At 38.2% G+C, this 109137-nt stretch carries 98 protein-coding genes and 2 pseudogenes; 58 read left to right on the plus strand and 42 right to left on the minus strand.

From position 1 onward, the window contains the following. The 14 genes and pseudogenes from F6K18_RS15625 to F6K18_RS15690 form a co-directional block, all read left to right on the plus strand. Positions 1–485: pseudogene (locus tag F6K18_RS15625) on the plus strand (hypothetical protein); the annotation flags it as partial. Positions 486–1139: 654 nt separating this feature from the next. Then, positions 1140–2699, plus strand: a complete 1560-nt coding sequence (locus tag F6K18_RS15630; protein ID WP_287522059.1) for an ABC transporter substrate-binding protein — start codon at positions 1140–1142, stop codon at positions 2697–2699. A 458-nt stretch (positions 2700–3157) separates the two neighbouring features. Further along, entirely contained in the window at positions 3158–3433 is a 276-nt protein-coding gene (locus F6K18_RS15635; RefSeq protein ID WP_287522061.1) for a hypothetical protein, read from the plus strand. A gap of 949 nt (positions 3434–4382) precedes the next feature. Further along, complete coding sequence (locus F6K18_RS15640; RefSeq protein WP_287278235.1) at positions 4383–4580, plus strand: hypothetical protein; 198 nt, start codon at positions 4383–4385, stop codon at positions 4578–4580. An 894-nt stretch (positions 4581–5474) separates the two neighbouring features. Beyond that, positions 5475–5672, plus strand: coding sequence for a hypothetical protein (locus F6K18_RS15645; RefSeq protein ID WP_287522063.1), 198 nt, complete (start codon positions 5475–5477; stop codon positions 5670–5672). 90 nt (positions 5673–5762) lie between these two features. Then, positions 5763–5909, plus strand: coding sequence for a hypothetical protein (locus F6K18_RS15650; protein ID WP_287522064.1), 147 nt, complete (start codon positions 5763–5765; stop codon positions 5907–5909). A gap of 1402 nt (positions 5910–7311) precedes the next feature. Continuing rightward, on the plus strand, positions 7312–7887 hold the full coding sequence (locus F6K18_RS15655; RefSeq protein ID WP_287522065.1) for a hypothetical protein: 576 nt from the start codon (positions 7312–7314) through the stop codon (positions 7885–7887). Between the two features lie 111 nt (positions 7888–7998). Then, complete coding sequence (locus F6K18_RS15660) at positions 7999–8154, plus strand: hypothetical protein (protein WP_287522067.1); 156 nt, start codon at positions 7999–8001, stop codon at positions 8152–8154. Beyond that, a complete protein-coding gene (locus F6K18_RS15665) occupies positions 8136–9605 on the plus strand; it encodes a DUF1517 domain-containing protein (RefSeq protein WP_287522069.1) in 1470 nt (489 codons plus the stop codon). Before F6K18_RS15660 ends, F6K18_RS15665 begins: the two co-directional genes overlap by 19 nt. A gap of 149 nt (positions 9606–9754) precedes the next feature. After that, positions 9755–10798, plus strand: a complete 1044-nt coding sequence (locus F6K18_RS15670; RefSeq protein ID WP_124147785.1) for an alpha/beta hydrolase — start codon at positions 9755–9757, stop codon at positions 10796–10798. A gap of 263 nt (positions 10799–11061) precedes the next feature. Then, entirely contained in the window at positions 11062–12099 is a 1038-nt protein-coding gene (gene fni / locus F6K18_RS15675) for a type 2 isopentenyl-diphosphate Delta-isomerase (protein ID WP_287274423.1), read from the plus strand. Positions 12100–12502: 403 nt separating this feature from the next. Continuing rightward, a complete protein-coding gene (locus F6K18_RS15680) occupies positions 12503–12634 on the plus strand; it encodes a hypothetical protein (protein ID WP_287522071.1) in 132 nt (43 codons plus the stop codon). Between the two features lie 184 nt (positions 12635–12818). Beyond that, positions 12819–14645 carry a signal peptide peptidase SppA gene (gene sppA / locus F6K18_RS15685; RefSeq protein WP_287522185.1) on the plus strand — a complete coding sequence of 609 codons (1827 nt, stop codon included), beginning with the start codon at positions 12819–12821 and terminating at the stop codon, positions 14643–14645. A 162-nt stretch (positions 14646–14807) separates the two neighbouring features. Then, positions 14808–15281 (plus strand): GNAT family N-acetyltransferase, encoded by a 474-nt coding sequence (locus F6K18_RS15690; protein ID WP_287522072.1) that lies wholly within the window; start codon positions 14808–14810, stop codon positions 15279–15281. On the opposite strand, the gene F6K18_RS15695 is transcribed toward F6K18_RS15690, so the two are convergent. Then, complete coding sequence (locus tag F6K18_RS15695) at positions 15267–15467, minus strand: hypothetical protein (RefSeq protein WP_287522074.1); 201 nt, start codon at positions 15465–15467, stop codon at positions 15267–15269. The genes F6K18_RS15690 and F6K18_RS15695 overlap by 15 nt on opposite strands. Between F6K18_RS15695 and F6K18_RS15700 the strand changes: the two genes are divergently transcribed. Continuing rightward, positions 15461–15703, plus strand: coding sequence for a TIGR02450 family Trp-rich protein (locus tag F6K18_RS15700; protein WP_202222197.1), 243 nt, complete (start codon positions 15461–15463; stop codon positions 15701–15703). The two genes, F6K18_RS15695 and F6K18_RS15700, sit on opposite strands and share 7 nt — an antisense overlap. Before the next feature lie 108 nt (positions 15704–15811). Here the strand turns inward: F6K18_RS15700 and F6K18_RS15705 are convergent, their stop codons facing one another. Then, positions 15812–15952, minus strand: coding sequence for a hypothetical protein (locus F6K18_RS15705; protein ID WP_287522076.1), 141 nt, complete (start codon positions 15950–15952; stop codon positions 15812–15814). Between the two features lie 96 nt (positions 15953–16048). Here F6K18_RS15705 and F6K18_RS15710 point away from each other — a divergent pair, with 96 nt between their 5' ends. The 3 genes from F6K18_RS15710 (at position 16049) to F6K18_RS15720 (ending at position 17931) form a co-directional block, all read left to right on the plus strand. After that, positions 16049–16663, plus strand: coding sequence for a hypothetical protein (locus F6K18_RS15710; protein WP_287522078.1), 615 nt, complete (start codon positions 16049–16051; stop codon positions 16661–16663). 218 nt (positions 16664–16881) lie between these two features. Then, positions 16882–17433: a PIN domain-containing protein gene (locus F6K18_RS15715; protein WP_287522080.1), complete on the plus strand. Its 552-nt coding sequence runs from the start codon at positions 16882–16884 to the stop codon at positions 17431–17433. An 81-nt stretch (positions 17434–17514) separates the two neighbouring features. Next, the gene (locus F6K18_RS15720) at positions 17515–17931 is read left to right on the plus strand and encodes a hypothetical protein (protein ID WP_287522081.1); all 417 of its coding nucleotides are present in this window, start codon (positions 17515–17517) and stop codon (positions 17929–17931) included. Between the two features lie 386 nt (positions 17932–18317). On the opposite strand, the gene F6K18_RS15725 is transcribed toward F6K18_RS15720, so the two are convergent. Continuing rightward, positions 18318–18929, minus strand: a complete 612-nt coding sequence (locus F6K18_RS15725; RefSeq protein WP_287522083.1) for an NAD(P)H-dependent oxidoreductase — start codon at positions 18927–18929, stop codon at positions 18318–18320. 302 nt (positions 18930–19231) lie between these two features. Between F6K18_RS15725 and F6K18_RS15730 the strand changes: the two genes are divergently transcribed. Further along, a complete protein-coding gene (locus F6K18_RS15730; RefSeq protein WP_287522085.1) occupies positions 19232–19594 on the plus strand; it encodes a helix-turn-helix domain-containing protein in 363 nt (120 codons plus the stop codon). Positions 19595–19852: 258 nt separating this feature from the next. Here the strand turns inward: F6K18_RS15730 and F6K18_RS15735 are convergent, their stop codons facing one another. The 5 genes from F6K18_RS15735 to F6K18_RS15755 form a co-directional block, all read right to left on the minus strand. Beyond that, complete coding sequence (locus F6K18_RS15735) at positions 19853–20113, minus strand: hypothetical protein (RefSeq protein WP_287522087.1); 261 nt, start codon at positions 20111–20113, stop codon at positions 19853–19855. Between the two features lie 69 nt (positions 20114–20182). Further along, positions 20183–21592: a serine/threonine-protein kinase gene (locus F6K18_RS15740; protein ID WP_287522088.1), complete on the minus strand. Its 1410-nt coding sequence runs from the start codon at positions 21590–21592 to the stop codon at positions 20183–20185. A gap of 473 nt (positions 21593–22065) precedes the next feature. Further along, on the minus strand, positions 22066–22731 hold the full coding sequence (locus tag F6K18_RS15745) for an FHA domain-containing protein (protein WP_287522089.1): 666 nt from the start codon (positions 22729–22731) through the stop codon (positions 22066–22068). Between the two features lie 458 nt (positions 22732–23189). Beyond that, positions 23190–23573, minus strand: coding sequence for a hypothetical protein (locus tag F6K18_RS15750; protein WP_287522091.1), 384 nt, complete (start codon positions 23571–23573; stop codon positions 23190–23192). A gap of 11 nt (positions 23574–23584) precedes the next feature. Further along, the gene (locus F6K18_RS15755; protein ID WP_287522092.1) at positions 23585–24481 is read right to left on the minus strand and encodes a hypothetical protein; all 897 of its coding nucleotides are present in this window, start codon (positions 24479–24481) and stop codon (positions 23585–23587) included. 1521 nt (positions 24482–26002) lie between these two features. Here F6K18_RS15755 and F6K18_RS15760 point away from each other — a divergent pair. Continuing rightward, positions 26003–27898 carry a mechanosensitive ion channel domain-containing protein gene (locus tag F6K18_RS15760; RefSeq protein WP_287522093.1) on the plus strand — a complete coding sequence of 632 codons (1896 nt, stop codon included), beginning with the start codon at positions 26003–26005 and terminating at the stop codon, positions 27896–27898. A gap of 678 nt (positions 27899–28576) precedes the next feature. After that, positions 28577–29344: a type I methionyl aminopeptidase gene (gene map / locus F6K18_RS15765; RefSeq protein WP_287522094.1), complete on the plus strand. Its 768-nt coding sequence runs from the start codon at positions 28577–28579 to the stop codon at positions 29342–29344. A 778-nt stretch (positions 29345–30122) separates the two neighbouring features. Here map and F6K18_RS15770 read toward each other — a convergent pair. Both F6K18_RS15770 and F6K18_RS15775 read right to left on the minus strand, forming a co-directional pair. Further along, on the minus strand, positions 30123–31049 hold the full coding sequence (locus tag F6K18_RS15770; RefSeq protein ID WP_287522096.1) for a thermonuclease family protein: 927 nt from the start codon (positions 31047–31049) through the stop codon (positions 30123–30125). A gap of 509 nt (positions 31050–31558) precedes the next feature. Beyond that, positions 31559–31747, minus strand: a complete 189-nt coding sequence (locus F6K18_RS15775) for a hypothetical protein (RefSeq protein ID WP_287522097.1) — start codon at positions 31745–31747, stop codon at positions 31559–31561. A 223-nt stretch (positions 31748–31970) separates the two neighbouring features. Here F6K18_RS15775 and ccsB point away from each other — a divergent pair, with 223 nt between their 5' ends. The 5 genes from ccsB to F6K18_RS15800 all read left to right on the plus strand — a co-directional run bounded on the left by ccsB (position 31971) and on the right by F6K18_RS15800 (position 38284). After that, positions 31971–33026, plus strand: coding sequence for a c-type cytochrome biogenesis protein CcsB (ccsB, locus tag F6K18_RS15780; protein WP_287522099.1), 1056 nt, complete (start codon positions 31971–31973; stop codon positions 33024–33026). A 448-nt stretch (positions 33027–33474) separates the two neighbouring features. Continuing rightward, on the plus strand, positions 33475–33804 hold the full coding sequence (locus tag F6K18_RS15785) for a KGK domain-containing protein (protein ID WP_124144769.1): 330 nt from the start codon (positions 33475–33477) through the stop codon (positions 33802–33804). A gap of 542 nt (positions 33805–34346) precedes the next feature. Then, on the plus strand, positions 34347–34475 hold the full coding sequence (locus F6K18_RS15790; protein WP_287274398.1) for a hypothetical protein: 129 nt from the start codon (positions 34347–34349) through the stop codon (positions 34473–34475). A gap of 299 nt (positions 34476–34774) precedes the next feature. Then, positions 34775–37054 carry a DNA phosphorothioation-associated putative methyltransferase gene (locus F6K18_RS15795; RefSeq protein ID WP_287522187.1) on the plus strand — a complete coding sequence of 760 codons (2280 nt, stop codon included), beginning with the start codon at positions 34775–34777 and terminating at the stop codon, positions 37052–37054. A 654-nt stretch (positions 37055–37708) separates the two neighbouring features. After that, on the plus strand, positions 37709–38284 hold the full coding sequence (locus F6K18_RS15800) for a rhomboid family intramembrane serine protease (RefSeq protein WP_124144768.1): 576 nt from the start codon (positions 37709–37711) through the stop codon (positions 38282–38284). 273 nt (positions 38285–38557) lie between these two features. Here F6K18_RS15800 and F6K18_RS15805 read toward each other — a convergent pair whose 3' ends face one another. Beyond that, on the minus strand, positions 38558–38689 hold the full coding sequence (locus F6K18_RS15805) for a hypothetical protein (RefSeq protein ID WP_287522101.1): 132 nt from the start codon (positions 38687–38689) through the stop codon (positions 38558–38560). A 69-nt stretch (positions 38690–38758) separates the two neighbouring features. Between F6K18_RS15805 and F6K18_RS15810 the strand changes: the two genes are divergently transcribed. Both F6K18_RS15810 and F6K18_RS15815 read left to right on the plus strand, forming a co-directional pair. After that, on the plus strand, positions 38759–39085 hold the full coding sequence (locus F6K18_RS15810) for a hypothetical protein (protein WP_287522102.1): 327 nt from the start codon (positions 38759–38761) through the stop codon (positions 39083–39085). Positions 39086–39089: 4 nt separating this feature from the next. Continuing rightward, positions 39090–39587, plus strand: a complete 498-nt coding sequence (locus F6K18_RS15815; protein WP_287522103.1) for a pyridoxamine 5'-phosphate oxidase family protein — start codon at positions 39090–39092, stop codon at positions 39585–39587. A gap of 159 nt (positions 39588–39746) precedes the next feature. On the opposite strand, the gene F6K18_RS15820 is transcribed toward F6K18_RS15815, so the two are convergent. Then, positions 39747–39971 carry a hypothetical protein gene (locus F6K18_RS15820; protein ID WP_287522104.1) on the minus strand — a complete coding sequence of 75 codons (225 nt, stop codon included), beginning with the start codon at positions 39969–39971 and terminating at the stop codon, positions 39747–39749. Continuing rightward, positions 39968–41773 carry a S8 family peptidase gene (locus F6K18_RS15825; RefSeq protein ID WP_287522105.1) on the minus strand — a complete coding sequence of 602 codons (1806 nt, stop codon included), beginning with the start codon at positions 41771–41773 and terminating at the stop codon, positions 39968–39970. Before F6K18_RS15825 ends, F6K18_RS15820 begins: the two co-directional genes overlap by 4 nt. A 113-nt stretch (positions 41774–41886) precedes the next feature. Between F6K18_RS15825 and F6K18_RS15830 the strand changes: the two genes are divergently transcribed. Next, entirely contained in the window at positions 41887–42600 is a 714-nt protein-coding gene (locus tag F6K18_RS15830; protein ID WP_287522106.1) for a Sir2 family NAD-dependent protein deacetylase, read from the plus strand. A gap of 96 nt (positions 42601–42696) precedes the next feature. On the opposite strand, the gene F6K18_RS15835 is transcribed toward F6K18_RS15830, so the two are convergent. The 6 genes from F6K18_RS15835 to F6K18_RS15860 all read right to left on the minus strand — a co-directional run bounded on the left by F6K18_RS15835 (position 42697) and on the right by F6K18_RS15860 (position 49466). Further along, the gene (locus F6K18_RS15835) at positions 42697–43857 is read right to left on the minus strand and encodes a Xaa-Pro peptidase family protein (protein WP_287522108.1); all 1161 of its coding nucleotides are present in this window, start codon (positions 43855–43857) and stop codon (positions 42697–42699) included. 143 nt (positions 43858–44000) lie between these two features. Further along, the gene (locus tag F6K18_RS15840; RefSeq protein ID WP_287522110.1) at positions 44001–44750 is read right to left on the minus strand and encodes a class I SAM-dependent methyltransferase; all 750 of its coding nucleotides are present in this window, start codon (positions 44748–44750) and stop codon (positions 44001–44003) included. A gap of 411 nt (positions 44751–45161) precedes the next feature. Continuing rightward, complete coding sequence (locus F6K18_RS15845) at positions 45162–46319, minus strand: ectoine synthase (protein WP_287522112.1); 1158 nt, start codon at positions 46317–46319, stop codon at positions 45162–45164. Next, positions 46316–47578 (minus strand): diaminobutyrate--2-oxoglutarate transaminase, encoded by a 1263-nt coding sequence (gene ectB / locus F6K18_RS15850; RefSeq protein ID WP_287522113.1) that lies wholly within the window; start codon positions 47576–47578, stop codon positions 46316–46318. The genes F6K18_RS15845 and ectB (F6K18_RS15850) overlap by 4 nt, the downstream gene beginning before the upstream one ends. Positions 47579–47750: 172 nt before the next feature. Continuing rightward, positions 47751–48608, minus strand: coding sequence for a formylglycine-generating enzyme family protein (locus tag F6K18_RS15855; protein WP_287522115.1), 858 nt, complete (start codon positions 48606–48608; stop codon positions 47751–47753). A gap of 465 nt (positions 48609–49073) precedes the next feature. After that, positions 49074–49466, minus strand: coding sequence for a hypothetical protein (locus F6K18_RS15860; RefSeq protein WP_287522116.1), 393 nt, complete (start codon positions 49464–49466; stop codon positions 49074–49076). 378 nt (positions 49467–49844) lie between these two features. Between F6K18_RS15860 and F6K18_RS15865 the strand changes: the two genes are divergently transcribed. After that, positions 49845–50855, plus strand: coding sequence for an AraC family transcriptional regulator (locus F6K18_RS15865; RefSeq protein ID WP_287522117.1), 1011 nt, complete (start codon positions 49845–49847; stop codon positions 50853–50855). Positions 50856–50967: 112 nt separating this feature from the next. Here the strand turns inward: F6K18_RS15865 and F6K18_RS15870 are convergent, their stop codons facing one another. From F6K18_RS15870 to F6K18_RS15880, 3 genes are all read right to left on the minus strand, one after another. Next, positions 50968–51960 carry a formylglycine-generating enzyme family protein gene (locus tag F6K18_RS15870; protein ID WP_287522118.1) on the minus strand — a complete coding sequence of 331 codons (993 nt, stop codon included), beginning with the start codon at positions 51958–51960 and terminating at the stop codon, positions 50968–50970. Between the two features lie 652 nt (positions 51961–52612). Then, complete coding sequence (locus F6K18_RS15875; RefSeq protein WP_287522120.1) at positions 52613–54589, minus strand: arylsulfatase; 1977 nt, start codon at positions 54587–54589, stop codon at positions 52613–52615. Positions 54590–55379: 790 nt separating this feature from the next. Beyond that, positions 55380–57143 (minus strand): arylsulfatase, encoded by a 1764-nt coding sequence (locus F6K18_RS15880; RefSeq protein WP_287522121.1) that lies wholly within the window; start codon positions 57141–57143, stop codon positions 55380–55382. A 200-nt stretch (positions 57144–57343) separates the two neighbouring features. Between F6K18_RS15880 and F6K18_RS15885 the strand changes: the two genes are divergently transcribed. The 5 genes from F6K18_RS15885 to F6K18_RS15905 all read left to right on the plus strand — a co-directional run bounded on the left by F6K18_RS15885 (position 57344) and on the right by F6K18_RS15905 (position 64114). Then, positions 57344–58348, plus strand: a complete 1005-nt coding sequence (locus tag F6K18_RS15885; RefSeq protein ID WP_287522122.1) for a helix-turn-helix transcriptional regulator — start codon at positions 57344–57346, stop codon at positions 58346–58348. A 288-nt stretch (positions 58349–58636) separates the two neighbouring features. Further along, positions 58637–59038 carry a hypothetical protein gene (locus F6K18_RS15890; protein ID WP_287522124.1) on the plus strand — a complete coding sequence of 134 codons (402 nt, stop codon included), beginning with the start codon at positions 58637–58639 and terminating at the stop codon, positions 59036–59038. A 378-nt stretch (positions 59039–59416) separates the two neighbouring features. Continuing rightward, complete coding sequence (locus tag F6K18_RS15895) at positions 59417–59587, plus strand: hypothetical protein (protein WP_287522125.1); 171 nt, start codon at positions 59417–59419, stop codon at positions 59585–59587. Positions 59588–60248: 661 nt separating this feature from the next. Further along, complete coding sequence (locus tag F6K18_RS15900) at positions 60249–60470, plus strand: hypothetical protein (RefSeq protein WP_287522127.1); 222 nt, start codon at positions 60249–60251, stop codon at positions 60468–60470. 806 nt (positions 60471–61276) lie between these two features. Then, entirely contained in the window at positions 61277–64114 is a 2838-nt protein-coding gene (locus tag F6K18_RS15905; protein ID WP_287522128.1) for a tetratricopeptide repeat protein, read from the plus strand. A 606-nt stretch (positions 64115–64720) separates the two neighbouring features. On the opposite strand, the gene F6K18_RS15910 is transcribed toward F6K18_RS15905, so the two are convergent. The 4 genes from F6K18_RS15910 to F6K18_RS15925 form a co-directional block, all read right to left on the minus strand. Then, positions 64721–64876, minus strand: coding sequence for a hypothetical protein (locus F6K18_RS15910; protein ID WP_287522129.1), 156 nt, complete (start codon positions 64874–64876; stop codon positions 64721–64723). A gap of 260 nt (positions 64877–65136) precedes the next feature. Continuing rightward, positions 65137–65256 (minus strand): Rid family hydrolase, encoded by a 120-nt coding sequence (locus F6K18_RS15915; RefSeq protein WP_287522130.1) that lies wholly within the window; start codon positions 65254–65256, stop codon positions 65137–65139. Positions 65257–65378: 122 nt separating this feature from the next. Continuing rightward, positions 65379–65699, minus strand: coding sequence for a Rid family hydrolase (locus tag F6K18_RS15920; RefSeq protein WP_287522132.1), 321 nt, complete (start codon positions 65697–65699; stop codon positions 65379–65381). Next, on the minus strand, positions 65692–65850 hold the full coding sequence (locus F6K18_RS15925; RefSeq protein ID WP_287522188.1) for a pentapeptide repeat-containing protein: 159 nt from the start codon (positions 65848–65850) through the stop codon (positions 65692–65694). Before F6K18_RS15925 ends, F6K18_RS15920 begins: the two co-directional genes overlap by 8 nt. A 75-nt stretch (positions 65851–65925) precedes the next feature. Here F6K18_RS15925 and F6K18_RS15930 point away from each other — a divergent pair, with 75 nt between their 5' ends. The 4 genes from F6K18_RS15930 to serC all read left to right on the plus strand — a co-directional run bounded on the left by F6K18_RS15930 (position 65926) and on the right by serC (position 69082). After that, positions 65926–66447, plus strand: coding sequence for a pentapeptide repeat-containing protein (locus tag F6K18_RS15930; RefSeq protein ID WP_287522134.1), 522 nt, complete (start codon positions 65926–65928; stop codon positions 66445–66447). A 6-nt stretch (positions 66448–66453) separates the two neighbouring features. Then, positions 66454–66669: a hypothetical protein gene (locus F6K18_RS15935; RefSeq protein WP_287522135.1), complete on the plus strand. Its 216-nt coding sequence runs from the start codon at positions 66454–66456 to the stop codon at positions 66667–66669. 662 nt (positions 66670–67331) lie between these two features. Then, complete coding sequence (locus F6K18_RS15940; RefSeq protein WP_287522136.1) at positions 67332–68327, plus strand: threo-3-hydroxy-L-aspartate ammonia-lyase; 996 nt, start codon at positions 67332–67334, stop codon at positions 68325–68327. Positions 68328–68401: 74 nt separating this feature from the next. Next, positions 68402–69082, plus strand: a complete 681-nt coding sequence (gene serC / locus F6K18_RS15945) for a 3-phosphoserine/phosphohydroxythreonine transaminase (protein ID WP_287522189.1) — start codon at positions 68402–68404, stop codon at positions 69080–69082. 154 nt (positions 69083–69236) lie between these two features. Here the strand turns inward: serC and F6K18_RS15950 are convergent, their stop codons facing one another. Beyond that, positions 69237–69437, minus strand: a complete 201-nt coding sequence (locus F6K18_RS15950) for a hypothetical protein (RefSeq protein WP_287522137.1) — start codon at positions 69435–69437, stop codon at positions 69237–69239. 466 nt (positions 69438–69903) lie between these two features. Then, a complete protein-coding gene (gene proX / locus F6K18_RS15955) occupies positions 69904–70920 on the minus strand; it encodes a glycine betaine/L-proline ABC transporter substrate-binding protein ProX (protein WP_287522138.1) in 1017 nt (338 codons plus the stop codon). A 392-nt stretch (positions 70921–71312) separates the two neighbouring features. On the opposite strand from proX, the gene F6K18_RS15960 reads away from it, so the two are divergent. Together F6K18_RS15960 and F6K18_RS15965 are read left to right on the plus strand one after the other, a co-directional pair. Continuing rightward, a complete protein-coding gene (locus tag F6K18_RS15960; protein WP_287522139.1) occupies positions 71313–71519 on the plus strand; it encodes a hypothetical protein in 207 nt (68 codons plus the stop codon). 200 nt (positions 71520–71719) lie between these two features. After that, positions 71720–72196 carry a hypothetical protein gene (locus F6K18_RS15965; protein WP_287522141.1) on the plus strand — a complete coding sequence of 159 codons (477 nt, stop codon included), beginning with the start codon at positions 71720–71722 and terminating at the stop codon, positions 72194–72196. A gap of 630 nt (positions 72197–72826) precedes the next feature. Here the strand turns inward: F6K18_RS15965 and F6K18_RS15970 are convergent. Continuing rightward, on the minus strand, positions 72827–74026 hold the full coding sequence (locus tag F6K18_RS15970) for a ferrochelatase (RefSeq protein WP_287522143.1): 1200 nt from the start codon (positions 74024–74026) through the stop codon (positions 72827–72829). A gap of 841 nt (positions 74027–74867) precedes the next feature. Between F6K18_RS15970 and F6K18_RS15975 the strand changes: the two genes are divergently transcribed. From F6K18_RS15975 to F6K18_RS15985, 3 genes are all read left to right on the plus strand, one after another. Beyond that, entirely contained in the window at positions 74868–75473 is a 606-nt protein-coding gene (locus F6K18_RS15975) for a hypothetical protein (protein ID WP_287522145.1), read from the plus strand. A gap of 493 nt (positions 75474–75966) precedes the next feature. Next, a complete protein-coding gene (locus tag F6K18_RS15980) occupies positions 75967–76683 on the plus strand; it encodes a phosphoribosylanthranilate isomerase (RefSeq protein WP_287522147.1) in 717 nt (238 codons plus the stop codon). 178 nt (positions 76684–76861) lie between these two features. After that, positions 76862–77752, plus strand: coding sequence for an alpha/beta hydrolase (locus tag F6K18_RS15985; RefSeq protein WP_287522148.1), 891 nt, complete (start codon positions 76862–76864; stop codon positions 77750–77752). Positions 77753–77922: 170 nt separating this feature from the next. On the opposite strand, the gene F6K18_RS15990 is transcribed toward F6K18_RS15985, so the two are convergent. Further along, complete coding sequence (locus tag F6K18_RS15990) at positions 77923–78108, minus strand: hypothetical protein (RefSeq protein WP_287522149.1); 186 nt, start codon at positions 78106–78108, stop codon at positions 77923–77925. 231 nt (positions 78109–78339) lie between these two features. On the opposite strand from F6K18_RS15990, the gene F6K18_RS15995 reads away from it, so the two are divergent. The 3 genes from F6K18_RS15995 (at position 78340) to F6K18_RS16005 (ending at position 80733) form a co-directional block, all read left to right on the plus strand. Beyond that, a complete protein-coding gene (locus F6K18_RS15995; RefSeq protein ID WP_124147795.1) occupies positions 78340–78657 on the plus strand; it encodes a YkvA family protein in 318 nt (105 codons plus the stop codon). A gap of 248 nt (positions 78658–78905) precedes the next feature. Then, the gene (lpxD, locus tag F6K18_RS16000; RefSeq protein WP_287522150.1) at positions 78906–79958 is read left to right on the plus strand and encodes a UDP-3-O-(3-hydroxymyristoyl)glucosamine N-acyltransferase; all 1053 of its coding nucleotides are present in this window, start codon (positions 78906–78908) and stop codon (positions 79956–79958) included. Between the two features lie 367 nt (positions 79959–80325). Beyond that, positions 80326–80733, plus strand: a complete 408-nt coding sequence (locus F6K18_RS16005; protein ID WP_287522151.1) for a DUF2358 domain-containing protein — start codon at positions 80326–80328, stop codon at positions 80731–80733. Positions 80734–81118: 385 nt separating this feature from the next. On the opposite strand, the gene F6K18_RS16010 is transcribed toward F6K18_RS16005, so the two are convergent. Both F6K18_RS16010 and trpS read right to left on the minus strand, forming a co-directional pair. Next, on the minus strand, positions 81119–82003 hold the full coding sequence (locus tag F6K18_RS16010; protein ID WP_287522153.1) for a methylenetetrahydrofolate reductase: 885 nt from the start codon (positions 82001–82003) through the stop codon (positions 81119–81121). Between the two features lie 424 nt (positions 82004–82427). Next, complete coding sequence (gene trpS, locus F6K18_RS16015) at positions 82428–83435, minus strand: tryptophan--tRNA ligase (protein ID WP_287522155.1); 1008 nt, start codon at positions 83433–83435, stop codon at positions 82428–82430. Positions 83436–84030: 595 nt separating this feature from the next. Between trpS and F6K18_RS16020 the strand changes: the two genes are divergently transcribed. Together F6K18_RS16020 and F6K18_RS16025 are read left to right on the plus strand one after the other, a co-directional pair. Continuing rightward, entirely contained in the window at positions 84031–84414 is a 384-nt protein-coding gene (locus F6K18_RS16020; protein ID WP_287522156.1) for a hypothetical protein, read from the plus strand. 456 nt (positions 84415–84870) lie between these two features. Then, positions 84871–85923 (plus strand): folate-binding protein, encoded by a 1053-nt coding sequence (locus F6K18_RS16025; RefSeq protein WP_287522158.1) that lies wholly within the window; start codon positions 84871–84873, stop codon positions 85921–85923. 33 nt (positions 85924–85956) lie between these two features. Here F6K18_RS16025 and F6K18_RS16030 read toward each other — a convergent pair whose 3' ends face one another. Beyond that, positions 85957–86313, minus strand: a complete 357-nt coding sequence (locus tag F6K18_RS16030; protein WP_287522159.1) for an SH3 domain-containing protein — start codon at positions 86311–86313, stop codon at positions 85957–85959. 492 nt (positions 86314–86805) lie between these two features. On the opposite strand from F6K18_RS16030, the gene F6K18_RS16035 reads away from it, so the two are divergent. Next, entirely contained in the window at positions 86806–88212 is a 1407-nt protein-coding gene (locus F6K18_RS16035; protein WP_287522160.1) for a carotenoid oxygenase family protein, read from the plus strand. A gap of 409 nt (positions 88213–88621) precedes the next feature. Here F6K18_RS16035 and F6K18_RS16040 read toward each other — a convergent pair whose 3' ends face one another. Further along, positions 88622–89101: a TerB family tellurite resistance protein gene (locus tag F6K18_RS16040; RefSeq protein WP_287522162.1), complete on the minus strand. Its 480-nt coding sequence runs from the start codon at positions 89099–89101 to the stop codon at positions 88622–88624. A gap of 46 nt (positions 89102–89147) precedes the next feature. Here F6K18_RS16040 and F6K18_RS16045 point away from each other — a divergent pair, with 46 nt between their 5' ends. The 4 genes from F6K18_RS16045 (at position 89148) to F6K18_RS16060 (ending at position 92858) form a co-directional block, all read left to right on the plus strand. Then, positions 89148–89924: a hypothetical protein gene (locus tag F6K18_RS16045; RefSeq protein ID WP_287522164.1), complete on the plus strand. Its 777-nt coding sequence runs from the start codon at positions 89148–89150 to the stop codon at positions 89922–89924. A gap of 257 nt (positions 89925–90181) precedes the next feature. Next, positions 90182–90505, plus strand: a complete 324-nt coding sequence (locus F6K18_RS16050) for a hypothetical protein (protein ID WP_287522166.1) — start codon at positions 90182–90184, stop codon at positions 90503–90505. A gap of 3 nt (positions 90506–90508) precedes the next feature. Then, positions 90509–91183 carry a Bpu10I family restriction endonuclease gene (locus tag F6K18_RS16055; RefSeq protein WP_287522190.1) on the plus strand — a complete coding sequence of 225 codons (675 nt, stop codon included), beginning with the start codon at positions 90509–90511 and terminating at the stop codon, positions 91181–91183. 52 nt (positions 91184–91235) lie between these two features. Then, entirely contained in the window at positions 91236–92858 is a 1623-nt protein-coding gene (locus tag F6K18_RS16060) for a DEAD/DEAH box helicase (protein ID WP_287522167.1), read from the plus strand. A 782-nt stretch (positions 92859–93640) separates the two neighbouring features. Here F6K18_RS16060 and F6K18_RS16065 read toward each other — a convergent pair. The 6 genes from F6K18_RS16065 to F6K18_RS16090 form a co-directional block, all read right to left on the minus strand. Next, positions 93641–94663: a formylglycine-generating enzyme family protein gene (locus F6K18_RS16065; RefSeq protein WP_287522169.1), complete on the minus strand. Its 1023-nt coding sequence runs from the start codon at positions 94661–94663 to the stop codon at positions 93641–93643. Between the two features lie 318 nt (positions 94664–94981). Then, entirely contained in the window at positions 94982–97282 is a 2301-nt protein-coding gene (locus F6K18_RS16070; RefSeq protein WP_287522170.1) for an arylsulfatase, read from the minus strand. Positions 97283–97798: 516 nt separating this feature from the next. After that, positions 97799–100321, minus strand: a complete 2523-nt coding sequence (locus F6K18_RS16075; protein WP_287522171.1) for an arylsulfatase — start codon at positions 100319–100321, stop codon at positions 97799–97801. Between the two features lie 223 nt (positions 100322–100544). Then, on the minus strand, positions 100545–100943 hold the full coding sequence (locus tag F6K18_RS16080; RefSeq protein ID WP_287522172.1) for an ectoine synthase: 399 nt from the start codon (positions 100941–100943) through the stop codon (positions 100545–100547). Between the two features lie 3 nt (positions 100944–100946). Next, positions 100947–102233 (minus strand): diaminobutyrate--2-oxoglutarate transaminase, encoded by a 1287-nt coding sequence (ectB, locus tag F6K18_RS16085; protein ID WP_287522173.1) that lies wholly within the window; start codon positions 102231–102233, stop codon positions 100947–100949. A 339-nt stretch (positions 102234–102572) separates the two neighbouring features. After that, the gene (locus F6K18_RS16090) at positions 102573–103064 is read right to left on the minus strand and encodes a GNAT family N-acetyltransferase (RefSeq protein WP_287522174.1); all 492 of its coding nucleotides are present in this window, start codon (positions 103062–103064) and stop codon (positions 102573–102575) included. A 27-nt stretch (positions 103065–103091) separates the two neighbouring features. Here F6K18_RS16090 and F6K18_RS16095 point away from each other — a divergent pair, with 27 nt between their 5' ends. Then, positions 103092–103277 (plus strand): hypothetical protein, encoded by a 186-nt coding sequence (locus F6K18_RS16095; protein WP_287522175.1) that lies wholly within the window; start codon positions 103092–103094, stop codon positions 103275–103277. A gap of 54 nt (positions 103278–103331) precedes the next feature. Next, positions 103332–103466 (plus strand): hypothetical protein, encoded by a 135-nt coding sequence (locus F6K18_RS16100; RefSeq protein WP_287522176.1) that lies wholly within the window; start codon positions 103332–103334, stop codon positions 103464–103466. On the opposite strand, the pseudogene F6K18_RS16105 reads toward F6K18_RS16100, so the two are convergent. Next, positions 103459–104826: pseudogene (locus F6K18_RS16105) on the minus strand (arylsulfatase); the annotation flags it as partial. The gene F6K18_RS16100 and the pseudogene F6K18_RS16105 sit on opposite strands and share 8 nt — an antisense overlap. A gap of 77 nt (positions 104827–104903) precedes the next feature. On the opposite strand from F6K18_RS16105, the gene F6K18_RS16110 reads away from it, so the two are divergent. Further along, positions 104904–106049: an RNA-guided endonuclease TnpB family protein gene (locus F6K18_RS16110; RefSeq protein ID WP_287522178.1), complete on the plus strand. Its 1146-nt coding sequence runs from the start codon at positions 104904–104906 to the stop codon at positions 106047–106049. 19 nt (positions 106050–106068) lie between these two features. On the opposite strand, the gene F6K18_RS16115 is transcribed toward F6K18_RS16110, so the two are convergent. Next, positions 106069–106392: a sulfatase-like hydrolase/transferase gene (locus F6K18_RS16115; protein ID WP_287522179.1), complete on the minus strand. Its 324-nt coding sequence runs from the start codon at positions 106390–106392 to the stop codon at positions 106069–106071. Between the two features lie 1510 nt (positions 106393–107902). Between F6K18_RS16115 and F6K18_RS16120 the strand changes: the two genes are divergently transcribed. Further along, positions 107903–108916 carry an AraC family transcriptional regulator gene (locus tag F6K18_RS16120; RefSeq protein WP_287522180.1) on the plus strand — a complete coding sequence of 338 codons (1014 nt, stop codon included), beginning with the start codon at positions 107903–107905 and terminating at the stop codon, positions 108914–108916. Positions 108917–109137: the final 221 nt, after the last annotated feature.

A 109137-nucleotide genomic window follows, 5' to 3' on the forward strand; every position in this document is an offset into this window, starting at 1 on the left:
ATAATGCTAAAGGATTAAAATTAATAGGAGGAGATTCTATCTATAATTATCGTGTTGTAAATGATGCTGGAGAAGAAGCATATCAGAATAATTTGATAGTTGCTATTCCTTGGCATCGTGACCCTAATGACGAGTTTACTCAAAAATCAAAAAAGTTTTGGAATGCTGAAATTAATTGGCGTACTGCTACATCTTATGATGCTACTAAAACTATTATTAAAGCTCTGGATAAAAGTAATGGTAATTATTCCCGTAAAAAATTACAAAGAATTTTATCTAGTGATGATTTTGATGTAGAAGGAGTAACAGGAAAAATTAGATTTGGGGAGTTAGGCGATCGCCAGTTTCTCGAGAAGGATAAACCACTATTAGTTCAGGTAAAATCTAATGCTAAATCTGGAAAATATGAATTTATTATCCTGGAGGAGGGAAGTAGGGGAGTAGGGGAGTGTGGGGAGACCTGGAGTGAAAAAAACTGTGATTAGAAAATAAACCGAAATACATCCTTTTTCTTTTAATTAGAGCTGAGGTAATTAGAACTGACATAATTAGGTAATTTTTCCCAAGTTCAATCAATACTATTACCGAAATATTGTGGTTTAAAGCCTCCCCTTTTAAGGCGATAATAAATAAAAATTTTCCTGTTCGTCAATCCTCTCCTTGAAAAGAATAGGTAATTCTAAATTATAAATTTTTGAAGGTTGCAAAACTGCCAAATTATCCTGCATCTACAAGGCTGATATTTCAACTAAAACTGATAGCTGAAAGTTGTTAAACTAGAGCTATTTCAAGTAGTTATTAATATCATGTATCTTTAAACAACCACAATAAAAATTTTAGGGAATAGGGAAAAGGGAACAGGGATAATTTATCAGAGAAAACATTTTTATTATGGCTAATTAATGAGACTTGATATAAGTCAGAATTATTTGCCACCTCACTTAATGAAGTCAGAAGTCAGAATTCAGAAGTTATTTTTGTAACGGGGATGCGTGAGCAACTATCCAAAAATATTTCGCCTTAAAAGGCGGGGTTTTAGACCCATGTTATTTTGATAAAATTCGTATAACACCTAAAACCTAACACCTAAATTAATTGTTAAACTATTACCAATAAACCTATTACTTATTATCTATAAAATGACTCAAAAAAATATTTGGCAGAAATTTATTCACCGAGCCAAGCTACCCTTAGAATTGGCAGGATTATTCATTGCAGTTATTCTCCTATTCCAGGATGTAAGAAACTTAGTAATTCCCTTTCTAACTCAAGATGTTCCAAACATTAATAATAGTATTGGAGAAAAAACCATGTTTCCTTTTGGGGAAATATCCGCAGAAAAAGAATTAGGAATGAGAGAGATAAAAGAGAAAAGATTTAACAGTGCTATTTCCTATTTCCGCAAATCTCTTAATCTCAAAAAAAATGACCCAGAGACAGTAATTTTTTTGAATAATTCCATCGCTCAAGCAAAAAAAGTCAATCAAAACAGAAAAATATTAGAAATAGCAGTTAGTATTCCTGCTCATGGAGAAGCTAATGTTGCAGCAGAAATTTTACGGGGAGTTGCTCAAGCTCAAAGTGAATTTAATTGTGGTTTGGCTGAAATTTCTCTAGCTATCAAAGATACTCAACATCAATTAAATTGCCAAGGTAGTCTCAATGATAAATTTTTACAAGTCACAATTGTTGACGATAAAAATGAGCCAGAAACTTCTAAAAAATTTGCTAAATATTTAGTCAACCAAAAAGATATTATCGCTATTATTGGTCACTACTCTAGTCCAATGACTCTCAGTGCGGGAAAAGTTTATAACAAAAATAAATTAGTAGCAATTTCTCCTACTAGCACCTCAACTATCTTATCGAATTTTAGTAAGTTTGTATTTAAAATTTATCCTAGCGATAAACTAGCTGCCCAAGCTTTATTTGAGTATTTAGAGGAACTTGGAAAATCTCAAAAAGTAGCAGTAGCTTATGTAAAAAATAATGAATATAGTGAATCTCTGAAGCAAGAATTTGAGACAGTCCTACCAACGCAAAAATTTGTGCATCAATGTTACTTGAATGCTGGAAATTTTAGCGCTCAAGATTGTATTGAACAGGCAAAAAATCAAGGTGCTGAAGCAATGTTATTAGTCCCTACTACTGACATTAGTCTGACTAATGCTATTGGAGTAATTGATAATGCTAAAGGATTAAAATTAATAGGAGGAGATTCTATCTATAATTATCGTGTTGTAAATGATGCTGGAGAAGAAGCATATCAGAATAATTTGATAGTTGCTATTCCTTGGCATCGTGACCCTAATGACGAGTTTACTCAAAAATCAAAAAAGTTTTGGAATGCTGAAATTAATTGGCGTACTGCTACATCTTATGATGCTACTAAAACTATTATTAAAGCTCTGGATAAAAGTAATGGTAATTATTCCCGTAAAAAATTACAAAGAATTTTATCTAGTGATGATTTTGATGTAGAAGGAGTAACAGGAAAAATTAGATTTGGGGAGTTAGGCGATCGCCAGTTTCTCAATATAGAACCCATTTGGTATCTTCATAAATATCAAGTTTTTTTAGCTAGGAGACAGGAGACAGGAGACAGGAGACAGGAGGGAAGATGTGGGGAGAGATCATACAAAAAATTCAACACTCCTTCATATGATTTTTCCTCAAAATTGATGCGCGAAAAAACTTGACTACCATAATTATATAGATCTCAAATGGGTTCTATAGATAAATCAGTATTAGTTCAGGTAAAACCTAATGCTAAATCTGGCAAATATGAATTTATTATCCTGGAGGAGGGGATTAGGGGAGTAGGGGAATAGGGGAGTAGGGGAGACCTGGAGTGGAAAAAACGCAGCTAAGAATAATTTGACAGTTGCTATTTTTTTGGCATAGTTTATTTTTCACCAATAATTTCAGATATTTCAAACATTAATAGAAGTCTCGTCGAACAGAGCGACAAACTTTCAGTATCCTCATCCTTTTCTTACTTCTTATACCAACTTGAAAAAATAATGTTACAAAACTCTAGTTATAGGGAACAGGGAATAAACAAAAGAGATTCGTAGCAAATATTTATCAAACTTGTCTTACTTCTTCACTTCTTCCTTTTTCCTTCTTCATTATAAACATTAAATATGGTCCAACTATGAGTATTGTTAAGATTAAACTTCTCGAAACTGAAGCCTCTGGATTTCATGTAACTCTCACTGCTAACGATGGTAAATTTGATTCTATTGATGGTTTTTTACCAGCTTTACCACCAGAATTAGAATCATCATTGAGTAATTGGCAGTTAGCGTATCACCAATTAGAAAAAGTTCGTAAAATTTCTACTAGAATTAGTCCAAAAAAAACTATTTCTTTCTCCAGTTCAGAACAAAGAAAACTGGTAATAACTCAGATTAATAAAATAAATGGCTAGATTATGACGATAGTCGATGGCGACCAATCCGAGAAGAATTAATTTCTCTATTTAGCTCATTGCAAAACTCTGAGTCAGAAATTCGTGTATTTCTAGATGCGAAAAATCCTAAACTACGACGACTACCTTGGCAAGAATGAGGTTTATTGGCATCTCGGTTTCCTCAAGCAGAAATTGTTATGAGAGTCAGAGGAAAAGGTGGATTAAAACCTTCTCCTAGTTATGGCAAACTCAGATCCATCCCTGCTTATTCGCTACGATCTAGGTTTGACAGCGGAAAACCTGATGCCTTCAGTTATAAGTATTACCTTTGTTGGAATAGGAATCTTATTTCTATGGGTACTTTTTTATCTAGAAACACTAATACTTAACAAAAGTTAAGGACAATTAACCTACAAAGTATTTTCTTTATTGGGTACTAAAACCAAACACTATTTCTTTGCCCAAATCAAAGAATTAATTCTAGAAAGTCGCACAGATAGCGATGGAGATAAATCCTATAGATTAGAGTTAGTATACCAGCAGAAAATCGAAATCATCAGTTGGAAATCACTTTAATAAGAGATTCTGAAATTGAAAAAGTTAAAAAATTAGCTAATGTTGTGGCTGATTTTCTCGAGATACCCTATCAAGAACTGTCAAATAAGTGATCATTTTTTTTGAATGCTTTGGGTGAGTTTAGTAGAATGGAAATGTCTATACATCTAAAATGTTGAGTTTTGTAAACGATACTAGTAATATCTGTAAAATTGCCATGTTTTGTTGATGAATAATATAGTAAGGTGCTTTAATTTCTTACGATTTATTCCTAGCTAGATCGAATTTTGCATAAATTTCCAGAAATTAGCTGATTACTAAGTATAAAGATAAATAGACACTTAATATATGACGTCAATTATGAGGGTGCCTATAGAAAATTACATCAATCTCAAATAGGTGAAATATGATCATGAAAATAGGCGAAATTCTCATCCGCAGACAATTAATTTCTGAAGATCAATTAAATCAAGTAATAGATATTCAGAGTTCATGTCATCAAAAAATTGGTGAGCTTTTATTATTTCAAGGTTGGATTCGAGAAGATGACTTAGAATCAGCTTTAAGAGAACAATATTGGCGAGAAAATGGTTATTGGATCATTGATTAAGTATAGAAGAAGGAAGAAAGCATTTAGTTCTCTAAAAATCCAGCGTTTTCTGAATTTTAAACTTTTGATATGTCCGTCCCCTTTCCTTCAACTGTGATATACATAGGACTTACGCACCTGCAACGTATTTCCGTCCGAAGCGACCGACAACGACGAAGCAATCTCAAATCCTAATTTTTCCTACCTTATGCGTAATATCAAGTCCGGTTAAATACTTGTCATTGCGACTGTAGAGGAGTAATCGCCAAGATTACGGAGATTGCTTTCCGTTCCGGAATGCTCCGCAAACATTCCAAAGAATGAGGCATTATTATCTGTGGAGGATTTGCAAAGATAACTATTAGAAGTTAAGAGTAAGCAAAGGTCAAATTCTGATATTACTCAACAGCACTTAGAACAATTAGCTGCGAGTTTAGAACGAAATATTCAGTTAGCAAAAGCTGGAAAAGATACTCGACAAGCAAAAATTATTAGTCTGCATACAATGGTTCAAGATTCGGCAGGATTATTGTAAGAACTAGAGAATAAATTGCGGAATGCTAATTTGAATGATTTGGCAGAAATTCAAGAATTACGCAGTTTAAGTGATTAATTAAATAGCTATCAAAATAATATGAAAATATTTCTTTGATAAGAAGGAATAAGGAATAAGGAATAAGGAATAAGGAATAAGGAATAAGGAAAAGTATTACATTGCCTAAGTTTTAGAGCTTCTATATCTGCCCTGACCTTTGCTTCTACTGCTGTACTTAGTTACTAATCTTTCACAGTTGAAAAAATGCTACCACATGAATACTCTAAGTAGATTTATTTAATTGTATTTCTGAAAAGAATTAAGTTTGCATAAATCATTAAATTCTTTCTGATATATTTATAAGTACCAGAAAGAAAATTATGGACAATAAACTTGATTCTCTTTTGTTGGTAGTACTTTTCATAACAACTATGACTTTTTTACGAGAGGATAAAAGACTAATAAATCAGTTAAATGATAGTTTTTCTGAAGCTGAAATAGCTATTATTCAACAACAAAAAAATTATCAAGAGAACGAACAACCACCTGTTCCAGATAAAAATGCTGGCAGTCGTTAAAATTAATCTCATATAGCAGAAGTAAGAAGGAGGCATCTGAGCTTCACTAAACTTGATTCTCTTTTGTAAGTAGCACTTTTCACAACAACTATGACTTTTTTACGAGAGGAAAAAATACTAATAAATCAGTTAAATGATAGTTTATATCAAGCTGAAACAGCTATTATTCAACAACAAAAAAATTATCAGGAGGACGAACAAACACCCGTTCCAGATAAAGATGGTGGCAGTCGTTAAAATTAATCTTATATAGCAGAAGGAGGAAAGAAAAAGGTGTTAGTTATCTAAGAAAAAATGCGTTTATTTACAGCATATTCAGTGGTCTATAACCCTGATGGAATCTATTTAAAAATATAGGGGGAGTATGGGCAGGGTCGAGAGTGGAGAGTAGAAGTTTATCTAGATATTTTGATAGTTAAAAACGAAAAATTAAGCTTTTCAAACACATTTTACTTAAACAAATAAGCCTGTTAAAAATAGTGGGATAGGTTCATTATATAAATTACTTCAATATTCAATCTCCCCTACTCTGCTGGCTTTAGCGATCGGTACTAATAACTGAATTGACATTAGGAGAATATTTAACCATGACAATTACAAATCATAAATCCATCAAAAATCGTCGCATTTTATCTGCAATACTTACTTGCACGGCTTGAGCTTGAGCTTATGCACCAATTCCAGGATTAAAGCAAAAAATCATAGTAGTTAGCCACAGAATTTGCCGAACCACTCCAACAAATAGAAACTCAATTTGAGCCAAAATATCCCCAGATAAACTTAGAATTAAAATTCCAAGGTTCCCAGGATATTCTCAACAATTACATAGACTAAAAAAACGACTTTAATCCTACAGTTTTAATACCTACAAATGCAGCACTATTAGATGAATTAAACCAACGCTGGCAAAGCCAAAATAATACCTAAGTATTCTATCAACAACCAACAGCGATCGCCAAAACTTTCCTAGTAGGAATTGCTTGGCCTGAACGTGGAAAAATCTTATTTCCCAATGGCAAATTTTCCTGGCAACAATTGCATATCTTAAATATCACTGAGAAATACATTATATTAACACGGCTAAAAGATGTTAATTTCAGGCGGATTTGATATAACTTTACGATCGCTAATCAAGTGAACCTGATATTGGTGGTTTATTCTCATCTGCATAGCTTAAATATCACTGAGAAATACATTATATTAACACGGCTAAAAGATGTTAATTTCAGATCGTTTTGAACTGAATATTATAAATTTAGCAGCAAAAACAAGTTGTTATTTGACATAGAGTAATGATGAATCAAATTACAAGGGAATGTTTTTCCCACTATTCTCTCTCTTGGTGCGCGTTCCCTTGTATCTGTCGCCAACGCGGGGTCGCACCGCTATTTCCTGCTATGTATTTAAACAACTTAGTCCATTTTGTAAATTTCAGTATATTTAACTAGCTATCAGCTTTTTGAGCTTGGATTAAAATCCCCTTCTAAACTTTAGAAAAATAATCTTGCTGAGTGCTGAGTGCTGAGTGCTAACCGCTTTTTTAATGTAGAATATTTTTTTTCAATAGCCTAAAATAGAATTACAGACAAAAAAATAAATCTCATATAAATATACATTGCGTTAAGGATACTTAGGGAAAATGTTTTTTCTAGGAATTGGATTCTTAATTCTAGGTCTAATATTAGCAATAGTAAGCGGAATATGGGGCTTAGTTCAAGCTTTTAGTGAAGGCACATTATGGGGTGTTGCTTATTTATTTATTCCTTTTGCTTTTGTCATTTTTTATCTAACAAATTGGAGTCAGAGAAAAATCAGAAAAAATTTTATCTTGATGATAATTGGTTTGATTTTGTCTATTGTAGGGAGTGGAGCATTAGGAAATCATATAACCAATAATTTTGTGGTTAATTCTGCCAATATTCCCGAAAATCCAACTATTACTACTAACTCCGAAAATACTTCAACAAAGATAGAAACAACCGAAGTTATTTCAGACCCATTTATAGACGGAATAAATCTAGCAACAAAAGCAGCCGAACTTGCCCAAATAGCTAATACTCAAACACAGTGGAATGAAGTAGCGATAACTTGGCATCAAGCTTTAGTTTTAATGAAAGAAGTTCCTGAATCTCACACTAAATATGAGGTAGCCCAAAACAGAATTGATTTATATCGAAATAATCGAGAAATTGCTAAGAAAAAGGCTAGCTATTAACGAAGTCAGAAGTCAAAACTCAGAACTTAGAAGTTATTTTTGGAGCGTTGTTCAAAATCCCCATTATAAAAATATTTCACCTTCAAAGGAAGAATTTTAGACTCAATTACTTTGCTGAAGAAGGAAGAAAAAATGGATGGGGATAGTCTTCGACAAGTCGCTCCGCGTCTACAAACCCTAACCAATTATCAACACCGTGTAGATGGTGGGGTATTAAACCAAAAATATAAATTAGGAAAAATCAGGAAATGCGTAAATCTAAATTAATCTTAGCAACAATTGTCTCATTATTTTTGGTTAATGAAGTTAGTATTAATCCCGATAGTAATGACATCAGTACATTAATTAATACAGATATCTCCATTGCTTACGCAAGAAGAGGAGGTAGTAGAAGTAGAAGTAGCTCTGGAAGTTCGAGTAGAAGTAGAAGTAGTTCTCCCAGTCTTAGTAAACCAGTCCGTTCTCAGTCTCAACCTCGTAACTCAAAACCCAAACCTACCATAAATAATATAGTCTCACCGACCAATAACACTCGCCCCACAACAAAACCAGTTCCCACTTCCGGTAGTAACTCTCAGCGCAGTGGTTCGTTTTCTCAACCTAGCAACAATACCAAACCAAACAATAATACCCGCCCCACTACCAATAACATCAACACTGGTGGACGGACTCGCAGTGGTTCCTTTGCTCCAACTACAAAAAAACGTTACTCTGTGGAACCTGCTACCGGACGACGTTATTATACCCGTCCAGGAACTCAAGAACGTTATTATCAGGAAACAGGTACAGGGCGATTTTATTATGTAGAACCAGCAACCCAACGACGTTACTACATGAATGTTGATAATGGGGAACGTTATTTTATTGATAGTAGCACTAGACGATATTATTACGAGCAACCTGGTACAAATCGATTTTATTATGTGCATCCAACTACGAGGGTGCGCTACTACTACCAACCTACTGTCCGCGAACGAGTTGTTTACAGCTACTGCGATGGGCCCGGAACAGTTTTAACAATGTATCTCACTATACTTTTAATTGGAATTTTGCTGGTATGTATTTTTTATGTTTTAATTATGGCGATCGCTTCTGCTTTTGACGGTCGTCGAGAAGTATTGGTAGCTGAGGAAGATGAATATATAGAAGTTATTGAGGAGTCACCAGGATATGTGGAAGTTATTGAGGAGTCACCAGGATATGTGGAAGTTATTGAGGAAACAGTGCCAGTAGCAACTATACCAGAAGATTTGGTTAATGATATTGTAACTGTGAGTAAGTTACAGGTAGCAATGGTTGCACCAGCAAATAATATTCAATCTGACTTAGAAAGAATGAGCGAGGAGATCGATATTGATACCCCAGAAGGTAGGGTACAGTTATTATTACAGTCAGCGATCGCCCTGCTGCAAACGGAGGAATATTGGACTGATGTTGTTGCTAGTTCGGAAACTGTGGAGAGTAGACAGGAAGCTGAAAGAATTTTTGAGCAGTTTTCTTTTGCTGAGAGGTGTAAGTTTGAGGTTAATACTGTTGATGATAATGTGGAAGTCGATAGTCATATTCTTGTGACTTTGTTGTTGGGAACGGAGGATGATTATCCTTTATTTGCTGAAGTTAATAATAGAGAAAGTTTCAAGCAAACTTTGAAAGAGTTAGGCAAAGTTACCCCTGATTATTTATTAGTATTTGAGTTACTTTGGACTCCAACAGCTTAACGAAGTCAGAAGTTAGAAGTTGTTTTTTAAACGGGGATTTGATATTATTCTGGTTTTTTGACAAACTCTAGACAGATTGCTATGTTAGAGAAAATACTCTTTAATTTAAGGTGTATTTTTATATTCTTTCTCGTGAGAAAATACAACAGATGGCTATTGTTTTTGGGAGGTTGACTCATCGCCTCAGATTTTTGTTACTGTTGCTGACATTATTAATTACAAGTTGTCAGCAAAAACCGATGGAAGTTAAGGTTTTACAAAATCTTGTTTATGGAAATTATAATTATCAAAATCAGGAAAAAGCACTACTTTTAGATTTATATTTACCAGAAACAAAACCAGAGAAACCTTTACCTCTGTTAATCTACATTCATGGTGGTGGTTGGTTGCAAGGAACTAAAGAATATTGCCCTGGAAAAATTGTGGTACAGAGAAATTATGCCATGGCTTGTATTAGCTATAGATTTAGTAATGAAGCACTATTTCCTGCCCAAATTCAGGATGTTAAAACAGCAGTTCGTTGGCTGCGAAAAAATGCAGATAAGTACGATCTAGACCCTAAAAATGTTGGTGCTTGGGGACCTTCTTCTGGGGGACATTTAAGTGCTTTATTAGGAACATCAGCAGGAGTAAAAGAATTGGAAGGAACAAATAATCCAGAAATATCTAGTGCCGTACAAGCAGTTTGTGCATGGTATCCACTTACAGACTTTACGAAAGTACCTCCCGCTTTTGAAGAATCTATTACTCCTGCTGTTGAGGAAAAGTATAAAGATAAAGAATGGTATATTTATACTTTAGTAACTCATAAGTTATTAGGAGGACCTGTCTCGCAAAAATTAGAATTAGCAGCATTTACTAACCCCATTAATTATATTGATGCTCAAGATCCACCTTTTCTAATTATGCACGGAGAAAAAGATAATGTTGTACCAATGAGTCAAAGTGTTTTATTAGCAGATGCTCTATCAGAAAAAGGCGTAGAAGTTCAGTTAGAAAAAAAACCTGATTGGGGACATTATCATGGTAGAGGTGAAGCTTTTGACCCCGCTTTAATAGATATGGCAATGGATTTTTTTGATAAACATTTGGGCGTTGGTAAATTAGGGTATGATATTAATCTTAATTACTTAGGAGTCAGGAGTCAGGAGTCAGGAGTCAGGAGAGAAGAAAGAAGAAGAAATAAGGAATAGAAGGAGAAAGTTTTTTGTTTCCTGGCGCACAACGCACGTTAACGCGGAGTGCGGAACGGTGTTCTATCCCGCTCTTATCCGGACATGATATCATACATCTTTTCACTAATGCCAACATTTGAAATAACACATAATATCATCTTCGGATAATCAGTTATAAAAAACTTCTGGCCTTGAACCAATATTCCCTACTGCCTACTGCCTACTGCCTACTGCCTTCCTTCCTCCAAAGTGTAAGTATTCAACCGAACATGATATAACTGATGAACTCAAATTCCCAAACTCAAACCCGCAAAGCAGACCATCTCAGAATTTGTCTGGAATCAGATGTCCAATTTCATAACATTACTAATGGTTTAGACCGCTACCGTTTTACCCATTGTTGTTTACCAGAACTAAATCGCAACGAAATAACTACAAACACTACTTTTCTGGGAAAACAATTAGGTGCGCCATTGTTAATATCTTCGATGACAGGTGGCACTGAACAAGCAAAAATGATTAATTTTCGGTTAGCCAAAGTTGCTCAAAAATATAAAATAGCAATGGGAGTGGGTTCACAACGAGTGGCGGTGGAAAATTCCCAAGTGGCTGATACTTTTGCTGTGCGATCGCTCGCTCCGGATATTCTCCTATTTGCTAATCTAGGGGCAGTTCAACTAAATTATGATTATGGCATAGAACAGTGCCAACAAGCGATCAACATCCTACAAGCAGATGCTCTGATTCTTCATCTTAATCCTTTGCAAGAGTGTATTCAAACTGAAGGCGATACAAATTTCCGCGGACTATTTGACAAAATATCAAAATTATGCTACTCATTACCAGTGCCAGTCATTGCCAAAGAGGTAGGTAATGGCATTTCCGGAACAATGGCTCAAAAATTAATAGATGCTGGAGTAGCAGCAATTGACGTAGCTGGGGCAGGAGGAACTTCTTGGGCAAAAATTGAAGGGGAACGAGCAACAGATATACGTCAGCGCAGGTTAGGAGAAACTTTTGGCAACTGGGGTATACCAACAGCAAAATGTATTACTGACATCCGCGCCTTCAACTCAGACATTCCGCTCATTGCTTCTGGAGGTTTGCGCAATGGGGTAGATGTGGCAAAAGCGATCGCTCTCGGTGCAGACCTCAGTGGGCTAGCTTGGCCATTCCTTCAAGCTGCGGCTGAATCAGAAGAATCTCTCAATATATTAGTAGATATTTTAATAGCAGAAATTACAACAGTCCTCTTTTGCACGGGTAATGCTAATTTATCTGAACTGAAAAAATCTGGCAGTCTAGAAAAGAGGGAATAGGGAGTAGGGAGTAGGGAGTAGTAGTCCAGTAGGGTGCGTTAATCAAATGTAACGCACCATCTAGATTTTAATTTTCGGTGTGTTTCGCTGATGATTTCATATAGAATCCGGTTATACAGTATATGTTTATAATCAGGACTTACGCAGAGACTCTACATATAGCGAGGGCGCCATTCGGAGCTTTGCGTTAGCAAATACCATTTGCTTCGCATAACTATCGTTAACGCCCCTACAAATGGTGCTTTAAAAGTCAATTTGCGTAAGTTTTGATAATTCTATCCACACTTCAATCTCCCCATCTCGCCATCTCCCCATCTCCCCCAACTATATAATAAGTATTCAACCGGATTTGATTTCACAGGAAGACTGAGGACTGAGTCAGTAGGTAGAAAGGAATTTTCCAATGACTTTAGAGTCAGAAATAGGTATAATTCCCACTATTGTTTTGGGTGAAAATTTACCACTAATTGAATTTCATACATTAAATCAGCAACGCCTGAACCTAAAACCTACCACCCAGATGAAAACGCTATAATAACCAACAGGACTTACGCATGAGGTACGAAAAACTAGGATTTGAGATTGCTTTCTGTTCCGGACTGCTCCGCAAACCCTGTCGGTCGCAATGACGAAAATTAAGTTGTACTGCGTAAGTCCTAATTTATTTGACTAAAACCTACCACCTACCACCAAAAACCCAAAACCAACCACCTGAAAACATGAAAGACTTCTTCAAATATACTTTTGCCAGCCTGATTGGCAGTTTACTAGGAATTGCTCTAATTGTCGGCTTAGGATTTGGCGGACTAATATTTCTTGTTGGTTCCATCGCGAGTAAGGCCAAAGACATCGGCCCACAAGTTAAAGATAAATCGGTCTTAGTTTTCGACCTCGCTACGAATATTACAGACACCAGACCCATCTCCACTACCGGGGAAGCACTTCAAGAAGCTCTCTCTGGCGACCAACCTGCAACTATTGCTCTCCGAAAAGCAATTAATGCTCTTGATACTGCTGCCCAAGATGAAAAAATCATCGGTCTTTACATTAAAGGTAGCAGTACACCAGGAAGAACAGGACTGGCAAATCTACAAGAAATACGTCAAGCACTTCAACGGTTCCGGGAAACAGGCAAAAAAATCATTGCCTACGATGTAGACTGGACAGAGCGAGAATATTATTTAGGTTCAGTAGCAGATGAAGTTGTGATTAACCCTCTTGGTGCCATAGAATTCAATGGCTTAAGTTCGCAGACTATGTTCTTAAGTGGGGCGTTTGATAAATTTGGTATTGGAGTGCAAGTAACGAGAGTCGGTAAATATAAGTCTGCAGTTGAACCTTTTATCCGAAAAGAAATTAGCCCGGAAAACAGAGAGCAAACTCTCAAGTTGTTAAGGGATATTTGGGGTAAATACCTGCAAACAATAGCCCCCAGTCGGGGGTTAACAATACAGCAGTTACAGGCGATCGCTAATGAGCAGGGAATTTTGATGGCGGATGCTGCGGAAGATAGTAAATTAGTAGACCGAGTTGACTACTATGATGAAGTGCTAAGTGAACTCAAAGTGCTAACTGGCAAAGAAGAGGATGACAAAACTTTTACACAAATTAGTCTCAACAACTATACCAGAGTACCAAAAGTTGCAGAAGTTGCCAGTGGAGATGTTAAAAGCAAAAACAAAATTGCTGTAGTTTACGCTGAGGGAGAAATAGTTAATGGTACGGGTACTCCCAGACAAATAGGAGGCGATCGCCTAGCAAAAGAATTGCGACGACTGCGACTTGATGACAAAGTTAAAGCTGTAGTTTTGCGAGTGAATACTCCTGGTGGAAGTGCTTCAGCATCGGAAGTTATTGGTCGAGAAGTCAAACTGACAAGGGAGCAAAAACCTATAATTGTATCTATGGGTAATATAGCTGCTTCTGGTGGATATTGGATTTCAATGAATGCAGACAAAATATTCGCTGAACCTACTACTATTACAGGTTCAATTGGAGTTTTTGGTGTTTTGTTCAATATTCAAGATCTAGGCAATGAAAATGGCATTACTTGGGATACAGTGAAAATTGGTCAATTTGCCGATCTGAATAATAATTCTCGTCCTAAAACGGAGGAGGAGTTAGCGTTAATTCAAAATATGGTGGATTCAATTTATGAGCGTTTTATTACAAATGTAGCAACTGCTCGTAATTTACCAAAGGAGAAAGTAGCTGAAATTGCTCAAGGTAGAGTTTGGTCTGGTGTTAATGCTCAAGAATTAGGTTTGGTAGATGAGATTACTGGAATAGAGGGTGCGATTAAGTTTGCGGCAGAAAAAGCGGAATTGGGGGATAGTTGGAAAGTTGAAGAATATCCTAAGTCTCGTAGTTTGGAGCAAAGAATTTTCCGCAGTCTTTCTGGTGCGGAAACTGAAATATCTACTTCTCCTGTAGACCCACTGACGGCAGAATTTCAAAAGTTGCAGCAGGAGTTAGCTAGTTTGAGAGCGATGAATGACCCTTATGGAATTTATACTCGTTTGCCTTTTAATCTCAGAATTCAATGAACGAAGGCAGAAGGCAGAAGGCAGAAGGCAGAAGGGAAAATTGTTTGGGGTGAGAATCCCAAAATTATTTGGTAAGTAGCACAATTTTCATATTACTTCCTACTTCCTACTTCCTACTTCCTACTTCCTACTTTTGACTTTTGACTTCCTACCTTAATTTCAATGCTAGAAAATATTAATATCAGAACAGCAAACTTATCAGAAAATTATATAATTGCCGAGCATATGTACAAAATGTGGCAAGATATTGGCGTACCTATTGATTCTCTTGAATCTAACTGGTTAGAAATTACAAAAGAATATATTGATAATGCTAGAAAAGAACTATTTTATCAAGCTTTTATTGCTGAAGTAAATAATACAATAGTTGGTTCAGTTGGCTGTCAAATATTTGCTGGTTTGTATCCCAATATTCTCAAGCTGGAATATCGAAAATATGGTTATATTTGGGGTGTTTATGTTGAAGAAAATTATCGCCGTCAAGGAATTGCTAAAAAGTTGATGGGAGAAGCGATCGCTTACCTTAAATCTATTAATTGTACTAAAGCAGTTCTTCATGCTTCACCTCAAGGCAAACCTCTATATTCTCATCTTGGCTTTGATCAAAGTAATGAAATGCAGTTAGACTTGTCTTAGAATAATTTTTTCTTCTTCCCGATCTTTTTTTTGTGGGTTTAATACCATGTCCGGATAATTAATCATCAAAAACTTTCTCCCTTTAAACCTTTCTTTTCCTTCTGCCTTCTTCCTTCTTCCTTCTTCCTTCTGCCTTCTTCCTTCTTCCTTCTTCCTTCTTCCTTCTTCCTTCTTAGAAAATGTCAAAAAAACAAAAGTTTCCTCATCTTGTTGGTTCAAAATGGACGGCAAATCAAAAAACTTGGGGATGGCGACATTTCCAAGTAGTAAATCGTAAAAATCAAGGTCAATGGGTATTTGCTGAAATGGTTGCATCCTGTGATTCAAGTGTAAGATTTTGGTTAAATGCTAAACAACTAAAAGACCGCTCTCTTTGGAAACCTGGATGGCAATCAACACAAGAATTAGAAGCCATTGAATAATTAATAATTAATAATTAATAATTACCTCTCCTTGAAATTCGTATTACTTCTTACTTTTGACTTTTGACTTATAAAGGAGAGGCTTTCAACCTTAATTATTTGGTAATATCATGTCCGGATAATCAGTGATAAAAAAACTTTTTCCCTTCTAACCTTTTCTTTCCTTCTGCCTCCTGCCTTCTGCCTTCTGCCTTCTGCCTTACCTCCTCCAAAGTGTAAGTATTCAACCGGACATGATATAAGTAGCACAATTTTTGTATTTCATATTACTTCTTACTTCTTACTTTTGACTTTTGACTTTTGAATTATAAAGGAGAGGTTTTCAACCTTAATTATTCGATAAAAATGGATTACGAACATCTTAAACAAGCAATTAAGTTATTAACAAATGCTACCCAAAAATTAGAAGATATTGTTAGTGAAAGATCGACAAATCAAGCTAATCATCAAACAGTTGAATTTGCTCAAGAAACTATCAAAAAAGCTATGGCAGAAATCTCTGCTGCGATTAATCCTCCGATAATAAATCATATTCCAGATGAATTTTTAGCCAAAGCAAAAAGTTTAGGTATTCCCTTAGATGATATTGAAGTTATAGTCGCTATTTCTGAACATCATCCTAGTCAATTATTAGGTGTATTAGCAGAAATTGAAAATCGAGTTGAAAATATAAAACGTAGACGAGAATATTTTCTCCTACGATTACCAGAAATGCCAAGAGAAAAATTAGGTCCTCGACTACCAATTATCAAAGCTAGCGATATGAATTGGCCGGAAGAACCGATTTCTCAAGAATATCGAGAGGCAATTCAAGCTAAATATAAAATTAATCGACTTATGAAAAAACGACCTTATTCTAGAGCTACAATTTTTGAAAAAATTAAACAAGCAGAGGCAATTTTTGCCGAGTCTCAAGTACGGGAAAATGAGTCTGATTTAGATGAAGAAATCCCGTTTTAATTTTTATATGCTCCCATAAAAAAGGTAATTTAAATGAATTTAAACAGTTAAAATACTTCATTAAAAGAGTTAACTAAAAGTTCTTAATCATTACAGATTATTAGACAATTGCTAAAAATTGACAGTGATAATAAGCTCTGGGGAGAATATCTTCAAAAGCATCAAGCATAGTCATATAAATCAGTACAAATCACAAGTTAATTACACATTTTATAAAAATGGAAGAGAATTCAAAAAAACTCTGTGTGGTAATTGATACTAATACATGGAGACAAGATTCTAATATTTTACTAAAAACGCCTTTAGGAGGAGCATTACTTTATTGTCTCAAACAAAATAATGGCTATCTTGGATTACCAGAAGTTATAGAAAATGAAGTCTTAAAACATACAATTAAAGATGGATGTAAAGCTGTTGAACAAATTAACTCTAATTTTAAAAAAATTGAAATTATCATGGGAAAACGCTCTAATTACCAAGTACCAGACGAAAGTCAAATTAAAGATGCTATAGAAAGCAGAATGAAAGAAATTGAGCCGTGGATTAAAAGAGTACCGTTTACTTTTGAACACGCTAAGTCAGCACTTCAGCGCGTAGATGAAGGAACACCACCTAATGGAGAAAAAAATCAACAATTTAAAGATTCTGCTATTTGGGAAGCAATTCTTTCTCTACTAAAAGAAAATTATGAAGTTCACTTTATAACTAAAGATGAAGGATTTTTTGAGGACAAAAATTGTAATCGCCTGGCTAAAAATCTCTGCCAATAATGCAAAAATTTAGGTCAAGAGTTGTTCACATATAAAGATTTAAAATCATGCTTAGAGAAGCTTAAATCTGACGTGCCAGAATTGGATAAAACAAATATTATCCTGGGAATAAATACAGAAATAATTTCTCGTTTGGATCGAGATTCCGTTTCTGAGATAGGTTTTGAAATAGTAGAATTATCTCAAGATTTATCTTCATTTTCAGCATTTATTACAGAGGCTACAAAGAAACTAGCTATAGAGTTTGAGCTAAAGTATCATTTATCAGATTTTCAAAGCACAAAAGAAAATGAAAGACAGAATTCTATATTGACAGTTGAAGGAGAATGTATGTATGACTATACTGATAAAAATTTTAGCGAGATTCGTATTAGAAGAGAAACAGTGAATTGGTCAGAAGTTGATGGTACACCAGGTAGAAGGAGTAATGTTTATGTTGATTGCTTGATAGGTGGAATAAATGAGGAAGTTAAATATAAAATTAGGGAACCACTTTAAGCAATAAATTATACCATTTTGAAAAAAGAATGTTACGAATAGTTTGGTCAACAAAAATGGTTAAAGTCAGATATATATTTAGCAGAATAGTGCCGCTACGCGGAAGTTAAAATTCAAAAGTCAAAAGTCAAAAGTATTAATTTGTAATTGTTTTAGGATTTTGGGCGTTGGTGAAAAGAGGTATGATACATTGTCCGGATAAGAGCGCAAACAAAAAACTTTCTCCTTCTATTCCTGATTTCTTCTTCTTTCTTTCCTCCTGACTCCTAAGTAATTAAGATTAATATCATAGCTTAACTTACCAACGCCGGATTTTTTAGCTGGTCAGTTATTTCCGCCATCCTGCAATAGTGTTTTTTCGAGGATAAATCAAACATTAGCCAGGATTACTGACTGATAGATGCTACTTGTTGAGGGTCTGCGTTTCTAAAAGGATTAAAATCGAGAAAAACTTTAGTTAAATGAAGAATATACCGCTCTTTATCGGACTCAAATTGAGGATTTTTAACAATGTTGTGGCAAGAAAAATGAGGTAACTCCTCTAAACCACAATATTCCTGAGATTTACGCATTGGTAGCAATACTTCTTCTGCCGATCGCCCTTCAAAAAAGCTATTCGGATTCTTATTATTGAAGACTTCGATGGGTGCATTCCAGGTAGTAGAGAGCATAAACTTTTTACCCTTCATAAGTCCACCCGAACCATATTCACCACCACTAAACGCAAAAAACTCACCATAAGCATAAACATCATCTAGGTATCGTTTTAAGGTTGATGGCATCATGAACCAGTAAACTGGGTATTGAAAGATTACTGCGTCAGCTTGTTTGAATTTAGCGATTTCTTCTGGCACTTTGTAGCCATCTTCAACAATAGTAGTCAAAATTTTATAACGATTGCTTAAAGTTTCTACTGCGGTCTCAAAAAGACTTTGATTATAGTTACCTTTAGCAAATTCGTTAGTTTCTTTACCTAAAATTAAAAGCAGAGTGTTCATTAGTTGGCCTTGATTTATTTGGTATTTGTCACTGCCAGCGTTGGTAATTTGAGGTATGATATCATGTCCAGATAAGAGCGCGATAGAACTCCATGACCTTTACGCGACCAAAAAACTTTCTCCTTCTAGTCTGGGTTTATTCTTCTTTCTTCTCTCCTGACTCCTGACTCCTGACTCCTGACTCCTAAGTAATTAAGATTAATATCATACACTAATTTACCAACGCCGTCACTGCCATAATTGAAAGGTACAAAATTAAGTTACTATAGTCAACTAGTATACTTTTAGTAACCAGGTGGGAAATGAGTTCTAAGATTGAAATTGAAACCGACGATCTAGGTCGCAAGCAGGCAATTGAACCTTGTCTTACACCCTGTCCAATTGAACGCGGAATGAGGCTTATAGGTGGAAAATGGAAAGGATCTATTCTTTGGCATCTCAAGGATAAACCCGTACGTTTTGGGGATTTAGCTCGTCAACTCGGCGGAGCAAGCAAAAAGATGGTAACTCAAAGGCTAAGAGAGATGGAGAATGATGGTTTGGTTAAGCGTGAGGTAATTAGTACAAGACCTTTTGCTGTAACCTACGAAATCACTGATTTTGGGAAAACAACACTTTCTTTTTTAGAAGAGTTGAAGCAATGGGCAGAGAAACAAAATATCTAATTTTTCTTAACCTAAAATAACTATTTATGGGTATATTCTCTATTAGACATCTCCAGAAAAGAGGGAGTAGGCAGTAGGCAGTAGGGAGAAATAATTGATAATTTATGTGTGAGAATTGATTTTATTTTTGATTTTTGGAGATGTCTATTATGGGCAAGTTGGTTAAAAATGCCTCGTATTTGTAGTGGCCAGCTATACTTGAAATGCTTGTTTAATACTGAAATTTTTATATATTTGAATGGAAGCTTGATAGTTTTCCTAATGTTCATAAGCGATGCCTAAATTTAAAAGTATCCAAGATTTAATATCAGATAAATGGGTAGCTTTTTCTAGAGAAATAATAGCCTCTTGCCATTGATTTTTGCAGCCTAATTTCCAACCTTTGCATCCCCAGGCAAAACTACTGTTAGGAAATTTAGTAATAAATTCTTCAATACATTTATCTATATCTGGAGTAGTTTTACCTAGTAATTCTTGGTCTATAGCAAAAATCAAAGAAGGGTATAACCAAGAAAGCAATTTTTGCTGATCGCTACTATTATATTTTTGGGCAATTTTTATTGCTGGACGAATAGTACCGATGACTTTTTACCAGTGTTTTTGATTAGCTAAAATCCAGCTTTTTAATCCTAATGCAAAAGCAGAATTACTATCTATTTTCAAGGAGCGATCGCATACTATTAATGCTTCTTTCCATCTAGATAATTTTGCTAAACTCCAAGCATAGTTAGCCTGTATCCAAGATTCTTCCGGAGATAAATTTACAGCTTTTTTTAACTGTTGAAGTGCCTGCACCCAATTTTCTTGACGACAACTAATTAGCCCTAAAACTCCATAGCCTCTACCATCATTTGGATTAATTTTAATAGCTTGATTAGCAGCAAAAATAGCTTGGCGATCGTCAATATAAACTAACAGCATTGCCAGTTCTACAGCAGCAATACTATTATCGGGTTCTTTTAACAAACATTGTTGATAAGTTGTGACTGCTTCTGTCAAATTTCCTTGTTTTAAAATCTGTCTAGCTTGACTTAATTGTTGAGAAATAAACTTACCTTTAAGTGCATTAATTAATTCCTCAGCACTTTGAAAACGTTCCTCTATATTCATCTTCATTCCTTTTAAGATAATTTGTTCTGTTTGAGGACGAATTGATGGTTCTATTTGCCGTGGATAAATCAAAGTTTCCGAACTTAATCGAGCAGATGATGTTACTGGTACTTTACCTGTTAAAGCATGATAAATTGAAGCACAAACAGCATATAAATCTGTACTAGGATTGGGTTTTCCGAAGTTAGTATATTGTTCTATTGGTGCATATCCAGGCGTCAACATAGAGGTCATTTTATGAGTGAGACCTGCCAAAAATTCTCTGGCGGAACCAAAATCAATGAGGATAGCTTTATCTAGGGAATTAATAATAATATTATCCGGTTTAATATCGCGATGCAGAAAATTATTGGCATGAACCAATTGTAAAGCTTCGGCAATTTGAATAAAATATTTTTTGACGATATTTTCTGGTAGCTTACCTTTTTCTTGCAAAATTTTAGACAGGGGTTTACCTCTGACAAATTCCATTACTAAATAAGCTGTATTATGAGCTTCAAACCAATTAATTACTTTAACAATATTGGGATGGACACATTTTTGTAAATATTCTGCTTCTATCTTAAATTTTTGGATTTGTTCCTGCTTAATTTTGGCAGTAATAGAGGGAGGCCAAATAATATTTATGCCATGTCTCAGAAACTTATCTGGGCAAAGTTCTTTAATCGCAACATCAGTAAAATTTTCTAAATCAGTTGCTTTGTAAGTAATGCCAAAACCACCCTCACCTAATGTTTTTTCTATTCTATATTTACCTTGCTGAAGTAAAGTGCCACTAGGTAGTTGATATCCTACGGAATTTATATTCGTTAAAGGGCAACCACAAGCACGACAGGTAATGGCAGTATCAGAATTTTCTGCGCCACAAACTGGGCAGTTTATCGACATTTTTGTATCCTTATTTTATTGAGGAAGGAAGAGGGAAGAAGGAAGGCTTCAACAATTAATAATTAATAATTAATAATTAATAATTACCTCTGTTTGAAAAGAAGAGGGTTGAATAAAAGGAAAATTTTTTCTTTTCTTGGTCGATGGTCGGCCAGCTCCGAGACCCGCTCTTATCAGAGCCGCTCCGCTGTTAGCGTTTGCGGTAGCATTCCGGAACGGAAAGCTTTGCGGTAGCAAACACCATCCTACCCTACGGGAAGCTTCGCTAACGACCGCTTTTTTATCCTTTAAAGAAGAGGCTTTAAACCTTAATTATTTGGTAAGGGCGAATGGCCATTTGCTAACGCAGAGCTGCCGCTAACGCCCCTACTTTGCAGGAGATGTCTCTTTGATAAAAAAGAGAATTATGACCTAAAAAATGGTATTGAAGCCATTCCCATACGACTCCTGACTCCTGAGGACTGACTTCTAAATTAAATAATCAAAAATAGTAACCGAATTTTACCTATAGCAATTTCATCTCCTGAGTTTAAAATTTCTGGTTTATTAGTCCGGTATCCAAACCTAGTTTTACCTGTAGGTTTAATATAAATACCATGAGTAGAACCCATGTCTTTAATCTGCCATTGATTATTTTCAAAATAGATTTCTGCATGAGTAGAAGAAACTGTTTCATCTCCATAAAATCCATCTAAATCAATTTCTACAGGACCGATATTTGGGTCAAATTTGCCAATAAGAGCATTGTTACTATCGATAATAAATTCTGGTACAGGGGAACCTACTTGTTTCGGAATAAGTTTAGCAATTGTTCCAGTAATCAGAGTAGGATTAGCAGAATTTTTAGGTAAAATCTTTGCTTTTTTAGCAGTTTCTAGAGTTGGAGGTGAGCTAGTTTGAATATTTGTATAAACAGGTGCAGTAACAGGATTATTATTAATATTTTGATTAATCCTTTGATGAAAATTTACTGTCTGTTGATCTGTTTGTAAAACAGTTTGTTTTTCTCCCTCTTGAATACCTTTTTCTCCAGCCTCAAACAAAGTAATTGATGGTTGTATTTCTGAACCACAAACTTCGCAAAATTGATTTTTGTCGGAATTTCTATCGTAGAAACATACATTACAATTAATAGCCATAATCCTCCTCAAAAATAAATTTATTTTAACTCCCTTTCTACAACATAATTTTTAATTTGATGTTTTTGTTTAGTAACAGTCTTGAGCTAACTACCTTCTTCCTTTTTGCTCCTTCATTCTTTCTTATATCATCTCTCTTTGAATAACCCGGAAAAATTTAGGGAGTAGGGAGCAGGGAGCAGGGAGCAGGGAGCAGGGAAGCAGGGGAAATTTGTTTGCTCCGCATTCCGCACCGAAAAAATATTTTCTCTCAAAAGAAGAACATTTTTATTATGGCTAATTAATGAGACTTGATATTACTTTAGAGAGCGCTTGTCAAATAAATATTAGATCCTGTAGCACCATCCCACAGCACGCGGTGCGTGACAATAAAATCGACCATTATTCCAGAACGGTAAGGGTCTCGTCACACACCCTACTTAATCTACCTTCTTCCTTCTTGCTCCTTCCTTCTTTCTTTAAGAAAAGTCTAGGGGGGGTAAGGCGCCAATTTTTGGTTCTATATCAGATAAATCTGGATAAATAAGTTGGGGAATTTCTTGATTTCCTGATTCTTTGAGACTGTTAATATTCCGATGATTAATTTTAGGTAAATCTAGAACAAAATTACTATCTCTATATCCTTCTTTGATATCTTGAATCCATGTTTTGATAATTATTTGTAAGTACATATCATTAATATGAAAGCTACCTTGACTTTGTAGTTCATTTCTAATTTTATTGCATACTATTGGGGTAAAAAAACTGGCAGGCTGATTTTCATAATATTCTTCTAAGTCTAGAATATATCTAGATATTTGATTAGTATTTTTGTTTGTGAGAGTCAAAGAATATTCTACCATAATAATTCTAACTAATTTAGGCTAACTGTATCTATATTCCATTTTTGATCTGTAGAATTCCAAACTAAAAATAACTCCAGAGATTGAGCAATATTTTCTCCTGATTTTTTTGTATATTTTACCAGAGCATTTACTGTAGCCGTTTCTGTACTTGTGCTGACCTGCTTAACATCTTGAATAGCAATATTATTAATTCCTGTCCACCAGTCATAATAGGAATTATAACCATCTGGATGTAGTTGTTGATTATCTTGAAAACTTGTTGATAGTTGATTCCAAGCTTGCTCATATTTACCTTGATTAAGATTAGAATAATAATTTTTTACTGCTGCTTCACTAGAAGTTTTAGGAGTAGATTCTTGAGGTGTCGTTTCTGATTTTGACGTTGATGAAGTTTTGTCTATATTAACTGTAGAATGTTCTGGTGTTGGTAAATCTCCTAAACTCATTTCTAGGTTGAATTCTGTAGATTCACTAGGGCTTGAAACTTGCACAATATATTCTCCTGTTAAGGGTAAATCAATAGACATTTGTTCTCCAGAAATTGGTGAATCCCTCTGTTCAGCAATAATTAATTCTCGACGTTGTAATAGTTTCGTATCTGGGGAAAATATCCAAATACAAACATTACTGGTAATTCTATAGTTAAAATCTTTACCCCTTCTGGCATAGAATTTATAGCTAAGTTGTTTTTCAGAGTTAACAGTATCGGATATAGTAATAATATTTTCAGTTAAAGATAAAGATTTAGCGTCTGTTTTATCCAGACGAATTATTGGTTTTTGTGGGCATTCTACAAAGGTAGGAGTAGGTGATGTGGTAGGCAAGTTTAATGGATTTTCAGTAGTAGATAATTCACGGCACCCACAGATGATTAGAACCGTCAAATATAGTATTGATTTTTTCATATAATTTTTTGTACATAGATTGGTAAAAAAATTAGATTTGCTGTTTTTATTTAATAGGTTGAATTAGTAGTACATGATGAATTTTGATTGGCTTACTTTATCTAAGTTCAAACTTCAAGAAGGCAGAAAGCAGAAGGCAGAAGGAAGAAGGGAAAATTGCTTATGGATTCAAACCCCAAACAATTTTCAGCTGTTGATGGTGGGGTATTAAACCCGCAAAAGAAAAGATAAATTATCTGACTATTTTAGTTTTAGTTCTGCTAGATTAATTGAAGCATAAATCTGGTAGATTGTAATAATTTTTGTTGCCAGACACCACAGTGGGAGCATCTTGCTCCCTTACTCGTATCTTGCTCCCTTACTCGCATCTTGCTCCCATGAAGCACCGTTGTTCATCTACATATCCGGACTTACGCACGAGGCACGAAAAAGTAGCGTTTGAGATTGCTTTCCGTTCCGGAATGCTCCGCAAACCCTATCGGTCGCTTCGGACGGAAATATGTTCTACTGCGTAAGTCCTACATATATCATTACCATGCAGAACTACCGGGAGTAGAAAAGAAGAAAAACAGCCGTACCTAAGTAACTTGAGAAACGCTATATCTAAAATTGGTTGTCGTTTGTAGACACGGAGCAAGATACAATTAATAATTAATAATTAATAATGGCTTTGTTGCATGAAAGTATATAGCTGTCGCACTTGCTCCGCATATGTACTTCATAATGCGCGGAAACACCTATAACTATTGGACAATAGATAAATAGAACATCAATGTTTGAGGTGAAAAAGATTGAAACTTTTACCTATAAAGGCTTTGATATTTGATCGGTAAAGCAATAACTATTGGACAATAGATCAATAGAATATCAAGAATCGCGATCGCTATCTTTGGCTTTCTATGCACAGCAATAACTATTGGACAATAGATCAATAATCAATGTTTGAGGTGAAAAAGGTTGAAACTTTTACCTATAAAGGCTTTGATATTTGATCGGTAAAGCAATAACTATTGGACAATAGATCAATAGAATATCAAGAATCGCGATCGCTATCTTTGGCTTTCTATGCACAGCAATAACTATTGGACAATAGATCAATAGAATATCAATATTGATTGACTAATAATGAAAATTTTTTCTTATTTCTCCTTTAAAAGAGGAGACTTTAAAGCTTAATTATTCGGTAAGGGAGCAAGATGCTCCCACTGTTTTTGTCCTTGACCAAAATAATTACAATAGACCAACATTACAATGCACCAGCATCTAGACAAGTCACTTGTCGAAAACTCTCTTCATCCGCTTTTCCCTTTTTCTTTGCTATAAGATATAGCAGTAGCATTACTATATTTGACTTATGGAATAGTTTAAACAACCTAAATATTATTTAATCTTCTATCCTAGATAACTAAAGCCTTCCTTCTTCCTCCTCCTTCCTTAATTTGACTTATGGAACATCTAAAACAACGGAATATCAAGCTTATTCCTTCTTTCCTCTTCCCTCTCCCTTCTTCCTTCAACTATGTGTCAAAACTTCAGAAATATGGGTTTAGATTAATTCTGGCACTGTGCATCTGTTTACTATCTATATTTCTATTCTCTCCCGTCCTAGCAGAAGATGCAACAAGTGTAAAAGCTCCGGTAGTATTAGATGGTCGAGAGCTTTTAGAAATTGGCCCTTTGGAAAAAGTGACTGCCCAGGAGAGAGCCGCATTAATGACATCAACTCTGAAATCAGCCTTAGCTGAGAGTATCCAACGAGGAACACCACCACAGATAAAAGTAATCCGCTCTAATCAAGAAGTGGTATTGAAAATCGATAGTCGCCCCTTAATGCAGGTGACAGAAGCGGATGTCCTCAACTCCATGTACTCAGAGATGCAGGTACAAATGTGGCAGGAAAAACTCCAGCAGGGTTTAAATCAAAGTTGGCGGGAACGCACCCCTGCTTATACCCGTTGGGCAGTCAAAAAGCTGATAATTGCCTTTCTGATTACTCTGTTACTTCAGGGGGGACTCGTATTACTATTTCGTTACATTCAACGCCAGAAACTACAAAATCCTGAAAGACGCTGGAATTCCCTACAACTATTAGGTTTACTATTATTGCAAGTGGGAGTATGGGCAGCATTTATCAAGTATGGAATTCAACTATTTCCCATAACTAGAGCTTGGTTTTATGAGGCAGTCAAATTTCTAGACAGTACATTTAATTCTAGAATGTTTCAACTGGGAGAAGACAGCATTTCCCTGAGCAGAATATTAACGATCGCTCTAACTATAGTCGCACTTTGGGTAGGGGTAAGTTGGTTTGTGAGTATCCTCAAATCTCGCTTCCTACCCCTGACAGAAGCTGAACGCAGCCACCAAGACACGATCGCTTTTTTTGTCCAATACGGACTACTTTCTATAGGAGCGGTCTTAATTCTCAATGCTGGAGGAGTAGACTTTCAGTCTCTAGCTATTTTGGTTGGAGCGCTCGGAGTAGGAATTGGTTTTGGATTACAAAATATTGTCAAAGACTTCATCTGTGGGTTAATTTTAATTGTCGCTCGTCCGGTCAAAGTTGGAGAATTAGTTCAAGTTGGAGAATTTCAAGGTTTAGTCCAACGCATCGGTGCCAGAACTACTGACATTTCTAATATCGAGCGCTATATTATTACCATTCCCAACTCTCGCTTTATTGAAGGGGAAGTCCTCAACTGGAACCGCAGTGGTATAACTAGGGTGAAAACTTATGTGAAAGTTCCTTATGGAACAGATATTGATTTTGTCTACAAAGTTTTGCTTGCTGCTGCTCAAGTAGAACATCCAGATATTCTCCGTCATCCACCCCCGAAAGTAAAATTTCGGCAATATACAGAGGATGGTTTACAGTTTCGGGTAGTGGCTTTTATCCGCGATCCTCTCAAGCAACCGAAGGTGAGAACACACTTGTATAACCAGATAGAAAGATATTTGCGAAAGTATGGAGTAGAAGTAGCTCGTCCTCAACAAGACTTACATCTCAAAGACCTCGACGCAGAAATCTATGCTTGGTTGCGGTCGCAAACTCCTGTAGAATATCAATCCCAACCTGAAGAAATTCCATCTATCGAACCACCTGCTATCAAAGAAGAGTACGACTGGGAGGCGATCGCCACTGCCATGCGTGGAGCTAACGGAGTTTCTATCAAAGACCGCAAATTTCAATTTAAGAAATTTGAAAATGTCTTTTTTGGTTCGGATGCAGTAGAGTGGCTAATGATTCACGAACGAGCTACTCGGGAAGAAGCTATTTTAATGGGTCAATTAATGTTAGAACAGGGCATAATTCATCATGTTTTAGACGAACATAATTTTAAAGATGAGCCTCTGTTTTATCGCTTTTATGATGATGAGACATCAGATGATTTTCCAGCAACAAATGAAACACCTTGAATAAGGCAGAAGGCAGAAGGTCAATTGCATGAGGATAGTCAACGACCTGCCACACCCGTGTCTGATCGCCCCAAACAATTGAACCTATCCCATTCAACAATTAATAATGAATAATAAATAATTACCTCTCCTTGAAAAGAAGAGGATTGACTAATAATGAAAATTTTTCTTCTCTTGGTCGATTGGATATGGCGAGGTCTCCTCGCCATCCCTCGACCGCTTATTATCCCCTTAAAAGGGGAGGCTTTAAACCACAATTTTTCGGTAATAAGATTTTTGCTAAAAACCCTAAATATTTTGAGAGTTAAAAACGAAAAATTAAGCTTTTAAAGTATATTTTACTTCAACAAATAAGCCTGTTAAAAATAGTGGGATAGGTTCAACGTTATGTTCTAATTTTTGATTTTTAATGATTATATCATGTTCGCTTAATTAGCCTTGAAGAAGGAAGAAGAAAGAAGGAAGAAGGAAGAAAAAATGGATGGGGACTCAAACCCCAACCAATTGTCAACACCGTGTAGACGGTGGGGTATTAAACCCAAAATCAAAAGAGAAAAAACTTTCTTCTTTTTCCTCCTGAGGACTGAGGACTGAGGACTGACTCCTCCGTAATTATTTATATGTTAGAGTAAGCTATGTCTATCAACCATATAGCTTGCAGGACTAATTAAATAATCAATGGCAACTGAAACTATCGTTTTATTATCAAAAAGAGAAATAGAAAAAATGCGTCGGGCAGGACGTTTGGCCGCAGAATTATTACATCATCTTGAACCTCTTGTCAAGCCTGGAGTAAGCACTCTAGAATTAGATGAAGAAGCAGAACGTTGGACGCAAGCTCATGGCGCTCGTAGCGCTCCCCTTGGTTATCACGGTTTTCCTAAGTCTATCTGTACCAGTATTAATGAGGTAGTTTGTCATGGTATTCCTAACAAAAAACAAATCTTAAAAGAGGGAGATATTATTAATATTGATGTGACTCCAATTCTTGATGGTTATCATGGGGATACTTCTAAAACTTTTTTCGTAGGTGAACCTTCTCCATTGGCTAAAAAATTAGTTGAAGTTACAGAAAAATCTATGTATTTAGGCATTGCTGAAGTTAAACCTGGAAATAAAATTGGGGATATTGGAGCTGCTATTCAAGAATATGCTGAAGCACAAGGTTTTTCTGTAGTTAGAGATTTTGTTGGTCATGGTGTGAGCAATATTTTCCACACTGCACCACAAATTCCTCATTATGGTACTAGAGGAAAAGGGACAAAGTTGCGAACTGGAATGGTATTTACTATTGAACCGATGATTAATGAAGGTACTTGGGAAGCAAAGGTACTTGACGACGGTTGGACTGCTATTACTAAGGATGGTAAATTATCTGCACAATTTGAGCATACTGTTGCTGTTACTGAAACAGGTGTAGAAATATTAACTCAATATGAGGGCTAAATTCAACAATTAATTATTAATTATTAATTATTAATTATTAATTATTAATTATTACCTCTCCTTGAAAAGAAGAGGATTGACTAATCATGAAAATTTTTTCTTGTTTCTCCTTTAAAGGAGAGGCTTTAAACCTTAATTATTCGGTAAATAATAATTATTAAACCTCTGGTTAAAAAGATATAGACTTTTTGTACACATTAGGGAACAGAGAACAGGGAATAGATGTTCACGGCCAAAGATTACGAAAAATGATTTTTCAGTGACTTTTACAACTCTAGCTTATCTTAAATAAAGAGCAAGTTTATTTTCTGGAGATGTCTATTAGATAAAAATTTTGCTGAACGGTTAATAACAGTTGAAGAATATTTTAGGCGTTTCCTGCGGAATACTGCGCAAACAGCTATTAGCGGTCAATTTTGCTACTTTTTTTAATGAATGCGCCCTTATTTATTAAACTTCTATACCCAGTCAAGTAAATTAGTAGTCCTAAAATTTTAAAGGCGCTTAAATGTGAGTAAGAAAAAGATAGTATTCAAGCATCTTACTTGACCAAGAGAAAAGAAAATTAAGTATTTCAAGCCTTCTGCTTTCCTACGGAATGCTTAAAATCATAGTTTTTATCAAAATAATATGGGTTGCGAACCCCGCCTTTTAAGGCCAAATATTTTTGGAGAGTTGCTCACGCATCCCCCTCCTGGGAGGGGTTAGGGGTGGGTTAACTTCTGTACGTCGCCAATCCGACGGCTCCCCTATCTGACTTCTGACTTCGTTAACCCCCTCATACTGTAGGTGGAAAATCTGATAATTGGTTTATTCCAGAAAGAATAATTTCTGGTTTATCTCTATACATATGTAGTTGCCCAGTGATATAAACATATCCTCTACCTAAACCAAAGTAACGATTTTTTAATAGTTGTAATAATGGCTTCATTTCTTCAGTATTAGTATTTGGAATCCATAATTTTAAACGATGGTCTTTAGTTCCATCATAAATTAAAGCACCATTATCTAACCACTTAGAAACTCCTCCCTGTAAATCATAGAAAACTGTTACATATTCTTCAGCTCTTGCTGCTGCTAATATCTTGGGAAAATCTAATCTCACTTCTAGAACTCCAGAAGCTATTCCATAGGTACGATAATTATCTACAATGGAGGCTCTTAATGACCACCAAGGTACTAGCAAATTATAATTTCTTTTACGTTTACCTCGATTTATTTGAGGGTTCCAAACACCAAGATTATTAGCTTGAGCTTCTATTTCTGCAGCTATCATTTCTTGATGATAAAGTCTAGAATTTCCATATTTAATAAAATAGGGACTCCAGCCTTCTCTAATTAGTTTAATATTAAAGTTTTCTCCATTTTTATTGACATAAGCTATTAAACGACCTTGATGGTCGCGATATTTTTCTAAACAATTTTCTACAGGGTCGTCTGTATCAAATTCAAGATCGACTTGAGCAAGTTCACCGTCAGGTAATATGAAATATTTTATTGCCATTTCTGATGCAGCTTTACCCATGTCTGTCACTGGTTTGGAATATTCAGAATAGCTTTCTTCAGCATCAACATAATCCATTCTGATAAATTCTCGTTTATCGTTTAATAAAACTTTGATTGTGTCACCATCAACTACTTTTGTAACTTGAAGATTTTGAATTGTTGTGCCTTTTTTTTTGATAGTTAAAATTTGAGATTTCATAATCGGCGATCGCTCTTAATTTTCCGCTAAACTAAAATGATATAGGATTTTACATTGAATCAGTAAAAAAGTAAATGTATGAGTTGACCTTATGTTTAGGAAGTAGATGTTTAAGTAGTGACGCAAAATTAATTAATTTGTATATTTGATGATGAGTCTCTAAATGAATATCTTGAAGTCAAGTTTTCAGTCTCAAGTTTATTCCTGATACTCCACCAAATTGTGAGTAAAATTTCCATAGGGAAAGTAGAAATAAAAAATATTTGATTAAGGCATTATTTAGCTATATTACATCGTAAAATTTGTGTGATTTGCGAGTCAGAATAAAGGCGATCGCTTGTCAGTTTAAGAAGTGATTTAAACCTGAAATTATCAATAAATTATAAAAGATTAAAACGGAGAAAGGCAGGAATAATTTGGCACTTGTTGTAGAATCATATTATTATCTGCCTTACTCCACCAAAATTGAATTGGTGTAATAAAATTTTTTTTATAGGTATTTTATAGATTCAAAGCTCTCCTGAACCAACAGGATTTCGTAAATTAATTAATTGTTCAATAGTTGTTTGAATTGAATGAAGAGCTGTGGCATCTTCTGATGCTTGCTTTGCTATATCTAATAAATAAATTGCTTCTGAAAGCTGAGAATAAACTTCTTGGTTTCTAGTGTTGACTTGGCTGAAGTTGAGATAAGACATGATTCAAGACCCTTAGTTATCTACAACTTCATCATCTCCTAACTCCTGAAAAACCACATCCTTCAACTGGTTCATCCAATTGGGTGATTATTATTTTAGATTAATATTCAGTCTCGATATTATAGATAGCTATACTAAGATACTTGATATTTTCTTAACCTTGCCAATAGTCGTTAGGATCGAGAATATAAATAAACTGAAATACATCATTGGAGAAAAATAAATGGATCTAGTCAGACTCCAAAATTCATTGGACAATATCTCGTTTGCCATCTTGTTTGCCACAATGCTAATTTATTGGGTAGGTGCCGCTTTTCCTCGTATCCCCTATCTCTCGGTCTTGGGTTCTACCGGAATGGTGACCGCTAATCTCTGTATTGCAACCCTATTAGGAGCACGTTGGCTAGAAGCTGGCTATTTTCCCATTAGTAATTTGTACGAATCTCTATTTTTCCTGACTTGGGGACTTACTACTATTCACCTCATAGCCGAAAATATGAGTGGAAGTCGCCTGGTGGGAGTTTTTACATCTCCCTTGGCAATGGGTATTACTGCTTTTGCGGCCCTAACTTTGCCCTCCGGTATGCAGTTATCAGAACCTCTTGTGCCTGCTCTAAAATCTAATTGGTTGATGATGCACGTCAGTGTCATGATGTTGAGCTATGCAACTTTGATGGTGGGGTCTTTACTGGCGATCGCTTTTCTCATTGTTACCAGTGGCCAAAAAGTAGAACTTAGTGGCAGTTCCTTTGGCACTCGTTCTTATAGAAATAATCATTCTGTGAAGCTCTCAAAAAATTTGCAACTTCAAACAGAGGGAGCTAGTCTGAATCAAATTGAGGACAACCATCAATCTTCTCCTCTATCTACAACAAATGGCCACAGGCCAACTGCTGTCTTAGAAATGGCTAGACCTACTCAAGCAGTTGAGACAGAAGTAACTCTTTCTCCTCAACGTTTGAGTATTGCCCAAACTTTAGATAATATTAGTTATCGTATTATTGGCTTAGGATTTCCTTTACTGACTATTGGGATTATTGCTGGAGCAGTTTGGGCAAATGAAGCTTGGGGTTCTTATTGGAGTTGGGACCCGAAGGAAACTTGGGCTTTGATTACTTGGTTGGTATTTGCTGCCTATCTCCATGCCCGTATTACTAGAGGATGGCAAGGACGACGACCTGCTATTTTGGCTGCTACCGGATTTGTTGTAGTCTGGGTATGTTATTTAGGAGTAAATCTTTTGGGTAAAGGTTTACATTCCTATGGATGGTTTTTTTAAATTGCTTTACTCGTTTAGCTACGAGAAATGAAGGCGCAGCATTCAGTAAGAAAGGAAGAATAAAGAGAAAGGAGGAAAGTAAAGAGTCGGGAGTAGGAAGCAGTTATTATTACTCAGATTCTACAGGTCAATTTGTCACATAAAAAGTACCACAGACATCAGTGGGTTGATCAGTATTTATACTCTATAAATCCTCATAATTTAACTGAGACGGGAGCAAAATTATGAGGAATAAATTAAGCATAAATATTTGATGGAGCCAGATAATTAGCCAGCGTCATTACCCTACTGACTAATGATTGATGAATAATGACTACTGACTAATTGCCTTTTATACTAGGCTTTGAAGTGCGGAATGTAGGTAATAAGATTTCTTATTCTCGTTTTTGAAATCACTTTTTAAATTAACTTCCTTTCTTCGTTAAAAATAAATCTAGGATAATTAAATATGGAAACTGAAGTGACTTTACTAAATAATGATGATGTTTTGTCTACAAGTGCTAGTCTTTTGATGTTTCAATGTACATTTCAAGTCAGTGAATATATAACGATGATTTTAGCTAGGTTGGAGTCGGAAAATTTATTTGATGATGGGCTAGAATGTCAATTATTAAGACCTGGTGATTATTGGAGAAAAGGAAAAGTAAAATTTCGTTTAGAATTTTTTACAGAAACTGAAGAAGAGTTATATGAAGCTGTCGATCCTATTTCTCAACCCTCAGCTTACTCCATACTAACTTCTGATGAACAGCCACAGAATGTAGGAATGTGGAGTTAATGCAATTTTTTCAACAATTAATAATAGGCATAGACGTGAAAAAGATATAAATTTTTTTCTGGGATGGGGAACAGGGAATAGGGAGTAGGCAAGATATTTTGAGAAACTAAGGTACAGAAAATGATTGATTTTGTGAGTTTTAAAACTAGATTTATTTCCTATAAATTGGTTAAATAAAATGCTTATTTATTTTCCATCAGCTCTCTAATTAATAATTAATTAGACAAAGGCAAGAGGCAAAAGCGTGTAGAAAACAAATATTTTGTTAATAGATTGAAAAATACTCTAAATAAATTAGTAGGGAACAGGGAACAGGGAATAGGCAAGATATTTTGAAAAAAAAAGGTACGAAAAATGATTGATTTTGTGAGTTTTAAAACTCTATTTCTTTCCTATAAATTGGTTAAATAAAATGCTTATTTATTTTCCACTTAATAATTAATTAGACAAAGGCAACAGGCAACAGCGGGTAGAAAACAAATATTTTGTATTTTAATACCAAATTAATTTCTAAGTTTCATAGAATAATATTTTAATCAGAGTTGACTGTAGATCGAGATAGACAAGTTATTCAAGAAGGCAGAAGGCAGAAGGAAGAAGGCTTTAGTTATCTAGGAGAGAAGGAAGAAGGAAAAAATAATTCTGTGCCACCTCACATAAAATTGGTATAATACCAATTTGATAAATATTTGCTACAAATAACTAGGTTATTTCTTAAGGAGTCCGTCGTCAGTCGTCAGTGGTCAGAATGAATAGCTTTAATACCATTTATTAGGTCGGAATTTATCTTTTTATTCCAAGGGACATCTCTTGCATGTGTCTTTTAACTGCCCTTATTATTTGTAACATTCTTTTTCCATGCTTGGTATAATACCTAATACCTAACACCTAATACCTAATTTTGATAGAAAACAGGAAAGAGAGATTTCTAGCAAATATTTATCCAAATAGCATTAGAGATATTTTAGCAATGGAAAATGAAGATAATTTTCAAGAAAAACGTTGCTCAGAACTTTTACTATATATGGCTTTAAATATAGAAGACTTCCAAATATTACCCAAAATCAAATTAGAAACAGACCTGCCTCAGACAATTATAGATGGGATAAGAAAGTATTTTTTGACTTATCAATCTGCCTGTGAATATGCTAACCAGATATTCCTAGAAATTTACCAATCTGGTGCAATAAAAAAATACTGTCAACAAAGCAAAATAGGTAAAAAATTACCAACCGCTTTTTATATTCATACCTCTGCAGTAGCACAACTTCATCCTTTACTACAACTCTACGAAAATTTAGCTCATCGTTTATATCTCAAAGCAACTTCTCAGCAGAAAGACGAGCAGAAAATCACCACATTAATTAAATTTAACTTTGATAAACCAACAATTTCTTATCTCCACTATCCAGACTTCGATACCGACCCCCATCCGACTTTAAAAACTAGCATTTCTATTAACATGAATAGTGGAAAAGTTGAATATAGAAACTACCAAAATAGTAAAAATCCCCCTGTGCTGCATCGTAAAGAAACCTTTGTGAATACTGACTATCCCCACTACAAAAAATTTGCTAAACTGACCAGTGCTGAAGTGAAATTAGGACTGTTAGATAACACTCGTTTAATTGGTACTCGTCAAGGATGGTTCACACACCTAAAAAATCATGGAATTGAAATTAAAGACCATCATGTAATTCAACATACTATTGAAATACCAATTCCCAAAATAGAACGCCACAAAGCAGCGATCGCTCGTAAAAAAATTTCTAAACCAGTACGTTTGGGTTTAGAAGCAAATCTCTTTACAGAAGGTACAACCTTTTTTGATTATGGTTGTGGTCACGGTGGGGATATTAAACATATTGCTCAAAAAGGTTATCAAAGTACAGGATGGGACCCCTATTATTCGCCCGATAATACTTGTATATCTGCTGATGTTGTTAATCTTGGTTATGTAATTAATGTAATTGAATCTTTAGCAGAACGTAGGGAGGCTTTGATTAAAGCCTGGGGGTTGACTAAACAGGTTTTAATTGTTTCCGCTATGGTATTAATTAATGACCATAAAACCCAGAATAAACTTGCTTATGGAGATGGCATAATTACAGCTCGTAATACTTTTCAGAAATATTATGAACAAGAAGAATTAAAATCTTATATTGACCAAGTTTTAAATGTAGATTCTATCCCTATAGATTTGGGTATTTTCTTGGTATTTAAAGATGAAAAACAGGGGCAAAACTTTCGAGCGTCTCGATTAAAAACTCGTTTATCTACACCTAGAATTAACTGCAAAAATCAGAAATTTGTAGATTATGAAGAACAGCTTATTCCTCTGATGAATTTTATGAGCGATCGCGGTCGTCTTCCGGTCAGAGGAGAAATTGCTGAAGAGGCAGATTTAATTGCAGAATTTGGTAGTTTTCGTCGTGCATTTCGAGTAATTATGCAAGCTACAAACTCTGTAGAATGGGACCAGATAACTGATAAACGTCGCCAAGATTTATTAGTATATTTAGCCTTGAGTAAATTTGGCAACCGTCCTAAATTTTCCCAATTAGCAGAAGTAGTCAGAAATGATATTAAAGCTTTATTTGGTAGTTATAACCAAGCCTGTACATTAGCCGATTTAATGTTATTTAGTTTAGGTGATTCTGAATTAATTAGTAAATGTTGTAAAAATAGTTCTATTGGTTATAAATTTTCTAACTCTCTGTTAGTTCATGTTTCTGTTGTAGCAAAACTCGATCCGTTATTACGACTTTATGAAGGTTGTGCTAATCGTACAATTGGTAGATTAAATGAGGCAACTATCATTAAATTTCATACGAAACTACCGATAATATCCTATTTATTTTATCCCGACTTTGACACAAAAGCTCATCCAGTTTTGCATACAAGTATGCACATTGATTTACGAGATTTAAGTGTCAGTTATCAGAGCTATACAAATGAATATAATCCGCCAATTTTACACAGAAAAGATGCTTTAGTAACACCAGATTATCCAGAGTATGAAAAATTTGCTAAACTCACACAACAAGAAGAAGATAGAGGACTCTTAAATGACTTGAAAAATATTCAAAACCGAATTAGTTGGCTCAAATGTTTAGAAGAAAATTGTACAGAAATTAAAGGTCATCGTGTTTATTGGCAAACTAATGTTGACCCTTATCGCTTAAAAATATTAAAATCTGCTCATGCTACTAGAAAACGAGAAAGAAAAAAACAACTAAATCAGGAATGAATAAGCTATTGACTGAAGATGTTTTATAGACATCTCCGAAAAAGAATAGACTTTTTGCAGAAGTAGGCAACAGGCAACAGGCAACAGGCAACAGGCAACAGGGAAGAAATTTCTGAAAAAAGACACAAAAAATGATCCATAAGTGTAATTTCCACCAGATGTCTTATACCAATTTGAAAAAAGAGTGTTACGAATAGTAAGACCGAGAAAAGACTTTATAGGAGATGTCCCTTTGACAAAGCGGTCGATCTTCGGAGCTTCCCGTAGGGTGGGATGGCGATCTTCGGAGCGGGTCTGCACTCTTCGGGTCTCCTCGCCATATCCAATCGACCAAGAGAGCGGTGCGACCCCGCGACGACGCCAGTCGCACCTGGTAGCGCACCAAGAGAAAAAGATAATTTATGCCCTAAAAAATGGTATTAAAGTCATTCATTCTAACTCCTGAGGACTGACTCCTGACTCCTAAGAAAGACCCTAGATATTTGTAGCAAACATTTATCAATTTGGTATTACATCGCGCTACGCATTAAGGTGTTTGACATGAATAGAAGCAGCAAACCCTTTTGTATTTCCCTGTTGCCTATTGCCTGTTGCCTTGCGCGTAGCGCTATAGTTTAAAATAGCTAAGAATAAGTCAACTATAACCAGAAACCAATGAATAAATTATTTGAAAAAATAAATACCCAAGTAACGATTTTAGGAAGTATTATTGCTATTCTTTGGATTGTACAAATTATTAATTCTGAATTTTTAGCAGGAAAATTGAACTATTATGGTGGAATTCATCCTCAAAGTTCTATAGGACTTAGTGGTATTTTTTTTGCTCCATTTCTGCATGGTAGTTATGCTCACTTAATGGCTAATATTGCCCCATTAATTATTCTCGGTTGGTTAATCATGTTACGGGGAGTAGGTGATTTTTTCTTTGTGAGTATCGTTACTATAATAGTTAGTGGTTTAGGTATTTGGTGTTTCGGTGCGCCTAATTCTATTCATATTGGTGCAAGTGGATTAATTTTTGGTTATTTCGGGTTTTTGCTACTCCGAAGTTTATTTGACTTCAGTATTTTATCAGTAATATTCGCCTTAACTGCTGGTTTCCTTTATAGTGGTTTAATCTGGGGTATTTTGCCTTCCGATCCTGATGTCTCTTGGGAAGCACACTTATTTGGTTTTTTGGGTGGGATATTCGCAGCTCAACTTTTAGGTAAACGTCGAAAAAATAGTTAAAGTAGAATTGGTAGGTATTGCATCAACAAAAGTGTGCAAATGATAATATAGTGCTTCATTGAACTAACCACAACTACTTGTAAAAATTGATGAATTTTCATTGATTTATACTCCAAATCAAGTCAAAAGTCAAAATCATTGGTAAAAATTCCCCAATAAAATTGCCAATTAACCATAAAAAAGTCAAAAGTTAAAAGTTAAAAATCAAAATTACTGGTAAAAATTCCTAAATCCAATTGCTAACTAACCATAAAAAAATTCAAAAGTTAAAAGTTAAAAGTCAAAATTACTGGTGTACATTACCGACATAAAACACATAAATAATAAACCAATCTCCGGCACAACACCACCGAAATGTTTCAGAGTAAAAGCATGACCGAATTCATGGAGAAAAATCACCAACATAGTCGCAACGCAAAACCTAATACAATTTCTCCATGAAGTTGCACTTAATATGAGGAAAAGTTAAGGGTATTGGAAGAGGCGATCGCTCGGACGGAAAAGGAAGTTGTTGATGCTCGGACGAAGTTGCAATATCAGCTTGTGGTTCCGGATACGTTGGTTACTCAGACTGATGCGGTGAAGGCTGAAATTGCTGATTTGGAGGCGAAGATTCAACAGTATCGTCAGCAGTCTGATGTTTTGAAGGCACAAGCTGATGATTATTATGCCCAAGCTAACCAGTATCGCCAACAGCAGCAACATCATACTAATATTGCTAATAACGCTTGGATAACGCGCAAAGGTCGTAGTGGACGATGGTATAATGTACAACTACCAGAAATTCATTTGAGAAATTGAAAAAATGCAGATATCATCTCCCATCGATCAACTCACTGAAAAAGCAAAACAGATACTCAATGAAATTACCTATCTCACCTTAGCAACAGTAGATAAAGAAGGACACCCTTGGAACTCACCTGTCTATTATGGTTTTGATGAAGATTACACATTTTATTGGTCATCATGGATAGAAAATCAGCACTCTCAAAATATTATTAATAATGGGCAGGTTTTTGCAGTTGTTTATGATTCAACAGCATTGAGTGGAGAGGGATTTGGTGTTTATTTCAAAGGTATAGCTGAAGTTATTGAGGCAGAAAACGAAATATTCAATAAAGCTATTGATAGTATCTACACAAAAAGTGGCAAACCAAAAAGAGACAAAAAATATTTTCTTGACTCAGGACTGCGACGTTTATTCCGGTTTATGCCAACAACTATTTGGGTTAATGTGAAAGAACCTTACGAGGATTATTTTCTTGATAAAAGAGTAGATATTACTCAAGAAATAAAGCAATAAAAAAAAGCCCGTATTGCAGGCTTTTTGTAAATCTCAAAAACAGGCACTACAGCAGTTTTCAGGTCAATAAATCACATTAAAAAAACGAGAACCCTGTAGAGACGTTGCATGCAACGTCCCTACCTTGTGGTCTACTCAAATGAAACCTGCTATAATTCACTATTCTAATACCTCAAAAGATTCAACTTCCAACACTGGACCAATCATTGCGATCGTCATCACATCATCTCGGATCGTACCTGTAACTCTTGCCTTCTGGTAAGACTTACATAGCTCAGTCGGAGCATCCTTCAACTCATAAGTCTCACTATCAGTTACTAACGCCCAAGTGCCAGTACCAAATCCTTTCTTTTCCACAGTACCACTCACTGTAATACTACTCATGCTAACTTTTCCTCTGTTCTAATTGCTAAACGTGCTAAACTTAAGCATAACAAGGCATTCACAACTAGGAAAATTTGAGCAGGTATACCAACACCTAATCCCCAGACTGCCGGATCTACAACTGCACTCACAGCCAAACAACTAGCAACACCAATAGTAGTACCGATCGCTAACCACTTCCATTGCTGATTTCCTAATAACAATACAATTAACAATGCTGGAATCAACACACTAGCAAAAATGGGATTCAAAATGCCACTACCTTGAATAGCTCCACCGACTTCAGGTAGGGAACTACCCATCACACGCATCGGCCATTGTGGTAAGTCGAAAACATAGAAACCACGGAGGAAAAATAACCCACTGCTACCAGCAACTAATCCTGTATGGAGAGGGAAACTCCAACTGAAAGGGAAATAATTCCGCAGAAACCAAGCTAATATATAAGACCCCAAGACCATTGCCAACTTCGGTAACAATGCCACAGCACCACCATCAAGCCAAAAACCAGGACTGAGATACCCATTATCATGCAACCACCGGAAGAAGTCGCGGAAAGTAATTTGACCTCTTATTGCCAACTTAACTGCCGCTGCTGCATCCAACTGACCTGCTCCAAAATGATTCAGTGGGTCTTCCTTAACAACTCTGGCAGATTTTTTGAGGATGTTGGAAATTTCCTCTGGGTCTTCAATACCACTAGCTTTGACTAATGCTGCCACACCCGCAACATGGGGAGATGCCATGCTAGTACCTTGGAAGGAAGCAAATACACTATTGCCATTTTCTGGGTTAATGGTTTCTTGCAAAATACCACCAGCTTCATTTTTACCAGAAGTGGAACCGCCAGGAGCAGAAATATCAACGCCTGCACCAAAGTTGGAATAGGAAGCTTTTTCTCCAGTGGGGTCAGTAGCAGAAACGCCGATAACATGGGGATAACGAGCGGGATAACTTGCTGAGTTTTGCCCAGCGTTGCCCGCAGCAGCAATAATAACTACGCCTTTACTATGAGCATAGTTAATAGCTTCCTTCATTATTTGGCTTTCACCGCCACCACCAAGACTCATATTGATGATATCTGCACCATTGTCAGCAGCAAATTTGATAGATTCGGCAATATCGGAAACTGTACCACCGCCACTAGCAGATAATACTTTTAAGGGCATGATGCTAGCTTCATAGGCGATACCTGCTACCCCATATTCGTTATTGGTAGATTGGGCAATAGTCCCTGCAACGTGACTGCCGTGACCATTATCGTCGGTGGCTAAAGTCCGGTCGTTGACAAAATCGTAGCCAGCAACGAATTTAGTTTTTTCCAGGTCAGGAACTCTGGTGACTCCTGTATCAATTACCGCTACAGTTACGCCGTCGCCTTTTGTTTCATTCCATGCTTCCTCCACGTTGATGCTGCGGAGGTTCCATTGTTTCCCGTACATAGGGTCGTTGGGAACGCCGTTCCCGCCTTCAAAGATGATGGCATTGGCGCTATAAACATAGTTTGGTTCTATGTATTCAGTATATTTGTTTAGAGAGTTTTTTAGTTCTTTGAGAAGTTGGCGATCGCCCTTGACAATATACACATTATCTGATAAGGAAAATTCACTATTTAGACGAGGAGTGACTTGGTATTCATCGGAGATTGTCTTAATTTCATCGACAATTTTAGTAACTCCGATATCTTCACGGAAGTCTAATACAATTGAGTCATAGACTCCTTTATTGGCCAAACCTGTAAAGTTAGATAAGGCCCAACCAAGCCCAATTAAAAATAAGCAGACAAACAGAAATTTTTTCATTGTTTGAGAATCTACTATGAACTAAGGACTTTTTTACTACGATAGCTTAGAGTTGACAATATTGGACGGATAATATTATGGCGTTTCACAGAAGGTGTAGCAAGGATAAGGTTATGAGTGCTGTCGCTGATTGTATTCTCCAGGCAGATTCTATTCTTTTCATAGGTGGAGCGGGTTTATCTGCAGACTCTGGGCTACCTACATATCGTGGTGTTGGTGGAGTTTTTGAAGGTGTTCTCACTCAAGAAGGTATACCAATCGAAGAAGCAATGAGTAACAATATGTTACAAACTCGTCCTGAAGTAGCTTGGAAATATCTGTGGCAAATTGGAGAAGCTTGTTATAAAGCAAAATTCAATCGTGCTCATCAGGTAATTGCACAAATTGAGGCTTGGAAACCCAATACATGGGTATGGACTCTGAATGTAGACGGATTCGAGCGCGCTGCTGGAAGTAAAAACTTGATTGAAATACATGGACAACTCTCGGAACTATATTGTGTAGATTGTTCTTACAAGACAACTGCAGAAGAACTCCTCGCCGGATATAGTAAACCGATGGAGTTACCACCCATATGTCCAGCTTGTGGAGGATTAATTCGTCCTGATATGGAGTTATTTGGTGAAGATCATATGAGTTCGTCAGAAGAAACTTTCAAGATAGTAGAAAATATTTCCTTTGATCTGATTTTTTTGATCGGTATCTCCAGAGACTACCCATACATTACTAAACCTTTGTATAGAGCTAAGAGGTTAAACTTCCCCATAGTAGAAATTAATCCTGACTGGCTGGAGTTATTGGGCTTTAAGCGCTTCCAACGCACCTGACCTGACCCCCATTGATCCTCTCAGTCATGGGTGATCGATGGCTTATTTTGTGCTGAGAGTGTTACCCTAAAACCCCCTTTTTTGAACCACGCCAAATTATCGAATTTGTAGGGTTTCCGGAGAACGGTTTGTCAATATTTCGCAACCTGTATCTGTCAGAAGCGCTGTATTTGAAATGAAATAATCTCCTCGTCCTGTTTCCGTGAACCAGGAATGGAGGTGAAGAGCCATTCCAGCACGCAAAACTAAATCACCAGACCTACGAATTCCTGTGACGGCACTGCCACCTGTCCAGCTTGGAGGAAATCCAATACCGACCAGATACCCGCAGTGATGGCGATGGTAATCTCCGAGTCCAGCCTCTTCAGCAATGCCATGCCAGGCATCATAAACGTGTCCGACCGTGACCCCTGGTTCAATGGCATTGACGATGGATTGCATTCCTCGAATGGCCAACTCTGCGGCTTCCTCAGCTATAACAGGTGCTGATCCCACATAAACCAGGCGGCCCATGGGGGCCTGATACTTTCGATAGGCTGCGCCGATCTCGAGTAATACCGAATCGCCGTTTTCAAAAACATCCCCACGCCAGGTAGTGTGCTCGTCACCCGGCCTGCGTCGAGTAGAGCGAATAAACGGCCCAAATCCGGGATACTCACTACCTGCTAGTATCATGGCTCGATGACATTCCGCAGCCACTTCATAGTCACTGGCACCGGAATGCAACGCCTCAGTTGCGGCCAAAGTGCCAGAATCCGCCGCTATCGCTGCACGGCGAGTGTAATTCTGTTCCAAAGGCGACTGAACCATGCGCAATTCGTGTATCAGCGATGAGATGTCCGACCATTCAACACCCGGGAGTCCTTCTACTAGTTTTTCTGCAATATGTGCAGTCAGGAACAAGCTCTTTTTTTCGAGACCTAATCGTGCGCTTCCAAGACCTTCCTTTTTTATTATCGAGGCAAAAAACTCTCCCGAATCTTCTGTATCAGAATGACCTGCGAATCGAGTATTTCGCACCTGTTTCAAAACAGTGGCTTCTTCGATCGCTCGAGCTGCGATTGTGAGATCTCCGTTTAGAGGCACAATCAATACATGGCAAGCGAAGAAGCCCCAGTGATCGAGGCCAGTTAAATAATAGATATTTTCCGGGATGGTTACGATCAAACCATCCAGTTGGCGTTCTAGCATATTGGTGCGAACTGCCTTGAGCCGGTTGGCAAGCTCTTCTTGTGGAAATGGTTCATGAGTAGTCAAGGGTTATGTCCTCCTTTATATTTTTGTAATGATTTTTGGAATGGTTATTCATTGTAATGCTGATTACCATATCGTATCTACTCAAATTTAGTCATGGCAAGAACGTAGGGGCGAATCGCCATTTACCCCTACTGACTTCAGATCTACTCAGGTTTAGTTGCTGTTATAAAAACCATGAGATCGTTAAATTTCAACACTGACTTATCCTGATATTTTTCTTCGATTTCCTTTAAACCTGCTGCCAATTCAGTATCATTAAATGTAGAAAGCATAGACATATAACGATTTTCTACCATTTCAAAATACTGATTTTTTGGCACTTCTAAAGGGTACTCAATCATATCCATATCAACAACAAAACCTACTTGCTGAAGTAAATTAATCATTTCTTGATAGGGAGGTTGGTTTTTTTCAAACAACTCTAGTGCTTTCGTAAATAAAGGATGGTCAATATCAGGTGGCCACAACAATAATAGAAAAATTCCCCCAGGAGTTAATCTTTGATATAAATTCTGGAATAGTATAAATTTTTCCTCTATATGATGGATAGCTTCTTTTAAGAAAATTTTGTTATAAATTCCTGGGTTTTTAGAGAATTTTACTCCATCCATTTCTATGGGATTTAATCGACTATTTGCCGGAATTTTTGCTAGCATTTCAGCAGAAGGATCGACGCAAATAATCGGGTGCTGTAATTGAATTTGATTGAGAATTTCTTGGCTATAAATTCCTGTTCCACAACCAATATCTGCTAAAGTATCTGTGGGAGTTAGATGTAGATGTTCGATGATTTTTTGAGTTGTGAATTTAATATATTCAGGAGAGTACGACCAGAGATTATCGAAAATCTTGGCGATATTTTTGTAATGATTTTCGGAAGTGTTATATATCATAATTAATATTTTTGCTCAAATTTTTGACAAAGTTTTGATGGGTGCATCTCAATTTTGAATAAAGCCCAAAAAATATTGCTTTTAGGCAACAGGGAACAGGGAACATATAGTAAAAAAGTATTTTTGCAAATATGAGATGCACCCCTTTTGATATTATAAAGAATTTAATTCCTGTTGTAAAATTGCTAATACTTGGGTTAAATTACCTGCAAGTAAAGCCTATCGAACTAACCATAAACCAGGGAAATATTCACTATAAATAATACTTTTTTCATTGGGTTTAAGTTTAATATATTTCCCTTCTCTTAATTGTACCCACTCCCGTAATTAGAAATTTGTCTATCTTACCATATATTGTTATCTCTCCCGTTTTTTTTCACTCTCGTTATTTCCCAACAACTCTACTATTCCTTAAACTCCTTCAAAATGGTACTCGCCGCTCTCCAACTTTTGAATCGCAGCGGACTTGATTTCAGGCGGGCATAAACGAAACACTTTCTTACCGGGATTATCAAAGTTCCCTTGCGCTAAACTTTGCACCCCACCAGCTTTAAGAAAACAGAGTGCTTCCACTAACAGTTCTCCGCACAGTCGGTTGATAGCAGCCAGTAGTTGTGGGTAAGTGGCTCTTGGCTGCAGATATAACCTTTGTCTTGCAATTATTGGCCCGCTATCGACCCCTTCGTCGATGAAATGTACGGTAACGCCTTGGGGGAGATCGTGAACGATCGACCAAAGATAGGGATTATTCCCCCTAACAGTCGGCAAATATCCAGGATGCACATTGACAATACCCAGATTGGGAATGCGTAGGATATTCTTGTTGCGGATAATCCGGGTATCTCCCAGCACAATCAGATCTGGGCACAACGCTGTCAGTAGTTCTTCAGATTGTACATCGTTATGATTGGCAGTCTCGACACAGGGAACATTGCGTCCAGCAAGAATCTCTGGTAGGGAGCGAGGCAATGGGGTTTCCGCTGCAATCTTTTGCAATTGTTTCTCAAGTTCCTGTCTACCTGCTGTAGCAGAATCGGAACACTCCTCAATCACGAGGGCAGGTTCCAATCCAGCCTGAATCAAGCGATCCAGCATATAATTTCCTCTGGGGTGTCCCTTAAGATTTAGGTAAGCAAAGGTCATGCGATCTTTTTTGCGGTTTACTATGAATTGCCGCGCATCCGGATCGGCCTGGTAGGAGCCGTCTGGGAGATGCACTTCTGGACTACTAAGGGGAGGGTTAAACACGGATATGATTCGCATATCCTTGCTGGCCCTGAGGTAATACTCGTCATCTAGATTCAGCGCATACAGAGTACCGGGGGTGAGTTTATCAATATTTCCACTCTCAATAACTTCTATTTCACCTTCACCTTCCACACAATACAACGCCTCCACATGATTTTTATAACAGATATGTGTTTCTGTATTGGCAAATATAATGGTGTCATGAAAAGAGAATCCCATTTGATCCTCTTTCAAGAGTAACTGCCGACTCACCCAGTTTTTATTCTCAGCAAATACCTCATGTTCGGTGCCGATAATCTCTTGCAAACGACGTAATATCATGCTTGTTCCTCTTGTGATTCAAACGATTGCTTAACTGATTTTTCAATAATATCGAGACCTTCAAGGAGCAACTCATCTTCAATGGTTAAAGGCGGCAGCAACTTTAGAACCTCATTGTACGATCCGGCAGTCTCAATAATCAACCCCTGTTTAAAGGCGTTTTTGGATACTTTGCGGCTAAAACCCTCTTCAGGAATTTTCAAGCCCTGGATCAATCCCTTCCCTCGAACTTCCATATTCATCTCTTTGTATTGGTTGGCTATATTTTGCAGCCTATCTTGTACAATCTGGCTTTTTCTGATTACCGCATCTTTTAAACCGTCATCTTTCCAATAATTCAACAAGGATATCGATGCAACAAAAGCCAGGTTGTTACCCCGAAAGGTGCCTGTATGCTCTCCCGGTTTCCACTGGTCATGTTCCGGCTTGATGAGCACCAAAGACATGGGAAGTCCACCACCGATAGATTTTGCCATCACTACAATATCTGGGCTGATTCCAGCATCTTCAAAACTGAAAAATGAGCCGCTTCTGCCGTTACCCACTTGGATATCATCTACGATCAGCAGAATGTCAAAGTCTATGCAGATCTGTTGAATCTCTTCCAGCCAATCCCTGCTGGCAACATTAACTCCACCCTCGGCCTGTATTGCTTCCAGGATGATGGCTGCAGGTATATCAATGCCACTGCTTGGGTCTTCAAGCATTCTTCTTAAGAAAGAGGCTGTATTATGCTCAGGACCAAAATAGCTGTCATAGGGCATGAAGCTCACGCAGGCATCCTGTAAAGAGAAATTATTCCGATAGTATGAGTTGCTTGTAATACTCAGTGCGCCCTGAGTAAGGCCGTGGAATGCGTTGGTAAATGCGATAATGCCACGCCGTTTTTTTACGGTTCGACTGAGTTTTAGAGCAGCTTCGATTGCGTTCGCCCCTGTGGGACCTGTGAACTGCACTCTGTATTCAAGATTCCGAGGAGTCAGAATTAAATCTGAAAATTGTTCGAGAAACTCTTTTTTAGCGCGGGTTTCTTTGTCCAAGCTGAGAAGGATGGCATCCTCTTGCAAGTAAGCAATTAAGGCCGCACTTACTTCCGGGGGATTATGTCCGTAGTTTAGGCTCCCAGCGCCTGCAAAAAAATCAATGTATCTTTTGCCTTCTTCATTGTAAAGCAAAGCATTCTTCGCCTTTTCAAAGACTGCGGGAAACGATCTGCTGTAAGTGCGTACATTGGATTCGAGTTTTTCAAAAATACTCATATTAACTACATATCATTTTCATTTGGTGCATGGTAAACAGAGCGATCGCTTAAAAATTATCTACAGGAGTACCAAATTTATTTATAATTTTTAGGTAATTAGAACTTACACATTGACATAATAAAGATATTTTATGGGCTAGAGCAATACTACAAGCCTTCATTATCACTATTCAACTGGATGATATAATTAAACGAAACCCAATATGAGTAGTTCCCGTATCAGGAGCTTGAGACTCTCTAGCAGCAGGTCGATAACGACTACAATAATTTTTAGCACAAAGGTAAGAACCACCTTTGATAACGTGTAAAGCTTCTTCCTGGGGTTTGACTGGATCGAAACTGGCTGTTTTGTCAGTTCCGACGGGGTTTACACTATGGTCTTTGCCAGAATGTCCGACTTGATACCAATCTGAAGTCCATTCCCAAACGTTTCCAGTCATGTCATAAAGTTCGTAACCGTTGGCGGGAAAAGATTCTACTGGTGCAGTACCTAAATAGTTATCTTCTTTAGTATTGAAAAAAGGAAAGATACCTTGCCAGGTATTAGCTTTCTTTGCAGAATATTGATTTCCCCAAGTGAATTCTTGCTCTTGAAGACCACCCCGCCCTGCATATTCCCATTGAGCTTCTGTGGGGAGAGATTTACCCGCCCAATTAGCATAAGCAACGGCATCCTCATAAGCGATGTGAACCACAGGATAATTATCTTTGCCTCTGATGTTGCTCTTTGGACCGTAGGGATGTTGCCAATTAGCACCCACTGTCCAATGCCACCAGCTTAAGTAAGCAACCTGTTGGATACCTTCGGAGGGGGGTTGAAATACAAGGGAACCAGGTTGTCGTTGGTCGTCGGTTAGATTAGGAAATTGTTCTTTTGAGAGGGGGCGTTCAGCAATCGTTTTATAGCCTGTTGCTTCGACAAATTTACGGAATTCGGCGTTCGTGATTTCGTGGCGATCGATGCAAAAACTATCTACAGTGACATCACTTGCAGAAACTTCTGATGGATAATGACTATCCGATCCCATTGTAAAAGTTCCTCCAGGAATAAATACCATGTTTTCAGGACAAGAGGAAATTGAGGAGCCAGAATTGATGGATGCAATATTCACAGGATTAGGAAAACCCAAGAATAGCAATGCTGTGAAATAAACGAGGAAAAATTGATGGAATAAAGGAAAAAGACAGAAATAAGTCATGGGATTCAAAAACATTGTTAGCAAGAATATTAGGAAGCGATCGCCTGTGAAACATTCTTAATTACAGGCGATCGCCATCCTTTTCAAATCTATTGCTGAAAAAATCTCAAAGATTAGTTGTTAGACTCACGACGATCTTGTTCATTGTGTCAGTCTGTCATCCAGTCTATTCCGAAGCATTTGCTTTGGGCTAATTCAGTTAAAATACCATTTAAAAACATTGGTCAAATATCATAAATTGCACGCGCAATAATCAAATCAGGGTGTGTAATGCCCACCCTAAATTTTTAGGTATTAGTCTGAAAATCCTGGCAAGGGAGCAATTGGGAAGTATTTAGGTAAGAGAGACTTAAGTTTAGCTCCGGGTAAATAATCAGCAGGGGTAGCATCAAGTGGTGCCCCCGCCGGAATCAACGGCTCCCGTTCTAAGCTTTTCTGGAAGTCCCCCAGGATTTTATAAAAATACTGGGATACCCACTGTGAACGAGGAATGTTAGTAATACGTTCCTTAGGATCTTCTTTCAAGTTGATTAGGTAAGGTGTTGCCAACTTCAAAGCAGGGTCGAACATATACTTCTGATCGTAATATTGGGAGGTGGAGTTTCTATTGCCTGCGCCATTGCAGGTGGTGCAATAGTTCCAAGGAAGAAGGAAGTCGTGATGACAACAGCCATCACCAGTTTCCAAATCCGGTTCAAAATACCGTTAAAAAACATGGGTAAAATCTCATAATTAAAGAGTTAACAGAACTTAGACTGCATCTCAAGGTAAGAGCTAATTAGGCTTGAGATGAGCTGTAGAATCCTAATCGCTTTATCAGACCCCTATAGCTTTGGCTAAGTTGGACACACAAGAGTTCATCAATCGAATCAGGGTGGCCAAAGCCCAATCTGTTGTGCTATGGGGTACTCCAAAGACTTGAACATTATTTTAGTCCTAAGCCTTCTCTTTGAGTATTCAAAAATTCCAACTTTTTTAAACAATAAAAATAAAATGACTTATTGACAAAAAAAATTATTTTTTTTAAAATCATTTTTCTTGATTTTTTATATATTTAGGGAATTTATGGATATAAACGGTAGTAAAATTGCCAAGAATAACAATGATTTTAGCACAGATAATCAGAACATTTTTTCTTTATCTTTTACAGATGTGGATGGTTTAAAAGAGTTTTTTGCCTATAGCGGGCTAGAAATAATACAACTTACTCCTGGTTCTCTTCAAGCTGAGTTTTTGTCGATTCAGGTTGGTGACATACATTTCATATATATTCAGACAAATCAAGGGACTCAATCTTTTGGTGAAGATATGAAAGAATACCGCTCTTTTTCCATTGCCTGGTTTGAAAATGAAGCGGAATTTTTCTCCTACCGTCACCCTATTGATCCTCGAAGAACTCTTTTTGGTTTCAATGGAATGGGAGCTGACTTCGTAGTTTCTCAAGGTGGAGCAATGATAGAAATTTACATCCCTTTGAAAACTTTTCATACTTATGCAGAGCAACTACAACGCTACGATCTCGACGATAATTTCCTGAGTAGAAATCATGTAAATTTATTACCTGCTGGGATGAAAGAAATTAAGGATTACCTGAAACAACTATTTTGGTTAGCACGACACAAACCCACTTGGTTACACAAACCTCATGTTATCGAGCTTGTTACTAATGATTTTCTGCCTTTGCTGATTAGTAAGATTCCCAATAAAAGACGTTCCAAGAATTTCCTAAAACCTTCCCGACGCACTAAGTTAATTGCTCAAGCAGAGCAAAAAATGTTAGCCAGTTTTGAAGAACCTCTGACCTTAAAACAGCTAGCTCAAGAATTAGAGTCTAGCAGTTCTGCTTTATCCTATGGTTTTAAGGAGTTATTTGGCATGAGTCCCATGCGTTACCTCAAGGTGCGACGACTCAACGCATTACGACAACGCTTGAAGGCAAGCAATCCGGAGAACTTTACTATAACTATGCTTGCGAGTCAATTTGGGTTCTGGAGTCCAGGTCATTTTACTAGAGATTACAAAGCCATGTTTGGGGAGTTGCCTTCAGAGACGTTGAGAAAGACTGCAAAAAGTTAGTTTGGGTCTTTGTAGTAAGGCTTGAGCAAAAAGATAGATATTTTATGGGCTAAAGCCCTACTACGAGCCTTCATTATCACTATTCAACTCGACATCATAGCACAGTCTCCCCTTATATAATTAGGCGAAATCCAATATGGGTTGTGCCAGTATCAGGAGCTTGAGATTCTCTGGCAGCAGGGCGATAACGACTACAATAATTTTTAGCACACAGGTAAGAACCACCTTTGATCACGTGCAATGCTCCTTCCTCGGGTTTGACCGGATCGAAACTGGCGGTTTTGTCAGGTCCGACGGGGTTTAAACTATGGTCTTTGCCAGAATGTCCGACTTGATACCAGTCTGAGGTGAGTTCCCAAACGTTTCCGGTCATTTCATAAAGTCCGTAACCGTTGGGGGGAAAAGATTCTACTGGTGCAGTTCCTAAATAATTATCCTCTTTGGTATTGAAAAAGGGAAACATCCCTTGCCAGGTATTGGCTTTCTTGGCAGAATATTGATTTCCCCAAGTGAATTCTTGCTCTTGAAGACCTCCCCGCGCTGCATATTCCCATTGAGCTTCTGTGGGGAGAGACTTTCCTGCCCAATTAGCATAAGCAACGGCATCCTCATAAGCGATGTGAACCACAGGATAATTATCTTTCCCTCTGATGTTGCTCTTCGGACCGTAGGGGTGTTGCCAATTAGCACCGACTGTCCAATGCCACCAGCTTAAATAAGCAACTTGTTGGATACCTTCGGAGGGGGGTTGAAAGACGAGGGAACCAGGTTGTCGTTGCTCGTCGGTTAGATTGGGGAATTGTGATTTTGAGAGGGGGCGTTCGGCAATGGTTTTATAGCCTGTTGCCTTGACAAATTTGCGGAATTCGGCATTGGTGATTTCGTGGCGATCGATGCAAAAACTATCTACTGTGACGTCACTTGCAGAAATTTCTGAAGGGTAATGAGAATCAGATCCCATTGTAAAAGTGCCTCCAGGAATAAATACCATTCCCTGTGGACAACTATTATCTGTAGAAGATGCTTGTGCTGGTGTGGAGAAAGGGAAAATCAGGGATATTGTTAGGAAAAAGATAATAAGTGGTTTATGCCAAAAAGTTTTCATAAAATGATTGAGAATTCGATAATACAATGTCTTAATTTAATTTAGTATCAGGTGATATCAAATCCCGATAATTACTATACCCAAGTCATTGCGACTTACACTCGTGGAAGGAAGCAATCTCAAGGATTTTCGAGATTGCTTCCTATCGTCGATAGGGACGACTTTTTAACCACATTATATATATATGTATGAGCGATGTTGGGAAAATTCATCGTCAATTTAACTTTCCTGGCGGGAAGTCCCGCGCTCTCCATCCCCCCTAACCCCCCTTTGGAAGGGGGGAGGGGAGCGTCGGGATGAAACCCAGGGCCAGGATTCGGATACCTCCATAAGCTAAACGTTCGTGTGCCCTTGATAAGCCAGGAGCATTTTGTTATTATCAATGTCAACACAGGGGGAGGACATCACCTCTGTCTAAACAGCGGTCAGGGTTTCCCAGACGCTCAGAATCCCTATTTTTCCATCCCCCCTAACCCCACGAGTGAAAGGGGGGAATAGAAGGGCAACGTCGGGAGTATGTCAAACTTCTCGAAAGTAGCTTGAACTGTTGTCAAGAGAAATAGGAGGATCTATTTTCAACAATAGTCTTCAAAAGATCCTCCTAAATTCTACTTATGTGTACACCTTAGTGTAATCAGCTAATAGACTTAGTTTAGTCCTCAAGATTCATGTTCTCAAGATCGTCTAACAGCTCTTGCAATTGCCCATCAATGGTAAAGGAAGCCGGAACTTGACGGGGAGGATAGTACCGAAACGTGTCCAGGAATTTGCCAACGTAATATTGGCTTGGTGGAACCACGAACGCATGATTGGTCTTCCAAATGTCATAGTATGATGATTCTCCTGGCGCACGCTCAAAAGGATCGCGACGCAGGTTAAGGACAATAGGCATCCTCAACTTAATAAAAGGCTCAGACCAGACTTTGGCACCTTTTTCCCGTTGCTCGGCAAAGATCAGTTTCCAATCATCATAGCGCAAAGCTGAGGGATAAGCATCATCCGTGAGATAGAACATTTCGTGACGGGGTGCTTCTACATTTGGCAATTCACTAATATTGTCAAGGTAATCCAGGCGAGGTAAGAAGTTATACCCATCTAGGTGCAGCGGGTGGAAATCCCGATCGTTGGCTTGATAAACCACAGGGAGTTCAGTCCCATCGCAGGTACCGTCTGTTGGAGGCTCTTCTTCAAGACAAGGGTTGAGCAATTGAGTCTTAACATCTTGAAGTTCTTCAATTCCAGTTGCCGAAGCTAGAGTTGGTAACCAATCCAACATGGAAATGATATCGTTGGACACGACACCACCTTTCCAACGGGCAGGCCAGCGCACCAAAAAGGGAACCCGGAAACCACCTTCCCAGTTGGTGTTCTTTTCCCCGTGGAATGGAATAGTCCCACCATCAGGCCACTTATAGAATTGCGCTCCATTATCTGCGGTGTAGATAACTATCGTGTTGTCTGCAATACCCAACTCATCAAGTTCGTCGAGCAGCTCGCCCACCATACCATCATTTTCTACCATACCATCAGCAAAGAGTCCTTGACCGGTGACACCTTCCGACTCAGGCTTCAAATGGGTATATACGTGCATCCGACTGGGGTTCAACCAGACGAAGAAGGGCTTGTTATTATTGACTGCCTTTCCCATAAAGTCTACGGCTGCACCTTGAAACTCCTCATCCACCGTAGGCATCCGAGCAGTATCGAGGGGTCCTGTGTTGCAAATCACTTGGTAACCCACAGGACCTTCACTTTCAGGAGCATCTTCATCTACAACATAAGATCGCTCAAGGTTGCAGGCATGCTCTGGAACTAGAGAATCATGAAGTTCCTTCGCTTGTGCCACCGTCTGAGGCGATCCTTCCACCCTCGTATCATAAGAATGGAGAACGCCCTTGGGACCATACTTTTTAACGTAGTCACCGTCTGGTCCGCCCGGATAATCAGCGTTTTCTGGCTCTTCCTCAGAGTTGAGGTGATAGAGATTGCCATAAAACTCTTCAAAACCATGATTGGTGGGAAGAAACTCATCGCTATCGCCGAGGTGGTTTTTGCCAAATTGGCCTGTGGCATAGCCCTGTTCTTTCAAGACTTCAGCCAGGGTAATATCTTTGGTGCTGAGTCCCAAATCAGACCCAGGGAGACCTACTTTAGTCAAACCAGTACGTCCAGGGCTTTGACCCGTGATGAATGCTGCCCGTCCAGCGGTACAGCTATTTTCTGCATAAGCATCGGTAAAGCGAATGCCTTCTTCGGCAATGCGATCGATGTTGGGGGTACGGTAGCCCATCATGCCGTCGTTGTAGGCACTGAGGTTAAACCAACCCACATCGTCAGTCATGATGACGAGAATGTTAGGTTGGTTGGTGTTCTCCTGGAGCAACGTCTCTTCAGAGGCATTTACAGCCCCCTCAATTGTGTCACCTGAAATGCTAGGTGTGCTAGCTTCCTGGGGCCACCTTTGTTGAAAGGCATCTAAAGCCTTGATCATTAAGTCACTTGAAAGCCCCATTTTTTCCTTGGGCAGCTCAAAGTTAAAGTTTTGATAAGCAAAAGCAGGAGCGATCGGGAACCAGGGAAGCATTCCCGAGAGGAATAGTAGAAGGGAGGTCGCGATCGCGATTCCCATTTTTATAACTCGTTTCACGAACCAAAAAACTCCTTAATTTGGGTGGTATTTTCTTTTTGTTCCATTCAATATTATGAATGCGCGATTGTTTGGTTCTGGTCAAGCCCCCTAAATCCCCCAATCTTGGGGGACTTTTAGAGTTAGCTAGGATTGTAGGATTGTAGGTTGGGTTGAGCGATAGTGAAACCCAACATTGTCAGGATTCTGTTGGGTTTATCCTACGGATAAGCTCCGAAGATCGTCCCTCAACCCAACTACATTATTGTTGATTTTTAGGCTTAACTGAACTTTATTGCTCCAGATCGAACTATTAGCTTGAGTTTGGATTGTAGGATTGTAGGTTGGGTTGAGCGATAGTGAAACCCAACATTGTCAAGACTCTGTTGGGTTTCGTTCCTCAACCCAACCTACATTATTGTTGATTTTTAGGCTTAACTGAACTTTATTGCTCCAGATCGAACTATTAGCTTGAGTTTTGATAGTCCACCACAAAGCGCGAACGCATTTTCGGGTAAACCATAAACTCACCTGTTAGCTAGAATTGTAGGTTGGGTTGAGCGATAGTGAAACCCAACATTGTCAGGATTCTGTTGGGTTTCGTCCCTCAACCCAACCTACGTTATTGTTGATTTTTAGGCTTAACTCAACTGTATCGATCCAGATCAAACTCTTAGCTTGAGTTTGGATAGTTCACCCCAAAGCGCGATCGCCTTTTCGGGTAAACCATAAACTCACTTGTTAGCTAGTTGCAAGGTAAAAACCAAAATCAAAAATCTGAAATTGGAATTGATTACTCAATGGGAGTCACTTCAATTGAATCGATGATGTCTTGAACAATCTCATCAGGATTGCTGGTGACAAGACCCTGACTGGGCGGATACTTTTCAAATGTCTGCAGGTACTTCTGCACCAGTCCGATGGCTGGTGTGATCAAGTACTGTCGGCGGAACCACCAGTCGTTATAGCTGTTTGAATCAGTATCAGCCCGCTCGTAAGGATCTCGGCGCAAGTTAAATATCTTGGGAATCCGCAGTTTCACAAACGGCTCGCGCCAGAGATCGAAATAGTGGGCTCGCTGTTCCATAAAAACCAATTTCCAGTCGCCAAGACGAACCCCCGGCATTTTTCCTTCATCATTGAAGTAGATGAAGCCTGGACGTGCCCCCTTGGAACCTGGTTCGCCTGCAGTTTCCAGATAAGGCAGTTGGTTATAACCATCTAGATAAGTACCGCAGAGATTAGTGGCAATATCTTGAGGGCAATCCCGCATTAGGGTTGTTTTGTAATCCGCGTACTTCTCTTCACCTAATGCTTCACCTACCGCTGCCATCAGCGTCGGCACCCAATCCAAGTGGGAGAAAATCTCGTGGGAAACTACTCCTGCAGGGATATGACCAGGCCAGCTTACTAAAGCAGGAACACGATAGCCACCTTCCCAGTTGGTGTTCTTTTCAGCTCGGAAAGGACTTATACCACCATCAGGCCACATATTATAATGGGGACCATTATCGGTGGTATATACAACAATCGTATTCTCTTTAATACCGAGCTGCTCGACCAAGTTGAGTAACTCGCCTACATGACCGTCATGCTCTACCATGCCATCACCGTAGAAATTTTGGCCACTGATTCCCTTAACCTCATCATTCAGGTGAGTATTGTGGTGCATGCGGGTGGAGTTAAACCAGGTTAAGAAAGGTTGGTCGTTGTTGACGGCAGTGGTGATGAAGTCCTTGGTGCGCTCAAGGAATATATCATCAATCGTTTTCATGCGCTCAATAGTTAGCGCTCCAGTGTCTTCGCAGTACTGATTGCCCAATTCACCAAAGCGTCTGAGAGCTATTTTCCTGGAATTTTTCAGATCGGGAAGTGGATTTCCATCTGTGTCCAGTTCAGGAAGTGGATTTCCATCTGTGTCGAAAATCGCATCATCTTTATAATAAACATCTGGTGATGCTTTGCAATCTAGCACGCCGCGCGGTCCAACGTTTTCTGCAAATAGACCATCGGGTCCCCCTGGATAGTCGGCGTTTTCCGGTTCCTCTTCTGCATTCAAGTGGTAGAGATTACCAAAGAATTTATCAAAGCCATGGACTGTTGGTAGAAACTTGTTTACATCGCCCAAGTGGTTTTTACCAAACTGGCCAGTCGTGTAGCCCAGAGGCTTCAGCATTTCGGCCAGGGTGGGATCTTCGTGTTGGAGGCCGAAGGGTGCGCCGGGGAAACCCACTCTCAGCAGACCGGTACGCAGGGCGCTTTGCCCGGTGATAAACGCCGCCCGACCAGCGGTGCAGCTTTGTTCGGCGTAGTAGTCGGTGAACAGCACACCATCCTTGGCAATGCTGTCAATATTAGGGGTGTCGTAACCAACAATGCCTTTTTCGTAGGCGCTGAGATTTGTCCAACCAATATCATCTCCCATAATCACCAAAATGTTAGGAAGTTGAGTTGTTTGGGCAAATGCAGCAGATGTAGGTAGCCAAGGCAACATCCCTACAAACCAAAGCGTTAAGGACATCGCCATAGCGATCGCCTTTTTCATGACTCGTTGCATGAAAATAAACTCCTTAATTTTTAGATAAATTCAACAACCAATTTCATAAGGCAAAAATCAAATTTGTGACTTTGGTGTTCCACTTTAGTGTTAATCTGACTGTTTGAACATTCAAAAATTCCCACTTTTTGAATCATAAGATTTCAAAAAATAATTGAAGTCAAATATTAAATTTATTTATAATTATTTTTGCTTAGGTAATGAGTGTAAAAAAGAATAAAATTGACCAGGATAAATCTGGGACAAATAATCAGCAGATTACCTCCCTTTCCTTTACAGATGTGGATCGTTTCACTGAGTTTTTTGGCTATGGTGGAATGCAGATGATACAACTAACTGTTGGTGCTCTCCACAGTAAGTTTTTGTCGATCCGGATTGGTGACTTACATTTCATATACAATCAGGCGAATCAAGGGATTCAAACTTGGGGCTTAGACTTGAAGAAATACCGAGATTTTACGATGGTTTGGTTTGAGAATGAAGGAGAATTTTACTCCCACCGTCGCCCTATCGATCCTCAAAGGACTATTTTTGGTTTCAATGGAGATGAAGTAGACTTCCTCATGCCTCAAGGTGGAACGATCGCAAATATTTTAATCCCTGTGGAAACTTTTCATGCTTATGCAAACCAACTACAACGCCACGATCTGGATGATTGTTTCCTGAGTAAAAATTATGTGAATTTGTTACCAACTGAGATGAAAGAAATTAAAGATTACTTGAAGGAAATATTTTGGTTAGCAGAACATCAACCAAGTTATTTACAACAAGATCATGTTGTGGATCTTATTACTAATGATTTCCTGCCTTTGTTAATTAGTAAAATTCCCATTAAATGGAATTCCAAGAGTTCCCTCAAACCTTCCCGACAAGCTAAGTTGATTACCCAAGCAGAGCAAGAAATGTTATCTAGTTTTGAAGAACCTCTGACCTTAAAAAAACTAGCTCAAAATTTAGAGTCTAGCAGTTCCGCCTTATCCCGTGGTTTTCAGGAGTTATTTGGCATGAGTCCGATGCGTTATCTCAAGGTGCGAAGACTCAATGCACTGCGACAACGCCTGAAGGCAAGCGATCCGAAGAACTATAGTATAACTATGCTTGCGAGTCAATATGGGTTCTGGAGTGCAGGTCATTTTGCTAGAGATTACAAAGCTATGTTTGGAGAGTTGCCTTCAGAGACGTTGCGGAAGACTGCAAAAGTTTAGTTTGAGTATTAGACATCTCCAAAAATCAAAAATAAAATCAATTATTATCCAGAAATTATCAATTATTCCCCTCCTGGGAGGGGTGAGGGGTGGGTTAAGTGTTCCCTGTTCCCTGTTCCCTGTTCCCTGTTCCCTGTTCCCTCTTTTCTGGAGATGTCTATATGATGGATAAAATAAAGTTTTCATAAAATGGTTGAGAATTAGTCGATCAATTCAACAATATGGGAAATAATACCAAAATGCTGTTCTAAAATTAAGAAAAGATAACTAGAAAATCTAAAGGTTAATATGGAAAGAGGTTTATTGTGGTTGCCCCTATTGGGTGTGTTTATCTGGTTAGCTTGGGCAGGTTGGAATGAGTATCAAAAGTTGGAATCTTACCGTGCTTGGGCAGAATCTTTTGAGAAAGCTAAATATGATATTTATGCAGTATTGGGTCAAAATGGTGAAAGTATAACTTGGGGAAAACCTACACGTAAGGGACCTGTTAATTTGGAAACCTTTTCTTTGTCAGATGTGATTTCGCTACAATTATTAGTTAATAATAAGGTAGTAGATCCGGAAAATTTACCAGGTCAAGGTAAAGTAGTTTTGGAGTTGATTTTTTCTGATTCTAAAAATATCCAAATTCCGTTTACAGATATTGATTTAGCTTTTAATTGGTGCAAATATTTACAGCAAAAATTATAGTAGTTGAAGTAAACTTTAGTAAATTTCTCTGTTCCCTTAAAAAAATAGATATTTCATAAAAAAAATGTCGGAATGTTCCATGGCAAGTTGTTAAGCATTTAAACCATATATCCAATTTTTGTTCAAGGCAACAGGCAACAGAAAACAGGGAATATAAAACCTAAATGATTTTTAGCTTACCTCCCTATAAGTTTAATGGGTGTTGGTGATGCGTGGCTATGATTTTGCTTTAATGGCGATGGCATAAACATTAACTGAAAAGCATTTTATATTTTGCAAAATTTAGGTTTCATAGCTTGATTCACCAACACCGTTTAATATCATGTTCCCCCTCCGGGGGAGCTACGAATTGCGGTTGAATACTTATAAATAAATGTTGTGAGTCCTCAGGAGTCAGGAGTCAACCCACCCCTCGCCCCTCCCAGGAGGGGGAGTCAGGAGTCAGGAGGAAATATTGGAGAAAAAGAGGAAATATTGGAGAAAAGTAAAGACAATTTCAGTATTTATTTGATACCGTCGGTACTGTCAGTCCTTAAATTTTATTTATAACTGACCCGTCCGAACATGATATAATGGGTAGTCCTCCATCGTAATGGTAGATAGGAACAATCAATGTCCAGTGGTAGCATCCTGCCCGCGAGTACGGGAGCAAGATGCTCCCACTGTTTTCCTCACAAAAATAGGCGTTGGTGAAGCGCGGGTATGATACTAATCTTAATTACTTAGGAGTCAACCCACCCCTGCCCCTCCCAGGAGGGGAATTCAGTCGGACTGAGTCAGGAGGGAAGAAAGAAGAATAAACCCCGAGTATAAGGAGAAAGTTTTTTGGTCGGGTAAGTACGGGAGCAAGATGCTCCCACTGTTTTATATCATGTCCGGTAGCATCGGTATTGTATAGCAAGGGTAGGGAACACTTAACTGGGAACACTTAACTGGGAACAGGCAAGAATACTTAAGAGCAAGAAAAAAACTTAAATTTCCTGTAGATATTCACCTTTGGGTTTACACGAACGATACCAGCGGACATGATATTACTCACAAAAATAATAAAAAATCAAATCAATTATAATAGGGGATAAATTATCAATTATTCCCCTCCTGGGAGGGGTGAGGGGTGGGTTCCCTGCTCCCTGCTCCCTGCTCCCTGCTCCCTGCTCCCTCTTTTCTGGAGATGTTTCAATAATTAGGGTTTGCTGAAAAAGTCTTATGGGTGAGGGTAGGAGACAGGAGACAGGAGACAGGAGACAGGAGGAACGGGGAATTTAGAGTAGGTAGGAGTAAGAATTGTCAGAATGATTTCTCTGCCCAACTTTTGCCTAAAATACTCTCCATGCATGAGCATGAAGAGCTGAAAACCAGGCACTTTTTTCGACCTCAAAAAGGCACTTGTCTTTATATGTCAATGCTTTTAGATTTAATCAGCAAGCCCTAATTAATAATTAACAATTAATAATTAATTATTACCTCTTATTGAAAACGGATAGGATTGATTAAAAAGGAAATTTTTTTCTTCTCTTGGTCGATTGGATATGGCGAGGAAACCCGCTCTGATTAGAGCCGCTCCGAAGTACGCCATCCCATCCTTACGGAAAGCTCCGAAGATCGACCGCTGTCTTGGTTGATTGGATATGGCGAGGGGACCTCGCCATCCCTCAACCGCTTTTTTCTCCTTTAAAAGAGGCTTTAATATCAAATCCGGTAGCATCAGTGTAATTAGATAGTTAATCTAGGAGTCAGGAGTCAACCCACCCCTCGCCCCTCCCCCTCCCAGGAGGGGAAGTCAGGAGTCAGGAGGGAAGAGAATGCGCGAAACATTTGCTCTTGGATGAAGATGAAAATTTTTTTTATACCGAACCCGAGCGGATTTGATATAAACCCTTATTTATCGGTAATACACAACCATTACAATGTACCACCATCGTTTAATAAATTTCTGGGGATGTCTAATATCAAATCCGGTAGTATCGGTACAATTAATATCGTAGGAGTTTTGTGACCAAACCCCTACCAAATTTGGAATTTTGCCTCTTTTAGAATCTTCTACTCCAAAGTAAGCGTATTTGATATAATAGAGTCAAGCTTACTAATACAAATTCACTTTAAATATGTCACAAATAGTTTCAACCTTTAGATATGAAATAACTTCCTGAAATTACTATATTTTTAAAGTTTTGAGCTGATAAAATCTTACTTTTGACTTTGAATTTTTGACTTTTAAATTCCCTACCCCCTAAAAAAATGGTATTAAAATTTCTGAAAACAATTAGTAAAGCAGTGGCAGAAGCAGCCAATTTTGTTACTCTTAAAAAATATGCTAAGTCTACAAATATAGTAACTACAAAAAATCCCGTTTTAGCCAAACGAAAAGAAAATATTCAACTAGAAAAATTAAAACTAGAATATATCCAAAATCAAGATAACTTTGATTTAGAGAAACTGAGTCAAGATAATTCCCAAGAATTACAGGCATTTATTCAAATTGCCGAAACTACCAGACTCGAAACAAATATAGATTTTCCAAGATGGCTGTTGGAACAAGAAAAAGCAATTCAAATAGAACTACTCAAACAAAACTATGAACTCCAACGAGAATTAGTTGCCTATCAACGAGAAACTTCTCTACAAATTATAGAAGAACAAAAAAGATTGGAAAATTCTCCTATTTGGTTAGTTGCTGCCGATATTCTCAACTCCGATCCAGAGGAAAAAATTCTGCCTCTGCGAGTTTTCTTTGCTCCGCCAAAACTCGTATTTGATAGACTTGAAGCAGCTAATAATTATCCTAATTTTTTCCCTAATATTGAACTGACTTTAGCAGATGGTTTGCGACAATTTTTCAGAAATTATGCAGCTCAAGGCAGAGAAATAGATTTTTTGGCAGGAGCTTGGGTAAGTAAATCTTTTCATAGTGAAGCCAGTATTAAAGCTTTATTTGGTGTATTAAAATCTCAGCCAACTTTAGTTTTAGAATCAGAAGTTAATGGTAATTATCTCAATTTTAGAATTGCTTATTGGAGTTTAGGTTGGTCGAAATATCGTTACGACCCTATTATTTCTAGATTGCCTTATCAAGATATTTTATATGAATCTGCGAAACTCCGGGCGCGTCGATGGTTAGCAATTAGGTCTAAGTTAATTGCTACCGGAGAAAAAGGGAAAAAAATTGATGAACTTTATGGCGGTAATAATTTAATCAACCTGAAAAAATTACAGCGAGAGCAAAAATTTAGAAAGGCAGGAATTGACATTAGTGAGTTGGATATGAACTATATTGTCAATCAGAAAGACTTTGAGGAATTAGGGAAATTTTTAACTCTTTATCATTGTATATTTGCTGGTTTAGTAGCAGATGAATATTTTTTATTTGAATATAATCTCCCTCCTATTTTGCCAGAATTATTACCCGATTTAATTAAAAATTTACCAGAATCTCCAGAAGTTGATGAGATGATGGAAGCGGTGATTTTCTATTATCAAAAAATTTATCAATATCTGGAAATTCAGCGTTCTGCTTGGATGCCAGAATTGACTTTAGATTTAGCTCAAAGTTTGGCAAATTTACAAAATAAAGTTTGGGCAATTACACAGATTGAACATTCCTTAAAATATTGGTTAAAGTCACGGGGTTTGTCGTCAGATCCAGACAAATTAATTTTGCTATTGGAAGCCATAGAATCTGTAGTCAAAGCAGAAGATTTGGAATATGTAAATAAATTAAATCAATGTTTAACAGCTATTGGTGAAACTAGGCAGTTAAATATAATGGAAATTTGCTACAAACGAGCCGTAAGTAATTTTAAACAGGAAGATTATCTAGGAGCAATTAGTGATTTTGACCACGCAATAAAGCTGAATCAAAATTGGGGTGAAGCTTATTATAATCGTGGTTTTGTTTATGGAAAAATCGGTCAATATCAAGCAGCCATTAATGATTTTACCCAGGCATTGCAGATCAATGAAAATTGGGTAGATGCCTATAATAAACGAGGTGATACTTTTAATCAATTAGGACAATACGAACAGGCGATCGCTGACTATCAACAAGCATTAAAACTACAGCCAGACTGTGAAGATGCTCGGCGAAACTTGGGCATTGTCCAGGGAGTTGTGGCAGAAATAAAACGCCAACAACAAGAAGAAATAAAACCAGTATCTCCACCCGTTCAAAAAACATCAAAACAACAGAAACATAAACTAGAAAATTGTGTTGTAACTAATGAATTTCAGGCACATTCAGAAGGAGTAAGTTGTCTTGCTATCAGTCCAGACGGACAAATATTAGCTAGTGGTAGCTATGATGACACTATTAAGTTGTGGCAGTTGAGTACCGGAGAAGAAATTTCTACTTTTACAGGACATTCCGACGATGTGGAGTCAGTGGCATTTAACCCTAATGGCGAGATATTAGCTAGTGGGAGTTACGACCACACTATCAAACTATGGCAGTTGAGTACAGGCAAAAAGATTCGTACTCTGCGCGGACATTCCAATGATATTGAGTCCTTAGCATTCAGTCCCAATGGGCAAATATTAGCTAGTGGTGGCGACGATAACCAAATTAAGTTGTGGCAGGTGAGTACGGGTAACGAACTTCATACTCTCACAGGGCATTCTCAGAGGGTTTGGTCTGTGGCGTTTAGCAATGATGGGCAGATGTTAGCAAGTGGGAGTGGTGACAATACTATAAAGATTTGGCATTTAGCTACAGGGCAAGAAATTAAAACTCTCAGGGGGCATTCTGGTTATGTGAGTGCAGTTGCGTTTAGTACTGACGGTGAAATATTGGTGAGTGGCAGTGATGACAACACTATTAAGTTATGGCAGTTGAGTACGGGTCTGGAAGTAGCTACTTTGACTGGGCATGACAAAAGTATTTGGTGTTTAGCAGTTTCGCCAGATGATACTTTGCTGAGTGGGGGTGCGGATAATATGATGAAAATATGGCAGTTGAGTACAGGTCTGGAAATGGGTACTTTGACTGGTCATGCTTTGGGTGTTTTAGCTGTAGCAATTTCTCCTGCAGAAGATTTTTTGGTGAGTGGGGACGGTGATGGTTGTATTAGGGTTTGGCGATAGGTTGTTTGCACTCAGGAGTCATATCATGTCCGCTTAAATAGTTACACCTTGGTGAAGGGAAGGCAGAAGGATTTCTGGCAATTTTGATTTAATTTTATACACAAACTATGCTACCGGACATGATATCAGGAGTCAAGAAGGAAGACGAGAAGAAAGTTTTTGATCGCTAATTAAAACTCACATTCCGCAATTCAATTTGTAACATTAAAAGTAGTAGAAAAATCCGTAACTAGGTAGATATTTATACTATATAGCTCCTACATTTGACCTTTCTCAGCAGTCAGATTCTCAGGAAAATATTAAGTATAATATCATGTTCCCCCGGAGGGGGAACAACGAATTGCGGATAATCAGTTATAATAAAATTTAAGGACTCCGGGTATCGACAGTACCAAACAAATACTTAAATTATCAATACCCCCAATACGAATATTTGTTCTTTTTCTCCAATATTTCCTCCTGACTCCTGACTCCTGACTCGGGCCTCCTCACAACAGTCATTTATAAGTATTCAACCGAACATGATATAAATACTCAATTACTTACTCCTATTGACCACTATAATTGTCTCCTGTCTCCTAATAATACCATTTTGAAAAAAGAATGTTACGAATAGTAAGAGGGATAAAAATAATTTTCAGGAGACATCCCTTTGACAAAAAAGATGATTTCCAACCTAAAAAGTGGTATTGAAGCCATTCCCATACGACTCCTGACTCCTGACTCCTGACTCCTAAAAAATCCCCTAGTTATTTGTAGCAAACATTTATCAAAATGGTATAATAGACATCTCCAAAAAAGAATAGACTTTTTGCAGAAGTAGGCAACAGCGGTGCGACCCCGCGTCGGCGTCAGACGCAAGGGAATGCCAACCAAGAGAGGGAATGCTGACCAAGAGAGGGAATGCGCACCAAGAGAGGCAACAGCTCATCTGGCAACAGGCAAAAGGGAAGAAAATTTATGAAAAAAGACACAAAAAATAATCTATATGTGTAATTTCCACTCCTATGTCTAATAAGTATTCAACGGGATTTTATATTAACTGTGGCAAAGTCGTTGATGTCTTTGAGGAAAATGGTGGTTTTGACAACGTTTGAGCAAACTCCACCTACTGCTGTAAGAATAGCTTCTAGGTTTTTCATATCAAATCCGTTTAATTGGACATAAAAAAATTCTTCAATGGTCATAACTACGCTTATCTTTGTAATTCTTTCTCCTCCTGACTCCTGAGGACTGACTCCTGAGGACTCCTAACTTAACCATTCTATGGCTGTTTAACCGGATTTGATATCATTACTTGTTCTGTTTGTTTACTTACATCGTCGGTATAGACTATTTGATTGATTCTAGTGTTGATCGCTATTTGACCTGATACAAAAATCATTTGACCTGTGGCAGCGATCGCTTGATTATATGGACTAACTGCTTCGGGTGCTTTGTCGGTTTTGATTATTTTGCGTATTGTAGTAGGTGTGATTGTTTCTATTTTTTGTTGGTTATCGCTTGGTGTTTCTGCTTTGGTAAATTCTTCATCATTCGGCATTATGGTATCAGTAAAGTCTGCATCTTTATACTTTCTACCCATAAGTTTTAGCACCAGATAAATTGGCTTTAATCAGATTAGCTCCTTCTAAGTCAGCTCCCATCAAATTTGCTCCTTGTAAATTTTTCCTTTCTAAATTTACTTCTTTGAGAGAAGCTTTTTTAAAGTTTGCATTAGTAAGGTCTGAGCCAATGCCACATCACTATATAATATTTAATAGATATAAATATCATATAATAGATATAAATATCGATAAAAATTAAAGACTATGAAACTGCCAAAAATTATTACTATTACCCTTTTAACAATTGCCGGATTAACTACGCCAATTCTAGCAGAAAATGCCAATGATATCCGAAAATTTTTAGACAACCCATCAGCAGTTTGTCAAGGATGTGACCTTAGTGGAGCTGACCTTAGTAATATCAGACGACGAGGTGCAAAACTTAGACAAGCTAACTTAACAAATGCCGACTTAAGCAAAAGTAATTTTAGTGGTTCTTACTTTACTTGTGCTGACTTAGCTGATGCTAACCTGCAAAATACTAACCTCCAATGGTCTAATTTAGTAGATGCTAATCTCCGTGGAGTTGACCTCAGAGGTGCTGACCTCAGCAAGACTGATTTAAGTGGTGCTATTTTCGAGGGTGCTTTAACAGAAGGGGTAATATTAGAAGGAGCAAAAATGCCTGATGGAGCAACTATTTATGATGGCCGTGGTTTAGAGTCATTTCAGCCTAGACCCATTTTATCTCAAGCACGAGTTCAATGTCTGGGAGACCAAAAATAATCGGTAGTGGTGCATACTCATGGTAGAGGGAAATGGAGATATGTGGAGATGGGGAGATGGGGAGATGGGGAGATGTGGAGACCTGGAGCGGAAAAAACTGTGAGTAGGAAAGAAACCGAAATACATCCTCTCTCTTGGTCGATTGGATATGGGGAGGTCTCCTCGCCATCCCACTCTACGGGAAGCTCCGAAGATCAACCGCTTTCTTTTAATAGGAGCTGAGGTAATAACAGTTGACATCATTAGGTAATTTGTCCCAAGTTTGATCAATAGACATCTGGTAAAAATCAAAAATCAAATCAATTCTCACACATAAATTATCAATTCTTTCCCCTCCTGGGAGGGGGAGGGGCGAGGGGTGGGTTCCCTACTGCCTACAGCAAAGCTGCCTACTGCCTATGGGTGGAGGAGATGTCTAATACCATTACCGTTGCAGGACTGCCAAATAATCTTAATTGTTGAAGTTTGGTTGAAGAATAAAACTTCAAACTCTTAATATAAAATTACTTCAAATTATGATTAATTAGTTTGGTATGAGGTCTGGAGATAGTGAATTGTTTATAGTGTAATGAATGGTTAAATAATTTGATATTATAGGCTTTGTGAGAATCCCCTATTCCTCTCCTCAACCTAAAATTTCTTTGTTTGTTTTTTCTTTTTACCAAATAATTAAGCTTGAAAGCTTCTACGCATCAAGAATAAAAAAAATCATTTTAGTCAATCCTCTAATTTTAAGGAGAAGTAATTATGAATGATAATTGTTATAGGAGTCGCCATTACTATATTTGACAGATAAAAAGCTTAAAACTTAGATAAAACCAGATTTTTCCTTCTTCCTTCTTTCTACTTCATTCTGCTATAATTGTTGAATCTTTTCTGAAAATATGTCTATTTATTCCTCAAAATCTGCCGATCATTTTGTAGTTAATTACAATAATATTACGGCCGCAGCTAATCGTTTATATTCGGTGGCTCATCGCACACCTGTAATAACTTCAACAACTGTAAATAAACTCACTAACTGTCAAGTATTTTTCAAGTGTGAAAATTTTCAACGAACAGGATCATTTAAGTTTAGAGGAGCTTACAATGCTCTATCTCAACTATCAAAAACTCAAAAACAATCGGGAGTCTTAACCTACTCTTCGGGCAATCATGCTCAAGCGATCGCCTTAGCAGGAAAATTATTAAATATTCCCACAACTATAGTTATGCCCGACAACGCTCCACAAGTAAAAAAAACGGCTACTCGTGGTTATGGAGCAGAGATAATTTTCTATGATGTAAATGAAATAAATAGAGAAAAACTAGCTCAAAAAATTGCTCAAGAAAAAGGTTTTATAATTATTCCTCCTTATGATCATTGTGATATTATTGCAGGACAAGGTACAACTGCTTTAGAATTAATTGAACAAGTAGGAAGTATAGATTTACTATTAGTATGTTGTGGTGGAGGTGGTTTACTTTCAGGTTGTGCGATCGCCACTAAAAATCTCTTAAAAAACTGTCGAGTTATTGGCGTGGAACCGAAAAATGCAGATGATGCAACTCGGTCTTTTTATTCTAAAATTCTACAAACTGTATCTAATCCTAATACTATTGCTGATGGTGCTAGAACACCTTATTTAGGGAAGTTAAATTTCCCATTAATTTTGAATTATGTTGATGATATGGTGACAGTTTCAGAGGAGGAAATTTTAAGAACAATGTATTTTATCTGGGAGAGAATGAAATTAGTAATAGAACCCACTGGAACATTGGCAGCAGCAGCTTTATTAGAAGGTATTGTTAAAGTTTCTGGTGTGAGAGTTGGAGTAATTATTAGTGGAGGAAATGTGGATTTAAAACAGGTGGGAGAGTTATTTAAATTTCTTGATTAACTGTAAATAAATTAATAAATTGACTAAATTGAAAGTTTAGGAGCTAAAAGAACTAGCAAATTAACTATTGAACAATCTTTTGTGCAACAAAGCATCTAAGCACCAATAATACTGTTGTCGGAACTCAATTTCACAATTTTCCTGAAGTTCCAATTCCCATAGTTGCTGATATGAGTTCTGACTTTTTGAGTAAGGTTATCGATCCTTCTCCCTGTGCTTGTATATATGCACACGCTCAGAAAAATGTCGGACTTTCCGGGGTGACTGCGGTTGTAATCCGAAAGAGTATTTTGGAAAATAGTCCGGACGATCTGCCAGAACTTTTAGATTATCGTACCCATATCGAACGCAAGTCTAATTATCATACACCTCCCTGTTTTTCTATCTATATGATGTGGCATATTTTGCGCTGGATAGAAGAAGATATTGGTGGTGTGGAAGCAATGGAGAAGATTAATAGGCAAAAATCTTCTGCTCTCTATGATTTTATTGATGCGACACCTTTATTTGATTGCCCTGTAGATTTAGGTTCTAGATCGCGCATGAATGTAGTTTTTACACTACCGACGAAAAGTTTGGAAGAACAGTTTATTCAGAAAGCGTTTGCATCTGGACTTGTTGGTGTAGCAGGACATCGTACTAAGGGAGGATATCGTGTCAGTCTTTATAATGCTGTCACTTTAGATGCAGTGAAAAATCTGATTGAATTTATGGATAAGTTTGCTCAAAAAACGAATTATCAAAAATCTGCTTGAGCATACATAGATTCAATAAGTTCATCATCATTATTTTGGCGTTGCACAATCAGGGATGATTAAATCCGAAAGTAGATATTTTTGGATAATTCTTTCCTCAATATATGTACAGTTTAAAATCTATTATCATTCTTTAATGTGCAACCCCATTATTTTAGTTGACGTTGGTGAAAAGAGGTATGATATCCTGTCCGGATAAGAGCGCGAACAAAAAACTTCTCCTTCTACTACTCTTTCTTATTCTTTCTTTCCTCCTGACTCTGTCCAACTGAATTCCCCTCCTGGAAGGGGGAGGGGCGAGGGGTGGGTTGACTCCTAAATAATTAAGATTAATATCATACACGCGCTTCACCAACGTCTTTTAGTTTATTAGAGTTGTCGCTAAATAAAGGGAAAAAATCACTCTAACCTAGACAGAGTAATAATTCCCAGCATTTTTGCCTTCCAATAGCTACAATCCTTACATAACAAGGTTTTTGGGGGATTTTTAAGTTATAAAGCGACAAGTCTATTGATTGTGATGTTATTGAACCAAATTTAATATTATCATTTTCTTTGTGGGTTTAATACCCCACCGTCTACACGGTGTTCAAAATTACTTGGGGGAACGTAGACGCGGAGCAGCCCTTCGTTGACTATCCCCATGTAATTTTCCTCCTGTCTCCTGTCTCCTGTCTCCTGTCTCCTTCTTCAACAGGATGTTAGGTATGAGGTACGAAAAACTAGGACTTGAGATTGCTTTCTGTTCCGGAATGCTCCGCAAACCCTATGGGTCGCAATGACGGAAATACGTTCAGGTGCGTAAGTCCTATTAGTATAAGTCAAACATCTGCCGCCTTTTTTGCTTCTTCTAACCAACGATCAAACAATTCTTGATTATTTTCCACCCACTCCTTAGCATGGCGACGAATATCCTCTGGAGAATCTTCACCATCTTTAATATATAGACTTTCAAGATTCATATCCTCAGCAGGAATTTGAACCAGTTCAAACCAACGTTTGGCAACTGGGTTAGCTGCTAAAAATTCTTTGTTGGCAAAAATTCGCTGGCGATCGAGAGCAAATCCCAGATTTTTACCTTCTATAGTAGTATCTTTTTCTGTTAGATTTTTCTGGGATTCGGGAAGAGAGGTAAAGGGAACTTCCAACCAAATTATATCTTGCTCTGGTTTTAAGACTGTAGATATCCAGTGAGGATTAAAAGCATAGTAGAGAACGCTTTTTCCTTGCTTGTAGCGACTAATAACATCTGCAAGCAAAACAATATATTGTCCTCTATTGTGTTCAACTGTATTTTCTAATCCATAAGCTTTGATTTGATGATCGATTATTCGTTCACAAAACCAACCCGGATTACAACCGACTAAATTAGCTTTACCATCACCATCCGAATCAAATAGTTGAGCAATTTTTGGGTCTTTAAGTTGTCCAAGGTTAGTAATATTATATTTATCAGCAGTTTTTTTATCAATTTGATACCCTTGTACTAAATTAGGAGTTAGAACTCCAACTCGCTCTAACTTTTTTTTACCCCCAGCATTCTTAAAATATTCTTCGTGTGCTTTTTCACCGCTGCTCGCACTATAATCTAGGTCTCCATTAGCAACAGACAAATAAATAGCAGGGTAATCAATTTCTTTCGGTTTTTCAATCTGATAACCAAGTTTTTCCAGACCAATATTCACAATCTCGGTTTGGAAATGTTCTTCAACCCAATTACTATGGGCAGCACGAACTCTAGTTTTTTTTACAGACGAATTTGATTGACAGGCAATTAAACCTATCAACAAAATTGTCAAAGTCATTCCTAAAGCAAATTTTCTGAACTTTTGTTTCATTAAACAGTTCTAATTAACTTATAATAAAGATTATTTAGGTAGACTATATCCTCAAACATTTGATTATCCAAAAACTTTATAAAAGCTTAAGTATTCTATATTTTCATAGGCAAAAATTATGCACTAAATTACAATCTAATACTAGAGCGTTAATCAAACAAATGAAAATTATTTGTTGGCAATAATTCGCAGGCGATCACTAATTATTTCGACATGAGAAAAAATATTATGGAACTGAGTTTAAAGACATGAAGCAAGAGGAATTTACAGCAAATATTTGTCTCAATGGTATAAGACTCTAGGTAAAACTTAAAATAGTTAACCATTGGTGCGATGAAATTAATATTTTTCCAATCCTATTTTGACTTAGCATTGTCTCTATTATCAGGATTATGAGTGCAAAAAATCTGTGGATATTTGTTAATATTATTTTAGCTTTATTACCTATAGTAACTAATTTTCTCTTAATTAAGATCATGAAAATTAATAAGAAGTGGTATGAAACTCTAACAGGTGGCGAGTTATTCATTTTTTCTACAACAATCTCCGCTTCTGCTATTGGGGTTACTTTTTTTCAAGGTAGTTTAGATAATTATTGAGGAAATTTAGTATTTTGTATTCTTCTTTTAACGATCATATTTTCCACTCTTTTGTTTGGTTTGGGTAGTCTCATAAAACTTAACGAAGACGTAATCGCCAAAATGCCAGATGAAAGATTATATGCTATTGCTTCAATTGGTTGTGCAGTAGCAGCAATTTTTTGTAGTTACTACATAAATTTTTTATCAGGTACAATAAAATGAATAATTCAACAATTCAAGGATTGACAAAACAAGAAGAAACTCTATTTTGGGATTTAATTAATAAAATATTAGCTCAAAAGTTATTACCAGAAGCATCATCTACTTCTACAGAAAAACAATTCCAATTAAATTTAAAGGTGGATGAGAATGATTCAATAGATGTAAACTCTATCCAGTTGAAATTGGAGGCAATTAAACCTCCTTCTCCATTTATACCTATTGTTTTGTATGTAATTTCTTTTGGAGGATTTATTTTAGGGTTCGTAGCTACTCCTGGAATAATAATCTGGATATTAACAAACTCTGTTACATTTACAATATTTGCTTTAACAGGATGGGTATTAATATGTTGTTTTCTTGGAGTGAGAGCTTTGATGGGTAAAAATAGTTGGGGTATAACTATAGGTGCGTGTACTGCTTATTTGATCGCCTTATTATTAGTAAGTTTACTAGAGAAACTTTTGTTTTTATGAGCCAGATACAAGAAAATTTGTCACTAAATTTTACCCTCCACCTCAAAGAAACTTGTAACTATATTTCTATGTCTGCTTTAGCACATTGATAGTAGTAAACAATAACGATATTTACAACGCTGTGGGAGACGTGCGTTAAGTAACACCCTTCGCACCCTATGTAGTTTAATATTTATTTTACTAACAGTTTATTATTCTGACGTAAGCATTCAGGTTTTGAGGTTGCATTATAGTAAAAGAAATAAGGAAAACCGAAAGACCCACCGCTATAAAATCATCAACTATAAATCTTTTTCTGCTGTTCAACTAATTAAATAAAGTAGCGATTGCCCTGTTTTTGAAATGAAAGTTTTGAAATGAAAGTTTTGAAATAAAAATTTTGCAGATAAAGCAAACCCCCCTTAAAAAAAGAGAGGCTTTAAAAAGTTGAATATTAGAAAATTAATTATTTGAAGAAGAAGTCAGGACTTCAAATCTGCCACTAATTGAAAACCAACTAATCTGATAATTTGTAATTGATATTAAACCAATTTATTAATCTTAGCTCATACAGAATTTTCTTGTTGAATTCTCACTCCTGACTTCTGTTTGCGGAGCATTCCGTAGGAAATTCTGACTCCTAAATTCTTCCTAATGATGATGATGGTGGTGGTCATGGTCGTGATGGTGATGATGACCGTGGGAATGTCCATGCTCCCCACCGTGACTATGACTATGAGTTTTCTTCGCTTGTGCCACTGCTAAAGAAGGATTAACAGCTAAAGCATTTTCACTCAACAACTCCTCAATATAAAGATTAGCCCAATCAGCAGCCATCTGCAAAAATTCTGGGCGATCGTTTACACAACGCATTTGACGATAAGTTACTTCTGGATATTTGCGACGTATTGCTTCAATAATATGCTCAACATCTAATAATGTTTCGTGATTTTCTGTGGCAAAACCAATAGGCATAAATATAATAGCTGTTGCACCTAATTCTATGAGGTTTTTAGCAGCAGTTTTAGCATCTGGTTGAGTCCAGTCAATTAGTGGGGTATCGTGGTTTAACCAACCCACAGAAATTAAAGGAAAACGATTAATTAAACGTTCCCGCACTAACTCATAAAGTGCCTGACTTTCATCAATTCCAGAAGTAAAACCTTTGGCTTCGTGAGGGCAACCATGATTAGTTAAAACAATGCCAATTTGAGATGGTAAATGAGCAACTGCTAAGTCATTAGCAATTTCTTCTTCTACCATTTTTGCCATTAGATTAATATAATCAGGTTCGTTATAAAAGGAAGGAATATAACGTTGACCTTTAATCCAATGTTCGGTCTTATCTGCTAATTTTACTAAGGCTTCATTAACCTGTTCTACAGCAATTCCACTGGTAAAAATAGAATCAACTACTAGCAAAGGATAAATCAATAATTTATCAAATCCTTCAGTTTTAATTTGTGTTAATACTTGTTCTGGTAAGTGGGGAGCGCAGAAGTTGAAAGCTTTGAAAACTTTGACGCGATCGCCCCACTTTGCTTGGAGATTTTTTTCAATTCCTGCTCTTTGACTTTCAAAAATAGCATTATGAGGAGAGATAAAATTGCCATGTTGATGACTCCATTCATGCAAGTCAAAAATAGCTAATAATTTGGCAATGGGAGGGTATATCCAGGTAGGAACAGGAGCAAATTTAGCAGTAAGTAAATTTAAAGCTTGTTCGTTATAGTTAGCAAAATCTTCATAACTTTCTACTTCACCATATCCCATTAATAAAACTGCTACTCTGTCTTTTTTATCGGATGGAGCAACTGTTGATTGTTGAATTTTTTCTGGAGTAGTAACCACGTTTTTTACCTTGATTTTAGAAATATTAATTAACTTGAAACAAGAATGCACAACAGAAACAATTTATTGCTTTATACTCGGTCAAAAAAACAAGTATAAAAATCCTTTTTTTGAGAATAGGTTTGATTGAAATATGATTGAAAAAAAACAAACATTTTTCTCGAACCTACTCCTACCACTATTGGTTTCTGTGCAACAGTAATAGTGAGTAATTAGACTCTGGTGTTAGTTTAACACTCCCCTCCGGGGGGATGGGTACTACAATAATTGAGATTATATAAAATATTCAAGGTTTGCTTGGGACATTTAACGAAGTCAGAAGTTAACCCACCCCTCGCCCCTCCCCCTCCCAGGAGGGGAAGTAGGGGATTGGAGCAAGGTTCCAAAAATACAGCATATTTCGGGCAAATTAAGGTACAGGGTAAATGATGAAAATATTGTAGTGCGGGCATCTTGCCCGCGATGGGTGTACCTCATAACAATGGGAAGCGCTGTATTTCGCCTTAAAAGGCGACGTTTTAGACCCAATTATACTGATAACTGATAACTGATTAGACCCAACTATTTTGATAAAAAGCTGAAGACTCAGACAAGGCCAGATTTTTCCATCCTTCAGTCCTCTCCCAGATAACTAAAGCCTTCTTCTTTCTTCCTTCTGAATTCTGACTTTTGACTTATAACTTATAACTTCAGGACTTACGCAAATTATTAGATAAAACGCTATCTGTAGAGGGCAAATGCTATTCGCCCCTACTAGATATGGCGCTTGGTGTGTAAGTCCTGACTTATAACTTTCTTCCTTCTTACTTTTAACTTTTGACTTTTGACTTTTGACTTGACTATGACCATAGTAATTTGCCCTGGAATGCACGACCCAAAGCTAACTGAGCAATTCTTGGAGGGACTATTTGTCCATTGGCAAAGTCTCTCTCAATCTGGAGAGCTGTTAATTTGTCCCACACAAAATTATTCTCCCTATTCTGCTATTGACATTTTGAACTTTTTATGCATAAAAAAACAATTAACTAAAAATGTGCCACTATTATTTATTGCCTTTAGTGCTGGAGTAGTAGGAGCAGTAGGAGCAGCTTGGGGTTGGCAACTACGGGGTGGACAAGTCAAAGCCTTTGTTGCTATTGATGGGTGGGGAATGCCTGTAGAGGGAAACTTTCCTATATATAAGGTGAGTCACGACCATTTTACACATTGGAGTTGGGGACTTTTGGGCACTGTGAATGAGAGTTTTTATGCCCATCCATCTGTAGAACATTTGGAAATCTGGCGATCGCCCCAAACTACTACAGGTTGGTGGTTGCATCAAAACAGTATTGAAGTAAAAACAGCTTCACCAGTAACAGCAGCAGAATTTATCAGAATAATACTAGAAAACTATGGAGAATTAAGCAGTTTTTCAGATGGTGAAGTATGTTCAATAATTAATAATTAATAATTAATAATTACCTCTCTTTGAAAAGAAGAGGATTGACTATAAGGATTTCTTTTTCTTTTTTTTCCTTAATTATTCAGAAAAACAATCAATCTCTGTTTTCTATTTCCTGTTCTCTAAAATATGAGAATAATATGGATAATTAAGCACTTGAGTGATGAGAGTATTTTGGGCGGATAGTGAGGTACAGTTTAATACTAATCTCTTTTCGCTATTATCTATTCCCTATTGCCTATTACCGAAAAATTGTGGTCTAAAGCCTCCCTTTTTAAAGGGATAAAAAGCGGTCGTTCGCGACAGCGGAACGGAGTTCTATCTTCGGAGCTTCCCGTAGGGTGGGATGGCGTACTTCGGAGCGGCTCTGATAAGAGCGGGTCTCCTCGCTTGCCGACCATCGACCAACAGAAAAGAGACTATTCCTGATGTCAAGCCTCCTTATTGCAGATGTACTGATAACTGATAACTGATAACTGAAATGACCTAGTTTTTTTAGATGAAACAAACAACAAAACCGCGAGTAAAAATTTACTGTATTAGCAGTATTGAAGAAGCAAAAATGGCAATTATTTATGGAGCTTCAGCTTTAGGTTTAGTTTCTGCCATGCCTTCTGGACTAGGAGTGATTTCTGAGGAATTAATAGCAGAAATTTATGCCATAGTTCCACCAGGTGTATCTACTTTTTTATTAACCAGTAAACAGGATGTAAAATCAGTTATTGAACAACAGCGTCGGTGTCAGGTAAATACAATTCAAATATGTGACTATCTTACATTAGGAAAATATCAAGACTTGCGAGATGCTATGCCTGGAATTGCTCTTGTACAAGTTATTCATGTTACAGGAGAAGAATCGGTAAAAGAAGCTGTTGAAGTTTCTCCATTAGTAGATGCAATATTATTAGATTCTGGCAATAAATATCTACCAATTAAACAATTAGGAGGTACAGGTAAAGTTCATAATTGGGATCTTAGTAAGAAAATCCGGGAATTAGTAGATGTGCCTGTATATTTAGCAGGTGGTTTAAACTCAGAAAATGTCACGGCAGCAATTAAACAAGTTTCTCCTTTTGGTTTAGATATTTGCACTGGTGTCAGAACAAATAATAAATTAGATGAAATGAAACTATCTCAATTTTTTAGTCAGATTTATTACAGTAGTTTTGGAGTTGATGAGGTACAAAATCTTAGGACTTTAGGGAGTAGGGAGTAGGGAGTAGGGAGTAGGGAGTAGGGAGTAGGGAGTAGGGAGTAGGGAAAAAAAGATTAATTTTAAAACTGTACCTCACTATCCTAAAAAGTGCTGTAATTTAGTACAGAGTTCGATATAATCTCTAACTAAATTAAAAACTAAATTAAAAATTTTAATCAGGAAGCAGGAGCTAGTTAATGTGAAAACAACAGAAAAAACTTCTTATATTAATGTTAATGGCGTTGAACATTACTATGAGTGGATAAAGACATCAAATTCCACAGAAAAATCAAAACCAGTAATGGTATTTCTTCACGGATGGGGAGGTTCTGGTAGATATTGGGAAAGTACAGCTAAGGAGCTTTCTAGTCAGTTTGATTGTTTAATTTATGACTTACGAGGATTTGGACGTTCATGTTTACCTCAAGCTTCTACTACTGAAGAAAAAACTATTTTAAAATCATCAAAAAATCCTACAGAAAAATATGAATTAGTAGGCTATGCAGAAGATTTAGCAATTTTACTTGATGCTTTAAATTTAGAGAAAGTTTATATTAATGCTCATTCTATGGGAGGTTCTATTGCTGCCTTATTTTTGAATATGTATCCAGAGAGAGTAGAAAAAGCAATCTTAACTTGTAGCGGTATTTTTGAATATGATGAAAAAACATTTACAACCTTTCATAAATTTAGTCGTTATGTAGTCATGTTTCGCCCCAAATGGCTAGTACAAATTCCATTTATGAGTCGCATATTTATGGCAAGATTTTTATATAAGTCTCTGCCAGATAGTATTAGTCGTACATTTTTAGAAGATTTTTTATTAGCAGATTTTGATGCTGCCTATGGCACAGTTTTAACTTCCGTAAGTAAAGAAGCTACAGAATGGTTACCAGAACAATTTAAAAAATTTACAGTACCTACTTTATTAGTAGCTGGCGAATATGACCAAATTATTCCCGCAGAAATGGGTAGGCAAGCAGCAGAATTAAATGAAAAAATAGAATTAACTATTATGCCAAATACAGCTCATTTTCCTATGCTAGAAGACCGGGAAAATTATTTACAAAGAGTGACAAATTTTTTGTAAGCATTTAGCGGTCAGCTATCAGCTATCAGCTATTAATTCATTGCCTTTATAGTAGGAGTTAGTATTGAGAGATTTAAAGAGAATTCAAAGTATTGGAAAAAAACTAACCTTGACCTGAGCAGTGTATATTCATTATTTATCATTTTCTTTGTGGGTTTAATACCCCACCGTCAACTGGAGTGTTCAAAATTACTTGGGGGAGCGAATCCCCATGTAATTTTCCTCCTGTCTCCTGTCTCTTGTCTCCTGTCTCCTGTCTCCTTCTTCAAGAAACAGCTAAAAGCTGACTGCGTTCTAACTGTTTGCGCAGCATTCCGTAGGAAATGCTTACATTTTTTTGGCTTAGATAAAGCCAAATTAAAAAATACAATAAACTATAAACCAGAAGAACTCGGAAAAAAAAATTGACAGTTTAGCCTAAAGCATTTCTTTCTCAGTAGGTTAACTACAAACTCCAATCACAAAATTCCCTAATTTTAAGTGTAGAAATTTCTGTAAAAACTATGGTGGATACTGACACTGCCATACTGCTTAAAATTCTGCCATGATTAAAAATGTAAGTAAGTTTTAAGTTTAAGGATAATTAAATGAGTTTTTCCATTCAATCTCTATATACTTGGTATCGTAATACTATCCGTAATCCTAAATATCGTTGGTGGATTATTGCTGGAACATTGGCTTATGTATTGAGTCCTTTTGACATCTCTCCAGATTTTATCCCAGTTGTCGGACAAATTGATGATGTTGCTATTGTAACTCTCTTGGTAGCAGAAGTTTCTCAGATGGTAGTTGAATATATGAAGTTACGTCGGGGTAAAGATGTGGCAGTTGCACCTGATATTAATGATAAAGACTCAACTACTACTGATACCACAGTTGATGTAGATGCTGTGTCTATCAAATAAATTGGATTTCGATTATTTTGTCTTGATAAGAATATTTATAGCACTATGCATTAAGGTGTTTGACATTTCTAAACCCTGTTTCCTGACGGATTCCGCACCGAAAACCCTTTAACAGTTTACTATTCCCTATTCCCTAGCGCGTAGCGCTATAACCCAAATCTCCAGTTGATGAAAAACGATGGACTTGGGTTTATTTTTTTGCGAGAAAATGGTATTAGTTCAATGGTATTTGCTACCAGTGGAAAATTATGAAATTTAGGGAACTTGTAAATAAACTTGGTTGTGAGGCGATCGCTAGTAGTCTAGAAAAAAATAATGGTGTGGCCCCAGATATTACAGGTGTGGCCCCAGTGGATGAAGCAGTAGTAGGTACTCTTAGTTATATAGAAGGAGCAAAATTTGCCAGTTACTTAGGCACGACAAATGCTAGTGCTTTGATTTTGCCAATGGATGAGACTCTGCAAACCCAGGCAAGCGAACGTGGTATTGAGTGGGTAGCAGGAAAAGAACCGAGATTATTATTTGCCAAGGCGATCGCTCTTTTTTATCAACCTTTTCAACCTATTCGAGAAATTCATGGCACTGCTGTTATTCACTCAACAGCGGAAATAGGAAAAAATGTTTATCTTGGCGCTCATGTTGTGGTTGATGCGGGGGTAAAAATTGGGGATAATGTTTCTATTTATCCAAATGTGGTAATTTATCCAGATGTAGAAATAGGAGATAATTCTGTTTTACACGCCAACTGTTCGATTCACGAACGTAGTCAAATTGGGAATAGTTGTGTGATTCATAGTGGAGCGGTTATTGGTGGAGAAGGTTTTGGTTTTGTGCCGACTCAAGAGGGTTGGTTTAAAATGGAACAGTCTGGCAGAGTAGTTTTGGAGGATGGGGTTGAAGTTGGTGGGAATACTACTATCGATCGCCCTGCAGTGGGAGAAACTAGAATTGGCAAAAATACGAAGTTGGATAATTTGGTGCAGGTTGGTCATGGTTGTCAAATAGGGAAAAACTGTGCTTTGGCAGCTCAGGTTGGTTTAGCTGGTGGGGTGAAACTTGGTGATCATGTGATTTTGGCAGGTCAAGTGGGTATTGCTAATCAGGCAAAAATTGGAGATGGAGCGATCGCTACTGCTCAAGCAGGTGTTCATAATGATGTTGCTGCTGGAGAAATTGTTTCTAGTAGTCCTGCTGTTCCTTATAAGATTTATTTGAAAGCGTCTGCTATTTATAAACGTTTGCCTGAAATTTATCAATATGTGAAACAGATTAAGCGAATGTTGAATATTAGTTCTAAGTAAATTGGGATACATTAACGAACTCAGAAGTCAGAAGGCAGAAGGCAGAAGGCAGAAGGCAGAAGGGAAAATTATATGGGGATAGTCAACGATCGGCCACTCCCTGTCTGATCACCCTAAGCAATTTTAAGCATCCCAATGGATGGTAACGAACTTAGAAGGCAGAAGGGAAAATTATATGGGGATAGTCAACGATCGGCCACTCCCTGTCTGATCACTCTAAGCAATTTTAAGCACCCCCATGGATAGTAGGGTATTAAACCCGTAAAAGAAAAGATCAAACTGCTATTTCAACTTACGCTGACTATTTTTTAAGTAGATTAAGTAAACTCTAGTCTAGATATATCAATTTTTTCTGAGGAAAATTAGAGTGAAAGTTGAACAAGTTATTAATACCCTAAAGTTGGATTTACCTACTCTATTTGAAAAGGATATTTCCTACGATATTTATACTAAGGATATTTTTTTTAAAGACCCAGTTAATACGTTTAAGTGGAAGTTTAATTATCGAATTATTTTTTGGACTTTGCGCTTTCACGGTCGGTTATTTTTCACAGAACTCTATTTTGATTTACACGATGTTCAGCAAACAGAAGAAAATATAATTTTGGCAAATTGGACTGTGCGTGGAATATTAAGAGTTCCTTGGCAAGCTAGAATTTTTTTTAATGGTTATTCTACTTATAAATTGAATCAAGATGGATTAATTTATGAGCATATTGATACTTGGGATAGAAAACCTACTGAAATATTAAAGCAGTTTTTTCACAGGGGTTAAATTCAGTTATCAGTTATCAGTTATCAGGTTTACAGCGGTTTTCATTTGGGTAGACCACATTAGGGGCGAATGGCCATTTGCTGGCGCAAAGCTCCGCTAACGCCCCTACAGGATTTTTGTTGTGACAATGTGGCTCATCAATTTGAAAAGCTCTGTATTATGGCAATAGCGAATGTTGTAGCTTCGTTTCTACAGACCTGGTACAAACAAGTGCGGGCATCTTGCCCGCTATGAGTCTACCTCACCCTTGATGGAATCTACTGTATTAAAAGCTTAAAACTCAGACAACACCATATTTTTTAGTCCTTCCTTCTTCCTTCTTCTATGAAAACGCCATATTTTTCAGTCCTTTCTTCTTCCTTCCTTCTTCCTTCTTCCTTCTTCCTTAAATAGGAGAAATTTCAGCCATATCTAATATTCTGGGAATTAAATCTTCTCGCTTAATTGCCATCAAATGAACTCCGTGACAAATCTTACTAGCAATTTGTACTTGTTCCGCAGCAATTTTCATTCCTTCCTCTAAAGGTTTTTCAGCTTTTGCCAAACGATTAATAATATGTTCTGGTATATCAACTCCAGGTACATACTTATTAATAAAAGCAGCATTTTTAGCAGACTTTAGTAAAAATATTCCAGCTAAAATTGGCTTATTACTCTCAACTGCAATTTGATTCATAAACTTTTCTAACTTATCAAAATCAGAAATTAATTGACTTTGAAAAAATTGACACCCTGCTAATAATTTCCGCTCAAATCGTTTTTTTAATCCAGACCAACTTGGGGACTGAGGGTCTACCGCAGCACCTACAAATAAATCTGTAGCTCCATCCGGTAGAGCTTTCTCATTCCAGTCCATGCCTTGGTTTAACTTAGCAATCATTTTTAATAGACGTACTGACTCCATATCAAACACACTCCTAGCATCTTTATGATCGCCTGCCTTTACAGGGTCGCCAGTAAGAGCTAAAATATTATGAAGTCCTAATGCTGAAGCTCCCATTAGATCCGCTTGTAACCCAATACGGTTGCGATCGCGACAAGCTACTTGACATATTGGATCTATGCCATTATTTTTCAAGATAATTGAGGCTGCCAATGAAGACATTCTCAACACAGCACGACTGCCATCTGTTACATTAACAGCATGAACTCTACCTTTAAGTGTTGAGGCCATTTCAATCATGTGAGCGGGGTTAGCTCCTTTTGGTGGTGCTACTTCAGCAGTTACTAAAAATTCTCCCGATTTTACTGCATTGCGAAATCTATTCATTTATTTATTACTTATTTGTTAATTTTTTTCAGGCTATTCGATAGATTAAATAAAAATCTTTTTTAACTAACTACTATTTACTTTGATTAACGACGGAAACTTCAGAATATTCAATTGTACAGCAAATATCATTTTTTTTGCTCATTAACAAATTATAATTTCGCCTTGTACTTACACATAATTATCCAAATTTAAAATAACTTTTACAATAAGTTAATCCACTTAATTTCAGTTGAGGGTAATTGCGCTCGATAAAAATGAATAAGTTACTAATTTGAGCTTGATCTGAGTAGTTAACTACATATAGCTAAGAAAGAATTGGTTAGGACTTATGCGGATAATAAATCTTAGACTAGGAAATGTTTTCCCAACTGTTCCCTGTTCCCTGTTCCCTGTTCCCTGTTCCCTGCTATAACTATTTCTATTAAATTGGCACAGAATAACCTAAAGCTGCTTTGACTTTTGCTAAAGTTTGATTAGCAACTCCTCCTGCTTTTTGTCTACCTTCGGATAAAACAGATTCTAAATAACCTTTATCGTCCATTACTTCTTTATATTTTGTTTGAATTGGTTTCAAAGCTTCAATAGTTGCTTCAGTTAATAAAGGTTTAAATTGTCCCCATCCCATATCCTGACATTCTACTGCTACTTCTTGTTTTGTTTTGTCTGAAAATAATCTATAAAGGGTTAATAAATTATTGCATTCAGGTCGTTCAGGATTATCAAACTCTAAACCCTTAACTGGGTCTGTTTTGCAACGTTTAATTTTTTTTGTAATTACATCCGGTGGGTCTAATAAACTAATTCTACTCAATTCTGAAGGGTCAGATTTAGACATTTTGCTAGTACCATCTGCCAAACTCATTACCCGCGCACCCTCTTTTCTAATCAAAGGGTCTGGTAATTTTAGTATCTTTTCCTTCTTACCAAACTGATGATTAAATCTAACTGCAATATCGCGGGTAAGTTCCAAGTGTTGTTTTTGGTCTTCTCCCACAGGAACTTTATCTGCATCATAAAGTAAAATATCTGCAGCCATCAAAACTGGATAATCTAATAAACCTGTCCCAACATTTTCTCCTTGCTTAACTGCTTTCTCCTTAAATTGGATCATATCTGTCAACCAATTCAGTGGAGTAATACAGTTCAGTAACCATGTCAATTCACTATGAGCTGGAATATGAGATTGTACAAATATGGTAGAATAATCCAGGTCTATACCACAAGCCAAATATAAGGCTGCAATAGTGTAAGTATCTGTAGTTAGTGTAGCTGGATTGTGTGGTACCGTAATAGCGTGTAAGTCTACTACACAGAAGAAATTATCATATTCTTTTTGACCCTCTACCCAGTTGCGAATAGCACCTAAATAATTTCCAATATGAAGGTTTCCAGTTGGTTGAACTCCAGAGAGTACGCGCTGTTTAACCATTACTTTTTAACTTTAGCCATTAAATGTTAATTAATAATTAACAATAACATAATTGAGTACCCAGTTGAATCAAGTCAAAAGTCAAAAGTCAAAAGTCAAAAGTGAGATAGTATAGTATTGATGGAAAAGTTTATATGATTGCTGTCTCCTTCATCCTTCTATAACCTACTACCTTCTTCCAGGGAATTGGTATCATCAAACAACTCGGCATTTTTCTTTTCAAGCAAGACAAAAGTTTACAATGGTTAATGTCACTTAGTTGTCAACAATAATAGAATATTTAAGACTTACGCACCTCAACCTATTTCCGTCCGAAGCGACTGATAGGGTTTGCGGAGCATTCCGGAACGGAAAGCAATCTCAAGTCCTAGTTTTTCGTGCCTCATGGGTAAGTCCTGATATTGACAAAATGTGAATAATTATTCCCAATAAATATTATATTAATGAATAGACCTCTTGCAAAAGTTTTAATTAAACCAATTCAAGATATGAAATAAACAATTGCCTATTCCCTATCCCCTATCCCCTATTCCCTATTCCCTATTCCCTATTCCCTGACTTCTGCAAGAAGTCTAATGTTTCTGAATGAAATTAAATGAAGCCGAAAATTAATAACATTACTGCCTGGAGACAAGCTGAACTACTAATGCAACCTGCTTTCATCAGATTATTAGATCATATTCGCAAAAAACTAGATAATTCTGTTTGGCAAGGAGATTATCAAGAAGTAGAAACACCAATTCCAGGGTATAGATTAGATTTAGAATATCAAGACCAAAAAGTTAGTATTGATATCTGGGAACTTTGCTATCAAGTTTGTTTTAGTAATTATCATTTTACTCATAGTTCTGACCAAATAGTAGAAGTTGAAGTCGATACTAGCTTACTCAACGATGAAGGAAATGTTAATTGGGAGCATCTTGACGAAAAAGCTCTAAGAGTGGTAGAGAATATGATGGCTGATTTGCCAACAGTATAGATACATTTTCTGGTGTTGCTGAAGCGCGTGTATGATAATCGCGCATTACTTAGGAGTCAACCCACCCCTCGGTTCTCCCCCTCCTGGGAGGGGGAGAACCGAGTCAGGAGTCAGGAGGGAAGAAAGAAGAGTATAAGGAGAAAGTTTTTTGGTTGCGTAAGCGGAACGGAGTTTTATCGTGCTCTGATCCGGACAGATATCATACCTCAAATCACCAACGCCCATTTTCTCAGAACAAAATAACTATTTGTATTAGACATCTCCAGAAAATCAACTTGCCCTTTATTTGCTATAAACTAGAGTGTAATAACTCAAAAAATCATTTTCCGTGTTTTTTCCTAAAAACATCTTCCCTGTTCCCTCCATACCTATTCCCTATTCCCTACTTTGACAAAAAGTCTATATCTTTTTCACGCCTATGTCTATTAAGTAAAAATAACAGAATAAAGTAGAATTATGAACCAAGAATTACAGAATATTCAAACATCTAATGGTGCAACTTTTCAAGACTCAATTCCAGTTAGCTTTGGTAATAATACTCAAGCAATAGAAGCAATAAAACAGGGAGTAGCTCTATGCGACCGCTCTCATTGGGGACTAATAAACATTTCTGACGATGACCGTCTCCGGTTTCTACATAACCAAAGTACGAATAATTTCAATATTCTCAAACCAGGTGAAGGTTGTGAGACAGTTTTTGTTACACCTACCGCTCGCACTATTGACTTAGCAACAGCTTATGTAACAGAAGATGCGGTCTTGTTGTTAGTCTCCCCTACCCGCTGTCAACAGTTAATAGAGTGGTTTGACCGTTATCTGTTCCCGATGGACCGGGTGGCAGTGAAAGATATTAGTAGCGAATACGCCATATTTAGTCTCATGGGACCAGAAAGCAAAAACTCGATCGCCAAATTATCAGGGATAACTCCTCCAGATGCACCCCACGCTAGTCACCAGTTAATAAGTCTAAAGGATGTAGAAGTTCGCTTTACTGTTGGTAGTGGGTTGGCAACAGAGGGATGCACTTTGATAGTTCCTGTAAACAATGCTGCTAAAGTTTGGCAAATATTAACAGAAACAGGAGCAGTACCTATGGGCGATCGCCTGTGGCAACAATTAAGAATAGAACAAGGTCGTCCAGCACCAGACTATGAACTTACAGATGACTATAACCCTCTCGAAGCTGGTTTATGGAATACTATTTCTTTTGAGAAAGGTTGCTACATTGGTCAAGAAACTATTGCTCGTTTAAACACATATAAAGGTGTGAAACAACGACTTTGGGGAATCCGTTTAAATGGGATGGCAGAATTAGGAAATGTTGTGAAAGTTGGAGATGAAAAAGTTGGGAAACTGACAAGTTGTACGGAAACTACTAATGAGGATTATTTTGGTTTAGTTTATATCAAAACAAAAGCAGGGGGAGTAGGTTTAAAAGTGCAAGTAGGAAATGTCGAAGGAGAAGTAGTAGAAGTACCTTTTCTGACACATCAAGATATTGATAGTTAAGAGATTTATTGCACAAACAATCTGACAACTATACTATTTTCTCCAGCGATCGAATCGCTCTTTTGAACACCCATTAATATACTTATTAAAAACATATCCTTCAAGAGGAGTGTAGGGTTTAGGAGATTGACCAGAATCTAGAGCTACTATATGAATCCAATTTCCAGTTCGTCTAATAGCTCTTACACGGTCTTCACGATTAAGTTGAGTTATTATAGGCGAACTGGCATCAGGTCTTTGACGAATATTAACATTGTTGTCGTTAATCAAGCTACAAATAGTATTCATCTCAACTTCTATTTGATATTGATACTCTGGATTTTGTGCTAAACCAGATTCAGTGTTTAAACTTATCAAAAATATTGATAATAAAGTTATTAAACTTTTCATTGATAAACTTTGATAATTCTGACGTAATTCTTGATAATGTGCTTCTGGAACATCCCGTTTTAGCTTTTGGATATGTAGAGGAAATTGATTAAATTTTTATAGTCTTTGTATCCAGAATTAGTAGTATTTTTTTTAGGCGATTTATTGTTTTTGGCCATAGTCAAATCCTAGATTATTTAAGTTTTTTTTGTACGCTAATACAGTTTAAATCATTATATTTATGATTGACAACAGAGATTATACATAAGATCAGAAATATTACTGGCGATCTAAAAAAAATTAATCCAGTAAAATTACTGATAGGTAAGGCTTTTTAGGGTGGTTAAAGGCAAAAATAATCCTCAAAAATAATACAATCATATTGAGCAGAGGAAATGAAGCAAGATATTTATCTCTAAAAATATTTTCTTCTGACACCTACAAACACCCTAATAACTGATAACCAACTTTTTCCCAATTGTTATAAAATAAGTTAAACATTATTAAAAATTTATGACTGCAACAACTCCTACCCTTAATCCTTTCTTAACCAATAATTTCGCACCCGTTAGAGAAGAAACAACCGCCGACAACCTCAAAGTTATTGGGGAACTACCTCCGGATCTCTCAGGAATGTTTGTGCGTAATGGCCCCAACCCACAATTTAAACCGATCAGTGAATATCACTGGTTTGATGGTGACGGAATGCTCCATGGAGTCAGAATAAAAGACGGTAAAGCATCCTACTGCAACCGTTATGTACGCACCAATAAATTCCAGGTAGAAAACCAGGAAGGTAAAGCAGTATGGCCAGGATTATTAGGACCATCCCAACCAGATAATCCCTACGGTACAGATACAAATACAGCTAATACTGCTCTCGTCTACCATGCCAATCATTTTTATGCTCTGTGGGAAGGTGGTGGGGGTGCACCCTACCATATTAAACTACCTGAGTTAGAGACTATTGGCAAACAGACTTTTAACAGCAAACTTCAATCTCCTTTTACTGCCCATCCTAAAGTTGATGCGGTAACAGGAGAAATGATGTTTTTCGGTTACTCAGTAGCTCAACCTCCTTTTTTACAATATAGCGTTGTTTCGGCAAATGGAGAACTGCTGCGCACCATACCTATAGATTTGCCTGTAGGAGTAATGATGCACGACTTTGCTATTACGGAAAACTATAGTATATTTTTCGATTTACCGATGACTTTTCGCCCAGAAAGAATAGAAAAAGGTCAATTTCCACTAATGTTTGAGTCAGAGACACCCAGTCGCTTCGGAATTATTCCCCGATACGGCGATAGTGGAGAGGTGCGTTGGTTTGAAACTCCAGCTTGTTTTGTTTGGCATACTCTCAATGCTTATGAAGAAGGGGATGAGGTTGTATTGTTTGCTTGTCGGATGAACTCTACTAATGTGTTTGTGACTAATGATAGCGATCGTCTCCCTGATGGAGATACTCCTTATTTACATAGTTGGCGGTTTAACCTGAAAACTGGAGCGGTAAAAGAGGAAAAGCTAGATGATGTACCTTCTGAGTTTCCCCGTGTTAATGAAGAATTTTTAGGGCGAAAGACGCGGTATGGTTATTCAGCAAGAATGGAAACAGGAGAATTTCCTCCTGTGTTTAATGGTTTGATTAAATATGACTTGGATACAGGGAAGTCGGAAACATACGAGTTTGGTAAGGGACGTTATGGTGGTGAGGCAGTGTTTGCACCTCGACTCAATGCTAGTAGCGAAGATGATGGTTGGTTGATGACTTATGTTTATGATGAAAATACTCATACTTCTGAGTTGGTAGTAGTGAGTGCTCAGGATGTGAGTGGGGAAACTGTAGCGCGAGTGATTATTCCGCAGCGAGTGCCTTATGGTTTTCATGCTGCTTGGGTGACAGAAGCGCAGTTGAGTTAAGTATTAGTAGCTTGGGTGTTGCTCGGAATATGAAAAGTCATATCAAATTTACTTGCTTTGGAGGTTATAAGAAACCGGGTTTTTGGGAGACATATATCACTATGTAGGACATTTAATACAAAGCCGGTTTCTATGCTTTTTTATACCGATGCTACCGGATTTAATATGACAGGGCAACCCAACGCAAACTTAAGGTTTCCCATTCTCAGATCAAATCCGGCTAATTACTACAGCGAAGTGATTGCGACTGGAACGGAGTGGAAGGAAGCAATCTCAACGGTTTAGGAGATTGCTATCTTAACGGACTGCTCCGCAAACACTATCGTTCGCTCCGGACAACTATTCAACCGGATTCTAGATCAGATCAGTTGAGACGGGAAACTCTAGGTTCAATAACTAACAATCCAGTTTAGTAAGGAGCGCCATCAGGGAACAACAGACCTATGCGTTTTTCTCGCACCTGTGCTTCCTCAGCACAAATTTCCTTGAGAGAATCAACAACTTCTTTTTCCAACCCTAGTTTTTCTGCTATTTGGTAAATTTTAGCCATTTCATCCGGGTGTAATTCTCCATCAGCGCTACAAGTCTTAATAGCAAGATAAATAACTGTACGACGACCAGCATTATTTACAGCAGATGCTTGATTTAAAACATCAATTACATCTTCATCTGCTGGGTAAGTTTTAGCTAATTCATATCCATTACTACCGAGTGCAGCAGCACGACCAACAATCCAATTTCTTTCTTCTGGCGCTAGTACCCCATCTGCTTTGGCACAAATAAGAACTGATTTGATAATTGTTTCATGATCTTTGGTTGGTGGGACACTCTTGAAGCCATAGGTTTCACCATGCAACCACAACTTAGCATCCTGTTCCATGTCAGACATAATTTAATGCTCCATTTTTAATTTTTACTTCCACCAAAATCATACAATGTCATGGAAAATATTAATTTTTGAGAATGTAAAAAATTATTACAATGGAGCAAAATCTAACATTACTAATGAGTTGATTCAAAGGAAATTTTATGAGTTAGTAAAAATGATTGAAAATTTACCCAACTCAAACAAAATGATAAAAGCTTATTTATCTGATGCCATATTCCTCCCTATTTCAGATAATAAAATAGATTTTGTTGTTACTTCACCACCTTATATTAATGTCTTTAATTATCATCAAAACTATAGAAAATCTGCGGAAATTTTAGGATGGGATTTGCTCAAAATAGCAAAATCAGAGATTGGTTCTAACAGGGCAAATAGAGGAAATCGTTTTTATACTGTAGTTCAGTATTGTCTAGATATAGCAGACACTTTAAAAGAGCTTTCCAGAGTATGTAAAAAAGATGCACGTCTTGTTTTTGTTGTTGGCTATGAATCAAATGTACTTGGAGTTCCTTTTGATAATGCCAATATTATTGAGAAGATTGCTATTGAGTCTGGTTTATATAGGAAAGTTTTAAGGCAAAAGCGCACATTTAAAAATAAGTTTGGGAAAATTATTAGAGAAGATTTAATTAACTTCTACAATTTAAAACCAGAATTAACAATAGAATCTATAGATGCTGTAGCAAGAGAAATTGCGATGAATGCTTTAAAAAATGGTATATCCGTAGTTTCAAGCCAAAATTATAAGTCATTAGAAAATGCTATCCGAAAAGTTCCATATTTAGAGAGAACACCAAAATTAAATTTCTCTCCAGATATTTAATACCAATTTGAAAAAAGAATGCTATGAAAAGTGCCACTCGATCGGATATGCTTAAAAATAGTGACTCTTGTGGATTTTAGATAGTTAATTCTATCGTTTTTACCTTTTTTTTCAAAATTTCCTTCTTCTTCCTTCTTCCTTCTTCCTTCTTTATTACTTCTACTATTTGTAATAAACAGTTATCAAAATGGTATAAAAATATCGAAAATCAATTATTTATAAACTTATAAAACAGTAAATTATCGCCAAATAAAATTATGCCTGAACTGCCTCAACTACATTATTCAAAGTTAATAGCTTGTCTAAATAATCCTCGCTTACCTGATGCTGACAGAGATGGATTAGAGGAAGCTGTCAAGAAATATCATCAGTGGATAAATGAATTAAAATTAGTCGAGGGTGGCAAAACTGATACTGTAGAAAAGTTAGTGGCAGCTACAAATAAATACAAACGTTTTATTGAATTAGATTTAATATTTGATAGCTCAGAAAATTTTCTTTACAGACAGAAAGGGCAATTAAAATTAGACAATACAATTTTGGAAGAGTTTTTACCTCAACTTGTATTCCGAAGCTTGTGAGGAATAGATGATTCTTTTGAGTTAGGTCCGAGAAATACATTTTCTGGGCTGAGTTTTTTGTCGTCTTTGGGTCATCCTGGTCTTGGTGGTCAACCATCTATTAGGTCTAAGAATCAAGATTTTATTTTAGGCAAAAAGCTATACTTAAAAACATCTTTAGAGCCAAATTTTCAAGATGACAAACTAATCGAATCTCATATTGGTTATGTATGTGCAGAATGCAAAACAAATTTAGATAAAACGATGTTTCAAGAAGCAGTTGCCACTAGCAGAGACTTAAAAATAGCTGTTCCTTGTTCCCTATACTTTTTGATTTGTGAATTTCTAGATATGACACCAATTTCTATTGTATCAACTCAGCTTGATGATGTTTTAATAGTGCGTAAATCAAAGCGTCTTTCTCCTAATATTAGACAAGAACATAAAACACCGGAGGCAAGACATATTCATAGACAAGAATATGCAGAATTTTTAGATGCTTCAAAATATTATCCTGATGTTTTTCAAAGGATGATTGATAAAATTCAAATATTGATTGATAATAGTAATCCATCTATAAATAAAGTTCTAAATCAAGGTTATTTTTACAGCACTTTTGAGGATAGTGAGGTACACTTGTGGAACTGTTCTTATATTTCCTATTCCCTGTTCCCTGTTCCCTGTTCCCTAGAGCAATAAAACTTTGTACCTCATCAACTTGAAAACTGCTGTAAATCAGTGAAATGAAATAATGTACCGAACACCAACTATCAAATTCGATCGCGGCACTCTCATTCTTCATCCTCCACCTCAAGGTAAAGCATGGGTAGACTATGCAACTTGGGATGACCGGGTGGAAAAATTTCGGGTTCGGGCAATAGATTATCGCCCTTTAGTAGAGTCATTAAAAGCAGCAAAAATCGATTTTGTTGACAAAGCTAAAGAATTTGCACCTCTCGAACTTATCCCTAGTTTGGAAATGCCTCCCTATCCGCACCAAGAGGCAGCATTGAAAGCTTGGAAACAGTCAGGCAGAAATGGAGTTGTGATTCTCCCTACTGCTTCGGGTAAAACATATTTGGCACAACTGGCAATGCAGGCCACTCCCCGCAGTACCCTGGTAGTAGTACCCACCCTAGATTTGATGCACCAGTGGTATGCGCATTTGAATGCAGCTTTTCCAGATGTGGAGGTGGGGTTACTGGGTGGGGGGTCTCGCGACAAAACACCAATTTTAGTAGCGACTTACGATAGTGCGACTATTCATGCTGAGGCGATCGGCAATAAATATGCTCTATTAGTTTTTGATGAATGTCACCACTTACCTACTGATTTTTATCGGGTAATTGCCGAATACGCGATCGCTCCTTATCGTCTCGGTCTCACCGCAACTCCTAGCCGTTCTGATGGTCGTCATTCTGACCTAGATTATTTAATTGGACCTACGGTTTTTAGCAAGACTCCTGAAGAATTGGCAGGTGCTGCTTTAGCTGACCATAAAATTGTGCAAATAATGGTTAAACTTTCTGCACAGGAGCGGGAAGAATATAACAAGTTAATGACAGTTAGAAATGACTTTTTAAAGCAGGCAAATATTAAGTTAGGTGGGTTAAATGGTTGGAAAAATTTTGTTATAGCAAGTGCCCGTTCCAAGGCTGGACGTCGAGCAATGTTAGCTCATCGTCAAGCTAAAGAAATTGCTCTTGGTACAGATGGAAAATTACGAACTCTTGCTAATTTATTGGCTCAACATTTTCCCGAACGGACTTTAATTTTTACGGCTGATAATACAACAGTTTATCGGATTTCCCATGAGTTTTTAATTCCGGCAATTACTCACCAAACTCCTGTGAAAGAAAGACATGAAGTTTTAAGTAAATTTAGAACTGGGGAATATAAAACTCTTGTTGCTTCTCATGTTTTAAATGAAGGTGTTGATGTGCCAGATGCGAGGGTAGCAATTATTTTATCTGGTACTGGAAGTGAACGAGAATATATTCAAAGATTGGGTCGAGTTTTACGTCGAGGTAGCGATAAAAATAAGTTAGCAATTTTGTATGAAGTTGTGACGGAAAATACCAGTGAAGAACAAACTTCTCGCAGACGTAGAGGTAAAATTAGACCGAAAAAATCTCCTAAATATCAAGAACAAGAAGAGGCTAAACCGGAAATTAAGCCGTTAGAAATTGTGAAACCAGAACCAATTTATGGAGTTAATAATTATGCTGCTAAACGTGCTGCTGAAGCAGGTGCAAAATGGGGAAGCAATGGAAAAAATGATGAAAATAATTTGGAAAATAAATCAAAAATAAAAGAGGATAAAAAATCTTCAGAAAATTCTGATGATGATATTAATATTGATGAGTTTTTCTGATTATTTAGAGGAAATAGGTCATTTCAGTTATCAGTTATCAGTACCTCTGCAATAAGGAGGCTTGAAATCTGAAATATTCCCTTTTTTATCCCCTTAAAAGGGGAGGCTTTATACCAATTTGATAAATGTTTGCTACAAATAGTTAGGCTATTTCTTAGGAGTCAGGAGTCAGGAGTCAGGAGTCAGGAGTCGTATAGGAATTGCTTCAATACCAATTTTTAGGTCGTAAATTCTCTTTTTCGTCAAAGAGAAATTTCCTGCAAAATCTTTTGATCGCACTTATTATTCGTAACATTCTTTTTTCAAATTGGTATTAGACCCAAATTTTTCTGTAATGAAGATTACAGCACTTTTTAGGAAGTGTGAGGTACAGTTTGAAAATTAATCTTTTTTTCCCTACTGTCTACTGCCTACTGCCTACTCCCTAAAGTCCTAAAATTTTGTACCTCATCAACTCCAAAACTGCTGTAATATCATATACTAATTCGGGTTTGCTGAAAAAGTCTTATGGGTGAGGGTAGGAGACAGGAGACAACCCACCCCCAACCCCTCCCAGGAGGGGAAGACAGGAGACAACCCACCCGCGCGCCCCTCCCAGGAGGGGAGACATGGGAATGAGCGAGGAGGTAGGAGCTAAGTTTTGTCCCAAGACTTTCTGCCCAACTATGAGCCTAAAATACTAACTGTTTGAGTGTGAAGAGCTGAAAACCAGGCACTTTTTAAAGGTCAAAAAAAGGCTAAAACCTTTATCTGTAAATACTTTTAGATTTAATCAGCAAGCCCTAATTCATTAACACCAAATTTTTGACAAGACGAAAACCAATGTGAGTAGTTCCCGTATCCGGTGACTGAGACTCCCGTGCAGCCGGACGGTATCGACTGCAATAGTTGGGCGCACAGAGGTGTGAACCACCCTTAATAACGTGTACCGCACCCTCACCAGGTTTTTTGGGGTCAAAACTTTCGGCTTGCTTGGGACCTTCTGGGTTAACGCTATGAGCCATATCCTTTCGTTCAACCCGATACCAGTCGGCAGTCCATTCCCAAACGTTACCCGTCATGTCATACAAACCGTAACCATTTGCCTTGAACGAACCAACGGGAGCAGTTCCCAAATAGCCATCCCCTTTGGTATTTACAAAGGGAAAAAATCCTTGCCAGGTGTTGGCTTTTTTGGCGGAATATTCTTTACCCCAGGTATAAGTAGATTCTTTTAAACCACCTCTGGCAGCGTATTCCCATTGAGCTTCCGTGGGAAGTTGTTTTCCTGCCCACTTGGCGTAAGCTAAGGCATCTTCGTAGGCAATATGAACAACGGGATAGTTTTCTTTCCCCCTAATATCGCTATCGGGGCCGTAGGGATGTTGCCAGTTTGCCCCCACAACCCAATGCCACCAACTCAGATAAGCCACTTGTTGAATGCCTTCTGCGGGAGGTTCAAAAACGAGAGAACCAGGCGATCGCTGTTCATCGGGTAAGTCAGGAAATTGTGATTTTGATAGAGGACGTTCGGCGATGGTAACGTAACCCGTATCTTCAACAAATTTGGTAAATTCGGCGTTGGTAATTTCGTGGGAGTCAATGCAAAATGAACTGACACTAACATCTTCAACAGGTAGTTCTTCAATAAATTCTGGTTTGTCCGACCCCATTTTGAAATCTCCTCCCGGAATGAATTCCATATTTGAGGGACAAGTTGAAGAGGTAACGGCAAATGCACTCGGACTAAAAATAGTAACAGTCAGAATAAAAATACTGAGAACAATTAGGAGTTTTTGAATATAATTTTGAGAATTATTGATCATTTGAGTTACAAAATCCTTTTTCTGAGGTAGAGAATAGCTTTGAACAGAGAAACTTCATTTATTTGATATGAGAGAAAGAGGATCGTGGCTTACCTTAGAGGATGTTTGAAAAGTATGAATTTTGATTTAGATCCCCTCCTGCTTGAAAAGCGGGGAAATACAAAGTCAAGTCCCCCTTATTAAGGGGGATTTAGGGAGATCGATGACTTCTAAAACAACCTCTTAGCCACGATCATTGAGAAAACTTAAATTACTGGCATACTATTCCAGCAGGAATATGCTACAGTTCACCGACTATCAATACTCTTCTATGAATATCTAGTCGAAGGAAGGCGAGAATAAAGGTAAAAAGTGAAGTGTTGAATCTTCAAGACCCACTTTCACCGTGTTAATCTTACCAGTGAAAGGGAAGGGTGCGTTATCGGCATAATCCAGCGACACGGGAGAACCCAAATCCGTTCCCACATCGAAGGTCTCACTGGCGCTAAAAGCACCAGGCACCGTGCGCTCAACCGTGGTACTAGCAACTTCAGTTCCATCGACCCGAATCACCACATTCGCTGGAGCAAGGGGTTCCAGACTGGTGAAAGTGGTTTCTACTTGAATCTCATGAGAACCGACTGCGATCGCTTCTTCGGTTTCAGCCTTGTAGCGATCCAACAACATCATGTTGTATTCGTACTTCAGCTTTCCGTCCTCCATGAAAAAGGTCAAGCCGCCACCGGAACCGCCGAGGGCATAGATAACCCCATTATCGTTGCCCTTGAGCTCGACATCGATCGTCACCGTATTGCTTTCGCGACCAAGACCTGGTGCAGTAAACTCAGGCATCCGAGTTGTGCTAGTATCAAAAGTCCAACTCGTATAAGGAGTTTCGACCCGATCTTCGGGATTAATGCGAGTCCAGAGACCGCCGCCAATGGGAAAGACCTTATTTGCTTCTGCTTCTTCTAAAAATAGTTGCTTCATCATCTCCAGAATCTCTGGCTTTTGGTCTGCAAGATCGTTCTGCTGCATAAAGTCCGTCGTCAGGTCGTATAATTCCCACACATCGTCGCGAGAATCCCAGTTTTCCAGATCAACGCCAGAGTTGAGATCCCAGGGGATCAGAGGACCAAACGTGCAGGCATACCAGCCATCGAAATAGATACCACGACTGCCGTTATTCTCAAAATACTGGATCTGCTTTTGACCTGGTGTCGTGGGATCGTCAAAGGTATAGGTCATGCTGGTGCCATCAAGCGGCTCCTGGATAAACCCATAGAACTCTTCCGGTGGAGTAATGTCGAGAATATCGTAAATAGTAGGGGCGATGTCGTTGACGTGATGGAACTGGGAACGGGGGGCGTAATCGTGGTCAATCCCATCAGGCCAAGAAATCACCAAGGGATTACGAGTGCCGCCGAAGTGGGAGGCAATTAGCTTGGTATAGCGGAACGGTGCATCTCCAGCCCAGGCCCAAGCTGCATTGTACATATTGTCCGTTTTTGCAGTTCCTAAAGCAGACAGACCCGAGGAATCTTCTTCGGTACCAAATTGGTCGCTGAGAGCTTGGAGTTGTTCATCTACGGTATTAGGAATCTGGTTCTGGGCGAGCAGTTCGCTGATGCTGCCATTTTGGCCTTCAGCACTCGCACCGTTGTCACCCCAAATGTAAAAGATTAGAGTGTTGTTGCGGATACCTTCCTCATCAAGTTCTTTAACGATCTTGCCAGCTTGGGTATCTACATCTTCTACAAAGGCAGCGTAAAGCTCCATCAAGCGAATTTGGAACTCCTGTTCATCCTCGTCTGTAATGTCAGCCCAAGCAGTCATCCCTTCAGGGCGTGGGGTATCCACGGCATCAGCAGCCAGGGGCAACCAATCTAATGCTTTCTGGTTCTCAAAGGTGCGGGCACGCAAGGCATCCCAACCATCGTCAAACTGACCGTCATATTCATCGGCTAACTCGCTGAAGATGTGATGGGGACCGTGGGCAGCACCGGGAGCCCAGTAGAGAAAGAAGGGCTTGTCAGGAGTATACGCTTGGCGTTGGCGCAGCCAGGTAATAGCCTGATTCGCCATGTCTTCACTTAAATGATATGGACTTCCATCCGGGAACTCGTGGGGAGGTTCGATCGCGGTGGTGTTTTCAAACAGGCGTGGCTCATATTGGGAGGTTTCTCCGGCCAGAAAGCCATAGAAATAGTCAAAGCCATAGCCAGTAGGCCAGCGATCGAAAGGTCCCATTTTGGTGGTTTCAGTGGCAGGGGTGTTATGCCATTTCCCAAAGGCGGCAGTCTTGTAACCATATTCCCGCAATACTGCTGGCAGTGTCGCTGTCGTTTCAGGAATGACACCGAGGTAACCATCCCAATCCAGTGCCCGTTCTGTAATGGTGCCGGAGTGAACTCGTTGGTGATTGCGTCCGGTCAAGAGGGCAGCACGAGTGGGAGAACAGATGGAAGTAGTATGGAAGGTGTTGTAGGCAATTCCTTCCTCCCAGAGCCGTTTAATGGTGGGGGCGTGAATTTCCCCCCCAAAGGCTTCAGCTTGCCCAAATCCCACATCATCCAGGAGGATAATCAAGATATTTGGGGCATCGGCGGGTAGATAGTTCGGTTCTTCCCGTCGGTTCATCTCGGAGTCTTGTAGGGTCTCATTGGCGGTACTCGCGGAAGGCACAGGAGGAAAGGGTAAGGCGGTGCCATTAGCAGTCTGCGCTAAGACTGGGGGAGTGATACTCCCGAATAGGAGAGATGTGGCGATCACAAACGCCACGACGCCTCTCAAAGTTCGGTGCAAAAAACCGTTAAAAAACATAGATAAAACCTCGTAAAAGGGGTTAACACAATCTCAGGCCGCATCGGGTGAACTCTCAAAAGGTGTGGGAGAGCTTTTTTGAGTAATGAGTAATGAGTGAAGAAACTTTTGTCAAATCCTCCTCCCTCGCCTCCTACCTCCTCCCTTGCCTCGGAGCCTCCTGCCTCGGAGCCTCCAGCAAGAGTGTTTATTAAGAGCCACTGTAAATTTCGTTCACCCGGCCGCATCCCAAAACACAATCTGGCCTTGGGATAGCCTGTAGAGTCCCGATCGCTTGTTCGGAACCCTACAGTCTTAACAGTTCATCGACTATCAATACTCTTCTAGGAACTTCTAGTCTAATAAACCTGGTAATTCAGGTAAAAAGTGAGCTTCTTGTGAATTTGCCAGTTCCACTTTCACCGTGTTAATAATGCCATTGAAGGAGAAGGGCGCGTTATCGGCATAATCCAAGGAAACAGAAGAACCCAAATCCATGCCAACATCAAAGGTCTCACTGGCGGTAAAAGCTCCAGGCACCGTGCGCTCAACCGTGGTACTAGCAACTTCAGTTCCATCAACCTTAATCACCACATTCGCTGGAGCAAGGGGTTCCAGGCTAGTGAAGGTAGTTTTCACTTCAATGGTGTGGTTACCGGAAGGGATCACTGCGGATTCAGCCTTGTAGCGATCCAACAACATCATGTTGTATTCGTACTTCAGCTTTCCGTCCTCCATGAAAAAGGTCAAGCCGCCACCGGAACCGCCGAGGGCATAGATAACCCCATTATCGTTGCCATTGAGATCGACATCGATCGTCACCGTATTGCTTTCGCGACCAAGACCGGGTGCGGTAAATTCCGGCATCCGAGTTGTGCTAGTATCAAAAGTCCAACTCGTATAAGGAGTTGCGACCCGATCTTCGGGATTAATGCGAGTCCAGAGACCGCCGCCAATGGGAAAGACCTTATTTGCTTCTGCTTCTTCTAAAAATAGTTGCTTCATTATCTCCAGAATTTCTGGCTCTTCGGCTGCAAGGTCGTTCTGTTGTGTGAAGTCCGTCGTCAGATCGTATAATTCCCACACATCTTCGCGAGAATCCCAATTTGCTAAATCTTCGCTAGAGGCAGTTTCCCAAGGACTCAGAGGACCAAACGCGGAGGCAAACCAGCCATCGAAATAGATACCACGACTTCCAAAGTTATCAAAATACTGGATCGTTTTTTGGTCGGGAGCATCCGGATCGTCGAAGGTGTATTCCATACTGACACCATCAATCGGATCTTGGATAAAGCCATAGAACTCCTCTGGTGGAGTAATGTCCAAGATATCGTAAATGGTGGGGGCGATGTCGTTGACGTGATGGAACTGGGAACGGACGTTGGCGGTATTGGGGTCGTGGCTAATCTTAGCAGGCCAAGATATCACGAGAGGATTGCGAGTACCGCCAAAGTGAGAAGCAAGCAGCTTAGTATAGCGGAATGGTGCATCGCCAGCCCAAGACCAAGCGGCATTGTGCATATTGTCCGTTTTTGAAGTTCCCAAAGCAGACAGACCCGAGGGATCTTCTTCGGTGCCAAATTGCGTTTCGAGGGCTAGCATTTGTTCTGCTACGGTATTGGGAATCTGGTTCTGGCCCAGCAATTCGCTGATGGTGCCATTTATGCCTCCAGCACTGCCACCGTTGTCGCCCCAAATGTAAAAGATCAGGGTGTTGTCTCGAATGCCTTCCTCATCAAGTTCTGTAACGATCTTGCCCGCTTGGGTATCTACATCCTCGACAAAGGCAGCGTAAAGCTCCATTAAACGGGTTTGGAAATCCCGTTCGTCGTCGGGAATTTCAGTCCAAGCCTCCATCCCCTCCGGTCGAGGGGTATCGACGGCATCGGCTGCTAAGGGAAGCCACTCGAAACCTTTCTGGCGCTCAAAGGTGCGGGCGCGCAAGGCATCCCAGCCATCGTCAAACTGACCCTTATATTTCACGGTTGCCTCGTCGAAGATGTGATGGGGACCGTGGGCGGCACCGGGAGTCCAGTACATAAAGAAGGGCTTGTCGGGGCTATATGATCGGTGGTTGCGCAGCCATGTAATCGCTTGATTTGCCAGATCTTCACTTAAATGGTAAGGCTCTCCATTAGGAAGCTCGTGGGGAGGTTCGATCGCATTGGTATTTTCAAACAAGCGCGGCTCGTATTGGGAGGTTTCTCCGGCAAGAAAGCCATAGAAATAGTCAAAGCCATGACCAGTAGGCCAGCGATCAAAGGGTCCCATTTTGCTGGTTTCATTGGCGGGGGTGTTGTGCCATTTCCCAAAGGCTGCGGTTTTGTAACCATATTCCCGCAATACTTCTGGCAGTGTTGCTGTTGTTTTGGGAATGGTGCCCATATAACCATCCCAATCTAGTGCCCGTTCGGTAATAGTGCCGGTGTGTGCATTGTGGTGGTTGCGTCCAGTCAACAAGGCGGCACGAGTCGGCGAGCAGACAGCAGTGGTGTGAAAGGTATTGTAGGCAATTCCTTCATTCCACAGGCGTTGAATGGTGGGGGCGTGAATTTCCCCTCCAAAGGCTTCAGCTTCCCCGAAGCCCACATCATCGAGAAGGATAATCAGGATATTTGGAGCATCGTCGGGGAGATACTTTGGTTCTTCCCGTCGGATCATCTCGGAGTCTTGTAGGGTCTCATTGGCGGTACTCGCGGAAGGTACGGGAGGGAAGGGGAGAGAGGTACCATCGGCAGTTTGTGCCAAGACAGGGGGAGTAATACTTCCCAATAGGAGGGAGGTGGCGATCGCTACCGCCACTACTCCTTTCAAAATTCGGTGCAAAAGACCGTGAAAAAACATAGATAAAACCTCATAAAAGGGGTTAACACGCATCTCAGGCTGCATCCCAAAACACTATCTAGCCTTGGGATGAGCTCTAGAGTACCGATCGCTTGATCGGAACCCTACAGCCTTGGCTGAATTAAAGACGCAATAGTTCATCAACCAATGGGTTTCATCAGTGACATCAAGAGAGCTATACTCAATAAATTTTTACCCTGCCTACTGTTAAGTTTTTGTCCCGTCTTAAGTTGGCAGCCTACTTTTTGATTAAAATTTAGGCATCAATTTCCTGAGCTTCAAGAGGATAAGTACCTTCTGCATCATGCTTTTCTTTCCCATACAATGGCGGATTAAAAACACAAGCGAAGCGCATTGTAGTTTTAGCTCGTAGAATATGCTGATCATGCTGATTTAAAGCATAAAGAGTCCCAGAAGTAATAGGATATATGCTGCCATCCTCAAGAGATTCCACTTCTCCTTCACCCTCTAAACAAAACACAGCTTCCCAATGATTGCGATACCACATGCGGGTTTCCGTATTTGGGTAGATAGTAGTGATATGAAAGGAGAATCCCATACCGTCTGCTTTCAACAGCAAGCGAGTACTTTCCCAAGTTTCGCTCACAACACGTCTCTCTGTCTGTTCACATTGATTAAGAGTACGAACGATCATAATTTATGCTCCTAAAATGATTGATTTTCTAGAATATTTACCATGCATGATTTCGTTGATGCTATCTTCGAGAATATTGAGTCCCAACGCTAATTCCCGTTCGGAAATTGTTAACGCTGAGAGACACTTAATCACCTGTCCTTGTCTACCAGCAGTTTCGATTACTAACCCTTTTTCAAAGGCTTTTTGCATTATTTTACGGGCTAGGTCACCATCTTGACAATCCAAGGCTTGGATCATCCCTCGTCCCCTTACAGAAAAAATATCTTCCCAGTTATTTTTTACTATGTTTTTTAAGCCGGTATGCAATATTGTTCCTTTGTCTCTGACAGAATCAGAAAAATGAGTATCTTGCCAATAGATTTCTATGGCTTCTTTAGCAGTAACAAAGGCTAAATTATTACCTCGAAAAGTTCCGTTGTGTTGTCCTGGTTTCCACTGATCTAATTCCGGTCGTATGAGTACCAGTGAAAAGGGAAGTCCATAACCACTTAAGGATTTGGAGAGAAGAACGATGTCAGGAGAAATTCCCGCTTCTTCAAAACTAAAGAATGAACCAGTTCTGCCACATCCTACTTGAATGTCATCAATAATTAAGAAGACATTATGCTTCCTACATACTTTTTCTAAAGCTTGCAACCAGGCAAAGCTTGCTACATTGACTCCCCCTTCCCCCTGAACTGTTTCCACGATCACCGCCGCTGGAAGATTTACGCCACTGCTTGTATCGGAAAGAACCTGATCCAAGTATTCTGCTGTATTAACTTGAGAGCCAAGGTATCCGTCGTAGGGCATAAAATTCACCCCGGTTGTAAGAATTCCGGAAGCTTCCCGATAGTAGGCATTGGCTGTTGCCGCCAAAGAACCAAGAGTTACCCCGTGAAAACCTCCGGAAAAAGCAATAATATTTTTCCTTCCTGTTGTGTTACGGACAATTTTCAAAGCAGCCTCGACAGCATTGGTTCCTGTTGGTCCAGGAAACTGCACTTTATATTTTAATTGTCTGGGTTTGAGAATTATAGATTCAAAGGTTTCAAGAAATTTCTGTTTGGCTCCACTCATCATATCGAGACTGTGGACAATCCCATCTCTGTTTATATAATCCAATAGTCGTTCTTTTAGTTTTGGATTATTATGACCGTAATTTAATGTGCCTGCTCCGCTAAAAAAATCGATGTACTTAATCCCTTCTTGATCTTCGAGAATAGACCCCTGTGCTTTCTCGAACACTGTAGGAAATGAACGGCAGTAGCTTCTTACATTCGATTCCAATCGATTAAAAATTTTCATGATTTTATTCACTTGTAGATAGGGCAATGGGTAATATAAAATCCGGTTGAACAGTCGTCATTGCGACGATAGGAAGCAATCTCATGGATGCGCGGAGATTGCTTCCTTCCACGCAGTGACCGTCGCAATGACTTGGGTATATTAATTATCCGGATTTGATATAAAATAATTTTCATTTTTAAACTTTTCTAATAATTTAATGAAAAAAGATTGTTCATAACTTTGGTTAGAGATAATCTGTTCTATACAATCCATATTAAAGCTAGCTATCTTGACAACCGAGATACCTTGTGAATTTAAGTATCGCTGTATAGACTGGTTAACTTCTTCCCCCAAAAACTACATGAATAACTCAGAAGCTAACTTCACTTCGTATAAATTTTCCCATTGATGATAGTTGGATAGAGAATCACAAAAATCAACTTGTCCTACTTTTTTAATTTCTAAACCATTTTTATCAACGGCTTTTGAAATAGCACTAAAACTCTGGTAATTGTCTGGAGCAATAGAAACATGAAGAACATGACATTCCTTATCTATAGCGACTTTTATAGCTTGTTCAAAGAGGAATCCACCTAAATTTTGACCTCGGTAAGCAGGAGCGATCGCCAACTGCCAAACGTAAAATATTTTCCCTCCCTCGTCAATGATTCCTGAAATGAAACCAATAATTTCTCCATCTTTTTCCAAAATGAAGCAAAGACCTGCAAAATACTTGAATAACACCCAGTAACTAAATGGAGTATGGTAATCAAGATTCTCGATCGTATGGATAAATTGACGAATCGCGTCAACATCGCGTTCTTGACAATTTCTGATTGTAATAGTCATGCCAAGTTTTTCCCCAAGTATGATTTTATGTTAATTAATATTCGCCAAGCTGTTGACGCTGCATTTCAGTATTTGTATATATACCAGCGCGAAGCGCTTGGTGTTGAAAAAAGGGAAAATTCCTTGCCAAGTATTAGCCTTTTTCGCAGAGTATTGCTTTCAAATCCCGGCTACAGTGAGCCGGGAGATTCACCTAATCGCTATCCTGTTTAAATCTATGCCTGAAAAAAACCTCAAAAGTTAGTTGTTAGACTCAGGTAAATAATTTTGAGAGGTAGCGTCAAGTGTTACGCCGAACGAGCAATATCTAGTAGTTATCCGGCAATAGTGGTATTTGGTCTATTAGGGTGTCATCGTCATCCTCTAGCTCCCAATAATCGTAGATTTACTTCATCTACTTAGTTGAATAACGTTTCTCAACCTGCTGAATGATTGTGTCCCAAAAATCTTCTTGAGCCACATTTTCAATAGGTTGGGCAGGCAAGGGTGTGGGTTTGTCCGGCCATGGCAATACAGGTATTTGGTCTATTGGGGTGTCATCCTCTACCTCCCAATAATCGTCATCGAAATTGGTTTGCCCCTGAGCCTCAAAATCCAGGAAATAAGGCTGGGTTTTGAGCCACTCGCTGAATTTCTGCTCTTTTGCGTAGGCAACAAGCCGCGCTTCGAGATATTCCACGATATCTGGATGCTGCCAAGCAACATTGTTCTGCTCCTTCTTGTCCTGAGATAGATCGAATAGCTCGGTCTTACCAGGAAGAGTTGCGTACTTGATCAGCTTCCAATTGCCTTTGCGAATAGCCCCGCGATATGCCTCGACATTGATCAAAATGTCCTCATGGGGTGAGAGAGCCCCTTCCGCAATGGTCGCCCATGCGTTTTTCCCGTCAAAAGGATGACCGGGACTGCCCTCAACACCGGCAAGAGCCAGTAGAGTAGGCATGATATCTACATGATGTAGAGGTTCGTTCACCTTTTTTTTCTGGAATTGGGCTGCTGGCCAGTTTACTATAGCAGGTACACGGACTCCGCCCTCGTAAAGGGTCATCTTACCACCACGGAAAGGCGCGTTAGAAGCTGGCGGTTCCTCTGCATGGTCGCCGCCACCTGGTGCGGAGAATTTTGTTTGCTTAATGCCACCGTTGTCGGTAGAGAAGTAGATCAGCGTGTTCTCTCGCATACCTTCCTCTTCGAGAGCATCCAGCATATAACCAACCTGCTTGTCGAGACTGGTGATCATCGCTGCGTAGGTGCGCATATCCAGATTCTCATCACCCGGAAACAGATCATCAGCCTCATAATATTCGACATCTTCATCGGGGGCTTGCAATGGAGTGTGGGGGGCGAGGGAAGAGAAATAGAGGAAAAACGGTTTAGACTCGTCGTGTTGCTTGATTAGCTTGACAGCTTCGTCCCCAATCAAATCGGTGTAGTAGCCATCTTCGGGTGCTACAATGTCTAACTTTTCACCGTTGCGCTGCCAGTCAACTACACCTGCACGCTCCTTGGTATTATAATCTACCTCACCTACAACGTTGCCATAGAAGTGGTCAAAGCCACGATTATTAGGCCAATAATACCGCTCGGCGTGGCCGAGGTGCCATTTGCCGACCATTGCCGTTTCGTAACCAGCTCCTTTAAGAGCTTCAGCTAAAGTCACCTCATCCAGAGGCAATCCGTAGTCGTGTCCGGGGAAGATAACATTAGTCTGCAAGCCGTAGCGCATGGGGTGACGCCCTGTCAACAGTGCTGCTCGTGCTTGAGTGCATAGGGGTAATTAACAGCTTGACATAATCTATGATTATCTAGTATAATCTATGATTATCTGTATTTGATTTTATGCTACTTGGATTCAAAACTGAACTACATCCCACAAAAGTGCAAAAAACCTTACTGGCTAAACACGCTGGTGTAGCCCGTCATGCCTGGAACTGGGGATTGTGGCTGACCAAAAACATATTGAATCACAATTCAAATAATCCTGATAGTAAACTTAAATTTCCTACTGCAATTGACCTGCATAAACTTTTAGTAGCAATGGTTAAACCGAAAAACTTCTGGTATTACGAGGTTTCTAAAACAGCACCTCAATATGCTTTGAGATATTTATCATCAGCCTGGAAACGCTGCTTTACCAAAGTGTCGGGAATGCCTAAATTCAAGAAAAAAGGTAGGGATGATAGTTTCACTCTAGATGGATCAATATCAGTAGGTTTTGATCGCATAAAATTACCGAGAATTGGATGGATTAAAACTTATGAAATCTTGCCAGATAATGTTACTCCTAAATCTGTAACTATAACTAAAAAAGTTAATAGATGGTTTGTTAGCTTCAAGATAGAAACAGAAACTCAAATTACTGAGAAATCAATAGATGTAGTTGGTGTAGATTTAGGTGTAAAATCTCTAGCTACCTTATCCACTGGTGAGGTTTTTGTTGGTGCTAAATCCTACAAAAAGTTAGAAGCTAAACTCTCACGAGAGCAATACCTAAACAGACATAAAACCAAATTTTCCAATAACTGGAAAAAAGCACAGCTAAAAATAGCTAGACTACACACAAAGGTAGCCAATATCAGGAAAGATACATTGCATAAACTAACTACTTATTTGGCTAAAAACCACAGCCAAATAGTAATAGAAGACTTAAATGTATCAGGTATGATGTCAAATCACAAGCTAGCCAAGGCTGTTGCTGATATGGGGTTCTATGAGTTTCGTAGACAGTTAGAGTACAAGTGTGAGTTATATGGTTCTGAGTTAATCATTGTTGATAGATGGTTTCCTAGTTCTAAAACTTGCAGTAGGTGTGGAACTGTTAAAGAGTCTCTGTCTTTATCAGAGCGCGTTTTCAATTGCGAACACTGCAATTTTAGTTGCGATCGAGATTTGAATGCTAGTTTAAATCTAGCTATGGCGGTCAGTTCGACCGTGACAGTTTGTGGACTGGATAACGCAGACGTTGCCAGAATGAAGCAAAAATAGAACAGATAATCATAGATTTCTATAGATTATCATAGGTTTCTAAGAACGGCAAACCGTAGTATGATTCCAACTTCACACCTTCATTCGCAAGCTTGTCGATATTCGGTGTCTTGATCTTGCTGCCTTGATAGCCTAGATCGGCATAACCCAGGTCATCTGCCAAAATCACAATGATATTAGGCTGAGGCGCTTCGGTCTTGGGCAGAGGATTGGGGACAAAAGGAGGCAAGGTCCCCAATGCCAGAGCATTGGGGACAAAAGGAGGCAAGGTCATGATGGCCAAAGCCATGACTGCCAAAATAAAACGTCGTAAGATCCAGTTCATAATGGTTTTAAATCCCATAGATAAAATCTAATTTTGACATCTCCAGGGGTTGAAACACCCTGGATTCTGTAGTAAATCTACCGCAAATGAGACGGGGCGTAAAAATGTGCGGAATTTACTTCCGCACGCAGCCCCTCATAAATCCACATTTGCTTAAGCCTGTCAACAGACTCCTAAACTCCTCGGCATAGACCAAAATCTAGCTGTGAGTTTACTTTTTGATTAGCTTTCACGAGTGGTTTTACTCAAGATGTTGGAGCAATAAATCGCTGCTTTAGCTGCCTGCTTGCTTTCAGCCGTCGTAGGAAATCAAGTCCCCGTCTCCTGTCCGCCGGAATTTCACCGCACTAGCTAAAGGTAATGGCGACAAACCTTGTTCTTACTTGCTATTTCTAGTATGCCAGGCTTTTACTCCGGGTTAAAACCCGCGTGTCGTTATTCAACCAGGGGATAAATCCGCCTGGCTAACTTCCTCCCGTTATTTTTTTAGGTTTGTTGTTTGAATTGAAAAAAGCAGAACATCTTTGAAGTTGATAGAGCGATCGCCTGACTATATTTCCAGGCGAAACTCAAAACTCAATTGAGAATGCCAACTCGCGAGTCCGAGACAGCAGTATCTGTCAGTCGGGATAGAGTCTTATTTGCTTCCTCAGAACCCTATCACTTTGACTGAATTGAACACCGTACGAATAAAACTGTAGAAAATCGTGACAGTTAAATTCTTAATATTGGATTAACCAATACTGGCTGTACGGCACAGCTCACTATTCCCATCCTCCGGAATGCTACGCAAACGGCAGTAAAAGCCCCTGGGAATTTCTTTCTAATTATCTGAATACTGCCATTAATATCGGCATTAATCACCTTGCCAGTTGAACTTCTGAACAAACCGCGCTTGACTCGCTTTCCTGCATAGTTTTGATGCTGACAAGGTGTTTCTAAGTCTCAAGTCATATAGCAGTCGAAGCAAAGGTTAGGACACATCAAAAGTCTAAAACCCAGATAAAGCCAGATTTTTCCTTCTGCCTTCTGTCCTCTGCTTTCTGCCTTTTGCTATACCCACTGCGTAGGACAACAGAGTAATCCAAAGACTTAAAGATTAGTTTAGTGGTAGTCTAGATGTTTGAATAATCAAAAATCCCAACTTTTTAAAGTATAGAAATTAAATAACTAATTTAGATATAATATAACTTATACTTATGAATAGTTGGTTTGATTATTTGGCGTTGCTGATTCTGGGTATGATTTTGCCCCCCGAGCAAGCCAAAATTGGGGGGAATAAAACTCTAAAAGTCCCCCTTGATCCCCCTCCCGTCCCCCTTGGAAATCCCCCTCCCGTCCCCCTTAGAAAGGGGGAAGCCAGAGGATGCTTCGCTTTTCAACGATGGGAAGCCAGATGTTGCTGCGCTTTTTGTTGAACGGGGGATGCGCGGGGGCTTTACCAGAACCAAACAATCGCACATTCATACTTCAATTCAGCAACGCCGATTATTTTTTATAAATGCTTATGTAAACAGAAAGTTTGTCGATGGATATAAACAATAGTAAAACTAACCAAACTACTAAAGGTACTCCTAAAACAGGTAATCAGAAGATTCTCTCGAAATCCTTTACAGATGTGGATAATTTCAATGATTTTTTGAGCCTTCGCAGGCGGGAAATTACACAACTAACTTGTGGTGATCTTCAAGCTGAGTTTTTGTCAATTCAGGTTGGTGATATATATTTCCTTTTTCGTCAAGTGAATCAAGGGATTCAAGCTTTCGGTGAAGGTTTGAAGGAACACCTAGGTTTTGGGATATCCTGTGTTGAGAATGATGAGGGGTTGTACTCCCACCGTAGGTTTATCGATCCTCAAAGAACTATTTTTGGTTTCAATGGAATGGGAGCAGACCTAATAGTTCCTAAAGGTGGAGCGATGATAAACGTTCTAATTCCTAAGAAAACTTTTCATGCTTATGCAGAACAACTACAACGCTACGATCTCGATGATAGTTTCCTGAGTAAAAATCATGTGAATTTGCTACCAACTGGGATGAAAGAAATTAAAGATTATCTAAAACAACTTTTTTGGTTAGCAGTACAGAAACCTACTTGGTTACAAAAACCCCACATTGAAAAACTCGTTACCGATGATTTCGTTCCTTTGTTGATTAGTAAGATTCCCATTAAGTTAAATTCTAAGTGCTTCGTCAAACCTTCCCGAAGAGAAAAGTTGATTGCCCAAGCGGAGCAACAGATGTTAGCACACTTGGAAAAACCTCTGACTTTAAAACAACTAGCTCAAAATTTAGGATCTAGCAGTTCTGCCTTATTGTATGGTTTTCAGGACTTATTTGGCATAAGTCCGATGCGCTATCTCAAGATACTACGACTTAATGCAGTGCGAGAACACCTGAAGGCAAGGGAAGCAGAAAATTGCACTATAGCTACCCTCGCTAGTCAATTTGGGTTCTACAGTCCATGTCATTTTACTAGAGATTACAAAACCATGTTTGGGGAGTTGCCTTCAGAGACTTTAGCAAAACACTACAAAAGTTAGCTTACATTACTGATATTAAATCCGGTAGCATGAGTATAAAATCTTTTGAAGGTAGGAGTCAGGAGGACTGAGTCAGGAATGTTAAATAATTTCCTATAGAAGCCCTGAGCGTATCTTTGCAAAGTGGCATAGGAGGACCTCCTCAGGAGGACCTCCTCAGGAGATCGAGAATATAGAATAGGGGAAAAAGGTAGAATCTAGGTCCCCAAGCTTCACAATTT

Source organism: Okeania sp. SIO2C2, assembly GCF_010692625.1.
Classification (GTDB): Bacteria; Cyanobacteriota; Cyanobacteriia; order Cyanobacteriales; family Microcoleaceae; genus Okeania; species Okeania hirsuta.

What these genes read in the sequence shown, in the direction of transcription:
- F6K18_RS16110 (WP_287522178.1), top strand. Translation starts at nt 104,904, where the DNA reads ATGCTACTTGGATTCAAAACTGAACTACATCCCACAAAAGTGCAAAAA.
- F6K18_RS15655 (WP_287522065.1), top strand. Translation starts at nt 7,312, where the DNA reads ATGTTTTTTCTAGGAATTGGATTCTTAATTCTAGGTCTAATATTAGCA.
- F6K18_RS16080 (WP_287522172.1), bottom strand. Translation starts at nt 100,943, where the DNA reads ATGATCGTTCGTACTCTTAATCAATGTGAACAGACAGAGAGACGTGTT.
- F6K18_RS15640 (WP_287278235.1), top strand. Translation starts at nt 4,383, where the DNA reads ATGAAAATAGGCGAAATTCTCATCCGCAGACAATTAATTTCTGAAGAT.
- F6K18_RS15885 (WP_287522122.1), top strand. Translation starts at nt 57,344, where the DNA reads ATGAGTGTAAAAAAGAATAAAATTGACCAGGATAAATCTGGGACAAAT.
- F6K18_RS15715 (WP_287522080.1), top strand. Translation starts at nt 16,882, where the DNA reads ATGGAAGAGAATTCAAAAAAACTCTGTGTGGTAATTGATACTAATACA.
- F6K18_RS15670 (WP_124147785.1), top strand. Translation starts at nt 9,755, where the DNA reads ATGGCTATTGTTTTTGGGAGGTTGACTCATCGCCTCAGATTTTTGTTA.
- F6K18_RS15745 (WP_287522089.1), bottom strand. Translation starts at nt 22,731, where the DNA reads ATGGCTATTAATTGTAATGTATGTTTCTACGATAGAAATTCCGACAAA.
- F6K18_RS15710 (WP_287522078.1), top strand. Translation starts at nt 16,049, where the DNA reads ATGGATTACGAACATCTTAAACAAGCAATTAAGTTATTAACAAATGCT.
- F6K18_RS15855 (WP_287522115.1), bottom strand. Translation starts at nt 48,608, where the DNA reads ATGGGATCGGATAGTCATTATCCATCAGAAGTTTCTGCAAGTGATGTC.
- F6K18_RS15965 (WP_287522141.1), top strand. Translation starts at nt 71,720, where the DNA reads ATGAATAATTCAACAATTCAAGGATTGACAAAACAAGAAGAAACTCTA.
- F6K18_RS15845 (WP_287522112.1), bottom strand. Translation starts at nt 46,319, where the DNA reads ATGATATTACGTCGTTTGCAAGAGATTATCGGCACCGAACATGAGGTA.
- F6K18_RS16060 (WP_287522167.1), top strand. Translation starts at nt 91,236, where the DNA reads ATGTACCGAACACCAACTATCAAATTCGATCGCGGCACTCTCATTCTT.
- F6K18_RS16070 (WP_287522170.1), bottom strand. Translation starts at nt 97,282, where the DNA reads ATGAACCGACGGGAAGAACCGAACTATCTACCCGCCGATGCCCCAAAT.
- F6K18_RS15960 (WP_287522139.1), top strand. Translation starts at nt 71,313, where the DNA reads ATGAGTGCAAAAAATCTGTGGATATTTGTTAATATTATTTTAGCTTTA.
- F6K18_RS15645 (WP_287522063.1), top strand. Translation starts at nt 5,475, where the DNA reads ATGGACAATAAACTTGATTCTCTTTTGTTGGTAGTACTTTTCATAACA.
- F6K18_RS15875 (WP_287522120.1), bottom strand. Translation starts at nt 54,589, where the DNA reads ATGGGAATCGCGATCGCGACCTCCCTTCTACTATTCCTCTCGGGAATG.
- F6K18_RS16045 (WP_287522164.1), top strand. Translation starts at nt 89,148, where the DNA reads ATGTCATGGAAAATATTAATTTTTGAGAATGTAAAAAATTATTACAAT.
- F6K18_RS15680 (WP_287522071.1), top strand. Translation starts at nt 12,503, where the DNA reads ATGACTTTAGAGTCAGAAATAGGTATAATTCCCACTATTGTTTTGGGT.
- F6K18_RS16065 (WP_287522169.1), bottom strand. Translation starts at nt 94,663, where the DNA reads ATGATCAATAATTCTCAAAATTATATTCAAAAACTCCTAATTGTTCTC.
- F6K18_RS16030 (WP_287522159.1), bottom strand. Translation starts at nt 86,313, where the DNA reads ATGAAAAGTTTAATAACTTTATTATCAATATTTTTGATAAGTTTAAAC.
- F6K18_RS16120 (WP_287522180.1), top strand. Translation starts at nt 107,903, where the DNA reads ATGGATATAAACAATAGTAAAACTAACCAAACTACTAAAGGTACTCCT.
- F6K18_RS15815 (WP_287522103.1), top strand. Translation starts at nt 39,090, where the DNA reads ATGCAGATATCATCTCCCATCGATCAACTCACTGAAAAAGCAAAACAG.
- F6K18_RS15775 (WP_287522097.1), bottom strand. Translation starts at nt 31,747, where the DNA reads ATGTCTTATCTCAACTTCAGCCAAGTCAACACTAGAAACCAAGAAGTT.
- F6K18_RS15700 (WP_202222197.1), top strand. Translation starts at nt 15,461, where the DNA reads ATGTCAAAAAAACAAAAGTTTCCTCATCTTGTTGGTTCAAAATGGACG.
- F6K18_RS15690 (WP_287522072.1), top strand. Translation starts at nt 14,808, where the DNA reads ATGCTAGAAAATATTAATATCAGAACAGCAAACTTATCAGAAAATTAT.
- F6K18_RS15725 (WP_287522083.1), bottom strand. Translation starts at nt 18,929, where the DNA reads ATGAACACTCTGCTTTTAATTTTAGGTAAAGAAACTAACGAATTTGCT.
- F6K18_RS15920 (WP_287522132.1), bottom strand. Translation starts at nt 65,699, where the DNA reads ATGGGTAGAAAGTATAAAGATGCAGACTTTACTGATACCATAATGCCG.
- F6K18_RS15785 (WP_124144769.1), top strand. Translation starts at nt 33,475, where the DNA reads ATGGAAACTGAAGTGACTTTACTAAATAATGATGATGTTTTGTCTACA.
- F6K18_RS16035 (WP_287522160.1), top strand. Translation starts at nt 86,806, where the DNA reads ATGACTGCAACAACTCCTACCCTTAATCCTTTCTTAACCAATAATTTC.
- F6K18_RS15840 (WP_287522110.1), bottom strand. Translation starts at nt 44,750, where the DNA reads ATGATATATAACACTTCCGAAAATCATTACAAAAATATCGCCAAGATT.
- F6K18_RS15795 (WP_287522187.1), top strand. Translation starts at nt 34,775, where the DNA reads ATGGAAAATGAAGATAATTTTCAAGAAAAACGTTGCTCAGAACTTTTA.
- F6K18_RS15980 (WP_287522147.1), top strand. Translation starts at nt 75,967, where the DNA reads ATGAAACAAACAACAAAACCGCGAGTAAAAATTTACTGTATTAGCAGT.
- F6K18_RS15730 (WP_287522085.1), top strand. Translation starts at nt 19,232, where the DNA reads ATGAGTTCTAAGATTGAAATTGAAACCGACGATCTAGGTCGCAAGCAG.
- F6K18_RS15890 (WP_287522124.1), top strand. Translation starts at nt 58,637, where the DNA reads ATGGAAAGAGGTTTATTGTGGTTGCCCCTATTGGGTGTGTTTATCTGG.
- F6K18_RS15930 (WP_287522134.1), top strand. Translation starts at nt 65,926, where the DNA reads ATGAAACTGCCAAAAATTATTACTATTACCCTTTTAACAATTGCCGGA.
- F6K18_RS15830 (WP_287522106.1), top strand. Translation starts at nt 41,887, where the DNA reads ATGAGTGCTGTCGCTGATTGTATTCTCCAGGCAGATTCTATTCTTTTC.
- F6K18_RS15865 (WP_287522117.1), top strand. Translation starts at nt 49,845, where the DNA reads ATGGATATAAACGGTAGTAAAATTGCCAAGAATAACAATGATTTTAGC.
- F6K18_RS15905 (WP_287522128.1), top strand. Translation starts at nt 61,277, where the DNA reads ATGGTATTAAAATTTCTGAAAACAATTAGTAAAGCAGTGGCAGAAGCA.
- trpS (WP_287522155.1), bottom strand. Translation starts at nt 83,435, where the DNA reads ATGGTTAAACAGCGCGTACTCTCTGGAGTTCAACCAACTGGAAACCTT.
- F6K18_RS15635 (WP_287522061.1), top strand. Translation starts at nt 3,158, where the DNA reads ATGAGTATTGTTAAGATTAAACTTCTCGAAACTGAAGCCTCTGGATTT.
- ectB (WP_287522173.1), bottom strand. Translation starts at nt 102,233, where the DNA reads ATGAAAATTTTTAATCGATTGGAATCGAATGTAAGAAGCTACTGCCGT.
- F6K18_RS15940 (WP_287522136.1), top strand. Translation starts at nt 67,332, where the DNA reads ATGTCTATTTATTCCTCAAAATCTGCCGATCATTTTGTAGTTAATTAC.
- F6K18_RS15870 (WP_287522118.1), bottom strand. Translation starts at nt 51,960, where the DNA reads ATGAAAACTTTTTGGCATAAACCACTTATTATCTTTTTCCTAACAATA.
- F6K18_RS15820 (WP_287522104.1), bottom strand. Translation starts at nt 39,971, where the DNA reads ATGAGTAGTATTACAGTGAGTGGTACTGTGGAAAAGAAAGGATTTGGT.
- lpxD (WP_287522150.1), top strand. Translation starts at nt 78,906, where the DNA reads ATGAAATTTAGGGAACTTGTAAATAAACTTGGTTGTGAGGCGATCGCT.
- F6K18_RS15755 (WP_287522092.1), bottom strand. Translation starts at nt 24,481, where the DNA reads ATGAAAAAATCAATACTATATTTGACGGTTCTAATCATCTGTGGGTGC.
- F6K18_RS16095 (WP_287522175.1), top strand. Translation starts at nt 103,092, where the DNA reads ATGTTAATTAATATTCGCCAAGCTGTTGACGCTGCATTTCAGTATTTG.
- F6K18_RS15880 (WP_287522121.1), bottom strand. Translation starts at nt 57,143, where the DNA reads ATGCAACGAGTCATGAAAAAGGCGATCGCTATGGCGATGTCCTTAACG.
- F6K18_RS16075 (WP_287522171.1), bottom strand. Translation starts at nt 100,321, where the DNA reads ATGCGTGTTAACCCCTTTTATGAGGTTTTATCTATGTTTTTTCACGGT.
- F6K18_RS16010 (WP_287522153.1), bottom strand. Translation starts at nt 82,003, where the DNA reads ATGAATAGATTTCGCAATGCAGTAAAATCGGGAGAATTTTTAGTAACT.
- F6K18_RS15825 (WP_287522105.1), bottom strand. Translation starts at nt 41,773, where the DNA reads ATGAAAAAATTTCTGTTTGTCTGCTTATTTTTAATTGGGCTTGGTTGG.
- F6K18_RS15805 (WP_287522101.1), bottom strand. Translation starts at nt 38,689, where the DNA reads ATGTTGGTGATTTTTCTCCATGAATTCGGTCATGCTTTTACTCTGAAA.
- F6K18_RS16115 (WP_287522179.1), bottom strand. Translation starts at nt 106,392, where the DNA reads ATGGGATTTAAAACCATTATGAACTGGATCTTACGACGTTTTATTTTG.
- F6K18_RS16050 (WP_287522166.1), top strand. Translation starts at nt 90,182, where the DNA reads ATGCCTGAACTGCCTCAACTACATTATTCAAAGTTAATAGCTTGTCTA.
- F6K18_RS16025 (WP_287522158.1), top strand. Translation starts at nt 84,871, where the DNA reads ATGAACCAAGAATTACAGAATATTCAAACATCTAATGGTGCAACTTTT.
- F6K18_RS15650 (WP_287522064.1), top strand. Translation starts at nt 5,763, where the DNA reads ATGACTTTTTTACGAGAGGAAAAAATACTAATAAATCAGTTAAATGAT.
- proX (WP_287522138.1), bottom strand. Translation starts at nt 70,920, where the DNA reads ATGAAACAAAAGTTCAGAAAATTTGCTTTAGGAATGACTTTGACAATT.
- F6K18_RS15665 (WP_287522069.1), top strand. Translation starts at nt 8,136, where the DNA reads ATGCGTAAATCTAAATTAATCTTAGCAACAATTGTCTCATTATTTTTG.
- map (WP_287522094.1), top strand. Translation starts at nt 28,577, where the DNA reads ATGGCAACTGAAACTATCGTTTTATTATCAAAAAGAGAAATAGAAAAA.
- F6K18_RS15740 (WP_287522088.1), bottom strand. Translation starts at nt 21,592, where the DNA reads ATGTCGATAAACTGCCCAGTTTGTGGCGCAGAAAATTCTGATACTGCC.
- sppA (WP_287522185.1), top strand. Translation starts at nt 12,819, where the DNA reads ATGAAAGACTTCTTCAAATATACTTTTGCCAGCCTGATTGGCAGTTTA.
- F6K18_RS15800 (WP_124144768.1), top strand. Translation starts at nt 37,709, where the DNA reads ATGAATAAATTATTTGAAAAAATAAATACCCAAGTAACGATTTTAGGA.
- F6K18_RS15975 (WP_287522145.1), top strand. Translation starts at nt 74,868, where the DNA reads ATGACCATAGTAATTTGCCCTGGAATGCACGACCCAAAGCTAACTGAG.
- F6K18_RS15915 (WP_287522130.1), bottom strand. Translation starts at nt 65,256, where the DNA reads ATGAAAAACCTAGAAGCTATTCTTACAGCAGTAGGTGGAGTTTGCTCA.
- ccsB (WP_287522099.1), top strand. Translation starts at nt 31,971, where the DNA reads ATGGATCTAGTCAGACTCCAAAATTCATTGGACAATATCTCGTTTGCC.
- F6K18_RS15770 (WP_287522096.1), bottom strand. Translation starts at nt 31,049, where the DNA reads ATGAAATCTCAAATTTTAACTATCAAAAAAAAAGGCACAACAATTCAA.
- F6K18_RS16090 (WP_287522174.1), bottom strand. Translation starts at nt 103,064, where the DNA reads ATGACTATTACAATCAGAAATTGTCAAGAACGCGATGTTGACGCGATT.
- F6K18_RS15995 (WP_124147795.1), top strand. Translation starts at nt 78,340, where the DNA reads ATGAGTTTTTCCATTCAATCTCTATATACTTGGTATCGTAATACTATC.
- F6K18_RS16040 (WP_287522162.1), bottom strand. Translation starts at nt 89,101, where the DNA reads ATGTCTGACATGGAACAGGATGCTAAGTTGTGGTTGCATGGTGAAACC.
- ectB (WP_287522113.1), bottom strand. Translation starts at nt 47,578, where the DNA reads ATGAGTATTTTTGAAAAACTCGAATCCAATGTACGCACTTACAGCAGA.
- F6K18_RS15630 (WP_287522059.1), top strand. Translation starts at nt 1,140, where the DNA reads ATGACTCAAAAAAATATTTGGCAGAAATTTATTCACCGAGCCAAGCTA.
- F6K18_RS15750 (WP_287522091.1), bottom strand. Translation starts at nt 23,573, where the DNA reads ATGGTAGAATATTCTTTGACTCTCACAAACAAAAATACTAATCAAATA.
- F6K18_RS16020 (WP_287522156.1), top strand. Translation starts at nt 84,031, where the DNA reads ATGAAGCCGAAAATTAATAACATTACTGCCTGGAGACAAGCTGAACTA.
- fni (WP_287274423.1), top strand. Translation starts at nt 11,062, where the DNA reads ATGAACTCAAATTCCCAAACTCAAACCCGCAAAGCAGACCATCTCAGA.